Source organism: Acinetobacter sp. 18QD2AZ41W, from assembly GCF_009829025.1.
Lineage (GTDB): Bacteria > Pseudomonadota > Gammaproteobacteria > Pseudomonadales > Moraxellaceae > Acinetobacter > Acinetobacter pseudolwoffii.
In genome coordinates, this window is the sequence record NZ_WURP01000003.1 from 115343 (window position 1) to 230685 (window position 115343).

Genomic DNA, 115343 nt, shown 5'->3' on the forward strand with positions numbered 1-115343 from the left:
TTTTAGATTCGGCAGACAGCAAGGTGAATCCTTGGGGTGTGGTGCTGATGCTGATCAGTATGGTGTCCTATATCAGTTCAATCTTCTGGGTCAAACAGATCAACGCACCTTTAAGCCCAATGTCACAAGCGACAGGTTCATTGCTGCTATCAGCAGCCGGTTCACTGCTCTTGATTCCATTTATCTGGCAGCATATGCCGACCCAGTTGCCTGGCACACAGGCGCTGATCGGGTTTGTATTTACCATGATCATGTCCTCGATTGTGGCGATGCTGTGTTATTTCTGGCTGATTCGGCGTTTAAATGCTTCAACAGTATCTTTGAGTAATGTCATGACGCCAGTCATCGCACTGGTACTTGGTGCGACTCTGAATCATGAAATCATCAGCAGTCATGCCTTTGCAGGAATTGCCGTGGTGATGTTCGGCATCATTATGTACTTTTGGAAAGAGTGGCGTGAGCAATACTTTTCCAAGCACTAAATCTGTAGCAAATCAAAAGGGCGAAAGCCCTTTTTTATGCTTTAAATCTTTTAGAGGAATGAAGTCTATGGCTACATCCGTTCACAAGAGTTTAAGCAAGTCTATTTAGCAGATTGGCCAAATGTTAAAAATAGTATATGTCATCGTATGCACTCTCAATCGTTGCATAACTCAGGCATGCACGATCAAATCAGCACATTATGAGGATAAAATTTTGGCTGGAATCAGCAGAGTAGGGCTTGGTATGATTTTGTATTTTTTAAAAAACTGTATGCATCATGTTTTTCTCGACAGTACCCATAGTCCGGCCAGCCAGCAGGCTATCAGAGCGCTATTTTTTTGCTAAAATAACAAAAACATACATGATTGTCTGTGATGGATTTCATACTATACTCAAGTGCGCCTGTTTTTAGTTTGTATGCTCATTAAAAGATGCGTCGCCTGACCATTTCAAGCGGTTGCTGTCTTGCATATAGCGAATAATAAATAGTGGATGTTTATGCAAGATCTTCTCAAAACTAAAAAATTTCAGTTAACCACGGAGTCCAGCTGGAAACATCTCTGGTCTAAGCCGGTATTTGAGTATCTGCATTCAGATCATTTCAATGGACAACAGTTTCGTAATCTCGAGCATCCTGCTCGGGCGCACAGTCGTTTTGACTTATATAAATGGCTCATTACCCGAAAATCCAAAACCTGGAATATCAATCTCGACGCAGAACGTGCCGAGTTTTTTGCGCGACCGCGTGCATTGCCACAGCAGCGTCCCGATGCGCCTTTAGATGACTGGCAAATCTGGTTTATTGGTCACGCCACTGTGCTCATTCAAATCGGGCCTTATAATTTCCTGACCGATCCGGTCTGGGCTGAATATGCCAGTCCTTCTGCATCCACTGGTCCGCAGCGGGTCATTCCTGCCGGTATTGCGCTAGATGAACTGCCACATATTGATGCTGTGCTGCTCAGCCATAACCACTATGATCATATGGATCTGGCCACGCTAGAATGGTTGCATAGCACATTTGAAATGCCAATTTATACCGGACTGGGCAATGCCTGGTATTTGCCAAAGCACTATACGGTGCATGAGATGGACTGGTGGGAAAATGCATTTTTTGAAGAAATCCGCATTGTCTATACGCCGGCACAGCATGCCTCGGGGCGCGGTATGCGTGATCAGAATTGTGCTTTGTGGGGTGGCTTTTCCTTATTGCATGGTCAGGAACATTGTTTCTTTGCCGGAGATAGTGGTTATGCCTCGCATTTTAAAGAGGTTCGCAAGCGTCTGGGTGCGCCCCGAATTGCCTTGCTGCCCATCGGTGCCTATGAGCCGCGTGCACTGATGCGTGCGATTCATATGAATCCGGAAGATGCATTTCATGCACATCAGGACTTGCAGGCCAAATGCTCACTGGCGATTCATTACCGTACTTTCCAGCTCACTGATGAAGATCGGGATGCACCAGAGCATGAATTGCATGAAATTATCAAACATTCTTCCAAGCTGATTAATCCGTTTTACTGCGTACATGAAGGCAAACGGATTATTGTCTAATGGCTTCACGCTGTTCTTGCTTGATGAGTTGAATGGCAAGCACAGAAAGCATCAGCCAAACAGCATTTCACCTATGCCAGAAAATCCAACCAAGACTTTGGCCAGTACCCGCTCAAAGCCCAGGTTTTGCCAGATTGTGATTTCAGCAGGGGACTGAAACAGTATTTTTGGAATCAGTCCTTGATAGAATCAGCGCATTGCCAAGCTTAGCTGAATGTTGCGAAGTGTTTGGGTGAAAACAGGCTCAGAATTCACGAATAGCATTTTCCAGAAAATGGTGTTTATTTTCGCTAGATGGAATCAGGCAATAATCAGTTTTACCAAATAGTTGGTAGCGCTTTAAAGCAACGCCACGATACAGAAAGTCGCGGATAAAACGCGGCACTAAATAGCCTGTACTCATTAAATTCAACGGAAAACCGAGATGCTGCATGACTTTTAACAGGGCAGTGGATTCGGTATAAAGTGTGCCAGCTTGGATGACGAGCATCGTGCTGTAATGTGCAGTGGACATCTGGTAATGCTCGAGCAGGGCAACACCTAAAGGGGATTGGGCAGAGACCAGTTTAAACTGTATCTTGTTATCGTATTGAATCAAAAATCGTGCCCAGCCATTACAGATCACACAAACAGCATCAAATAAAATGATGTCGTGTTGTTGAATGATGTCTTCAATATCTTTGCTCATCGTTATATTTTTTCTAGTGACGTATTATTTGTATACTGCTTGATATCACACTAAAAAACCACCCGAGGGTGGTTTTTTATATATCGCTAAGGCAGCTTAAAGCAAGCTGGCTAAGCCTTTGGCTGGATCGGTTTCACGAGCAGCCTGTGCATCTGCCACTGTCATGCCGAGTGCTTGTGCTACGCCTTCGCCATAGGCCGGATCGCAACTATAACAATTGCGGATGTGACGGTATTTAATGAAATCTAGTGCATCACCCATCGCGCCAGCCGTGTTATTAAACAAGGCCTGCTTTTGTTCATCATTCATCAGGTTGAACAGGGCACGTGGCTGGCTGAAATAATCGTTATCATCTTCACGGAAATCCCAGAAATCGGCAGCACCGGTGATTTTTAGTGGTGGCTCTCTGAATTCCGGTTGCTCCTGCCATTGGCTGAAACTGTTCGGCTCATAATGTGGCAAGGAACCGTAGTTGCCATCCATACGACCCTGACCATCACGACGGTTAGAATTGACCGGACAGCGTGCAGCATTGACCGGAACCTGTGAGTGATTCACGCCGACACGGTAACGCGCGGCATCGGCATAGTTAAATAAACGTGCTTGTAACATCCGGTCCGGCGAGTAGCTGATGCCCGGTACCAGATTGCTGGGTGCAAAAGCCGCCTGTTCCACATCCTGGAAATAGTTTTCCGGATTGCGGTTCAGTTCGAACTCACCGACTTCAATCAGTGGATAATCACCTTTCGGCCAGACTTTGGTCAGGTCAAATGGATGATAAGGAACGGTTTCAGCTTCCAGTTCCGGCATCACCTGGACATACATTTTCCATTTTGGATAATCACCACGTTCGATGGCATCAAACAGGTCAGTCTGGCTGCTTTCACGGTCTTTAGCGATTAATGCTTCAGCTTCAGCATCGGTGAGGTTCTGGATGCCTTGCTGGGTGCGCATATGGAATTTCACCCAGAAGCGTTCATTATTGGCATTGATAAAGCTAAAGGTATGGCTGCCAAAACCATGCATGTGACGATAACCGTCTGGAATACCACGATCCGACATGACAATCGTAACCTGATGCAAGGCTTCAGGCAATAATGTCCAGAAATCCCAGTTATTGGTGGCACTGCGCTTGTTGGTTTTCGGGTCGCGCTTAACGGCTTTGTTCAGATCTGGAAACTTGCGCGCATCCCGCAGGAAAAATACCGGGGTGTTATTGCCGACCAGATCCCAGTTGCCTTCTTCAGTATAGAATTTTAGGGCAAAACCACGGATATCACGTTCTGCATCGGCCGCACCACGTTCACCTGCGACGGTCGAGAAACGCGCAAACATGTCTGTTTTCTTGCCCACTTCCGAGAAGATTTTCGCGCGGGTATATTGGGTAATATCGTTGGTCACGGTAAAGGTTCCAAAAGCACCTGAACCTTTGGCGTGCATACGACGCTCTGGAATCACTTCACGGACAAAGTTGGCCAGTTTTTCATTCAGCCATAAATCCTGAGCGAGTAAAGGTCCACGCGCACCTGCCGTCATACTGTTCTGGTTGTCGACCACAGGCGCACCCGCTTCAGTGGTCAGGTGGGTAACAGGGCATTTTTTAAAATCTTGGCTCATTTTTCCTCTCCAAGTTTTGAATATCTTGTAGCGTTTATCCAGTATTTATAAAATATTGAGTTATCTGCGAAGGGCATCAGGTTTTACTCTATTTTCAATATCTTGATATAAATGCTGTTAGCGCACAAAGTGGAATTCACAGGATATAATTGAGTGATGTTACTCAAAAAATATTTTTGAAGTTAATAAAGTCTAAAATATTGAAAATTAAATGGTTACTTTTTAAAAATAGCCGGTTTTCTACTCTTTGACAATATCAAATTCTCTATATTTTAGATAACTCAAATAATGAATCGGATTAAACGAAAATAACAATCTTCAAGTCCCTCATCTGTTTTTATCAAAGGATCAAACTAATAGATGAATCGTGCTGTTTAAAATAAATCTTATAACTGATTTATTTTAAATGCTTTTTTTGATCAGGTTTTGTCTGTGTGAAAAACATCATGAAATGCTGAATGTAATCAGCATGTTTTCCGGCCATAGCGCTCATTTTTGTAATACAGAATATCCTGCTTAAATGGTCTTTATTTTTAAAAAAAGCATTGGCAAATATGCTTGAAAATTGTCCAAAATGGCGTATCATTATTTTCCCACTCGCGTGGAAACTCACTAAAATCTAGTTAAAAGGCGAAAGTACAACATGGCCAAGAAGAAAACAGTCGAGCATGTGGTGATCCATAATTTTGTGGCAAAATACATGCATGAAGTCAACAAAAGTCAGGTTTTTGTAGACCGAAAGAAAAATGCAAAACGTGGCTACAACAAGCACAGACAAGGGCGATATTCCATGGAAGATCGCCCTTTTTTAATGGCAGCTTAAGATCTGTAAGGTGGTTGAGGATGACGCGTTGGCTGTTTGGAGTTGGTTCCAAGTGGAGAGAGCGGGGCAACGGGGCGGTTGCTACGATTTTGTGTATTTTGAGTGGAGCGCCGCGATGAATTTGTTGGCTCATCTCGTATAAAATCATTAAATAATTTATTCAGTCTTCCCTGATTTGGCTGTCCATAATGTGCAGGGTGAGGTTCAGTTCTGGCATGCTGAAAACTGGCAAATTGATCTTTTTGCTGACGATAGAGTTTGGCCGCTATCACAGAGGGATCATTTCGGCCTAAACGCCGTCGCTGGGATGCTGAAATTTCGATGCCCAATAGAGGGGACATTTTAGGCCGATCGGCATAGCCGCTGGCAGGACGTGTATAAGATGAACCGGAATAATCCGCATTTTTCCGGGCCCGCAAGGCAGGTGCAATAATAACAATATAGAACACCGCAATGAGCATGAACAGGATAACCAGAAATTCCATAACCACCTCTACACTCGTCGAGGGACTGGAAAAGTCCCGGATTAGGCACTCACCATACGCGTGGCTGATTTCACCATATCACCCAAACCATGGGTTCTGAAATAATATTCCAGCCAGCTTTTTACCATCAGTGGATTGTCCATTTTTAACACATGCTGTAGCAATTCCTGTGCATCACTCATCGGCACGTGACAAATGGTTTTACGTACCTTCAGGATATTACTCGAACTCATTGACAGGGTATTAAAGCCCATGGCCATGAGCAAAACCGCAGACAGCGGATCACCTGCCATTTCACCGCAGATACTGACCGGTTTTTCATTACGATGACAGTCCTGCACCAGACGGGTCAGGGCACGCAGTACGGCAGGATGTAAATGTGAATAGACATTGGCAACCCGCGGATTATTGCGATCGACTGCCAAAAGATATTGAGTCAAATCGTTAGAGCCAACCGAGAAGAAATCGACCAGTTCGGAAAACTCATCAATCTGATGCAGCACACTCGGCACTTCCACCATGATGCCGAGTTTTGGCTTGTTCACTTTGACCTGTTCTTCTTCCTGAATCGCCGCATGATCACGTTCCAGTAAATAGAGGGCTTCTTCAACCTCACTGACACTGGTCACCATCGGCAACAGAATATGCAGGTTATTCAGTCCGATACTGGCTTTAAGCATGGCGCGAATTTGTGAAGAAAAAATTTCTGGATGGTCCAGGGTAAAACGAATGCCACGCCAGCCCAGTGCCGAATTTTCTTCTTCAATCGAGAAATACGGTAGGTCTTTGTCTGCCCCAATGTCCAGGGTACGCATCACTACCGGTTTATTGGCAAAGTGAGTGAGTTGCTGGCGATAAATCGCGCGCTGTTCTTCTTCGCCCGGGAAGCGGTCGCGTAGCATAAATGGAATTTCAGAACGGTATAAACCAACGCCTTTGGCACCACGTTGCACGCCACGGACCACATCGATCATCAGGCCGGTGTTGACGTATAGTTTTACCGCTACCCCATCTGGGGTAATCGCATCTTTGGTTTCGTACTGACGCAGATCTTTGGCGATCTGTTCTTCTTCTTTTTGAATTTCTTTATAGCGACTGCGCAAACGCCGTGGCGGATTGATGAAGACCCGGCCTTGATGCGCATCAACGATCATTTCTACATCATCCAGGGTATTAATTGGCAGTTCAGTCACACCGACCACAGTCGGAATGCCGAGGGCACGTGCCACAATTACCATATGCGAGTTCATGGCACCTTCAGTGGTGACAATCGCAGCAATTTTATCCACTGGCAGTTCAACCAGAGCTGCAGTGGAAATCTCTTCCCCTATCAGAATACTCTCATCGGTCAGCTCACGATGACTGGCATCAGCTTCCTGTAAACGCGCCAGAATACGGCGGCCCAAGTCTTTTAAGTCTGCCACCCGTTCACGTAAATAATCATCCTGCATCTGGGCAAACTGTGCCACATGACTATCAATCACGATGCGCACTGCACCCTGTGCCCAATGGCCTTCGCGAATGAGCGCCTTGATTTCTGCCGGCAGGGCATTTTCATCCAGCATCCGCAAGAATACGCTAAAGAGGGCGCGTTCTTCGGCCATCAGCGCATCCTGCATCTTGTCATCGAGCGACTGGATTTCTTCACGGACGGAGTTGAGGGCGCTGTCTAATAATTGTAGTTCTTCGCTGATGTCATCGGCTTCACGATCGGGAACGGCGGCCAGATCTGCTGGCGGGTAGAGAATCACGGCACGACCCAGAGCAATCCCGCCTGAACCGGACACACCCTGAAAGGTTTTATAGGCAGGCAGGTTATTTGGCTTGCGGAAGACATCAATATTGCCCACCGCATGGGCATGGGCAATCACGCCAGAGAGCTGCGCGCACAGTGTGACCAGAAATGATTCGGCGGCTTCAGAGAAATCCTGAGATTCTTTATTCTGAACCACCAGCACACCCATTACCTTACGGCGGTACATCACCGGGACGCCCAGAAAAGAGTTATACAGCTCTTCACCGGTTTCAGGCAGGAACAGGAAGCGTTCATGTTTGGGTGCATTGTCCAGATTGACAATTTCTTCACGCTGGCCGACCAGACCCACCAAACCTTCGCCAGTCTGTAACGATACGTGACCTACAGACTCAGCCTTCAGGCCCTTGGAAGCCATCAGCAGATAACGCTGGTTACGTTCATCCAGAAGGTAAATAGAGCAGACATCGACATGCATGGCGTCCGCGACATGCTTGACCATGATATCGAGGGATTCATGCAAACTGGCAGATGCATTGATCTCTTGAACAATACGTCTCAACGTGTCCAGTTGCATATTCGACATAAGGTCTGCTCCGTCTATTCAGAATTTCAGTGATACGTTTATTTATAACAATAGCCGACCAAAAAATCTGCATGATTTATGCGATTTTTTAAGGTTTTTGCTGGGGTAGCTGCTGACACAACTCCACCAGGGCTTTGCGATAAACATCACGTTTGAAATTCACGACTTGACCTAATGGATACCAGTAACTGACCCATTGCCATTGATCAAATTCCGGCGGATCAGACAGATTCAACTGAATATGCTGAACGGGGGCCGTGAGTTTGAGTAAAAACCACTTTTGTTTTTGACCGATGCACACCGGATCGGAGTCCGGTCGTATGTATCGATGCGGCAAACGATAGCGCAACCAGCCTTTGGTTTGCGCGATGATCTGGACGTGTTCGGGCAATAAGCCAACTTCTTCTCTCAGCTCACGATAGAGTGCCTGCTCAGGGGTTTCTCCATATTGGATACCTCCTTGTGGAAATTGCCATGCATTATGACCAATGCGTTTTGCCCATAAAACTTGTCCAGCATCGTTTGCCAAAATGATCCCGACATTTGGTCGGAAACCCTCAGAGTCGATCATTTGGCTACCTAAAAATTGTTTAATTTATACCTTTGCCATCGGGGAGCGTTATTTCTTTATCCAACTCGAAAAAAGCAAAGTTTAAAAATGTTAAAATTGCTATGATCTTAACGAATTTCTATCGACTAGCGGAGATAGATTTACAATTTTTTTCTTAAATTTCAGTTTTTACGAGTATTTTCATGAAATTGGCGCTATTTGATCTCGATCACACCTTGTTAAACACGGATTCGGATCATTCTTGGGGAGAGTTTCTGGTCAGCGAGGGCCTGGTCGATCCGGTGCAGCATCGTGCCATGAATGACAAGTTCTATGACGACTATAAAAAAGGTCAGTTAGACCCCTATGCCTATAATGAATTTGTGTTCCAGTTTCTGACTCAACATGAGCATGCTTATTTAACCGAGTTGCACCAGCTGTTTATGCAAAAGGTGATTCGCCCGCAAATGCGTCCAGAAGGTTTTAAGGCCATTCAACGGCATAAAGACGCCGGTCATGCTCTGGTCGGGATTACCGCGACTTCGGATTTTATTACTGCACCAATTTTTCGTGAATTCGGCATTACTGAAATTATTGCCACCAATGCTGAAGTACTCGATGGCAAATATACCGGAAAAGTGATCAATACCGCGTGTTATCAACAAGGCAAGCTGGTGCGTCTGGAACAGTGGCTGCAAGGTCGCGATGTGACCGAGTCTTGGGCCTATTCAGATTCGATTAATGACCGTTTCTTGCTGGAATATGCCGATCATGCCATTGCAGTGAATCCGGATGACCGCCTTGAAGTTTTAGCCAAAGCGCAGGGCTGGAATATACAGGACTGGTCGATTTAACTGATTGCATTTTATCCATCTGATTGATCCAGCACAACTTCGGTTGTGCTTTTTTATCTGCCCGAATTCAATATAAGTGTTAATGTTTTTTCACAGTCCGCTTGCCTCGGACATGTTATGCTCAAAAAACAGGACATGAAAATAATGGAAAAGTTTGAGGTGTAATGCTATGACTCACGTTCGACCGCGTATGACACATCTGTTTCAGCAGCTTGGCTTGGATGCCACTCAGGAAGGCATTGAAAAGTTTATTCACGAACATCAACTGCATAAAGATCTGACTTTGCTCGATGCACCGTACTGGTCAGAAGCACAACGTCAGTTTTTAACCGAAAAAATTGCATCTGATGGTTCATGGGCCATTGTGGTGGATCAACTCAATGAATCCCTGCATGAAAACTCAACCAGTGAAGGATGAAATAAAAGCCAATCGAATGATTGGCTTTTTTAGCTTGAAGGCTTTAGTGAGTGCGTCGCCAGATGCTGACTTGTGACAAGCTATGTTGATATTTTCTGGCGGTTTCACGAATAACAAAAGGCACATCCTGGGGCTGGGTCACCAGCTCAAAATGAGCCTTTAATATTTCCGAGATTCCCTCCAGTGTAGTGACCTCTCTGTCTGCCTGCTTGAAGCCGCCCAGCCATTCATCACGTGCAGTATGTTCTTCCAGCCAGGTATAAGGCGAACTGAGCAGTAGAATTCCACCCATATTTATCCGTTGATGGATCTGCATCAAAAAGTCTTTGGGATGATGCAGCCGGTCGATCAGATTTGCTGCCAGAATAAAATCATAGCCACTAAAATGTGCTTTCAGATTACAGGCATCGGCCTGAAAAAATTCCACTTTAGAGGCAAGCTGATCCAAAGCGAAATCCTCAAGCGAGCAGATTTTCTCTTCGCTTAATTCACCTTCTGTGGGGAGCTGATAACGGATTCGGTGACCTTGGGCCAGAAAGACGGCTTGCTGAATAAAGCGTGCAGAAAAATCCAGACCGGTGACCTGATCAAAATAGTGTGCCAGTTCAAAGCTGGCGCGGCCAGTAGCACAGCCAATATCCAGAGCACTTTTACATGCAGTTTCTCGGAAATACGGCTGCGCCAGCTGCACCAATGTTTTGGCAAAATTGGCGATGCCAAAGTATTCGGCGCCGTACTGAAACTCCAGATATTGAGACACCAACTGGTCGCTTTCATACTGTGAAGGAAACTGTTGCAAGGCTTGATCAGAGGCGACATAGCGGAAGCCAGCGTGTTGAAAGAAATGCCGTCTAAAAGCATAACGTGCGCTGTGCAGGGCTTCATTGCCTGCTGAAATCCAGGAGCCACCTTTAATAATATTATGGCGCCCGTCAAAGGTCGGGGTACTAAAATCATCATAAAGAGGATGCACCTGAAAGCCCTGAAACGGATAGATTGGCGTTTCAGTCCATTGCCAGACATTGCCCTGAATATCATAGAAATCGCCCTGCCGAAAATGATCGACCGGGCAGGAACTGGTGCCATATTTCAATTCGATATTGGCCTGTTCAGGACTGGGTAAATCTGGATCCAGGTCTGAAACCGCATACAGGCGATACCATTCATCCTCAGTCGGTAAACGAATGGTTTTTTCAAGCTGTTGCGATTTCCACTGACAAAAGGCTTTGGCTTCATGATAATTTACGTCTACCGGCCAATCCCAGGGCATGGGGACTTCTTCCAGCATCAGGCGCAATGACCAGCCGAGTTCAGTCTTGCGCCAAAAACACGGATGAGTCGCTTGTGAAAATTGTAGCCAGCCTAAGCCTTCTTCACTCCAGTAGTGTCCGGTCTGGTAGCCATCTGCTTCGACAAAGGCCAGAAACTCCTGATTCGACACCAGATATTTTGCAGCTTCAAAGGCTGCAACTTCGGCTTCATGCTGGCCGTATTCATTGTCCCAGCCATAAAAAGGATGGTTAAAATCTTTCTGTAGATGTACCTGGCCTTCAGGCACAGCAATCAAACTATTTTCCGGGGCAATGCCGGTAATGATATTGGCACGCCACTGCGGATGCTGGTGTACATGTTCTAAAGCATGCTGACGAATCAGCACCGATGACGTTTCCAGATGAATCCGTTCATGTTCGATGCCCATAATCAGCGTCCACCACGGATTGTGCCAGTTTAAGGGCAGATTCAGCGGGGCATGCTCAACAATGTTCAGAATCAGCGCGCGTACCTGATGTCGATAATCCCGGACTGCCTGCACAGTCGGCCAGTCATAATGCACTTCATCCAGATCATCCCAACTCATTTCATCAACCCCGATCGCAAAAATACTTTCAAAATGCGGATTCAGACGTTCAGTAATGAGTTTGCTCAGCAGCAGTTTATTGACAAAAAAAGTCGCGGTATGACCAAAATAAAAAATCAGCGGATGACGCAAATTAATTGGCTTGATAAAAAAAGCATCTTCATGCTTGAGGCATTCAAATAACTGCTCATAGGTATCAAAGGTATTCAGGAAGTAATCACGTAGGCTGTGTCGCGCTGTCTGTTCGTCGGCAAAATCAAGCGCAGGTGTAGGCAACAGCATCGGTTTGGCCGAAAGCCATAGGCTGCTGGCATTTGTTTTATCTTGAGAGAGGGGTTTTAGGGGAGAATCGAGCTGCATCCGTCAGGCTCCATCGAATAATTTTAAGTATTCCTCTGCATCGCAAAAGAATAGATTTATCTTAAAAATACGCGAAAGAAATCCCCAGATGGGTGTATTTAGGTAACAAAATGCTGCACTGTTTTGAATGCAGCATTTTTAGAAATGAATTAAAGAGGCAGGGAACTACTTTGCATAAGTTGAACCAGAGCTTGCGCCGCTTTGGACTGAGTACGACCCGGATGCCAGACCATGCCTAGCCGGCGGTTCATTTCCAGATTGATATCCAGCTGATGCAGATCGTGATTGACCAGAGTTTTTGGCAGCACAGACCAGCCGAGACCAATGGATACCAGCATGCGGATTGATTCCAGCGGATTATTGCTCATGCTGACTTTTGGTTTAATGCCCTGTTTTTCAAACTCGGCCAAAGTAATCTGTGAGGTATAGGTTTGTGAAGACGGTAGCAGGCTCGGGTAATTCAGCAAATCTTCCAGGCACAGATTTTTTTGCTGGGCCAGTGGATGAAAGGGTGCAACTACAAAGACCAGAGGATCATTCCAGATGGTGACATAATTCAGACGTGCATCGCCCCGTGGCGGCAAGGTTAAAAATGCCAGTTCCAGATCGCCGGCAATGACTTGTTCGTGCGCCTGCTCGGAATCGACAAAATGTACATCCAGCCTTACATCCGGATATTCTTGTACATAGCGGCGCAAATGACTTGGAAGATGATGCAGGCCAATATGATGGCTGGTGCCGATTTTTAATTTTCCCTGTACCTGACCCTGTTCATGGCTCAAGGTATAATGAATATCACCGAGTTCATTCAGCCAGTTTTTCACTTTAGGCAATAGCGAATGCGCGGCATGGGTGGCTTGTACACCACGTCCGGCGGATTCAAACAGTTTGACCCCAAAATATTCTTCCAGACTGTGAATACGTTTGGTGACGGCAGGCTGGGTAATAAAAAGCTGATCTGCGGCCAGAGAAATCGAACCAGTTTCCATGACTTTTACGAAGGCTTCAAAAGCTGCGAGATTCATCTTAATCACCTATAAAGAATTTTTATGTGTAATTATATTATTGTTATTTTTTAAGAATAAATCAAAGCATAATTCGCTTGTTTGTATTGCATTGCTGCATTACTAAACATTTTCAAAGCCTTGGGATTTAAATAGCGTCAAAAAAAGACCCTCTTGGATGAGATGGTCTTTGGTCAGGAACATCGACAGAAAAGATCAGGCGGTGATGTCCTCATTCTGCTGTTCGATATTGCGCTCCCAAATTTTTTCGTGGAAGAAGAACGCAACTGCCTGTACTGTGGGTTCCAATAAACTTAAGGCAATTGCCATGGCCAAACTGCCAGTCACCAAATAACCGACAATCATCGCCACCGTGATGTGCATAATGTAATAGCTGAAGGTCTTTTTAAACATACGCTGATTATTGTCTACAAAACGTTGGATATGTGCCATGTCGAAGTTCCTCAAAATATAAATCTCTGTCTATACAGGAATAATAATAATTCTCATTTAATTTGTAAAAACGAATATTTTTAATAAATTGATCGGAAAAGTAGATTTATGGGAATGCAGCGAAATCATGATTTTATTCAGCTTTTGAAAGATTCCAAAAAGTTTTTTAACTAATAAAAATGATAAATTAGATTTATGTGACAGCAGCGATATAATCAAAATCAGAGCAAGAATTTACCCAGTCCAGTGGAGTACATCGACATGGCAGGCGCAACCCAAACAGCAAAAACATTATATGATAAATTGTGGGATGACCATTTAGTAACACAACGTGATGATGGTTCTGCCTTACTGTACATTGACCGTCACTTATTACATGAAGTAACGTCGCCACAGGCATTTGAAGGTTTACAACTCGCCGGGCGCAAGCCATGGCGTTTAAGCGCAAACATTGCTACACCAGATCATAACGTACCCACCTCGAAAAAAGAGCGTGAACAGGGTGTTGCCGGCATTGAAGATGAAACTTCGCGCATTCAGGTACAAACCTTGGACGACAACTGCAAGACCTTTAATATTGTTGAATTTGATATTAATGATATCCGTCAGGGGATTGCGCATGTGGTTGGGCCTGAGCAAGGTTTAACCTTGCCGGGCATGACCGTGGTCTGTGGTGATTCACATACTGCGACCCATGGTGCTTTCGGTTGTTTGGCGCATGGTATCGGTACTTCAGAAGTTGAACATGTATTGGCGACCCAATGCCTGGTTCAAAAGAAGATGAAAAACATGTTGGTACGCGTTGACGGTCAGTTGGGTCAGGGCGTGACACCGAAAGATGTGGTCTTGGCGATTATCGGCAAGATTGGTACAGCAGGGGGTACTGGTCATGCGATTGAATTTGGCGGTCAGGTGTTCCGTGACATGTCGATTGAAGGTCGTATGACCGTGTGTAATATGGCAATCGAAGCCGGTGCACGCGTAGGTATGGTCGCTGTCGATGACAAAACCATCGAATATGTTAAAGGCCGTCCTTATGCACCGACTGCAGAACAGTGGGATCAGGCCGTAGTGTATTGGAATACCTTACATTCGGATGAAGATGCACACTTTGATACAGTTGTGGTCTTGCAAGGCGAAGAGATCGAGCCGCAAGTGTCTTGGGGAACCTCTCCTGAAATGGTGATTCCAGTGTCTCAGGCAGTACCGACTTTGCAACAAGCCAAAGACGAGGTACAACGCAATGACTGGAACCGTGCTTATCAATATATGGGTTTAAATGCCGGTCAGGCCTTGGCTGAAATTCAATTAGACCGTGTCTTTATTGGCTCATGCACCAACTCGCGTATTGAAGATATTCGTGCTGCGGCTGAAGTGATCAAAGGTCGTAAAGTTGCGGCAAGCATCAAGCAGGCGATGGTGGTTCCAGGTTCGGGTCTGGTCAAGGCCCAGGCAGAAGCTGAAGGCCTGGATAAAGTGTTTGTAGAAGCCGGCTTTGAATGGCGTGAACCAGGTTGTTCAATGTGTCTGGCAATGAATGCTGACAAGTTACAACCGGGCGAGCATTGTGCATCGACGTCTAACCGTAACTTTGAAGGTCGTCAGGGCAATGGCGGTCGTACGCATCTGGTCAGTCCTGCAATGGCAGCCGCCGCGGCAATTGCCGGTCACTTTGTTGACGTGCGTAGTTTCTAAAAATCCCCCTCAGTCCCCCTTTTAGAAAAGGGGGAAGTTCCCCTCTTTAATAAAGAGGGGGTTAGGGGAGATTTAAAGTGATGACATTCTTTAGGAATAAAGACAATGAAAAAATATACCGTTGAACAAGGTATCGTTGCACCATTAGACCGGGCCAATGTCGATACCGATTTAATTATTCCAAAACAGTTTTTGAAATCAATCAAACGTAGTGGTTTTGGTGCGAATTTATTTGATGAATTGCGTTATCTGGATGAAGGCTATTTGGGTCAAGACAACTCAAAACGTCCTTTAAACAAGGATTTTGCATTAAACCAACCTCGTTATCAAGGCGCGAGCATTTTGATTTCACGCGCCAACTTTGGTTGTGGTTCAAGCCGTGAACATGCGCCATGGGCATTGGAAGAATACGGTTTCCGTACCGTGATTGCACCAAGCTATGCCGACATTTTCTATAACAACAGCTTTAAGAATGGCATGTTGCCTGTGATTTTGTCTGAAGAGATTGTTGATCAGTTATTCAAAGAATGCTTTGCAACTGAAGGTTATCAACTCACCATCGATTTGAACGCACAAGAAGTACGCACACCAAATGGTGAAAGCTTTCAATTTGAAGTCGATCCATTTCGTAAGCATTGCCTGTTAAATGGTCTGGATGATATTGGTTTAACTTTACAAGCTGCGGATGACATTCGTGCTTATGAGGAAAAAACCAAACAATCACGTCCATGGGTATTTGCCGAAATTCAGGGCTAAATCAGCGAAAATTGTCATAGCATGACTGCGATGCCCTTGCTAATATCGGAAGATTATTGGGTTTTTTGATTGGGTAAGACAGACATTATGGCGAATTATTGGAAACAGTGGCTTGCTTTAAGTACGGTGTCGGTGCTGATGACTGCATGTCAAAGCATCGATACCATGAAGCTCAAACATGCCAAAGAAAATGCCGAAAGCAAAAACAATGCGTTGATTTACTGTAAAGGAACATCGGATTGCCAGTTCGAGCGCTTAAACCAGACCATCATTGTCAATAACGACAATGGCCGCCTCAGTAATGAGGCGCGAAAGCAAAAACTGGTACGTTTGCAGGCTAAGAATTTGAATCAGGCCAATCCGATTTACTTGTCAGTACCCGCAGGACAGCATGAATTAGTCGTCCGTTTTTATCCAATCAGTAAGGATAAAGCGGAAATTTTACATGTGTTTCATCGCTTTCAGGCCAACAAAACTTATACCTTGAAAATGTTCCGCGACCGTAGTGCGCGTAGCAGCAGTTTATTAAATGCCTCTGCACCTGATCCGCTTTGCGTGGATTTATTGCAAGAGCAAAAAACCATTCGTCGTTTTTGCAAACCTTATAATGTGGTCAACGGCATTGCAGAGTTTGTAGAAAAGAAAATTTAACCTTTGTCAGGTCTGAATCTGACGCTTTAAACGGAAAATCTCATGTCTAAACAAATTTTGATTTTAGCTGGTGATGGCATCGGTCCTGAAATTGTCAAAGCGGCAGAGCAGGTACTGGATCGTGTAAATGAAAAATTTAATCTCGATTTGACATGGGAACAGGGTTTACTCGGTGGTGCGGCAATTGATGCCCACGGTTCACCATATCCTGAAGTGACCTCAGAACAGGCCAAAAAAGCCGATGCAATTTTATTGGGCGCCGTCGGCGGGCCAAAATGGGATACGATCGAGCGCTCAATCCGTCCGGAACGCGGTTTATTAAAATTACGTAGCGAACTCAACCTGTTTGCCAACTTGCGCCCAGCGATTCTCTATCCACAATTGGCTGATGCTTCAAGTCTGAAACCTGAAATCGTGGCAGGTCTGGATATCCTGATCGTGCGTGAATTGACGGGTGGTATTTATTTTGGTCAGCCACGTGGGATCCGTGAACTGGAAAATGGCGAGAAGCAAGGTTATAACACGGATGTGTATTCAGAATCTGAAATCAAACGCATTGCCAAAGTTGCCTTTGAAATGGCGAAGCTGCGCGGTGCCAAGGTCTGTTCAGTGGATAAAGCCAACGTACTTGAAGTCACTGAGTTGTGGAAACAAACCGTTACTGCGTTGAAAGAAGAACAGTATCCAGAAATTAACTTGTCACATATGTATGTCGACAATGCTGCGATGCAACTGGTCCGTGCGCCAAAGCAGTTTGATGTGATTGTCACCTCGAATCTGTTCGGTGACATCCTGTCTGATGAAGCTGCGATGTTGACCGGTTCAATCGGCATGTTGCCATCAGCCTCGCTAGATGAAAATGCTAAAGGCATGTATGAGCCTTGTCATGGTTCTGCACCAGATATCGCGGGTCAAAACCTGGCAAATCCATTGGCAACGATTCTTTCGGTGGCGATGATGCTGCGTTATACCTTCCGTGAAGAAGCCGCTGCTAAAGCCATTGAAGATGCAGTAGGTCAGGTCTTGGATCAAGGCTTGCGTACGGCGGATATCATGTCTGAAGGCATGCAAAAAGTCGGTACGGTTGAAATGGGTCAAGCAGTCGTTGCTGCATTGAACTAAGCCTGTTTCGATTCAAAAAAACGCAGCCTTGAGCTGCGTTTTTTTATGATAGAAATTTCAAAGCTTAAACGGCTTAACAGGTTCGGCCTGTGGTGCGTACCGCGGTGGCAATATTATCTTTGAGTAAGAAGGTGATCTTACATTGCAGATTGACGTCATAGCCACCTGAAGGACTCACAGGAACCGGAATAGGTACGGCACCGCCTGCTGCCGGAAACTGTGCTACAGGAAAAGGAATTGCAACAGGGCGCTGTACCACATAGCTTAATTGCTGGGCACTGAGTTCAGGCCCACTGACCTGCTGATAACCTAAACGTTTTAGATCTAGAGTTTGATCGATCAGCTGGCTGCTTTGTCCAATAAACTGCTGCAAATAGGCTTCGCGGTCAGATTGGCCCATATTAAGGGAATGTGCACAGCCCGCTATTAAAATACTGGCCAAAATACCGAGCGATAGTTGGAGATAGGAAAATCGCATCATTTCACTCCTGCACAGGAACGACTCATCAATAGTGTAGGCAGGAAGTGTGATTGGTATTGTTGTAATTTGACACGCGGCACAGATGGGAGCGAGAGCTAACTCAACATCAATCCATCCAAAAAATTGGACTACAGGATGACAGCTTAGCAAGCCCTGCCGGTATAGCGAACGGATTGGACAATTTCATCTTTCAGCTCAAACCGGATTTGGCATTTCATCTCGATGTTATAACCGCCATTTGAGGGCGTAGGCATTGGTGCACCGATCGAGATACTCTGACTAATATTCGGTGTGCCCATCGGAGTATTCATATCCCGAAAAATAGTATAGCTGAGAAACTCTGCTGTCTGAATCGGTTGCTGGGCGGTTTTAAATCCCATTGCACTCAGATCAAGCTGGCTGCGAACCTGTGCGGCAGTTTGACCGACATAGTGTTGTAGCGACTGATTTAGGTGATGTTTGCCGCCTGTGGCACAGGCGACGAGGATTAAGCTGCACAGCAGGACTAAGCACTTCATATTCATGGTTTTTAGACATGTTATTTTAATTAAATGAATAGTCGGGAGTTTATAGTTCAGTGTCAAATTATTTTATTTTTCAATAAAAAATTAAAGCAATAAAAAAGCCACTAAAAGTGGCTTTTGCTTGCGCTAAAACTTAGCGTGCACGATAGGTGATACGACCTTTGGTCAAATCATAAGGTGTCATTTCAACCTTCACACTGTCGCCAGTTAAAATACGGATATAGTGTTTACGCATTTTACCAGAGATGTGGGCAATCACTTCGTGACCGTTCTCTAAACGTACACGGAACATAGTATTAGGAAGCGTCTCGGTGACAACGCCTTCGAACTCGATGAGTTCCTCTTTATTGGCCATAGCCTACCTGAATGAATAAATTGGAAAGGCGCAAATTATAGTCAATTTTTTTGCAAAATACAAGGTGAAACGGGCGTTAGACTGATCATCTGTCAGTAAAATAAGCGAACGATCAGGATAAACTTTTTAACTAAAAAAATGTCGGTTTCTGTTGTCAGTTTGGTCAATCGCAGTTAATCTAAAATTAATCTTTTTAAGTATAAATGAAGTACATACAAGGAAGGCTTTTGAGTGAGTCAGCTAACGGATGCATCAGTCGTATTGCGTTTGGGCTATCAGGCGATTCGTCGTGCGGGTTTGCCGACAGAAGAACTTTTGACCAAAGCAGGAGTTGCTTTAAATCAGGTCGAGGCCAATGACCGTACGCCGCTGAGTGCTCAGTATGCCTTTTGGGTGGCAGCTGAAGAAGTCAGTAAGGACCCGGATATTGGTTTGCATCTGGGCGAACATTTACCACTGTATCGTGGTCAGGTCATTGAACACCTGTTTGTTTCATCTGAAAATTTTGGTGAGGGACTGAAACGTGCCTTGGCTTATCAACGACTGATCAGCGATGCCTTTGCTGCCAAGTTGGTGATTGAAGATGGTCGCTGCTATTTAACCAATGGCGAGCAGCCTTTTGCTGAAAGTCTGGTCAATCGTCATTTTACCGAGTGTGCCATGTCGGGTGTACTGCGTTTCTTCAAATTTATTACCGAAGGACGTTTTGAACCGATTTATATCGATTTTAATTTTTCCAAAGGTGCTCCTGACGAGGAATATTTCCGGGTTTATGAGTGTCCGGTCAGCTTAGGTCAAAAAGAAACTCGTTTGTATTTCGATCCGACTATCCTGGAATATCCGCTGTGGCAGGCTGAACCTGAGCTGTTGCAGCTGCATGAGCAACTGGCCATTGAAAAGCTACAGGAACTGGCAAGATATGATCTGGTCGGTGAAGTACGTCGTGCAATCGGCTCTACTTTGGAGAGTGGCGAAACCACGCTAGAAACTGTGGCAGCCCAGCTGAACATCACGCCACGCCGTTTGAGAACACAACTGAGTGAGGCACATACCAGCTTTCAGCAGATTCTCTCGGATTATCGCTGTCGTCTGGCCAAGCGTTTGCTGGCGAGTACCACTGAAAGTGTTGAAAGAATTGTCTATCTGACCGGATTCTCGGAACCAAGTACGTTTTATCGTGCCTTTAAACGCTGGACCAATGAAACGCCAGTGGAATATCGGAAACGCAAGCAGCGTTAAAAATCCCTCCTAACCTCCCTTTAAAAAGGGAGGAATTCTCCTCCTTTCAGAAAGAGTTAGGGGAGGTAAATATTCTAAAAAATTTAAAAATTATTCCGGCAGATTCAGCCAATGCGGCCCCAACGGTAATTTAGGCAATTCAAACTGCTCCGGATAGTCGGCATGAATAAAATATAAACCATCGGCAGGCGCAGTCACGCCAGCAGCTTTGCGGTCTTCGGCCGCGAAAATACTATCAATATGATCGGCAGCATACATGCCCTGACCAATTTCCAGTAGGCAGCCCATGATATTACGCACCATATGATGCAGAAAGCCATCGGCCTGAATATCCAGTACCAGATATTGACCATGCTGAATCAGACGGCAGTGGCTGACATGGCGCACCGGTTGATTGGATTGGCAGGCTGCAGCACGGAAGCTTTCAAAATTATGTGTACCTTCAAACTTTTTCGCAGCCAGCATCATCTGTTCAATATCGAGTGGAGCATAGACATGTGTGACCTGTTTATGCAGCAAGGCAGGTCGCACAGGATGATTATAGACCACATAGCGGTAACGGCGTGCCTGAGCCTTAAAGCGGGCATGGAAGCTGTGATCCATCTCTTTGATCCACTGAATCGAGATATCTTTGGGCAACTGGCTATTGCAACCCATCAGCCAGCCACGTTCAGAACGAATGGCATCGCTATCAAAATGTGCCACCATATTGGTCGCATGTACCCCCGCATCGGTACGTCCGGCACCATGTAGGCTAATCGGTTGATCGGCAACCCGGCTCAGTACCTTTTCAATGGTTTCCTGCACACTTGCAACACCCGGCTGTTGAGTCTGCCATCCCCGATAATGCATCCCACAAAACTCAATTCCCACCGCAAAACGCTGCATAATGACCTCAAAACCTTATTGATCGTACCAATGACGATGCCATTGCTCTACAGTGTCGTATTGTAAATACATTTTCAGTGCTTTTGCATACAGATCCGCATGGCCATAACTTTCATTCAGCAGAATTTTGCAGTGATTGACCCATTCTGCAATGGCATAGCGCTGATCTGTCGCGCCAAAAGGCACCTGGGTGGTCAGTACAGAGAGACAGCCTTGGTCATAGAGTTGATCAATGAGTGCGATCAGGGCCTCATTGACAGCGAGATTACCCGTGCCAAAACCTTGCAGAAATAAAAAATGCGGTGGTCTGGCTAATAAGCTGTGCAGGTTGTTCAGTTGCTGGGCCAGATCAATCGGTTGCATCATGATACTCATGCAGTTAAATCCAGCGGCTTTCCTAATATCTTCAGCTTTGACTTGATAACACTGCTGACTGGCCTGGATTGTAATGTTGGCCTCAAGACCTGAGAAGGCATTTAACTCGGTGGTATGCTGTTTGAGTGCCGTCTGGGCATGCATTAGTTGATGATGAAAAGCCAGATAGACCCCTGCGGTACACATGCTGACAGAATCTAGGGCGAATCTCAGATTATCCAGCGCATCACTAAATTCGCGCTGCTTATTGCCCTGAGCATTCAGCAGCGGATATTGACTACCAGTCAGTACCACATGTGCCGAGTTGCCGAGAAAATGTGCCAGGACTGCACTGGCATAACTCAGCGTATCTGTACCGTGAATAATCACAAAATATTGGATCTTTCGAGATTGTAGTTCTTGAATAAACTGCACCAATTGCAGCCAGTCCGCGGCTGTACAGGCACTACTGTCTTTAATGGCTGGTGCGCGGTGGCATTCAACGAAATATTGGTCTGCGAGTATCTGTTCGAGCTTGGGAATAAATAAATCCGCAGACATCGGGGCAAGTGGATCGCCGACACAGCCGAATGTGCCACCCATATAAATTAATGCAATATTTTTCATCATAAAAAAAGCAGCCAACCCTTGACTGCTTTAGTGTAAATCGAAATGCATCAAGATGCGATTTGATTCAGTAATTGCTCTGCGCGTTGCTGTTGCTCGGCCGTATATTCAGCTTCTCGCTCTGCAATGATCTCACGTGCGGCAACATAGGCACCGAGCTGAATATATTGCTGCGCAAGATCCAGATTCAGACTGGCCTCATTGATGTCCAGTAATTCCGGGAAAGATTGTACCAGTGGATCATGCTGGTCTGTGGCTGTTTGAACTGATGTAGCAGGAATGTCGAAAGTAACACCTGTTGCAGCAGGTTTAGTTTCTGCATGATCTAATTTAAAGTCTAGGCCTGATGAAAGGTCTGTCTGTGTCGCAGATTCACTCACAGGTGCAGCAGCAGAAAGACTAGACAGATCAAACTCAATTGCTGGTTCTGAGGTTTTTTCGGCGACAGGCGCTGGAGTTCCTATAGAAAATGAGAAATCCAGAGGCTTGATCTCTTCAGATACAGCAGCCGCTGTTTCTACTGGAGCAGCCTGCTGCAATTCCAGTTTAAAATCTAAAACAGCTGCGGTTTCTGTTGCTGCCGTAGGTGTAGTTTGCACAACAGCAGATGAAGTATCTTGAAATTCAAAATCTACAGCAGGTACCGGAGTTTCTTCAGATTTTGGCGCTATGACCGGCGTAGTTGTCGGTTCAAAATTAAATTCAAGTGGCTGAATATCCGCAACAGGCTCAATTGCTGGAGCTGGCTTGCTTGGTTGAAACTCTTGTTGCAACTGTTCAAATGCCTGCTCATTTGAAGGAGCGGGAGCGACCAGATCAGCAAAGGCATCGGAAGATGCCGAGGTTTCCTGTACAGATGAAGTTTTAAGCTGTGCACTTGGGAAATCAATCGTATCTTGAACAGCAGATAAAGATTGATCAAATTCACGCTGTTTGGCTTCAGCTTGCGCCAGAATCTCATCTAAATTTAAAGAACGGATATGGTTGAGCAGTTGTGAAATCGCAAACTCATCTTTCTGTAAGATATGAATATCTAACAACAGCAGATAGAGCTCATGCTGGGAATTGTCGCGATTCAATGCCTGGTTAATCTGAGCTTCGGCCGCAAAAAAATTACGTTCCTGAATCAGGCCTTCAATTTTTTTACGCGTTTCTGCGGATAATGGCGTTGCTGATTTTTTTGCGACCCCGACTGGCTCAACTACTTTGGTTTTTTGTGGGGCAGTTTTTGAAGCAGAGCCAGGTTTTTTCGCTTTTACAGTTTTAGTTTTTGCTTTATCTGATTCTTGAGCATCTTGTCGTTTTTTGACGACAATTAATACGATGATCAATATCACTAATGGAATCACATAAATCAGCATGTTTTACCCCTTGAGGATAGAGTGTATTCAATGTTCACTCATCCCAATAAATCGTCATGTGTAACTTTTAATTAACTGGCTTCTTATCTGCTTGTTGGGCTTTAAGCTGTTGTTGCAGCTGGGCCAGACGCGCATTTAATAATTGAATTCTGTGATCCTTCTGATTGAGTGCCAATTCTAATTCGGTTACGTTTCTCTGTAATTTAACGGTTTTTTCTCGGGCTGTCATAACTTTTAATGACAATTCCTTCGATGTTTGATTGTGTTCTGTGTTCTGGTTTGCAGAAAGCTGTCCGGAATCGTGCTGGTTCTCAGCAACCAGACTCATTTCAGCCTGATTCAGACGGTATTTAGTTTTGGTAGCAGGCTGAGAAGGTGTCTGTGCCTGCTTGGCGGCGGTGACTTTGATCGGAGCAGTTACACTACTCATCATAGCTAAATTCAGTGCTGCACCTTTGCGTAAACGATTGGCATTTCCTCCGATAAAGGCATGTTCATTGTTTTGCTTGATTTGCTGCATCACTTCATTAACCGGACGTTGCTGTTCTGCTGCAATTCGTGATGCGATTCCCCACAGCGACTCATTGGACTGAACCATATAAGTGGGTTGAGCTTGGGCTGAGGCACTCTTGGCTGGTGTAACTTTTGTTGTAATTGGAGCTGGGGTCTGTACAGGAGGAGTTGAGCCAGCCGATTTTCTGGCCTGTTCCTCGGCAAATTTCTTGACCAATGGATCGCTGGAAGCGCTTTGATGTTCAGAACCAGTCTCAGCCGGTTTTTGCATAGATACTTTATTTTGCTCTGGGGCAACTTGATCTGAGGGCATTCTGCTCGCCGGTTCATTTGCAGCTAAAGACTGAATAGGTTCCGCTGCAGCCGGAATCGATGGTGCTGCTGGCGCGAGTGCAGCTTGAGGAATTGAACTGCTAGACAATGTCGGCGGACTAACATGTTGCACAGCCAGCGGCTTTTCTAAAACCGGTTGCTTATTTGAAGTGGCTGGAGAGCTGTTGTAATGGGTAGTCACTGGCAGGTTTAAAGCAATATCTTTTTCACTGACCATGACAACTGGCGCAAGTGGGCGTTCATTCTGTTTTAGACTGGCTTTTAATAAATCGGTTTTCGCTTGCAAAGGCGTGCGGATATGTTGCAAACGTGCAGCATTGCCTTCCTTAATTTTGATAATGATATTCAGTTCCCGATCCGTCATTGGTCGAGACGATGTAATGGTAATGACTCCGGTGCCATTACTGCTACGCCGGGTGAAAAAGTTCAGATGACCAGGCGGTTGATGTGATGCACCCATCGACATTAAATCTTCAGGCGAAGCCAGACTCACCTCAATCGGTAAATTCATATCAGATTGTCGAAAGGTCATTTCAGCATAGAGTAACTCTCCAGGCGCAGACTGGATCTGAACCGGATCTACGTTAATCGCATAAATATTCTGTGAAGCAACAATGGCTAAAATGGCAAGCTTTAATTTGTTATATACAGTCATCTTAATTGTGAGCTCAGTCATTATCGCATAGCGAAAATTATAGATTAACGGGATGTTTGTTTTTTGTAAAATACTTACGCAATAGTTACATAAAAAAGCCGATCAATAAAGATCGGCTTTTTGTTTTATATCCATCTCGGGATATTAAACGTTTTTATAATCAATCAGGATGCGCAGCATACGGCGTAATGGTTCAGCAGCGCCCCAAAGCAATTGGTCACCGACAGTGAATGCACCCAAGTATTCTTTACCCATGTTGAGCTTGCGCAGACGACCGACTGGAACGCTTAAAGTACCTGTTACAGCAACAGGAGTCAGATCTGTCATGGATGCTTCGCGAGTATTTGGCACCACTTTAGACCAGTCATTGGCACCTGCAATGATGTCTTCGATCTCATCCAAAGGTACATCTTTTTTCAGTTTCAATGTCAATGCCTGAGAGTGACAACGCATGGCACCAATACGCACACAGTGACCGTCAATCGGTACGATCTGCTGGTTGCCCAGAATCTTGTTGGTTTCAACCTGGCCTTTCCACTCTTCTTTCGACTGGCCGCTTTCCAGTTGCTTGTCGATATAAGGAATCAGTGAACCGGCCAAAGGCACACCGAAGTTGCTGGATGGGAAGCCTTCACCGCGTTGTAATTCAGCAATTCTCGAATCGATATCCAGAATTGGAGAGCGTGGATCATCGAGTAATTCTTTGGTGTTATTGTATAAATAACCCATACCGCTGATCAGTTCACGCATGTTTTGCGCACCCGCACCAGACGCTGCCTGATAGGTCATAGACGTTGCCCATTCCACCAGATTGTTCTGGAACAGACCACCTAGACCCATCAACATCAAGGAAACCGTACAGTTACCGCCAACAAAAGTTTTGGTGCCTTTTACCAAACCGTCTTTGATCACATGCATATTGACCGGATCAAGTACGATGATGGCTTCATCATCCATACGTAAGGTCGATGCTGCATCAATCCAGTAACCATTCCAGCCTTCAGCTTTCAGTTTTGGGAAAACCTCAGAGGTATAGTCGCCACCTTGACAGGTAATAATGACATCCATCTGCTTCAGACTGTTAATATCTGATGCATCCATAAGTGCTGGGGCAGTCTTACCACCAAATGCTGGCGCTTCACCGCCTGCATTACTGGTAGAGAAATAAAATGGCTCAAAATGAGCAAAATCATTCTCTTCAACCATACGTTGCATTAGGACGGAACCGACCATCCCGCGCCAACCGACCAGACCTACTCTCATGTCACTTTGCCTCGGTGCGTTAAAAATTCTAAAGGGATTCGAGTGTATCAAAAAGGGACTCAACTGCAAGTGCTACACAATCAAAACATCAATATTCTTGAGCGAAATATCTGCTTTATGATACATACAAAATTGATAACGTCATTTTTCTTTCAGAAAAAATAATAACTTAATTAAGAGCACGCTTTATGATATGGGTTATCCAAATTGTGGCAATCATTGTCATTTGGTTAAGTTTCTGGTCACTGATCCCACGCGATGAATGGTGGATTCGAGGTGCGGATTTTCCACGCTTACAAATTCTGGTCTTGGGCTTTATTGCCTTTGTGCTGTTTTTGGTGGTGGAACATCCCTGGACTGTCTTGAATCAGCTGATTTTTGTGGCCCTGATTGCGGCTTTGGCTTATCAGCTAAAAATGGTATTGCCCTATACCTTTATCTGGAAAAAACAGGTCAAGCAGGTCAAACAGGATCAACTGGATCCGCAGCGGCAAATCTCCCTGATTGTTTCGAACGTACTGACCACCAATACTCAATATCATCGACTGATTGAACAGATCCAGACCCATCAGCCAGACTTGGTGTTAACGCTGGAAACGGATCAAACCTGGCAAAATGAACTGTCGGTGATTGAAGCAGATTATCCTTATCGTGTGCCTGTGCCTTTGGATAACCTGTATGGCATGCACCTGTATAGTAAACTGGAACTTCGCAATACCCAGGTCAAGTTTATTTTAAGCGACGAGATTCCGTCCATTCATACCACAGTGATTTTAGGCTCGGGACAGCCGGTGCAGCTGCACTGTCTGCACCCGAAACCACCGAGCCCAACTGAAGCCAAGGATTCTACTTTACGTGATGCGGAATTGTTAATTGTCGGGGATCAGATTAAAGATTTAGATGAAAGTTGCATCGTCATGGGGGATCTGAATGATGTGGCCTGGTCTCGTACTACGCGGCTGTTTCAGCGCATTAGCGGGCTACTGGACCCACGCGTCGGACGTCATTATGTAAACACCTTTCATGCAGATTATCCTTTTTTTCGCTGGTCGCTCGATCACGTATTTCACAGTATCGATTTTGCCCTGGTCCATATGGAACGTCTGCCCCATATTGGTTCTGATCATTTTCCGGTCTTTCTGGTTTTACAAACCGGTCGGGTCTTTGAGCATATTCAGGAAGAATTGGAGCAAACCGATGAAGATGAGCAGGAAGCACAAGAGGCCATAGAAGAGGGGATTCAAAAAGCAGAGAAAGAGGAAAAAATGGTGACCGATGAAATTGCCATGGCTTATAAAGATGGCGGCAAAATTTCTTAACTTTTTAAGAGAAAAGTGTAAGAGATTGCTTACATCAGTTTGCGCTTCTTGCGGATGGGCAATCATGAGCAATCCAGGTATTCTAGGTTTATCAGCACAGGGAGTCGAGAAAGGATATTCTCATAAGGAAGACGAAGCTGAATGAAAACATCATGGATATGATGCTGAAAGGGAAATCACAAAAAATAGAACCAATTATAATAGATGAAAGCACAACCTCATTAACCCGGGTTTTACAGGATGTAGAACTCGGGTTAAATTATTTTTAGGATGAATTTTTTTAAATATTTAATTGATTATTAAAGATAATTTTAGGTTTAAAGCTATATTTTTACAGTGCAGAATGGAAAATGTTATTGCCAGTGATGACTCAGTGAATGGATCAGAAATACTTCAGCTCTATCGTGCCAATCCATGGTCTACTGCCGAAAACCACAACATTTATTACAGGCTTTACAACATTCGCATGGTCTGGTCACTGCACGTATAAATGGTCAGCTGGTCGGACTGGCGAATGCGATTTCAGATGGCTTTCTGGGGGTGTATTTCCCACACTTATTGATTGATCCGGACTGGCAACGACAAGGCATTGGTCGGCGGATCATGTAAAATATGTGGTAATGTTATTCAGGATTTCATCAGCAGATTTTAGTGGCCGATCAGCAGACAATAGGATTTTATCAGGTCTTAGGCTTCATGCGTGCGGGACTAACGAAAGCTATGTAGATCTATCAAGGTACAGATCATGAGCAGGATTTTAAACTATAGGAGCTGTAGCGATTTAAAGTCTAGGATCAAACAGATTTAGTAAATTTCCTTATAACCTTCAGGGCGAGTTTTAAAACGGCGGTGGAACCACATATATTGGGTCGGTGCGATGCGTAGCTGCTGTTCAATTATCAGATTCACGCGAGTAGCATCCTCGACTTCATTCTCACTAGGGAAATTCTCCAGTGCCGGTTCAATCAGTACATGGTAGCGTGGATTTTTGATATCGCCATGACGATAGAAATATAAAGGAATCGCAGCAGCTTTGGTCATTTTCAGTAAACGACGGTGCGCGGTGACGGTTGCCGCCGGTACACCAAAGAAAGGTGCCATCACCCCTTGTTTTAAACCATAATCCTGATCCGGACTGTACCAGATTGCATGGCCTTTTTTCAGATTACGTACCAGACCGCGCATATCATCATGATCAATTTGATGGGCATAAATCGTGGCGCGACAACGGTAAATCAGCATGTCCAAAAGTGGATTATTCTGTGGGCGATACACCACATCCGGTTCAAAATATTGTGCACACAGATATCCACCAGCATCCAGTAAGGTCGAATGCGTGCCTAGTAACAGCATACCCCGGCCTTCGGCTTGAGCATTCTGAATATGTTCCAGTCCTTCAATACTGACGCGATCCTGAAACCATTTCGGACTGTACCAGGCATTTAAGGTTTCAAAAACCCCCAGCATTTGATCGATAAAAACCTGACGCGCATTGTCCTGTATTTGCTCGGCAGACCATTCAGGAAAACAGACTTCCAGATTGCGCAGTGTGGTGTCGCGACGTGAGGGCAGATACTTAAAAGACAGATGGCCCAGCAGATAGGCCAGACGATACTGAATGGCCCATGGTAAAATCGCCAAAATCATCAGGAAAATAATACCCAGCCAATTGCCCCAGTATCGAGGTAACAGGAATGACCATTGAAATTCGCCGGGTTGATATGCAGGCTGGGTACTCATAGAACAATATAGGGCTAAAAGATTAAGTGCAGTCTAACAGAGAAGATTCTTGAAATAAAAAAAAGCATCTGTACGAATACAGATGCTTGAGCAAATACTCGTGGAATATTTAGCCGTTGCTAAGGTTATCCAGCTCTTCCCAACGTTCTAATTTTTCCAGTAACAGTTCATCAATTTCTGATAAACGCTGAGACAGTTGCATGGCTTTATCGGAATCACTGACAAATAAAGAGCCATCAGCCAGTTGTGTATTGATCTCGGCTTGCTCTTTTTCCAGCGCTTCCATTTCAGCCGGAAGTTGCTCGAGCGCGCGTTGATCTTTGTAGCTGAGTTTGACTTTTTTGGCAGCAACGGGTGCGGCTTCAGCTTTGGCCATGGCTTTTTTCACGGCACTTTTTTGATCGACCACGGTTTGATCCGGACGCTGTTCAAGATAATCCTGATAACCACCGACATATTCGTCGATATTGCCTTTACCATCAAAGACCCAAGTTGAGGTCACCACGTTGTCCATAAAGGCACGGTCATGCGAGATCAATAACAAGGTGCCTTTGTAGCCACCGAGCATTTCTTCCAGTAACTCTAGGGTCACCATATCCAGATCGTTGGTTGGTTCATCCATCACAATCAGATTCGATGGTTTCAGCAACAGTTTCGCCAGCAAGATACGGTTGCGTTCACCACCAGACAACGCTTTGACTGGGGTACGTGCACGTTCTGGCGAGAACAGGAAGTCTTGTAAATAGCTATAGATATGACGACGGTTACCATTCACATCCACGTGGTCAGAGCCTTCAGAAACGTTATCTTTGACCGACTTTTCCAGATCCAGTGCATTACGCAGTTGGTCGAAATAGGCTACTTCCAGCTGTGTACCGGTTTTCACCGTGCCGCCATGCTCAAGCTCGCCCAGAATGGCTTTAATCAGTGTGGTTTTACCGACACCGTTATCACCGACCAGACCGATACGGTCACCGCGTAAAACCAGTGCCGAGAAGTTGTTAATGATCGGTGCATTGTCACCGAATTTCACACTCAGGTTCTCAATCTCAAAGACCAGTTTGCCGGAACGGTTGGCATCCTGAGTTGCCATCGCCACTTTACCTTGTTGCGAACGGCGCGCTTTGGATTCTTCACGCAGTGCTTTTAGAGCGCGAACACGACCTTCGTTACGGGTACGGCGTGCTTTGATGCCCTGACGGATCCAGACTTCTTCTTCCGCCAGCTTTTTATCAAACAGCGCATTCTGCTTTTCTTCAGCTTCCATTTGCATGGCTTTGAGTTCTAAGTAACGTGAATAGTTACCTTCATAACTGCGCAATTGACCACGATCCAGTTCCACAATACGGGTGGCGATGCTATCGACAAAGGCACGGTCATGCGAAATGAACAACAGAGTTAAATTGTTTTGATCGAGCAGGAATTTTTCCAGCCACTCGATACTTTCAACATCTAAATGGTTGGTCGGTTCATCCAGTAATAAGACATCTGGCTGAGTCAGCAAGGCACGTGCCAATAGGACACGACGCTTACGACCACCCGACAAATCGGCAAGATCTGCATCTGGGTCCAGACCCATTTTGCTTAAAATCGAATTGACCTTGGTTTCCAGCGCCCAGCCATCGAGCTGGTCCATTTTGTGTTGCAGATTGCCCATGCGGTCACAAGCGTCCATATCGCCCAGTACACAGGCTTCACTGGCTGCATGGTAGGCACGCAAAACTTCCGACGCTTCACCGGCACCGTCAGCCACGATATCCGCCACTCGGCCTGAGTCCATCGGTACATCTTGCGCCAGCATCGAAATCGTGATGCCATTTTGTAATGAAACTTCGCCGCTATCCGGCAGTAAACTTCCTTCAATCAGCTTAAGTAAGGTAGACTTACCCTCACCATTACGGCCAATCAAACACACTCGTTCGCCGCGCTCCAAGTTAAAATTCGCGCCGTTGAGCAGGGCGGGTCCACCAAACGCAAGTTGGACATCCCTAAGGGTAATATAGGCCATAATGTTTCCTGAAATCCCCAATGAGGACTTTAAATGACTAAACAACAAAATCTAAATGATCAGGCGTCATTTTCCGCACCCATTGAAGATTTGCAAGTGCGAATTGCATTTTTAGACGATTTAGTTGAACAGTTGAATGATCAGGTGGCTAAACAGACTCTGGAAATTGCCGATCTGAAAAAGCAAATGAGCCTGTTATATCAACGTGTTGAGTCCTCAGACCGCTCTGAAGGAATTGCGGATTTTGATCCAGTTGCTGATCGTCCGCCACATTATTAATTTGCAAGCAATCATTTAATAAAACCCTTATATTTGATAAGGGTTTTTTATTGCAGCTGCTATTTCACCGATGATTCGATTCATTTAATCAGCTCTCAGCCTGGAATCTAGCGATTTCTGACCTGCTTGCAGCAAGATCAAATATGTAATCTTCCACTCGGTTGGAATCTGGTAAATCCGCTGCAACCCGAATATTCACCATGAAATTATTTGACCTTTCACTCACTTCCTACTCTAATACTGGCTTTCAGGTACATTTCAGAAGCTTGTCCCATGCATCCAAAAGTTGTTCTACTCGACCTCGAAAATAATTTTCCGACGGCCAAGTTACTGCGTGAAATTGTGACGCATTATTCCAGCCTGTATCTGTTTAATTGTGCCGGAACATTTGAATTTTCATTAGAAGATTTAACCGAGCTGGCCGGCTGGATTGCGAGTGGACAGATCATCATTCTGGATACACCTGAATCGCCCCAGAAAGAATATGAATATGCGGTCATTGTCGGTCAGCTGATGGCGTTGTTGGAGCCGGAAACCGAAGTCGAGTTGATCTCGGCGATGGACAGCAGCGAGATGTTGCAGCAGATGCTGCAAGCCTCTGATATTAAATGTAGCCTGATTCAGATTCAGCCCGATGAAGTCTCTATTCCAGCAGAGCATGTTAAAAATTACCTGCCTAGTCTGGAGGCGATCCGCAACAAACCGGCCTTGCAACTGGTGAAAAAGTACTGTGATGCTCTAGGGAAAATGAGTGGTAAGCCAAATACCTTGGAAACCTTAAAAAATTCAGTTGCCAATATTCTGCACGTCATGCCCGTGAAGGCCCAGCATGTGGTCGGCATGCTGATTAACCTGAAAATTGTCAAACGCTATGATGAGCAGATCAGCTTCCGTAAAAAAGTCCTGAAACAGTGGCTACAGCTCAATCTGGATGAACAAGATCCGCTTGAAAATCCAAAACTGGATCAGGTCATGTCCCGGCTCAAAGTTGATGATGCTCCAGTTGAAGCATTGCAAACTCCAATTCAGTCAGCCCAGCAAGACCTGTTTAAAAACTTTAACCGGATTGATCCAGTGCAACTGGAAGTCGCACGTAAACTGCGCGAACTTCAGGGCGACAAACCCAAGGATATTTATGAATTACGTGATTTGCTAGAGCAGCTCTTTCCTCAATCGGATATCCGTCTGCTGCTGAAAGAGCTAATTGAGAAGGGTTATATTTACTGGAATGGTCACGAAGTTTTATATAGTCATGAAATGTTCTTGAATTAATTTTATCGTGCAAACTTGCGTTTTATATTGTGCTTATGCAACTCTAATAATAGAACATAAAGGTTGAACTATGGAAAACACTGGAATTTGGGTAGCGGTGATCATCATCATTTTTGTCATGGGGTCAATTTTTGGCTTACGTGTCAGCCCAAGAGAAAAAGCGCTTGGCATCATGCGTGACAAAGCCCGCAAAATGGGTCTGCATCCACGTTTGGTGGTTGCACCCGACTGGACCAAAATTCCAAAGGCCACTGAAAGTCGTGCCAGTATGGTTGCGTACTACAGCGTACTCATGCCAGATGCGCGTTTACCCTTGATGCGTGCCCGTGTTGTCGATAATAAACTCGAAATTGTGCAGGGTGATGAGAAATTTAAAGATTTTCCCATTGCATTAAAAGGCATTTATGCTATTGATATGCAGGCCAACTGTGTCGGATTGTATTGGGATGAACATGCTGATTTAAGAGCAGCCCAACTCGACGATATCAAAGCACTATTACACGCTTTGGCTGAACTTTAATTTAGAAATAAACAGGATTAACGGTTAATTATGGCGAACGCTCCTCGGTCCACATCAAAAAGCAGCACAGCAAAGTCTCCCGACGCTGGAAGTAAGCGTGCCTTAGTGATTGTGGAGTCGCCTGCAAAAGCGAAAACAATCAATAAGTACCTTGGTCCAAACTACATCGTAAAATCATCAGTCGGTCATGTCCGTGACTTGCCAACAGGCGGCTCTGCCAAATCGACAGAGAAAAAGCCGGCGACACGCACCAAACTGACAGATGAACAGAAAGCTGAAAAATCACAGAATGCGTTGATTAACCGCATGGGTGTCGATCCGGAACATGACTGGAAAGCCAAATACGAAGTGCTTCCTGGCAAGGAACATGTGGTTGCCGAACTGAAAAAACTGGCAGCGCAAGTCGATGAAGTCTATCTGGCAACGGATATGGACAGGGAAGGGGAAGCGATTGCCTGGCATTTAAAAGAAGTGATTGGCGGCGATGAGTCACGTTATCAACGTGTGGTCTTCAACGAAATTACCAAAAATGCCATTCAGGAAGCCTTTAAGCATCCTTCACGTCTGGACACCAATAAAGTCAATGCCCAGCAGGCACGCCGTTTTCTGGACCGCGTGGTCGGCTTCATGATTTCACCACTCTTGTGGGAAAAGATTGCCCGTGGCCTGTCAGCCGGCCGTGTACAGTCGGTTGCGGTGAAACTGGTGGTTGAGCGCGAACGTGAAATTCGGGCCTTTATTCCTGAAGAATACTGGCAGGTGTTTGCCGATACCAAATCGAAAAAAGATGACATCCGTCTGGAAGCAGTCAAGCAACATGGCAAGACTTTAAAGCTTCGTAATAAAGACGAAACGGATGCACTTTTAAACCTGATTAAAGATGCGGATTATACCGTTTCTGCCCGTGAAGATAAGCCAACCAAAGTCAATCCAAGCGCGCCCTATATCACGTCAACGTTGCAACAGGCGGCCAGTACCCGTCTCGGTTTTTCTGTGAAGAAAACCATGATGCTGGCACAGCGCCTGTATGAAGCCGGTTTCATTACCTATATGCGTACCGACTCGACCTTCCTGAGTGATGATGCGGTAAGCATGGTCCGTGGCCATATCGAATCAGAATTTGGTGAGAAGTACCTGCCGGCCAAACCCAACCGCTATGGCAATAAAGCCGGCGCGCAAGAAGCGCATGAGGCAATCCGTCCATCTACTGTGGGCCTCAAAGGTGACAGTCTGGTCGGTGTGGAGCGTGATGCACAGCGTCTCTATGACCTGATCTGGCGCCAGTTTGTGGCCTGTCAGATGACACCGGCTGAATACCTGTCTTCAACCATTTTAGTCAATGCCAATGGCGTAGAACTCAAAGCCAAAGGCCGGACGCTGGTCTTTGATGGTTTTACCCGGGTGCGTGGTGCCAACAAAGCGGATGACGATATTCTGTTACCGGCAGTGAAAGTCGGTGAAGTGCTGAAACTTGAGAAGCTTGATCCATCTCAACATTTCACCAAGCCACCAGCTCGTTTTACTGAAGCCTCACTGGTCAAAGAACTCGAGAAAAAAGGCATTGGCCGTCCATCGACCTATGCTGCAATTATCTCGACCATTCAGGATCGTGGTTATGTGAAGCTCGATAACCGTCGTCTCTTTGCCGAGAAGATGGGTGAGATCGTCACCGACCGTCTGGATGAAAACTTCAATAACCTGATGAACTACGCCTTTACCGCAGATCTTGAAGGTCAGCTGGATAAGGTGGCAGATGGTGAGCGTAACTGGAAAGAGCTGTTAGACAGCTTCTACGGCGATTTCAAGCAACGTTTGACTACGGCGCAAGGCGAGAACGGTATGCGCCGTAATCAGCCAGTGGAAGTGGATGCGGTACATTGTAAAGAATGTGAGCGCCCAATGCAGATTCGTACCGGAACCACAGGCGTTTTCCTGGGCTGTTCTGGTTATAACCTGCCACCGAAAGAACGTTGCAAGGGAACCTTGAACCTGACCCCAGTCGAGTCTCTGGCTGCACTGTCTGATGATGATGCGGCCGAAACCGCTGACCTGATGTCGAAGAAACGTTGTCCGGTGTGTGAAACGGCAATGGATAGCTATGTGATTGATGGCGGACGTAAACTGCATGTTTGTGGCAATAACCCGGACTGTGATGGTTATGAACTCGAAGAAGGAGAGTTCAAGATCAAAGGTTATGATGGCCCAACCATTCCATGCGACAAATGTGATGGCGAAATGCAGCTTAAAACGGGTCGTTTTGGGCCATACTTCGCCTGCAACAGTTGTGACAATACCCGTAAAGTATTAAAGAGTGGTCAGCCGGCACCTCCGCGTGTCGATCCGATCAAGATGGAACATTTGCGCTCGACCAAGCACGATGACTTCTTTGTGCTGCGTGATGGTGCGGCCGGCCTGTTTCTGGCGGCCAGCAAATTCCCGAAAGTGCGTGAAACACGGGCACCGAAAGTTGCCGAGATTCGCTCTGTGGCTGAACAGCTGGATCCGAAATATCAGTTTATCTTGCAAGCGCCTGATGCAGATCCGGAAGGTAACCCGACTTTGGTGAAATTCAGTCGCAAGAACCAGTCGCAATATATTGGCTCTGAAAATGCGGAAGGCAAGCAAACCAAATGGTCTCTGGTTTACCAGGATGGAAAATGGGTTGAAGCCTAAATAAAGTTTAAACTTGAAAAAAATGCTGACGAAAGTCGGCATTTTTTATTTATGATGTGTCGATATTTTAAAAAAATAAATAAGGTTGCTTGGGGATATGTGGAAAAAGATTCGGATTCTGATTTTATTAAGTATTTTATTGATCGTTGCAGTCAATGCCTATCGTGATCAAAATCAGAACTGGTCAAAGCCGGTCATGGTTCTGTTGCATCCGATTAATGCAGATGGATTACCGACCACACAGCAATACATCCAGCAACTGTCAGTTCAGGATCTAGAAACGGCAAGAGACTTTCTACAAAAATCAGCACAGCAATATCGGAATCAACCCACTTATTTTTATTTTAATTTGGGTCGTGAGCTTAAAGTTTTACCGCCTAAAGTCCCTGAGCAGGCCTCAATTTTCGATACTGTTGTATGGAGTTTAAAGTTTCGATTTTATGCCTGGAAACAGCAACAGAGTTCGGACCCTTCTGCCAGTCTGACCCTGTTTTTAAATTATTATGATCCGGCACAAACCCGGCAATTAAAGCATTCAACTGCCTTGCAGAAAGGCCGGGTTGGATCAGTGAATTTATTTGCCTCTCAAAAGCAGTCTGAACAAAATAAAATTGTTTTGGTACATGAGTTACTGCATGCCTTTGGTGCCAGTGATAAATATGATCTGGCCACAGGTCAGCCGATTTATCCAATAGGTTATGCATTTCCAGATCAGCAACCTGTGTTCCCACAAGCCAAGGCAGAACTGATGGCAGGACATATCCCGCTGTCCGAAACCACGAGTAAAATGCCGGGATCTCTGGATCAGACCCTGATTAATGAGATCACAGCAATTGAGTTGGGCTGGAAATAAAGACTTGTAGATTCTCTTGGATTTATCCAGAATCTAGACTTTATTGATAGATAAAAATAACCATATGCCGCTTACTTTTGTTCTTGCTCCAGATTCCTTTAAAGAAAGTATGCGTGCTGAACAAGCCTGTCAGGCCATGCAGCGTGGCATTCAAAACATGTTGCCTGATGCTTTGTGTATTCATGTTCCTATGGCGGATGGAGGGGAAGGCACTGTCGATACGCTGATCTCAAGTTCAAAAGGACAGCGCATTCCCTGTGAAGTGACCGGCCCATTGCCTGATCAGCGCATCCAGACGTATTTTGGCGTAATTGATGCAGGAAAAACCGCAATCATTGAAATGGCCAAAGCCAATGGCATAGATCTGCTGGAAGCTGCAAGGCGTAATCCTCTGCTGACCTCAACCTGTGGCACAGGAGAAATGATCAAGTCTGCGCTCGATTTAGAGGCCAGTAAAATCATCATTGGCTTGGGTGGCAGTGTGACGAACGATGCCGGTGCGGGAATGGCACAGGCTTTAGGCGCTCGGTTTTTAGATGCCCAAGGATTAGAAATACAGGCTTGCGGTGGAAACCTGGATCAAATCATAGCAATTGATTTATCCGAACTGGATTCACGGCTGGCGGATATTGAAATTATCATTGCATCGGATGTGAATAATCCGCTGTGTGGACCCAATGGTGCTTCAGCGATCTTTGGCCCACAAAAAGGTGCGACACCGGAAATGGTCAAGCAACTGGATCAAAACCTCAGTCATTTTGCCGATCTGGTTGCTCGGCACATTGGACGTGATCATCGTCATGTTGCAGGTGCGGGTGCGGCAGGTGGACTCGGTTTTGGCTTAATGGCATTCACAGCTGCTTCTATTCGATCAGGCGTGGAACTCATCATTCAGCAGACAGACTTAGCCAATAAAATAGCCCAAGCCGATTATGTTATGACCGGTGAAGGCAAGCTTGATCATCAAACTAAGTTAGGAAAAACACCATTTGGCGTGGCACAAGTAGCGCAAAAATTCAATAAACCGGTGCTTGCATTTGCTGGACTGGTGGGTGATGGGATTGAGTCACTATATGAGTCTGGATTTAGTCAGATTATCGGGATTAATCCACCAGATTGTAGCCGGGAAGAAGCCTTAAAAAATGCGGAAGTGAATCTGGAAAAAGCAGTGTCCAAAACAATTAAAAATATTGAGGAACAGCGTATTTAGTTTTCTTTTACAAGATCGTCATTGCTGCACAAGCTTTACGTAATGGCAGATAATAACGCATAAGCAGATCTTGCTTTTCATGGATGAGAAGCACTGCTTCGCAAGGTAACTGAGGGTATGTCCCTATATCTCAATCCAGCAGACGGCATCCATGCTGTCGACCCTATAGCAAACAAATCAAGAGATAAAATTTGCTGCTGTTTCAGGGCGGATGAAAAGCCATAATTATAAGAGCGATCTGCTAAACTACAGCCATCCACAAAACGATGAGTGAAAATGAGTTTAGCCAACCTGATTGATGAATTAAATCCCCAACAAAAGCAAGCAGCGACCACAGAAACAAAACATAGTCTGGTGCTGGCCGGGGCAGGTTGTGGCAAAACCAAGACCATCGTGGCACGTGCAGCTCACCTGATTGAGCAGGGTGTACCCGCCAACCAGATTCAGATTCTGACCTTTACCCGCCGTGCAGCCAGTGAAATTGTAGCGCGGGTGGAATTAGCCTTGGGGGATCAAGCCAAAGGTCTGCGTGCCTCGACTTTTCATACTTTCTGTATGTATCTGTTGCGCCGTATTCCGAAGGCCTTTGGTCTGGAACAGTTCTCGATTATTGATCGTGATGATCAGTTGATGATGTTCCGTCTGATTCGTGGCCGTGATGACAAAAAAAATCCTAATCATTTGCCCAAGCCACAAGAACTCTGCGATTTATATTCCTTTGCACGTAATACCCGGCAGAAGCTCAGTCTGGCGCTGGAAAAGCAGATGCCGGAATATCTGGCCTTAAAAGACCAGATTGCCGAGATCATGAAGGAATATGAAGCACGCAAACAGGCGCGCAGTTTTCTGGATTATGACGATATTCTGGCGGTGGTGGCGACAGCTTTGGCACAATCAGAAGGCTTAGTCGATTATGTGGCTTCAATCTGTCGGCATATGCTGGTCGATGAAATGCAGGATACCAATCCACTGCAATGGGCCTTGCTGGAGCCGCTGAAAGACCGGATCAGCCTATTTTGTGTCGGCGATGATGCCCAGTCGATTTATGGTTTCCGTGGCGCAGACTTTGAAAATATTCATCATTTCAAAGAACGGGTACCAGATGCGCAAATTTTTAAACTGGAAAAAAACTACCGCTCGACCCAGGAAATTCTGGATCTGTCCAACTGGCTGCTGGATCAGTCTGAAATCAAATATGACAAACGTCTGGAAGCTTATCGTGGCGAGGGCCTAAAGCCGCGCATGCATATATTTCCGAATGAGTTTGATGAAGCCAAATGGATCGCAATTGATATTAAAGAGCGTCATTATTTACAGGGCAGCAAATGGGGCGAACATATGGTACTGGTGCGTTCCAGTTTTGCCGCGCGGCATATTGAAGCGGCCTGTATCGCGGCCAATGTACCGTATCGATTTATTGGCGGTATGAAGCTGCTGGAAACGGCACATGTCAAAGATTTGCTCAGCATGCTGCGTGTGGTCGCCAATCCGCTGGATGATATCGCCTGGATGCGTTTCTTGACCCTGTGGAATGGTGTCGGTGATGTCGGTGCAAGCAAGCTGGCGCAACACATTTTGCTGGAACCTGAAATCGATAAAATCTCCGATAAACTGGAGAAATTTGGCAAGATACCTCTAAATGCGATTCTGATCATGAAGCAGATGAGCGTGCTGAAAGGCGAAGTGCAGGCTTGTGTCAGTCTTGCGATTCAGGCAATTGAAACACAACTGGCAGAGAACTATAAAAAAGACTGGCCACGTCGTCAGGGTGATTTTGAACTGGTGAAACAACTGGCCTCCAAGCATTCACAACTAAGTGAATTTTTAGAGGAATATGTGCTCGATCCAGTGTCGATTTCGGAAATTGAACGCCAGTCCGATCATGATGTGGTGACCCTGATTACCATTCATTCAGCAAAAGGCACCGAACAGAATGTCTGTTATGTGGCCAATGTCACGCCGGGAAATTATCCGCATGCACGCGCCCAAGGCGACTTTGATGATGTTGAAGAAGAACGTCGTGTGCTGTATGTGGCGCTGACCCGGGCCAAAAATGAATTGATTCTGACCAAACAAAATCTGAATCACTGGGCGCGGGAAACGGTCGATGCGCAGGGGCGTAAAGTCGCAAGTTATTTCTTGAATGATCTCACCCGGCATTTATGTACCACGGAAACCCATTACAAAACCCGGCAGCAGACCGTGAAAAGTGCCTTAATTGAACGTCAATCGATTAATTTAGATTTTGGCATTGATCTCGATTAAACTATAGCAAAGTTGTTGCATACAAAAAGTAGAGTAGGCGCGTGCTTTTTGATATTTTTTGCCTATCTTCTTAAGGTTATCAGATGAAAATTTTAGTTCGTAATTTAGAACGTACGGTCACAGAAGCCGAGTTGCTGAAGTTGTTCCAGGAATATGGCACAGTGAATACTTGTACTTTGGTGCTCGATGCGGCAACCGGAAAATCAAAAGGCTTTGCCTTTGTAGAAATGCCGCATGCACGTGAAGCCATCAAAGCCATTAAAGGCCTGAATACTTTGCGTTTGCACGGACATGGAATCCGGGTAAAACAAGCAGAAGATAAGCCCGAGGCTTAAACTGGAAAAGGAGCACTTGATATGCTCCTTTTTTATGGCTGAAATTTAGCCTTGTTGTGCTCATGGTTGTACTCGTGCAGGCAGTTAGATTTTCTGGATTTCAGTACTGGATGGATTCAGTTTAAACATGTTTTGATTGCGAAATGAAAGCGAACCTTTTACTTTATAAAAGCCAAAATTTGTTTAAAACCTTAGGAAATATCAATGACCCGTGTTGCTCGCTATCATGCGGACCGTACCAATCAAAAACTGTATTTTGCCCGTCTTGCCTGTCAGCAGGCAGAGCAAACCGAACATGTGCAACAGGCTCAGGCACAACGTGAGGCGACTGTGTTTCATTTGCATGGCGCTTTATTGGCATTTTTGCAGGAACTGGTGCGTTACTATCGCCTGAATGATGCCAATCCGACGTTAAAATCGATCGAAGAACTAATGGCAGCCAAAGGCCAGATTTCACCCGAAGTAGCCGTATTACAACACTTATCCAAGAGCGGTTTCATTGCTGAACTAAAACGTGCGTATCGTCTGTGCCAGTATGCGCCTGAACCGAGTACACCGGAACCCGAAGACGAAACCTCCTCAAATCTCATCATTAAAGTCACACAGTCTCCACAAGCATGGTTACCTGATCCTGCTATATTAAGAGAATGGCATCGTGACTTGACACAACTCATCGATGGTTTTCGCAATGAGATGATTGAATTTTAATCGGATCGACCGTACTTGAAATTAGAATTTTTAACCCTATATTAATTACTCTAATGATGCAAAGTGCACCCGGCTCTTTGCCACCATGTTGAACATGGAGGATATATGTCTATAGAACAGTTGAAAGACTTATTTGGTAATCAAGACGCGATTTTAGAACTCGTTCAACTTGAAGGTGGTGCCTTGGCTTTACGCAATGCGGGTTCGCATAAACAGCCTTTGGTCATGATTCAGTTTAATGACGAGGTGAAGGCTCTACTCGGAGAGCAGACGCCTGTGATTGCGCAACAGATGATTCAGGCGGCCCTGTATGGCTTGCTGGAACAGCAGGTCAATGAATGGCAGGCAGAAGTGGTAGATGAAGAGCCGAAGTATATGAGTTAAGATTACAATGTATTCAAAAGCACACTATCGGTGTGCTTTTTGATTTTAAAGGGTTGGGGAATAAGTTAGATTTTAAGTACGAGCTCAAGGTGAGTTTCAAGAAATGAAAACCTCGTTTCTTTGATTTTACTCCTGATGATTTGAAGTCAGCTTATTACAAAAAATCTTGTGATTATGCATAAAAAAAGTTGCCACATTGGGCAACTTTTTTTATGCAGAGAGATTAATGAGAAGGGGGATGCTGATGCGCAATTTCGATCTGGTTTAAAATATGATTACTCATATTTTTCGCCATTTCTTCTTTGGCATAATACACCGCGCCGATATTATCACGACGGATCGCTTCAGCTTCTTCCTTGCTTTCGGCACAGACCAATACCTGAATTTTCGGATTCAAGGTCTTGGCAATATCTACAATTTTATGAATATCGATGATATCCATAGGGGAAATGACCAGTAAGCGCGCATGTTGAATATGCGCCTGGATCAAAACACCGGCTTCAGTCGCAGCGCCTGAAACCGCGGCAATACCTTTTTCACGCAGATTTTCGACAATATCGCGGTTTTCTTCTGCAATAACCACCTTGATATTTTCTTCCATTAATGAGCGGGTAATACGACGACCCACTTCACCATGACCAATCAGCACCACCTGATCACGCAAGTAATCCTGTGAAACTTCATCGGGTAACATTGCCAATGGATCACCACTGCGTTCCAGTAAGCGTGCCAGGGTCGAGCGTTCCCGAATCCATTTTTGTACCGGTTCAATCGCGGAGAAGATAAAGGAATTAAGAGTGATCGAGATCAATGCACCCGCCAGAATCAGGTTTTGACCTTCTAGTGAAAGCAGATTCAGTGACACCCCAAGTGCTGCCAAAATAAATGAAAATTCACCAATCTGTGCCAGCGAAGCGCCAACAGTCAGCGCGGTATTGATTGGATAGCGGAAGAACAATACCAGTGCCATTGCTGCAAGAGTTTTACCAATCAGAATAATGCCGACGACTGTCAGCACATGGAGTGGCTGTTCCAGTAAAATACGCGGATCAAACAGCATGCCGACAGAAACAAAGAATAAGATTGAGAAGATTTCACGCAGCGGCAAGGTTTCTTGTTCCGCGCGATGACTGAAATCTGACTCTTTCACCACCATCCCGGCAAAGAAAGCCCCCAGCGCCATAGATACCCCAAAAACCTTATAGGCCCCAAAGGCAATCGAGATGGCCGCAGCGACCACAGTCAGGGTAAACAGCTCACGAGAACCCAGACGTGCCACGACTTGGATGATCATCGGCACCAGACGTTTACCAATAATCAGCATAAAGGCAATAAAGCCTGCGACTTTCAGCAGGGTAATGCCTAAAGTGGCCCAGATATTTTCATCGCTCGCACCTTCAAGTGCTTGTCCGCCTAGAAGTAAGGCAGTGGCCGGCAATAATACCAAGGCCAAGACCATGACCAGATCTTCGACCAAAAGCCAACCGACGGCAATCCGGCCATTAATTGAATCGAGCAGACCACGATCACCGAGTGCTTTGAGTAGAACCACCGTACTGGCACAGGATAGGCTTAAACCGAATACGAGCGCAGAGCCAAAGCTCCAGCCCCATAACATCGAGACTCCCACTCCGAGCAGAGTGGCGACTGCAATTTGCAAAATTGCACCGGGCAATGCAATCCGCCGCACCTGCATCAGATCACTTAGCGAGAAATGCATCCCGACCCCGAACATCAGGAACATGACACCTAATTCTGCCAGCTGGTTGGCCAGATGAATGTCGCCGACCACACCGGGTGTATTGGGACTAATCAGAATGCCGGCCACCAGATAGCCGATAAGTGGGGGGAGGCGCAGACGTGCAGCGATATAGCCAAAAACCAGGGCTAAGCCAAAACCAACAGCCAATAATATAATGAGTTCTACGTCATGTGGCACTAAATACTCCTTTAGTTAGGTTTGCTGGGAAATAAGCACAAAAAGTGCCAAAACATGTAGAAAGTTTATCAAGTGGGGTAAAAAAAATGCAAAAAAAAACGACCTGAAAGGGTCGTTTTTTTTAAAAAGCCAAAATTATTTGATTTTAGCTTCTTTGAAGATTACGTGTTGACGGATTTTTGGATCAAATTTTTTGATTTCCATTTTTTCCGGCATAGTACGTTTGTTCTTAGTCGTGGTATAGAAATAACCTGTACCAGCTGAAGAAACTAAGCGAATTTTATCACGCATGGTTCAGACTCCTTAGATCTTTTGACCTTGAGCACGTAGGTCAGCAACAACCTTTTCAATGCCCAATTTGTCGATAATACGCATACCTTTAGTGGTTAAACGAAGACGTACAAAACGTTTTTCGCTTTCTAACCAGAAACGGTGGTGGTGCAGGTTCGGCTCGAACCGGCGTTTAGTTTTGTTGTTGGCGTGTGAGACGTTGTTACCAACGACTGGACGCTTGCCGGTAACTTGGCAAACCTTAGACATGGTGTAACTCCATTGATTTAGCCAACAGCAAATCTGTATGGCCAGTCAAAAATAAACGGATTGAAATCATTCAAGGGGCGTTTTATATCAAAAATGCGCTTAAAAGACAAGCGATTTTCGTCAAAACGCAGCACGAGCTATATCGATAGCTCATGCCTTGATCATTTAACGGAGAAGTGTCTTCGAAATCAGCTTATGAATCGGTTTATTGAACGGCGGCAGAATGTATTTCAAGCTATACAGCTTGGGATTCGACATTACCGAGCGTTCATGCGACAAACTGAAGAAGCCTTCTGGACCGTGATATTTCCCCATACCTGATGCACCGACACCCCCAAATGGTAGATCGTCTTGTGCAACATGGGTTAATACCGTATTTTGCCCGAAATGCCCTGAATGGGTACGCTGTGCGACATAATCGGCACGCGCTTGATCAAAGTCGAAGTAGTATAAAGCAAGTGGGCGTGGACGGCTATTAATAAAGTCGATAACTTCATCAATTTGATCATATTCCATGATTGGCAGCAGTGGACCAAAGATTTCATGCTGCATGATCTGCATGCTTGGTGTGACATTGGTCACAATGGTGGGGGCAATTTTACGCAGATCAGAGGAATTTTCATGGCGCGGATTGATTTCAATAACATGAGCACCCTGTTCACGTGCATCATCCAGATAGCCTTGCAGACGGTTGTACTGTTTGTCATTCACAATCGAGGTGTAATCCTGATTATGAGTGATATCCGGATACATACTTTCTACGCAGGCTTTAAAATGATCAATAAATTCTGCCGTCTTGCCACGAGGCAGGAACATATAGTCCGGTGCGACACAGGTTTGACCGGCATTCCAGAGTTTGCCCACCGCAATCCGCTGCGCGACATCACGCAGATCAATCGATGGATGCACCAGCACTGGCGACTTACCCCCTAGTTCCAGAATCACCGGAACCAGATTTTCTGCTGCGGCTGCCATCACGGTTTTACCCACAGCAGTCGAGCCGGTAAAAATCATTTTGTCGAAGGCTAGACGACAGAAGGCATCTGAGATCACACCGCCACCATTAACCACTGCGACCAGTTCTTTCGGAAAGGCTTCTGCCAAGGCTTTTTCAAGCACTTCACCAAACGCAGCCGATGCGCTAGAAATCTTGATCATGGCGTGGTTGCCGGCAGCCAATGCACAAATGAGTGGGCCAATGGACAGCAACAATGGATAGTTCCACGGTGCAATAATCCCAATCACGCCCAAAGGCTGATATTGCACCCAAGCTTTGGCCGGTTGATGAATAATGCCGACATGACGCTTGGAGGGTTTCATCCATCGGGTCAAGTTTTTGCTATAATATTTGATATGTTCCAGACAGGTGAGCAGTTCACCGATTTTGGTTTCCCCAATCGAGCGGTTACCATAATCTTGATTAATTGCCTCTGCAAATTGATCTTGATACTTAACTAAGATACGCTTAAGTCGAGCTAAACGATCGATGCGTTCCTTTGCCGTCGGCAAAGGATAGTTTAAGTAAGCATGTTTTTGTTGTGCCAAAAGCTCATTTAAGTATTGGCCATCAAAAAAATGGGGTGTCATTGATATTGTTTTTGTGTGACTGTTCATGCCGCACTACCATTATTCAAAAATCGATTAATTAATTTTTAGAGCAAATACTCTAATTAGTCAAGTGACTTTGTGTGTTAGCCTGCTAATGCACGAACTGAATGGTTATTTTAGGATGTCCCAAACCAAAACCTTAAAAACTAAAGAGCGTATCTTGCAGCTCAGTTTGCAGCTGTTCAATGAGCGTGGCGAACGCTCTGTGACCACCAATCATATTGCGGCTGAACTCGGGATGAGCCCTGGTAACCTGTATTATCATTTCCGTAATAAGAATGAAATTATTAAAGAACTGATGGAGGAGTACCAGCAGCAAACTCTGGAAATGCTGGCGCTGCCAGATGATCGTGCTCTGGATGCCAATGACAAGATTCATTATTTTCAGGTACTGAGCAGTCAGCTGTGGGCTTATCGCTTCTTGCATCGTGATGTCTATCATCTGGTTGAAAATAACGAAGATTTCCGCAAGATGTATCCACGCTTTGCCGGCGAGGTGATGCAGCAAGGTCAGAAAATCTATAAGGCTTTTGTGAATGCTGGCTTGATGGACATGACCGATTCAGAAATTGAAGCACTGATCATTAACCTGTGGATTGTACTGACCAACTGGACCAACTTCCTATATATGTCAGGTCATCTGACCGATTCCAATACGCTGGAAGAAAAATGGGTCTGGCAGGCATTGCGTCAAATGGTGTTCCTGGAAGGGGCCTATTTACGCGGTGAAAGCCGTCAAACTTATGAAGGTTTGCTAAATAGCCTAGGTTCTTCGGAACTTTTTGCCAGCCTGTCATCTGCAAAAAACACAGAAGTCGAGTCGCCTATTCAGAATATCTCGGAAACGCGCTAGAATACTCGGCTTATTTTTTAATTTAACTGATTAGTGACTTAAACCAACATGAATATGACGACTGCTAACACCGCACGTTTATTGATTACTTGTGAAGACAAGCCGGGCATCGTGCAGGCTGTTTCGAGCTTCTTGTATCATCAAGGTGCCAATATTACTGCGCTTGACCAATATGCGACAGCAGCGCAGGGCGGCCGTTACTTCATGCGCGTTGAATTTGAACTGGATCATCTGCAAAGCCGTAAAGAAAGCATTACCCAGACTTTTGCGGTAAATGTCGCAGAGCGTTATGGCATGCAATGGCGTCTGGCTCTGGTCAGCGATGTGAAGAAAGTCGGTATTTTGGTGTCTAAGGTCGATCATGCCTTGCTTGAGCTGTTATGGCGTCATGCCCGTGGTGGGTTGCCATGTGAAATTACCAAGGTGGTATCGAATCACGAGACTTTACGCGAAGCGGTTGAAAACTTTGGGATTCCATTTGAAGTGGTGCCGGTGACCAAAGACAACAAGCCTGAAGCCTATGCAGAAATTGACCAGTTAATGCAGGGCAATGACCTGTTGGTATTGGCACGTTATATGCAGATTCTAGATGAAGAATTTGTAAGTAAGTGGGAAATGAAAGTGATCAATATTCACCATTCATTCCTGCCCGCATTTGTCGGTGCAAATCCGTATAAGCAGGCGCATGAAAAAGGTGTCAAGCTGATCGGTGCGACTGCACACTATGTTACTGCCGATCTGGATCAGGGTCCGATCATCGAGCAGGACGTAGAACGTGTCAATCATGACTTTACCGTTGAACAGTTGCGTGAACTCGGTCAGGATGTAGAACGTAATGTACTGGCACGTGCAGTGAAATGGCATTTGGAAGACCGTATTATTGTCGATGGCAATAAAACTGTGGTGTTCCAATAAAACTTGCATCCCTATTTAAAAAGGCATACTTTTAGTGTGCCTTTTTTTGTTTTGATGCAAAAAAAATCAGTGAAAGGTATGATTAGTAGTTGCAAATGAAAACACTTCTCATTTATTATTGGCGTACTTTAATTGTGCTAACCGATGAGCTTGATTGTTTGTTTCACATCATCTCCTCAAGGTAATAGATTTAATGAGTCAAGTTGCTGCTCCCATGCCACCTACACCGCCCAACAAGATGAAAAAGAAAGTCATCTCGATTCTGGCGGCCGTGTTCGTTGGACATGTGGGCCTATTGTGGGCAGTGAGCCAGATGGACGCACCGGAGCTCAAGCCTGTAGAGAAAGAGCCGCTTAAAGTGCGCTTTGTAAAATTGCAGGAAGCACCCAAACCTTTACCGCCAAAGCCGAAGGCCGAGCCACAAAAAGAGCCGCCTAAGCCCAAAGAAGTCAAAATTGTAGATAAACCACTGCCACCACCACCGAAAAAAGTTGAAAAAATAGAACAGGTGAAGAAGGCAGAAGCACCTAAAGTCGTGAAAGCACCACCCGTTGAAGCTAAACCAACCCCAAGTCCGGTGGTACCGACAGTGGTCACCGAAACCAAAGTGCAACCGGCACCAGCTCCAGTCGCGCCACCTGCGCCTGTAGCACCGCCAGCACCTGCTGCGCCGCCATCACCAAAAAGTGTCTCGATTGGGGGGGGGGTGAGCTGGCAGCGCGCACCGAAAGTTTCCTTGTCTTCAGGTGAGTTAAGAGCGACTTGTTCGATGGTAGTCGATGTGGCGGCAAATGAGCAGGGTAAAGTGGTTTCTGCGACTGCACGTAATTCGGATTGTAGCTCGGCAGTGAACCGTAAAGTTGAAGCAGCGGTACGCCGCGCGCAACTAACCAAATATGTGGAAAATGGTGTGGCTTATCCAACCCGGGTTGAGCAGCCTTTCGATTTTCAAATTACCAAATAACGGCTAACCCATTAGGAGTTCGAAGATGAACTTTTCAGTTTATTGGCAACACGCTGATGCAGTCAGTAAAACGCTGTACTTCGTGTTATTGGCAATGTCGATTGCGACATGGACCATTTTTGTGCTGCGTTTAATGGGCACTCGCCAGCTTAAACAAGTTGCTTATACCCAGCTGTCTCAAGCATTGGAGCAACTGAAAACCAAATTGGCTCCTTTGGGCTTTGAACAGCGTAAGGCAGTGGCAGAACAGGCATTGTTACGTCAGATTTCAGCCGAAAAAGCCAATGCTGAAAAAGGGGTATCCGTCCTCGGTACGATTGCTTCGATTTCACCATTTGTCGGTTTGTTTGGTACCGTGTGGGGTATTTTCCATGCGCTGGTTGCAGTCGGTAAAAGCGGTCAGGCTGGTCTGGCACAAGTGGCAACCCCAGTCGGTGAAGCCTTGATCATGACGGGTCTAGGCTTGGCCGTCGCGATTCCTGCGGTACTGGCTTATAACATCTGTGTGCGTTTCAATCGTGGTTTGGCGCATGAGTTACAAGATCAGGCACATGGCTTGTTGATTGACACCATGTTGCAACAGGAATCTGCTGCAAAAAAGTCTGATGAAAAAGTAACACAACAGAGTTTAGTGGGAGGTCAAGCTTAATGGCTTTTCAACTGGGTGAAGACAACGATGTAGGTATGAATGAGATGAATCTCATTCCCCTCATCGACATTATGTTGGTATTGATGATCATCTTCTTGGTGACAGCGACCGTTGCGAACCCATCAATTCCATTAACCTTGCCACAAACCACTGCGGAGATTATTGATCTGCCGCCTGAAAATGTCACAATCAGCATCAATGCGGAAGGTGAGATTGCCTGGAATGGCAATGTCCTGACCCTAGACGAATTGCAGACCCGTTTTAATGAAGCAGGTCAGACTGAACGTCAGCCGACGATTGTGCTGAAAGCAGATAAAGAATCCCGTTATGACACGGTAGCTCAAGTCATGTCGCGTGCGAGTGGAGCCGGACTCAGCGATATTGCCTTTGCAACCGATAACTAAGATTCAGCTAACAAAAAAAAGCGACTGATTTCAGTCGCTTTTTTTATCCCCATTTTTTATGCAAGTTAATGGGTTTTTAACAAAGTCATAAATTTACTGCGTAATTTATTCAGTTTTGGCGGAATGGCAAAATTGCAGTAACCTTGGTTTGGATTTTTCGCAAAGAAATTTTGGTGATATTCCTCAGCAGGATAGAAGGTCGGCATCGGGCTGAGTTCAGTCACAATAGTCAGGCCTTCATTTTTTAAAGCATCCATGGCTGCTTCTGCCTGAGTTTTTTGTTCAGCATTCAGATAATAAATCACGGAACGATATTGGGTGCCGACGTCATTGCCCTGACGGTTCAAAGTGGTTGGATCATGTGTCGCAAAAAACACCTCAAGGAGCTGGACATAGCTGATCTGGTTTTCGTCGAAATCAACCAGAATAACTTCAGCATGGCCGGTTTCACCGCCGCACACGGCCTCATAACTTGGCTCAGGGGTATGACCGCCGGCATAGCCACTCAGGACTTGCTGAACGCCCTGAATTTGTAAAAATACCGCTTCGGTACACCAAAAGCATCCACCACCAAAAAGTGCTTGTTGCATGGCTGATTCCTCATTCGATTGAACTGGGCTGATGGTTAAATCCTGGCCCATCAGTATGAAAGATAAAAAAGCCCGCCAATACAGGCTTTTTGTAGGGAAGTCTTAACGTGGCTGAACTGCACTTTCCAGCTGAATTAACACATTACCATGACGATCCAATAGTTTTAGGGTTTTACCAAATACCTGATAATGCGTCACCTTGGCTAAAGCTTCATTAAATTTCTGATCGAGCTGATCATTATGCATACAGGCCATGCGTGTTGTTGCCATCTGGCTTAAATTCAGGCTGTCTTTGCCTGCCGTATAGCTGCCCATAACCCGGTTACAGCCATCTGAACCGGAAACACGCTGGGTACTGGCATCAAATTGCAGACTTGGAAGATGAGGTGCAGTAGCTGCGGTCTTGATTTCAGTATTGCCAATCTGTGTGGCAATCCAGGTGCGATTTTGCAAAAGTTGTAAATGATTCGTGGTTTGTGTGGTGGCGGTATTCGGCACGGTTTCGCAGCCCATCACAGCCAATATCGAACCCAATAGGGCGATTGCAGTTAATTTTTTTAGCATGAAAGATACTCTGATTATTGACTAGCTATTTGTATATAAACAAAAAAATGACTCAGGTTCCAGTTGATTTTGTATCTTTATTTACAGTGATAAAAACGCCAGTTAATGTGTCTGAGGTGCAGGCAGGCCTTGACGAAGTCGCTGCGAATATTCCTGGCTGGACAGATCGGCGCTCTGTTTGACTCGTGGATTCACATGCGCCCGTTGGTACCAGGTGTGCATATCCCAGGATTGATCCAGCACTTTCAGATCATAGAGATAATTCGGTAAATAGCCGGACGCTAACAGTCGATAATCTGAAGGCAATTGTTGTTGCGATACTGCCTGAACCATATCAAAGACCAGAGTGGTGCAATTACTGGTCAGGGTGTTATACCACTTGGGTTCTCTGGCCAATTCATCGGCCTGGGCCAGATATTCTTTGAATAAGGCTTTGGCCTGAGCTTGGGGCATATTCACCGGAAAGAAATACACCTGCTCCCCGCGAATATTACTACGCGTATACACAATATCTTTTTCGTCCGATGCCACCAGACTCAATTCATATTTACGGAAAAACCCACCAATTGCAGAAAACTCTTCATGTTTTTCCTTGCGGATTTCAATCGAGAAAGTGAGAGGTTTTTGATTGGCAAAATCGAAGCTGACCAGCGTGTGGGCAATTTTCGGACCCATCCAGTAGGAGGTAATGATATTCACCCCGCTAATCTGGTTCAGGTCAAAACTGCGGCTTTCCCAACGTTCGATATAACGACCATCAGCTTGCCAGTCAAAGTTCCGGATATTGTGCAGGGTGATCTGATCGCCTTGTTGTTCATAATGCAACAACTGAGCCACTTCAGGATTCCACTCCCGATCCTGACGCGCTTGCAGACTAAAATAGCCCAGCAGACAAAACAGAAAGACCAGAAGATATAGAATGCTATCGACTTTACGCGAGATCAGGTGCCGGGTGAAGTAGATCCCGAGTACCAGCAGGGAAAACGTTAACCAAACACCAATCAGGATCAAGCTGCCGATTTCGCCAAGGGGGTGCTGAACCCAGAGCATCAGGCTGAGCCACAGACTCGACAGCATGACGAACAAGGTAAATAAGCTGCCCAGCAGCCACAGACTCCAATGCCTGGAAATATCTTTGCGTCCCTGCATCATCACTTTTTTATAAGAAATAAGCTTTATTTTCTGTAGGTTGCGAACTCAAAAGCAATGCCGGTTTTGTCGTCAATATGTTGCTCGGTCGCGACTTTTTTGAATTCTGCCGGAATTTCAGGATAATAGGCATGACCTTGTACATCCAGGTCAACATGGGTCAGTTCCAGACGGTCGGCAATGTCCATGGTCTGTTTAAAGATTTCACCGCCACCAATAATGAAAATAGACGTCGGTTTTTCTGAGTTTTGCACATCAGTAACTGCCTGAATAAGCGCATCTTCAATGTTATGAGCGACTTTAGTGCCTTGAAAAGACCAGTCAGGATCACGGCTAATGACCCAGTTCACGCGTTTAGGGAGCGCACGTCCCATCGATTCAAGGGTCTTGCGGCCCATGACAATCACACCGCCCTGAGTGATTTCTTTAAAATGCTTGAGATCGGCTGAGATATGCCAAGGCAGGTCATTGTCCTTACCAATACAGCGCTGCTGATCCATTGCAACGACATGAACGACTTCTAAATCCTGAAATGCCATACCTACACTCAAAAACAAATAAAAATTTGCTCCTATTAAAATGCAAAATCCCACTTTAAGCAAAGTGGGATTTTGATTTTCTTTGGTTTGGGAACATTTACACTGCAACGGGTGCCTTAATCCCCGGATGTGATTCATAACCAATAATTTCAATATCTTCAAATTTGAAGTCGAACAGGTCTTTGATCTCAGGATTCAATTTAAGTTGGCACAGGCCCAAGGGCTCACGGCTGAGCTGTAACTGGGCTTGCTCGAAGTGATTGCTATACAGGTGTGTATCGCCACCGGTCCAGACAAAATCACCGACCTCCAGCTGACAGACTTGCGCGATCATATGCGTCAACAGGGCATAGCTGGCGATATTAAATGGAACACCGAGAAAAACATCGGCGCTACGCTGATACAGCTGACAAGACAATTTGCCATTGTGGACAAAGAACTGGAACAGGGTATGGCAAGGCGGTAATGCCACTTGGCCCGCTTCATTCGGATTCCAGCCAGATACAATCAGACGGCGCGAATTCGGATTGGTTTTAATTTCATTAATCAACCATTTGATCTGATCAAAACCATCCTGATTATAGCTATTATCTGCATTTTTGCTGGCACCAAAATTACGCCACTGGTGACCGTAAACTGGCCCCAGTTCACCTTCAGGGCGGCCAAAACGCGCGGTCTGTTCGGCGGTTGCCCACTCATCCCAAATCGAAACTTTATGCTCTTTTAAATATTGAACGTTGGTATCGCCTTTTAAAAACCATAATAATTCAATCACGATAGAACGGAAATGAACTTTTTTGGTGGTGAGTAAAGGGAAACCTTGGGAAAGATCAAAGCGCATCTGATGACCAAATACCGAACGTGTCCCTGTACCGGTACGGTCGCCTTTATCGCCGCCGTTGTCGAGAATGTGTTGTAAAAGGTCAAGATATTGGCGCATAGGTCTCTCTATTTAAATCTGTTGAAAATCGCCGTTTTAACAGCAGTATAGATTATTTCAAAAATAATTTGCTGTCGAAAGGGACAATTTAAATTGCGCATATCATAGCATTTTTTGATGAGCTTTCATCGCTCAAACCAGAATAAAAAAGACCTCCTGATAGAGGTCTTTGTACAGTAAATTAAGCCGTTTTATGGCCAGTATGCACGGTGTGAATCAGATCGGACAGATCATAACCCAAGGATTCTGCATAGCTTAAATATTCACGTTGAGTGGCTTCATCTAAAGTCGTCCCGCGATGTAGCAGCCATAAGTATTCTTTACCAGGTTCGCCCACAAGGGCCGTCTGATAATCCGGATCGATTTTTAATACCCAATAATCGCCCTTGGTAAACGGAATCCAACGCAGGCCTTCAGGTAAAAAACTGACTTCGAGCTTGGCATGTTCTGCATCGACAATGGTCGCTTCAGCAATGGCTTCATCCAGCTTACCCTCACCATCCAGACAGCGGTTCTGAACCCGAACCTTGCCATTTTCATTTAAGCTATATACCGCAGAAATATCGGTGCTGTTCTCGGGTTGGTGTTTCATCGGCAAACGTGCAATTTCATACCAGGTGCCTAAATATTGTTCTAAATTAAAATTTGAAACGGTACTTAAAGTCTGACTCATTTTTCTTCTCCGTTTAGTTCAATATTTAAAAATGCCGAATCAGTGTAATACAGGGTGCAAAGCTCAAAATGATGTAATCATGTAGTGAAATGTTGTCTGAAAATGGCCGAGCTACAGCTTAAAGTCACACGTTTGAGTAGAAAAAAAATAAGGACTCATTTTGTGTATTTCAGGCTGAAAAGACTTTGCAAGGCGTCGGAGTTGGCTTTGCTTTACATTTTTTTTGCAAAGATGATGGGTTTTGTAACTGTATTAGAAAGAACGGCTTAATTTGAATGCCGCAAAAATAGACAAATTTATTTACATTTTTAATGTGAAAGATAACATTTAAACGACTAGTATTCTCGGCTTGTTAACAATATGAAAGCCTAAATTACAGGCGAGGAGCGGTTGGTAAGGCATGATCTATGATCATCAAGTAAACATGAGCGAAGTATATGCTCCTGTCCAAGCGAATATCATTGTGCGTTCCCAATCGGAGCAAAGACCTAAAAAGTCATCCCACAAAGCCACTGTCCGTAATGCTTCAGGCGTAAGCAATGGCCATCGTATCAATATCGAGAAATTTACCAGTTATCTGCAAGGCATTACCCGAAATACCAGTACACAGAAATGTGCGCGCAGTATTCGTGTCGGTCTGCAATCCTCTGGTGCGAAAATTGTGAACCATCCAGTCGCAGCGGCAGATTGGGGAAGTACCCTGATGCAGCTGGGCTATAAGAAAATTAATGCTTCTTTTGATCGGCCGAAAAAAGGCGATATCTATATTATTGACCGTACTCAGGGACATAAATATGGACATATCGCGGCTTATTCAGGTAGTGCCTGGGTATCGGATTTCAAACAGCGAGATCATGCGGTTTATCGCAATAAAAACGTGACTTATAGTTACTATCGTCTGGAAACTTACTTCTAAGAAAATACTGCGAAGTGATCAGTCCTCAAAACGCTTCGCACGGCTTTCATAGATTGAAACGATAAATAATCCAATCGCGGCAAAGCCAAGACATTGCAGACCCCAGGCAAATTTGCCCCATTGTTGGTGCTGTTCAGGCAAATAGCCAAACAGGGTAATTAAGGCAATGATGGGAATCACCCGGCTCAAGGCGCTAAAGCCATTTGCATAGGGATTGGATTTCGAAATTTTCAGGCGGAAATGGTGCAGTAAATGCACGACAATCCCAATCGCTAAACTCACCCCAACAAACACCGGACCTAATTGGGTCACAGTTGATGCTGCGTAAATGACAATACAGGTCGCAATAATCACCATCAGTTTGATTTGACGGTGACAGCGTTCGGAATACCAAAATTCAAGCATGTGGCGGCTCTGGATCGTGAGAGTTCTGATTGAGCAGCGACAGCGGTGAAAACAGGCAAATCGCCAGTGCCATAAAAGCAATGCCTTGTGCACCCGGAATCAGGATTTCACCCTGTTGCATGTTCATAAAAACTAAAGCAATCAATAAGGCAATTGGAATCCAGGTCAGTAGTCTATACAGTAAACCGGTCGGCTTTTTGCTGGCAAAGTGGATTTTGCAGTAACGACAAATCAGAAAAATCACACCTGTACCGACAAACATCAGAATTGCATCTAGTGGCAGTGGCTGCATCCAGTACAACACTGCAGCTGTCACGGCAATCACAATAAAGATCAACAGTTTTTTTAGAACAGACACCTGTGGATTGAACCAGAACTCAAGCATAGTGATGAAGAAATCGAAAAGATAATCGGCACTTTAGCATATTTTGGCTATAAAAAAGCGAGGCCTGTGCCTCGCTCAATGGAGCTGGTTTTAACTGTTTTTCTGTGGACCCCAGTCATAGATTTTCTTTTGGTAGGCATACCACATCATCCACAAGCCAATCAGGATCATTGGCAGGCTCAGGAATTGGCCCTTGCTCATCCAGCCAATAAACAGCTGACCATTGTCCGGCTCACGGAAGAACTCGACCACGAAGCGTGCCAGACCATAACCGATCAGGAACAGTGCAGAGACCGCCATACGTGGACGCGGCTTGGAACTGAACCACCACAATACAATAAACAGAATCAGGCCTTCACACAGCGCCTGATACAATTGTGATGGATGACGCACCAGCTGCAAAGGATCGGTCGGGAAAATCATGCCCCAGGCAAAGTTGGGATCGGTCACCTGACGGCCATACAATTCACCGCCAATAAAATTACCAATCCGGCCAAACATCAGCCCCGTTGGTACGCAGGGTGCGATAAAATCTAGGGTCTGGAACCAGGTCATCTTGTATTTCCGGCACCACCACAGCATGGCCAGAATGACACCGAGGAAACCACCGTGGAAGCTCATACCACCGGTCCAGATCTGGAATAACCATAAAGGATCTGCGAGGAACTGAGAAAAACCATAGAACAAGACATAACCGACACGGCCACCGATGATGACACCAAGCGCACCGAAGAAAATCAGGTCAGAGACCATATCTGGCGTCCAGCCGCGTTGTTTGGCTCGAAACGTTGCCAATCCCCAGGCAAATAAAAATGCCAGTAAGTACATCAGTCCATACCAGTGGACTTGCAGGGGCCCGAGCGAAATCGCGACGGGATCAATATTGGGATAGGTGAGCATTCCTGTTCCTTGTGATTCTGTTTTGCACAGATTTTAGCTGAAAGCAAAGAAAAATGTTGTACATTCAATGTGTAAAGATCGAGAGCGTAAATTATGTGTATCGTGGCACTGGCTTGGCGGGTTGTAGATGAGACCCCATTATGTCTGATTTCAAATCGGGATGAATTCTATCAGCGGCCTACACAGGCATTACATGAATGGGAAAATAGTCCGATTATTGCCGGGCAGGATTTGCAGTCGGGCGGCACCTGGATGGGTATCACGGCCTCAGGTCGCTGGGCAGTGATTACCAATTTTCGCAACGGGCAAGATCGGACAGATTATCCGACTTCACGTGGTCATATCATCCAGGATTTTTTAAATTCGGACTTAACGCCGATTCGTTTCGCACAAGATCTGGAACAACGGCAGTGTGACTATGCCGGTTTTAACCTGTTCGTTGGAGACCAGCAGCAGGCGGTGTATATGAGCAATCGCGGCGAAGCACCGCAAGTGCTGGCACAAGGCGTCTATGTTGTCTCCAACGGCCTGATGAGCGAAGACTGGTATAAGACCCGGCATTTGCGTAAACGCTTTACCCAGGAATTTTTACCCATGCTGCAACAACCAGCCATGCCAGAAACTGATCTGTGTCATGCGGTTTGGGATATTCTGGAAGATGAACGCAAGGTGATTCCTGAACTGCTGCCGGAAACAGGGATCTCGGTTGAAATGGAACATCTGCTGTCCTCGACTTTTATTCAAAGCCCGACTTACGGCACCCGTTGCTCGAATTTTCTAAGAATGCAGCGAGGACAATGGCACTGGATCGAGAAGTCACAACAAGGTGTGACTGCAGGGCAATTGATCGAGAAAATCATGATGCTACAACAATAATCCCAGATAAAAAATGCCGACATCTGCCGGCATTTTAATGAAACTTATTTTTTTATGCTGTCGCTTGTTCCAAGGCTTCACCGGCAATCGCACCGCCATCCTTACGGGTAATGACCACAGTCGCAGAGCGAGGCACTTTGCCTAAACGGCTATAACGCTCGCTTTGATTGGCTGGCCATGCACCGCCTGGATGCTGCACATTGACGAAAATTGCTTTGTAGTCCGGCGTAATCGTCACACCGGTAATTTCACAGCCCGATGGCCCTGTGAGGAAGCGGCGAACCCGATCATTATTCAGTTTGGCACCGACAAAGGTTTCCTGTCCTTCAGCCTTGGTGCTGGCTGCCAATGCTTTTCTGCCATCACCGACTGTACCTGGCAGGGCTGCCAGCATCATACAGTTGGTTTCATCGGTGTACTGGCCATCATCCGTCTGGATCCACAAAATACCACGCGGATCGAACCACATCCCGTCCGGGCTAGAGAAGTCATTTAAATCATCCAGACCTGACAGGTTGATGTTAGAGGCAGCACGTGCTTCTGCACCGAACAGGAAGATATCCCAGGCAAATGTCGTGGCTTTGACATTATTCTCATTTTCACTAAAACGGATAATGTGACCATTCATATTGCCTGAATTACTGGCATTTGAATCTTTGAAGTCGATATAGCTACGTGGGTTTGCTGCATCGGTCGGATAGGCGCGTCCGCGGTTACCGTTATTGGTGAGAGTGACATAGACTTCACCATTTTCCGGATTGATGGCAACCCATTCCGGACGATCCATTTTGGTCGCACCGACATGATCGGCAGCAAGACGGAGATTAATGACGATATCGTCTTGGCCTGCAAATGGATAAATTTCGTTGGCAGCAGTTAAACCATTTTTACCATAGCTAAGTTCTAACCATTCACCAGTACCATCATCATTGAATTTAGCGACATATAATGTGCCTTTATCCATGTATTTATCACCAGCGGTATAACCCCCATTGACATCTTTCGGATCCCAGACTGCATCAGAAACAAATTTATAGATATATTCGCCTGTTGCATCATCCCCCATATAGAAGGCTAATGGCTGACCCGGAATCGGATTACTACAGCGGCAGTCTTCATGGGCAAAGCGGCCCAATGCAGTACGTTTAACCGGACGTGTGTTCGCGCTAAATGGATCAATCTCGACAATGAATCCGCAGGTATTCATGACATTACGATAATCAGCTAAAGCACTGGCGCCTTTTACTGAAATATCCCAACGATCATACAGTCCTTTATCACCGGTTAATTCAGCAACCGGAGTATTCCAGCGGTATTGAGATGAACGGGCCTCACTACCGCCACGACCATAACGTGACAAGGCAATTTCTTCTTTTGCAATCGCGCGGGTGTCATTGGCTTGACGGGCAAAATAACCACTCCAGTTTTCTTCCGCGGTTAAGTAAGTGCCCCAAGGTGTATACCCATTACCACAGTTGGCAAAGGTGCCGCGCGTCAACGTTCCATCGGGTGAGAAAATCGTTTTCACCAAGTCAGAGCCGCGAGCGGGTCCATGAATTTCCATCTCGGTTGCTGCCGTGATACGACGGTTAAACTTAGAATTTAAGTTAATTTTAACCTCTTGTGTATTGGCATCTTTGCTAATCTCAATTACCGAAACCCCATGCGCATTCACTTCACGAAGGACCTGATCTTCTGGACGTACACCGTCGATCGTAATCGGGCCTTCTGGCGTATGGAGTTGAGCTTGTTGCAGGTATTCGTGATTTAAAACCAGTAAACCTTGGGTGGACTCTTTGGCCGCATAGTTTTTGTTGCTTGGATGCATACCGAAAAAGCTCATGCCGTCATGGTTATCGCCTGCACGGAACTGATAAGAAGCACCTGAAGCTAATGTTACATCTGTCTTTTCTGAATATGCAGGGTTAATTGGATCACCGACCGCATATAGCACTTTCAGTTCATAGCCTTCAGGCACGCTAAAGAAGTTTTGCGTATTTTTGCGAACCGGCTCAAAGGTCAATTTATTCGGGCGCGCTTTCAGGTCACTCCATGCATGTTGATCTGGGTTCGTGGTGTCTGGTGGTGTGGTGGGGTTAGTGTCAGGCGTGCCAGAATCATTATCATCATCTGAACAACCACTTACTGTTGCTGCAAAGGCTAAGGCCATTGCCCCACTGGTGGTTTTTGCAATAAAACTACGGCGACTGGTGTATTGATCCAGAATTGTTTGAAAGTGGCTATTGTTTGAATTATTACTGTCTTCAACCAGATCCTGGCAAGGTATCATGTCTTCGTTTTTCATTTTAAAGTCTCAAGTAAAAATAAGTGCTTGGTGGTGTAGAAGTTTTCAATACCTTAAGTCTGAGATGTGACACTAATCTTAAGGAAATGTGACATTAAGATTAAATAAATCAGTATTTTACTGATATTTTAAAAATAAAAAGACAGCCGGAGCTGCCTGAGTTAAAGCATGATTTTTGTTTTGGCTGATTGTTCTTATTGCGCTTTTAAACGCCGTTTTTCGATCAGTTTTCCGGCCAGCAAACCCAGTTCAAACAGCAACCACATCGGTACAGCCAACATGATCATCGACAGTGCATCTGGTGGTGTCACGAACATCGCGACAAAGAAACAGCCGACAATAATAAAGCGCCGTTTCTCCACCAGGGTTTGTGTTGAAACTGCCCCAATCAGGATTAAAACCAAGGTAATAATCGGGATTTCAAAGGTAAAACCAAAGACCAGAAACAGCTTTAAACAGAAGCTAAGATAACTGTTAATGTCGGTCATCGGTGCCACAGTTTCCGGCGAGACACTGATAAAAAAATGCAGGATCGAAGGTAAGGCCACAAAGTAGGCAAAGCTGATCCCGGTATAAAACAGCACAATACTGCCGATCAAAAGCGGCAGTGCCAGACTCTTTTCTTTGGCATACAGGGCCGGTTTAACAAATGTCCAGAGCTGATACAGGATGAACGGCATAGCGATCATCAATGCCACAAAGAAGTTCAGCTTAAATGGTGCCATGAATGTTGCTGTCACATCCGTGGCAATCATGGTCGAGCTGGCGGGTAGCTGTGCACGCAGCGGTTCAGACAACCACTGGTAAGTCTGATTGGCAAAGGGCAATAAACAGAAAAACAGGCCAATCAGGACAGCAACCACTTTAAACAGATGTTTTCTTAACACCACCAAATGCTGGGTAATCGGCATCTCTTCAAGGTTCAGCGCTGCAGCATCATTTGAGGCAGGTGTGGTCGGTAAAGACGTCATACGGCCACCTTCATTTCTGTATAGCGTTGTTGGGAAATCACTGCTTGAGTTTGTGCAGGCTGAGGTAAATACACCGCTGATACGGGCTGTACCACAGGCTGATAGCGAAGCACGGGCTGGGCAGCCTGAGGCTTTATTTTTAATTCATCAGTTGCAATCGGCTGCTGCAAATCTGCCATTTGTGCCTGCATCTTGGCTTCCAGTTGCTGGATCCGCTGCATTTCGGCCTGCATCTGTTCTCGCAGTTCGGACAAGCGTAATTCACGATCCAGATCGTTCTGAACATTGCTGACCATGCGCTTGATCTTGCCATACCATGTTCCGACAAAACGGACTGCCTCAGGCAACTTGTCTGGCCCAAGCACCAGAAGTGCAATAATCCCGAAAATCAGCAGCTCGGTCATTCCGATATTGAGCATAGCGGACTCTTAACTCTTGATCGAGGTTTCAGGGGTTTTGACTTGTGCATCAATCGTTCGCGGTTCTTGCAGCTTGGCCATTTCTGCTTCTTCATCTTTGACTGATTTTTTAAAGTCTTTAATTGCACCGCCGACATCTTTACCCAGGTTTTTCAGCTTCGATGTACCAAATAATAAAATCACCACAATTGCAAAAATCAGCACATGCCAAATTGATAATCCTGCCATTATTTTATCCTCTATATTTCATGCCCCTATCTCAGCAGGCTTGTATGACAATGCAGTGACGCTTTAATGACAGTTTGCCGACACGGCAGCAGGGTAATGAGTAATTCATATGAAAAATCTATCATTAGATGAAAAGGATGCTGTGCTAGCATATAACCTGATATGGAAATCTCAGCAGCACTGTCATGGCCTTGATTCTTCCCCTGCTGTCTTTTTTGATTGGTTATTGGGGCGTGCAATATTTAAAGCCAATTCGACCTGTCTTGGCGGCTTTATTGGCACGTGTCCTGATTCCTGTGCTGATTATTTACAATATGGTGTTTTATAAAGCGGGCAGTCTGTGGCTGATGGGCTTTAGTATTTTTAGTTCAATTGTGCTGTTTAGCCTGTTTTATTATTTTGCCAAAGATAAATTGCGTGCGCTGTGTTTTAGCTATTTGAATGGCGTATGGCTCGGTCTGCCGTTTGCCTTAGCAGTGTTTGGCACTGACGCAATGTCGACCATGATTGCACTTTATATTGGTGGCTCATTATTTGGGAATGTCAGTGCTGTCATTGCCGTGAGCCAAACTCGCCAAGATTGGACATTTATTCTGAAAAATGTCCTGCAATCACCACCGGTGATCGCACTCAGTATTGCAGGGGTTTTATCATTTTGGGACTTTAGTCATTATGAGTTTCATCCCATCCTTCAATGGGCATATGCAGCCAATAAATTTTTAGTCACTTTTGCAGGAATGTGCATTTTGGGCATGTGGCTTCGTCATGTCCGTATTCAGCTGAGGGATTTAAAGCGCAGTCTGGTGCTGATCAGTGGGCGCTTTATTTTTGCATTAGGCTTGGCTGGTATTGCCTATATATTCTTGCCGATTCCACATCAGCTCCTGACTTATAGTGTAATGATGATGTATTTCTTATTGCCACCGGCAGCGAACATCGTGGCTTTAGAAACCCATTATCAGGGCACAGGGCATTCCGCTAAATATATTGCTTCGGGGACGATTGCGAGTGCAATTTTGATTGGGATCTATGGGCTGGTGTTGCATGCGGTGATGCCTACGCTATAAAGTTTCCTTTTTTGGAGAGAAGGCTAGAAAGAGTTATAAAGTCCCCCTTTGAAAAATGGGGATTTAGGGGGATTCATTAATGTTTAAATCTCTCCCAACCTCCCTTTGGAAAAGGGAGGGGTAAAACAAATTATTTCGCCAAACTGGCTTTAAACAGCTGCATGGCCTGACCACGATGACTGATTTTATTCTTTTCTTCTTTGCTCATTTCTGCACTGGAAATACCGAGTTCCGGCAACCAGAACAGCGGGTCATAACCGAAGCCATTTTCACCGCGTGCTGCTTCTAAAATTTCACCCGTCCAGATGCCCTGGAAAATTTGTGGCAGTGGATCTTCAGCATGTTGAACCAGTGCCAGTACACAGACAAACATGCCTTCAATCGCTTCGCTATCTTTACGCAATGGTTTAAGGTCTACTAGAAGTTTCTCATTATTGGCGGCATCATTGCCATGTTCACCGGCATAACGTGCTGAGTAGATCCCAGGAGCTCCGCCAAGAACTGGCACACAAATGCCTGAATCATCGGCAATCGCCGGTTTACCTGAGATTTTAGCCGCGTGGCGTGCCTTGATAATGGCATTTTCAACAAAGCTTAAGCCATCTTCGATGGCATCTTCGATATTCAGTTGACCTTGAGGAATCACATCTACCGGCAGTTGCAGTTCCGCAAACATTTTCTCAAACTCGGCAATTTTACCTTTGTTATTACTTGCCAATACCAGTGTGCCTTGGGATAACCAATCTGTAGAAGCCATGTGTCACTCATTCTCTAAATATCAATCGTGCTATTTTAACTGCCATTGCGGGTTTGTAGGCAATAAAAAAGCACCCGAAGGTGCTATTTATACCATTCAGCTTTATTGTGCCTGAATCCATCTGTCGGCACGGTCACGCGCCTGACGGATCTGTTCCTGGGTCAAGTTTGCCGCCAATGCTGTTTTCTTGCCTTCAGAAAGGGTAATCACTTTATTGTCGAGCATGCCATCACGGGTAGACAGTTCATACCACTGATAAGCACCCATGTAGTTTTTCTTTTTCTCTTCCATCATGGCCAGGTTAAAGCTGGCACGGTTATCACCACGGCTGGCTGCTTTTTCAAAATACTGACGTGCCAGCGCTTCATCTTTTCGGGTGCCCATGCCATCTGCCAGCATACGGCCGACATTTAACTGCGCCACGGCTAAACCTTGATCGGCAGCAGCTTTGTACCAGGCAAAGGCCTGTCGTTCATCTTTTTGAATGTCTTTGCCATACTGGTATTTGGTGGCCAGATAAAACTGTGCACCGGCCTGACCTGCTTTAGCTGCTTTGATCAGACTGTTGATATCCATTACTGAATACTGAGCCGCTTGACTGGCAACAGAAGGACTTGGAGCAACATAGTCGGCATGGGCTTGCATGCCAAAAAGTCCAGCCAGTAGCGTCGTACCTAATAATAATTTTTTCATAGCGCGCTCACTCGATAAATTGCGACTTCACCAAATAGATTAGGGAGATGCTTGCTGAGCAAACTATCTTCTTGATTCCCGTTCACAGCGAGTCGATTAATAATTTTGATGTTATTTTCCGCACAAAGTGCTTCAAAATCACGAAATGTACATAAGTGGATATTCGGGGTGTTATACCACATATAAGGCAAGGCTTCAGAAACCGGCATTCTACCTTTGATGGCCAGGAAAGAACGGGTCTTCCAATGCGCAAAGTTCGGAAAGGTAATAATCGCCTGTTTCCCCACACGCACCATATCACGCAATAATACGTCAGGTGCATCTACAGCCTGCAAAGCTTGTGCCATGACCACATTGTCAAAAGACTGGTCGGCAAAGCGGCTTAAACCGAGGTTTAAGTCTTGTTGGATGATATTTAACCCGCGACTGACCGCAATTGCAATCTTTTCCTGATCAATTTCTAATCCGTATGCACGAATATCGTGTTTTTTACTCATTTGTGCCAGCAGTTCACCATCGCCACAACCGAGGTCGAGTACGCTAGAACCGGGCTTAATCCACTTTTCAGCGAGTTGTTGATCGATACGCATTATACGGCCTCCTTCGGTGTGGCTTTCAGGTGTTCTTCACCACCCAGGAATGCACGCAAAGATTTTACATACAGGGGAATCGGGAACAGGAAGGAATCGTGACCCTGTTCGGCATCAATATCCAGATAGCTCACCGGTTTATGGTTGCTAATTAAGGCATCCACAATTTCCTGCGAGCGGGCAGGGGTAAAACGCCAGTCAGTGGTGAAGGACACCACCAAAAATTTGCACCGGGTATGGGCCATGGCTTTTTTCAGTGACTGCTCATATTCACGTGACGGATCAAAATAATCCAGTGCTTTGGTCATGATCAGATAGGTATTGGCATCAAAGTTACGGCTGAACTGTTCACCTTGATAACGCAAATAACTTTCGACCTGGAATTCGACATCAAAACCATACATAAATTTGCCAGATTTCAGATCACGGCCAAATTTCTGCTTCATGGCTTCTTCGGACAGGTAGGTAATATGACCGACCATACGTGCCAGAATTAGACCACGTTTGGGATAGCTGTCATTTTCCAGATAACGGCCGTTGTGGAAGTCAGGATCAGACAAAATTGACTGACGTGCTACTTCATTAAAGGCAATATTCTGTGCTGAAAGTTTTGGCGCACTGGCAATAATCACACATTTTCTTAAACGGTTCGGGTAATCCACTGACCATTGCAGTGCCTGCATGCCACCGAGTGAACCACCAATGATGGCATCCCAAGTCTGAATGCCTAAACGATCGGACAATAAAGCCTGAGTTTTAACCCAGTCGCGGACCGTGACCAGCGGAAAATCTGGACCATAAGGACGGTTTTCATTTTCAGGATTTGGTGAGGTTGGACCGGTAGAGCCACTACAGCCCCCAATATTATTCAGTGAAACCACAAAGAATTTTGCAGTATCAATGGCTTTGCCGGGACCAATACAGGCGTCCCACCAGCCGGCCTTTTTATCATCTTCATGATGATAACCTGCGGCATGATGATGACCAGAAAGGGCATGACAAATCAGAATGGCATTCGACTTGTCAGCATTTAAGGTACCGTAAGTTTCAACCATCAGTTCAAAACGGGGGAGGATGCGACCGCATTCAAGCTCTAACGGCTCTTCAAATTGGAACTTTTGTGGGACAACAATGCCCACTGAGTCAGCTGGAAAAGACACGGGGAGGATTCGCCTTAAAATCTTGAGTATGAATAATAAAAGGATACCACTAGCGGATATCCTTCTAAAGTCATTTTAGTGCTATGAATTATCGCTAATTCTAATACAGCCGGTTAGACCGCAGCAGCGATTACCTGATCAGTGCTTAATACACCTTGATCAATCAGACGGTTGGTCGATGCAAGAATTGCTTCGATCGAAGAGGTCACGATGTTGTCATGCACACCCGCACCAAAGGCAGACTTGCCAGTGCCTTTGACTTGCAGTTCAATCAAGGCCAAGGCTTTGGCATGCGCACCTGAACTGATGCTGCGCTCTTCATAGTTTAAGACATCGATTGGCAATTGTAATGCATCCAAGATTGCAGAAATTGGACCATTGCCTTCACCGCGAACACGGCGGGACTGACCCTCAACTTCAAGATCCAGCTCAATCACCTGATTGCCATTGTCATCCGATAACTTGTAGTTCTTAGTTGAGTAATGTACATGTTTAACATCGACATAAGTCTCTTTAAACAACTTCCAGATCTCGGTTGCAGAAATTTCAGTGCCTTGTTCATCGGTACGTTTTTGTACAATTTGCGAGAACTCGATTTGTAAACGACGTGGTAAAGTCACGTTGTAATTCGATTCTAACAAGTAGGCGATACCGCCTTTACCTGACTGTGAGTTAACGCGAATCACCGCATCATAGTCACGGCCCAAGTCTTTTGGATCGATTGGTAAATATGGCATATCCCACATTTCTTGGTCTTTCTGGAATTCGAAACCTTTTTTGATCGCATCCTGATGTGAGCCGGAGAATGCAGTAAAGACCAAATCACCTGCGTATGGATGACGTGGATGTACTGGCAAACCGGTACATTCTTCTACAGTCGCGATAATTTCATTGATATTGGAGAAATCCAGGTTTGGCGCAACACCTTGGGTATACATGTTCAATGCGATTGCTGCCACATCGACATTACCGGTACGCTCACCGTTCCCAAACACACAACCTTCAACACGATCGGCACCAGCCATAATCGCCAATTCAGATGCCGCGATGCCGCAACCACGGTCATTATGACAGTGCACTGAAATAATCACGCCGTCACGACGCTGAATGTTGCGGTGCATCCATTCGATTTGATCGGCATAGATGTGTGGACCTGAAACTTCTACCGTTGCTGGCAAGTTCAAGATCACTTTATTGGTCGGTGATGCTTCCCAGATTTCAGTCACAGCATCACAGACATCTTTTGCAACTTCTAATTCAGTCGCAGTGAAACATTCCGGGCTGTACTGGAAGACAAATTCAGTTTCAGGCTGTTTTGTGGCATATTCTTTGACTTTTTGTGCTGCATTGACGGCTAATTGTTTTGCGCCCGCTACATCTACATTTAAGACTTTCTCGCGGAAAGTCGGTGAATTGGAGTTGTAGATATGCACAATGGCACGTTTTGCACCCTGTAAAGATTCAAAAGTACGAGCAATTAAATGATCACGAGCTTGAACCAAAACTTCGATATAAACATCTTCAGGAATATGATCTTCTTCAATCAATTTACGAGTGAAATCAAAGTCAATTTGCGATGCTGAAGGGAAACCAATTTCAATATGCTTGAAACCGATTTTCACCAACATCTGGAACATCTTGAATTTTTGCTCCATGTTCATTGGCTCGAAGATCGCCTGGTTACCATCACGCAGGTCAGTACTCATCCAGATTGGCGCTTTGTTGATTTCATTGTTCGGCCATTGACGGTCTGGTAAGTCCACACGTTGATACATGCGACGGTATTTTTTACTTGGATCAGCCAACATCATGAGAGAGCTCCTTGTGTAACCTGATAGAGTCTGCGCTTGGTTGAAGCACTGGCAAAGGTTACCGAATAGATTGTGTCTATAATCGTCTACATACAGATTGGAACCAGCATTAAAACTAAAAATCTTCTGGAATATTTGGGATTTAGTCTTAATCAAAAAACCTGCATGATCAACTTATAACTTTAAGTTTAATCCAGTTAAACCGAAAAGTTTTTGCTTTTTTAATAGATTTTAGTCGTATCTTAATAAAGATTTTCTTATAAGCTTTAAGTTTTGAAAAATATTCCCATATATTTTAAGTATAGTGTTTTATATTTTCTTGATTTTGAAATAAGCCGTTATTTTTTACACCCAATCATGCCATATCAGCCTCTATTTTTAGAAAAGATAGCCCTAGATGGTTAAAGACATTTCATCCGGGCAAGCTTTTAAAGCTCGGCCCATTTGCGCATGAGGTTGTGATACAAATTGGTCAGTTTCATAACTTCTGCATGCTGATCGCCCAGTTGCATTCTCAAGTTTTGAATGCTTTGATCCAGATTAAACAGCATATGCCGTTCTGCATCATCACGAATCATGCTTTGTATCCAGAAAAATGAGGCAATTCGGCAACCTGAGGTGATTGGGGTGACTTCATGCAAACTGGTGGATGGATACAGAATCATATCGCCGGCAGGTAATTTTACTTCGTGATAACCGTAAGTGTCTTCGACCACCAGTTCACCACCGACGTATTCTTCAGGTTCACTCAAGAAAACCGTACAGGATAGATCGGTTCTGAGGCGTTCATTGCTGCCACGAATCCGGCGAATGGAATTGTCGACATGAAAGCCGAAAGCTTCATTATTTTCATAACGGTTAAACAGCGGGGGGATGATGTCCAGTGGAATGGCTGCTGATAAAAACAGGGCATGCTGTCCCAGAGATTCAAGAATGATGGTGCTTAAGTGCTGGGTCAGGGGATGATCTTCAGGCAGTTGCTGATTTTGTTTCACGGTGGCAGACAATGTACCTGCGGTCACCTTGCCGTTGACCCATTCAACCTTATTCATCTCCTCACGGAAATATTGTACCTGTTCTTTGCTCAGGACATTTGGAATATGATGCAGCACTGGAAACCTCTGAATAATTGTATTTAAAAAATAACATAGCCCCCCTAAGGCGGCTATGTTTAGATCGAATTAATATTTAAAGTTGATGGCCAATACTGCACTACGACCTTCTGCTTCAGTGGCATAGTGAGATGCATACGCTTTTGTGAAGTAACGTTCATCTGACAGGTTGTTAATGTTCAATTGCAAATCAACGTTGTCATTCACGTTATAACGTGCCATGGCATCATAGCGGACATAGTCATCGACCCATTTGGTATTTGCCGCATTGCCATATACTTTATCCATATAGCTTGCACCAGCACCGAGCGTCAGTTGCGGCAGGACTTGATAAGTCGTCCAAAGTGTCGCTGAGTTTTTTGCTACGTTTTGTACTTGTTTACCATCATTGGTGCCCGTACCATCATCGACAAGTTCGCTGTCTAAATAGGTATAACCCGCAGATACCGCCCATTTGTCTGTGATATTCCCATTTGCGCCGAGTTCAATCCCATCTACGCGTGTTTCACCAATGTTTTGCGTAGTACCATCTTCTGCAGCCGCTCGTGTATTGGTTTTTTCGGTACGGAAAATGGCAGCAGTCAGATTGAGTTTGTCATCCAGAATATCCCATTTTGTGCCGAGTTCCATGGTACGAACTTCTTCAGGTTTTAAATTCTGAATTGCCGCATTAATGCCTTCAGAACCATCACCACCATCGACACCGACTGGGTTGGAAGAAGTTGCATAACTTGCGTAGATACTGCCATTTTCAACAGGTTTATAGGTTAGGCCTGCTTGGTAGTTGATAAAGTCTTGATCATTTTTAATTGTTACCTGATCGCCAGCACTTGCTGTAATTGGCGTATTGTTTGCGCCAGTAACTGCATTATTTCGTGCACCATAGGTCATGGTTTGCTCAGTTGAATAGTCATCCCAACGCACGCCTAAATCCAAAAGCCACTGTGGGGTAAATTCAATGCTATCCAGGAAATAAACAGACTTGGATTTGCTTTCGATATTGTAACGGTCAGCACCATTGGTACTTAATGTGCCTGTCCATGGAGCACGATGAGGATTCTGTACAGAGGTACACCAACCTGATGTTATATTCGCGGGAATACTACAGTTATTAGTTGGAGTATTATCCGGATTGAGAGTACCTGTCGCGTTTTTGCCATTAATAATATATTGCGTACGATCTGTTTCCTGATCTGAGTACTCTGCACCTAGGTTAAAGCTATGCTTAAGGAAACCTGTATTGAATTTTCCAGTTAATGCAAGCTGGTCAGTAAAAGTATTAGTATCGGCTACACGAGAGTTTGCACGTGCCCAGACATTGCCATTTAGCAAGATGTTACCCTTAGAGTCATCTGGATTAGTCCACAGGTAATCATTTTTAGATTGGTTATACACTGCGGTATTGCTAATCGTCAGATTGTCACTCAGATCATGTTCTAATTTAATAGTTCCTGACTGATTTTCCTGTTTCTGAAAGTCACGATCTTTCCAGCCATAGTATTGGCCTTGCTGGATATCAATGGGTTTGCCGTTACCATTCAGTCCTGCACTTGCATTGGTTGCAGCAAATGGATTGTTATAAGGAATACCCGAATCCGGCGTATCGTCCGTTTTTAGGTAGTAATAACCCAAAGTCGCGCGAGTAGGGGTGTCCAGACCAAAGCTAATACTTGGGGCAATACCGGCACGTTTATATTCTGCGCCGTCTTTCTGACCCGCTTTTTCATTCTGATGGCCCATGACTGCAACACGTGCTGCAATCCCATTGCCAAAGTCTTTGTTGCCGTCCAAAGTTATACGTTGATAATTATCTGTTCCACCAGCGACAGAACCTTCTAGGGCATCTCCTTTTTTCGCCACTTTAGAAATCATGTTGATACTGCCACCCGTTGTTCCTGCACCACCCATGGCTGAAGCAGAACCTTTAGTGACTTCAACCTGTTCGACTGCAAACATCTCACGGTTTTGTGAAGTGGCATTACGAATGCCATCCACATACATGGAGCTTTCAGAGTTAAAACCGCGGATAAATGGGCGGTCACCATTCGGATTACCACCTTCACCCGCGCCTAAGGTAATACCAGGAACTGTTCGAAGGGCATCCGCTAAAGTTGTCACCTGAGTATCTGCAATCAGCTGTTTTGAAATCACTGATACTGATTTAGGCGTATCCAGTAAAGGTGCAACAAATTTGCTATTCGCAGATTGATCTACTTTTAAGCTGGGTGCCTGTTCAGCTTTGACTTCTTGATGAATCGTGTCTAACTGGATCACTTGTTCTTCTGCCATCGCATTTGCAGCCACCATTGATAAGGAGGAAACAATTGCAGAGGAAACGATTTTTTTGCGTTTTTTAATAAAGGTCATTTTGAACCTGATCATTGAATAATAAATATGCATGCGAATAGTAATGATTCTTGTTATTGTTTTTATCTTTTTATTATGGGAATTCATGATCTTTAAGAAAATATTAAATGAATTTATAAATGTAATGATGTAACAATCATAATTTAAGCTTATGTTTTTGATGGAAATTGATAAAGTAAACTGATTGTTAATTTTTTATTGAGAATAATGATATTTATAAAAGGGTAGATATAGGCAATATTTTGGGAAAGTATGGGTCTAGACATAAGAAAAGACCCTGCCGGGGCAGGGTTTAATATTCAAAATTAAAATTTCGTATTCAGACTTAACCAGTAGCTACGGGATTTATATTTATTATTGTAGTCATCACGGTATGAAGGGATATAACTACCATTTTCTTCAGTGAAAGTGGTTTTATATGAAGTAAAGTCTTCATCCAATAGATTGTTAACACGTGCATTAATGGTAAACATATCATTAATCTTGTAAGAACCACCTAAATGGAACACGGTTGAGTCTTCGAAATATAAAGCTTCATTTGTAGTAGCATTTACTTGGTCAAAACGATCAGCACGATATTCAGTGGTTAAGAATACATTGAAAGCATCTGTTGCACGCCAATCTAAAGTTGCATTTGCCATATGCTTAGCCGTGTTGCCTAGAGGTAAGCCTTTTTCTTGTCCACTTTTTTGCTCACTATCTGTGTAAGTGTAGTTTGCACGAAGTGATACTTGATCAAGTAGCTGAACTTTACCTGCTAACTCCACACCTTGAATAACAACTTCATCAATATTTACAGTACGAGTAGTTGTTGAATACCCAAGATCGGCGTATTCACCAGTGCTTGAACAGATTAAGCCTGTTGTTCCACCACAAGCTTGAGAGTCAATTTTGTCTTCAAATTTATTGTGGAAAATAGTGGCATTGAAATTATGGCCTGCAGGATGCTGCCAATATGCAGCTAGTTCAGAGCTTGTACTAGTTTCTGGTTGTAGGTCCGGATTTCCGAATTGTGGAGATGTTCCCTGACCACCAAATCCAACAATACCATCATAGAGTTGCGTTGTTTTTGGTGTTTTATAACCTGTACTTACACCACCTTTTACAGTGAATGCATCGTTAAAAGTATATACACCGTATAAACGTGGGCTGAATTGGTCGCCAAAAACTTCATGATTGTCGTAACGTAATCCCGTTGTTAATGCAAAAGGTTGTGTAATTTGCCAAGTATCTTCTGCAAATAATGACCACATATTATGATCTTGTACTTGAGCCGGGGTACCCGATTCCATACCAAACACACCATCTGTGAGTTCCCCACGGATGATCTGTGTCCCTACAATCACATTGTGTTCACCAGCAAGTTCGAATGGCATGTTGAGGTTAGCATCAAGAGTATATTGTGCACTCTCTAAAGTACGGTCAGGACGTGGTAAGAAAGTTGCTTCAGCAATTTGTTTGCGCTCTGTTTCACTTAAACCTGCATATTGCCCTGTCCCATTTAGCATTTCTAAAAGAGTTCTTCTTTCTGCAACTGTGAAAGGAAGGGTACGTCCTTTATTATTGGTTTCGACATGCGCTAATGAAATAAAGCTTTTACCTATGTTCCAGTCGCCTTCATGGGTAAGTGACCATGTATCACGAGTAAACTTCTGTTCAGCCTTATAGCCGACACGGGGATCAGCACGGCCACATGGTTCTGCAGTTGTGCAAGTTTGGCGCCAAATTGAATCAATTCCATCTAACGTACCGAGTTGTGCTTTATCATTATCGTATTCTTGTCGAGAGGTATCAACGTCTGCAGAAAGGGTTTGGTTATCAGTAATTTTCCAAGTTAAGCGTGCACCTAAAGACATATTTTCATTATTCACGGTTCGGCCACCACCACCAAAACCTAAACTACGATCGTGTACCACACCATTTGGATCTGTAGAAGGTGCATATTGTGGGTTAGATTCGTCACGTTCATACAGGCTGCCACGAACCATTAAACCTAATTTATCTTTAATTAATGGACCCATAAGGTTGAAATCGATGGTTTGATCTTCACCAAAATCATCATTTTCTTCAAAAGTACGGCTGTGAGTGACCGAACCTGACCATTCGTCTGTCACTTTTTTAGTAATAATATTAATCACACCACCCATAGCATCTGCACCATAAAGAGTAGATGCAGGACCTCGGATCACCTCAATGCGTTCAATCGCATCTAATGGTGGAATATGGTTGAATTGGTTGCCGCTAAAACTGTTTGGATAAATATCGCCATGGTTATTTTGGCGTTTACCATCAACCAAAATCAATGTGTAGTCACTCCCCATACCACGCATTGAAATGGAGCCCTGACCTGTTTTGTCATTGGTTTCTCCAATATCAACACCTTCCAGTTCACGAACGGCATCTAATAAAGTCATGTATGGTTTTTTTTCTAATTCTTCTTTCGTAACGACCGAAATACTAGCAGGTGCATCCGTAATCTTTTGTTCATAACCCGCTGCTGAAACCACAATCGTAGACAATTGTGTTACTGGTACAGTGTTATTATTTGTTTCAGCATGTGCAGAGGCAGCTGTAACCCCAAGAATAGCCACTGCAAGTGGGCGAAGATTAAAATTACGCATAACCGAAATTCCGAGATGGAGAAAGTTAAAGATTCAAATCAAATTTCAGGAATATTAATGATAATATTTATCATTTGCAATAAAAATATACAATTCCTTCATTTCAATTTAATCGCCTGAATATTTGAAAAGATGCCAATTCAAGTAAAAAAAGGGTTTAAAAACTGGAACTCGCGCGTATTTTTTGTATATCCTTAAATGTTGTCATATAATGTGGCACATTTTTATAAACCTGTTATAACCTAATATATAGAGGAAGCCATGCAAGTAACTTCTGAAGCGGTTTCGGGCGTTGCCCGTCGTTTAAATGTTTCTGTACCGACGAGCCGTATTAATGAGCAATTTGAAGCTCGTTTAAAACGCACTGCTAAAACTGCGAAGATCAACGGCTTCCGTCCAGGTAAAGTGCCTGTAAACGTAGTTCGTCGTGAATACGGCGCGGGTATCTACCAAGAAGTGGTAAACGATATTATTCGTGACACAGTTTTCGAAGCAATCCAGCAAGAGAAAATCAATGCTGTGGGCATGCCAAACATCGAAAAAACTGAAATGAAAGACGACGCGCTGGTATATACAGCGACTGTTGAAGTTTATCCAGAAGTTGAAGTGAAATTCGAAGGTCTGGAAGTTGAACGTAAAGCAACTGAAGTCAACGATAAAGACGTTGAGAAGATGATCGAAAATCTTCAAAAACAACGTGCTGCTTGGGCTGAAACCAAAGGCATGGCTAAAAAAGACATGCAAGTGACTTTCGATTTTGAAGGTACGGTTGATGGTGAGAAATTTGAAGGCGGCGCTGCTGAAGACTTCAAACTTGTACTCGGTTCTGGCCGTATGATTCCTGGCTTCGAAGACGGCATCGTTGGTATGAAGAAAGGCGAAGAGAAAGTGATTGATGTAACTTTCCCTGAAGATTACCAAGCTGAAAACCTTGCTGGTAAACAAGCTCAATTCAAAATCACTGTGAAGCTTGTTGAAAAACAAAAACTTCCAGAAATTGATGCTGAATTCCTAGAAATCTTCGGTGTGTCTGAAGAAGAAGGCGTTGAGAAGTTGAAAGCTGACGTTCGTAAAAACATGGAACGTGAAGTGAAAAACGGCCTGCGTAACCAGGTAAAAGGTGCGACTTTTGATGCGCTTGTTGCTGCAAACGAAGTTGAACTTCCAGCGGCTATGCTTGCTCAAGAAATTGACCGTCAACGTCAACAAATGATTCAGCAGTTCACTCAACAGTTCGGTGCTCAAGGTGCGCAAGCATTTGATTCAAGCATGCTTCCAGATGAATTGTTCAAAGAACAAGCTGAAAAATCTGTAAAACTTGGTGTATTGGTTAGCCGTGTTTTAGCTGATGCGAAAATCGAAGTAGATGCTGCACGTGTTGAAGCGTATATCCAAGACATGGCGTCTTCTTATGAAGATCCAAACGAAGTGATCGAATACTTCAAAAACGATGCGCAACAACGTCAACAAATCGAAGCTGTTGTACTAGAAGACCAAGTTGTTGATTACATTTTGGCTTCTGCTAAAGTAACTGATGCGACTGTAAGCTATGAAGACTTATTGAAAGAGCAGCAAGCTCGTCAACAAGCTTAATTTTAGCTTTCCATAAAAAAGGCGCTTGATGCGCCTTTTTTTCATATTGATGCCTGAAAAAAGCATTTCTGATTTTCACAAAACTAATGCAAAAAATATGATGGATTTATTGGCGAATTTTTTGCAATTTCAGTGATTATCCCTCATATTGTGATTATGGGTTAGGTCACAAAAAATTTAGGAATAAATAAACGTATGTATGTTCCAACGATTGAAAACGCTTTAGTGCCAATGGTGGTAGAACAATCCTCTCGTGGTGAGCGTTCTTTTGATATTTATTCACGCCTTTTGCGTGAACGTGTAATTTTTATGACGGGCGAAGTTGAAGACAATATGGCGAACCTTATCGTTGCGCAAATGTTGTTTTTAGAGGCTGAAAATCCAGATAAAGATATTCATTTATATATCAACTCGCCAGGTGGTTCAGTGACTGCAGGTATGGCGATTTATGACACCATGCAGTTTATCAAACCTGACGTGGTGACCTATTGTATGGGGCAGGCAGCATCTATGGGTGCCTTCCTGCTCAATGCCGGAACTAAAGGTAAGCGTTACTGCTTAGAAAATGCCCGCGTCATGATTCATCAGCCACTCGGTGGTTTCCGTGGTCAGGCTTCGGATATTGAAATTCATGCCCGTGAAATTCTATTTATTAAAGAACGTTTAAATCGTTTAATGGCTGAACACAGCGGTCAGGAATACGAGAAAGTAGCACGCGATACAGACCGTGATAACTTTATGACTGCTCAGCAAGCGAAAGAATACGGTCTTGTGGACGAAGTTTTAACTAAACGTCCATAAGTTTTAAAGATTCAGATAGTGGAGTAAATATGTCCGAACATCCTCAAGGACAAAAGCATTGTTCATTTTGCGGTAAAACGCAGTCTGAAGTCGGGAAGCTGATTGCAGGCGAGGACGCATACATTTGTAACGAATGTGTGGACGTATGCTTAGATTTGGTTCAAACCAGTCAACAGGTGGAAACCAATGACTGGGCCAATCGTCCTTTGCCGAAACCACAGGAAATCCGTGCGGCCTTGGATCAATATGTCATTGGTCAGGATATCGCAAAAAAGACCTTGTCGGTTGCAGTGTATAACCATTACAAGCGCCTGAAAGTGCAGAATAATGGCAAAAAAGCTGACGATTCAGTTGAACTTTCAAAAAGTAATATCATGCTGGTCGGCCCGACGGGCTCAGGCAAAACCTTGTTGGCACAAACGCTGGCGCGCCTTCTTGATGTACCCTTTGCCATGGCAGATGCAACCACACTGACAGAAGCAGGTTATGTGGGTGAAGATGTAGAAAACATTGTACAGAAGCTTTTGCAAAAAGCCGATTACGATGTCGAGAAAGCACAGAAGGGCATTATCTATATCGACGAGATCGACAAGATTACCCGCAAGTCTGAAAATCCATCGATTACGCGTGATGTATCGGGTGAAGGCGTACAGCAGGCTTTACTGAAAATGATCGAAGGTACGGTTGCATCGATTCCGCCCCAAGGTGGCCGTAAGCACCCGCAGCAAGAATTCATTCAGATTGATACATCCAACATTCTGTTTATCTGTGGTGGTGCATTCTCTGGACTTGAGAAAATTGTGCAGCAGCGTCAGGAAAAAGGTGGCATCGGATTTACCGCAGAAGTGCGTAAAAAAGATGAAACCAAGAAGCTGTCTGATCTGTTCCGTCAAGTTGAAGCAACTGACCTGGTAAAATTTGGTTTGATTCCAGAATTTATTGGTCGTTTGCCGGTGATTGCTACTTTGGATGAGTTAGATGAAGAAGCATTGATGCAGATTCTGACTGAACCGAAGAATGCATTAACCCGTCAGTATCAACATTTGTTTGATATGGAAGACGTGGATCTAGTCTTTGAAGAATCCGCATTACGTGCCGTGGCGAAAAAAGCGGTTGAGCGTAATACTGGTGCGCGTGGTCTACGTTCGATCCTGGAAAATTCATTACTCGAAACTATGTATGACCTGCCAAGCCGCAGCGATGTCGGTACAGTAGTCGTCAATGAAGCGGTGATTAAAGGTGAAGCAGAGCCAGAATATCGTGCCGAGCGTCAACCGCATGAGCAGCAAGAGACAGCGACAAAAATAGATTTAAAAGTGGTGAATAGCAAATCTGCTTAACTGCTATTCATCCGAAACCTGCGAAAACTCCGTGTTTTCGCAGGTTTTTTATTTCCAAAAATAAAGCTGGATGTTAATCTGATTGACTAGGCGTGGATGCCTAAAACTTATAAAAAATAAATCGCAAAGCACTTGCATATAAAAGAATAAAGACGCAGTGAGGGATAAGCATGCGTGGAGTCGCAATTGTACTCATCAGCAGTTTGGCATTGCTGGGGTGTCATGGTAAGAAAGCCGTCGTTGAGCCTACACAGTCACTCAGCACTCTAAAAAATATTGATCTTGAAAAAAAACCGGGCTTTGTGGAACAGCATCGTATTGGTATGTTTACTATTGGTGGCTGGGTCAATCAAAAGCAGGGCAATCAGTTTCAAACGGTGAAACCACAACATGATCAAGCCGCCATCGTGTATTTATACCGTCCTGATTCCAGATGGAACCGTCAGGAAATTGTCGCTGCCAGCCTGTTTATCAATCAAGAACATATTCCAAGTCTTTTGCATAATCATTATTACTGGATTGAAGTTCCTACAGGAACATATCGTTTAAGTACCAGTCGACCGTTGGGTGCTTTGCATTTTCAGAAGCCTAAATATCTGGATTTTAGTGTGGAAGCAGGACAATCCTATTTTATTAAATATGATGAAGAAAATATCAGCACGCGGCGTAGTGTCTCGGGGCCCTTCATGCTCATGCCGGAAAAGGTCGGTCTGAATGAAATTGCTTTTACTCAGCTTAAATCTCACAGTTTTAACTTTGTGGCGCAAGATCAGGAAACTGGCCAGATTCGCAAAAAAGCCCAGAAAATTGAACCAACTGCTTATGATCCATCATTAGATGTACAGTTGAAGGCACCTTTTAAACTTTGGGATCCGCGTACTTGGTAATGGAACATTTTCTAGAATAAATATAATAAAAAAGCACCGATAGAGGGTAATGTTGATCAGTTAAGGAGTTTAGAAATAGACTCTTTAATTTTTTAGTCATTCACAGCGGAGTATTAATTTTATAAATCAAATTCTTGTAAATTATTTGTTACTTTGGTTTCGCCCAAATGAGAAGCTTCGCAAGGAAGGCATCTTGCGGAGCAACACTCCTCATCCGCAAAACTCGTCAGCCACCATCGACTAGTAAATTTGTCGCAGAAACAATCATTTTTAATCTTGCGGTGCAATACACCTCATGCCTCAAACAGTTGCGGATGACTTTTCTATCTATCAGATATAATCATGAATTTGAAAAAGAAAATGCCAGTCAATTCCTTAACTGACTGGCATTACCGATAGAGGGTGCTTTTTTATTGCAGTCAAAATTAGCCTGCAGCAGCGTCCACGACTGGAATCTTACCAATTTTTGCTTGCCAGATTTTAGGTGCAGTGGCGTGAATAGATGTACCATTCACATCAACTGCGACAGAAACCGGCATATCTTTCACGACAAACTTGTAAATTGCTTCCATACCCAAGTCAGCAAAAGCCACCACTTCAGCTTCACGGATCGCTTTCGATACCAAGTAAGCAGCACCACCCACAGCCATGAGGTAAGTTGCCTGGTTATCTTTAATGGCTTCAACAGCAGCAGGGCCACGGTCCGCTTTACCGATCATGCCGAACATGCCAGTTGCTTCAAGGACTTGGCGAGTGAATTTATCCATACGCGTAGCCGTTGTTGGACCAGCAGGGCCTACAACTTCATCACCGACTGGATCGACTGGACCGACGTAGTAGATAAACTTGCCTTTCAGATCAACCGGAAGTTCTTCGCCATTGTTGAGCATGTCGACCATACGTTTATGTGCAGCATCGCGACCAGTATAAATCGTACCGTTTAGAAGAAGCGTATCGCCTGGTTTCCAAGAGTTCATTTCTTCTTGTGTGATGTTGTCTAGGTCAACACGTTTAGAAGATGAAGAATCCCAAGTGACTTCAGGATAGTCTTCAAGTTTTGGTGCGATGATGTTGGCAACACCCGTACCATCAAGTGTGAAGTGTGCATGACGAGTCGCAGCACAGTTCGGGATCATACCGACTGGCTTACCCGCAGCATGACATGGATAATCTTTGATTTTAATATCAAGAACAGTGGTTAAACCGCCAAGACCTTGTGCGCCAATACCCAAAGCATTCACTTTTTCGAAGATTTCGATACGAAGTTCTTCAAGTTTAGATTGTGGACCACGACGAAGTAATTCGTCCATGTTGATCTCTTCCATCAATGCTTCTTTGGCAAGCATCATGGCTTTTTCAGCAGTACCACCGATCCCAATCCCTAGCATACCTGGTGGACACCAGCCTGCACCCATCGTTGGAACAGTTTTCAGTACCCAATCTACGATTGAATCAGATGGGTTCAACATTGCGAGTTTAGATTTATTTTCTGAACCGCCACCTTTGGCTGCTACAGTGATATCTACTTTATTACCAGGCACAAGCTTGTGGTAAATCACGGCAGGAGTGTTGTCTTTGGTATTCTTACGACCAAAAGCAGGATCGGCCAGAACTGATGCACGAAGCACGTTGGAGTTTTCTAAATAACCCTGACGTACGCCTTCATTGATTGCATCATCCAGGCCCATGGTTAAATCGAATTTAACATCCATGCCCACTTCAACAAATACGTTGACGATACCGGTATCTTGACAGATTGGGCGGTGGCCTTCTGCACACATGCGTGAGTTAATTAAGATTTGCGCGATCGCATCTTTAGCAGCTTTGTTCTCTTCACGATCATACGCACGGCTCATCGCTTGGATAAAGTCTTGTGGGTGATAGTAAGAAATGAACTGAAGCGCATCTTTAACCGATGTGATTAAGTCATCTTGCTTGATAATAGTTGTCATACAAATATCTCTTGAGCGGGCTGATAGCTAGCGGGCTAAATTATAAGACAAAAGAATCGGGTTGTGGGCATTTTGGGCGAGCATTGGCCGAAAGTTTATAGTTTAGGCAATTTAAAGGAGGACTTTAGCTGCTCAACGGGTCAAATATGACAGTAATTGGTCATATTTAGTGTCATATTTCAGACTAAAAATAGTCATATTTATTATTATTTTTGATTAAGTAGTTGAATTTTAATTATTATTTAAAAATTAATAAAAAACCGGATTGTCATATAACTGTCATAAAACTTTTACATAATGCAGCTATTGAAACGGGAGATCTTAACAATGGTTACAGGTATTTTAATGGCAAGTGGTTTTTGTGTATATATCGCTGCAACTTGGATGTACGGTCAGAAAGAAGATCAAGCCTAAGCTTTATCTTCTTTTTTATTTTAAGACATAAAAAATTAACCTATCTTCAAATCTTCAAATCTTCAAATCTTCAAATCTTCAAATCTTCAAATCTTCAAATCCAGTTATAAAAATATTTGAAAACTCAAATTTAAAAAGCATCTCTCCTATAGCTTACTCAAGCCATGTTGACCATTTACATTTTTAACCCAGAAAAACTCAAAGCCTGAAAACCCTTACACATGTGGCATTTTTTATTGCTTAGACTGTTTCTCTCAACTTCTAGAAACAGGCAAGTAGAATGAACAATTTTAATGCAAGTGATATTAAAGAACATGCTTCAGTCATTGCTTCATGTGGTACTCAAGTCGGGAAGGTAGACCATTTAGAAGGTCAGGATTCAATTAAATTAACAAGAAGTGATGATGAAAATAATGAGCATCATCTGATTCCCTTGAGTTGGGTAAGCGAAATCAAAGACGATAGCGTAGTGCTCAATAAAACAGCAGAAGATGTGCGTAAAGAGTGGACCACCTTATAAAAAATTAAAGTCAGTGGACTGAAAAGCAGGGCTGTCTCAGCTTAATTTTTTATGTCACAGACTTTATTAGTAATCGTTGAAAATGCCAGTTCGAAAGACTGGCATTTATTATGCGTAGTTGATTCTTTTTTATTTGGTTTTGCATTCTGCCAGAAATGGATTTTGAGCCTGTATAATGATTTTATCTGAAAATTTCCCTTCATATTCAAAACCATTTTGTATGATTTTTAGCGTTTGAAAACCATATTTTTCCTAGGCACGACTTCCACCTAAATTATGTCCAAAGACTATCAAGCCTAAACTTTTGAGTTGTAATGGCTTAAAGAAAAACTCTTTGACCAACTTGAGCGCTTCACTGCCATAGCCTTGAGCTGTCCAAGTGATTGTTGAGATTGCAATACAAAATTCAGCATGTTGAGCACAAGATTGATTTCTAGAATTCAAAGTTTACTGATCATTTCATCAGGATGGTTTAAACAAATTGTAAAGTCATAACGTGTTGGATCAGCCAAACAGCACTGAATATGTGCCTGCATATCTTCAAGTGTAAAATGCCATTTTAAGCCGGTCATATAACGTATTTCATCGATTTGCGTGAGCGCTAAAAATGTGAGTAGATTTTCAACTTTCACTAAGTGTAAGTAGATGCGGTTCTATTTAAGATCAGTGTTGATGTGATGCTCTTTGAGAGCATTTTTTATTTTTAGAAAAGTAATCGACAGATTATAGAATGTCCGACTTTAGAACAAAAATGATTAAAAAAACCACCCCATCTTGCGAGAGGGTGGTGAGTGCGGAGCTATTAAATTTATTGAGCCTGCTGTTCTGCCTGAATCGCGGTTAAGGCGATGGTAAATACAATATCATCGACCAAAGCACCACGAGACAGGTCATTCACCGGTTTGTTCAAGCCTTGCAACATTGGCCCGACACTGACTACATTGGCAGCACGTTGCACAGCTTTATAAGTCGTATTACCCGTATTTAAATCCGGGAAAATAAAGACATTGGCACGTCCGGCCACTTGTGAATCTGGTGCTTTTTGACGGCCAACACTTTCCACCGAGGCAGCATCATATTGTAATGGCCCATCAATTAGCAGGTCAGGACGACGTTCTTTGGCGATTCGTGTTGCTTCAGCCACTTTCTCGACATCGGCACCCATACCTGAAGTTCCGGTAGAGTAAGAAATCATGGCAATCCGCGGGTCAATGCCAAAGGCTTTGGCAGAATCTGCCGATTGAATCGCAATCTCGGCCAGCTGCTCTGCATCTGGATCAGGATTAATCGCACAGTCGCCATAAACATAGACTTCATCTGGCAGCAGCATAAAGAACACAGAAGAAACCAATGAATAATCCGGTGCAGTCTTGATCAGCTGAAAGGCAGGACGTACGGTATTGGCCGTGGTATGTACCGCGCCAGAGACCAGACCATCAACCTGATCCAGCGCCAGCATCATGGTGCCGAGCACCACAGTGTCTTGCAACTGTTCACGCGCTTGCAGTTCGTTGAGTTTGCCTTTACGTAGCTCGACCATCTTGTCGATATAGTTGTCACGAATCAGATCCGGATCCAGAATTTCCAGATCTTCAGGCAATTCGATACCACGAGCTTTTGCCACTTCTAAAACAGATTCGGGATTGGCCAATAAAATACATTGTGCAATGCCACGCGACTGACAGATTGCTGCAGCTTGTATCGTACGTGGTTCATCACCTTCAGGTAATACAATACGTTTTTTGGCCGCAATCGATTTTTGTACCAGTTCATGCCGGAAGGCTGAAGGCGATAGACGTGGCTTATAAGAACCATTCAACATCTGACCGAGCCATTCCGGATTGATGTGACTCGAAACAAAGCGCGTGACCTGATCTGCACGTTCCGTATCATCTACTGGAATTTCATTGCTGAGATTTGTCAGTTTTTGTGCGGTTTCAAAGGTGCTAAGCGGTGTATGTAAAATTGGTAAACCTTGTTTGATGGCGGTCTGGCAAAATTCCAATACGTGATCATTTGGCTGATGATGTTCAGTTAGCACCAAGCCAGCCAAAGGAATACCATTGCTGCTGGCCAGACTGCTGGCCAATAACACATCAATCCGGTCAGATGCACTGATGATCAATTCACCTGCTACAAACTTATGCAATTCATGTTCAATATTGGCCGAAATCAGGCTGCTGTGCTGGACACGGCGCTGTTTCGCTTCGCCTTCATTAATCCAGTAGGCCTGAATATGTGCCGCCAGATCAGATATACGCGGCACACTTAAAGTTTTACTGAAAGGCACCAGTCCAATTACAGGTAACTTTTCTGAACCAATATGTGGATGGGTTTGCTGGATGGCACGAATAAATTGTGTGGTTTCTTCTGCAAGACGTAGATCCGGATCAAGCGTTACAGGAATCTGTGCAGATTCTTCAGGCAGACCTTTGGTTCGCATCAGCAGGATGCCAGACAGGCGGGTTGAACTGGCGCCACCAAAGTTGCGAATCTGGTTTTCAACTTTATCGGCAGTCTGACCTGGCTGCTGGATATTGGCATTGCTGACCACAATCACTTTGGCATCCAAAGCCTGCGCCAGCGAGGCATTCAGATCATCGGCAAAACTGTCCTGAGCATTTGGCAATAGACCTTCGACAATAATCAGGTCATGCTGTCTGGCAATTTGACGATGCAGACGTACCGCTTCTTCCAGCAGTTCATCCTGTTCACCCAGATTAATCTGCTGCAAGACTTTGCTATAACGGATTGGTTCAACAGTTTCACTTTGAGAAATATGACGATACAAAGCCGTAGTACGGTCTTCGACTTCATTCAATTCCTGAGCAAAAGGTTTGAGAAAGCCAGCTTTAACCCCTTGGCATTCCAGTGCATAAATCAGGCCTAAACATGCAGAAGTTAAGCCTACGCCTTCCCCAGTGGGAACCAATAGAATCGTTTTCATAAGTTACGTCAGTCACACAATAATAAAAATCAGTTAAAAAGTGGCCCTGCTTGCTTATGCAAGCGCTACCTCAGCTTCAGACTTTTTTGCGTTTTTTTGCTCCACTTCAAGTTCTACAACGCTATGTACTTCTTGAGCGATACGACCTTCTTCGTCTGTTGGCACTACCCAGATTTGTGGACCTGTACCTGAATCGATACGGCCTTCAGTGCCACGTTTCAGGTCATTATTGGCACTTTTATCCAGGTTGAAGCCGAAGTGGGGCAGATAAGTCATGGTTTTTTCACGGATATAGGCAGAATTTTCGCCAATACCGCCAGTGAAGAACAAGCCATCAATACGTGGCAGACCACAGCTCAGTGCTGCCAGAGATTTGGCTAGACGGTAGCAGAATACTTCAATCGCTAATGCAGCATCTTCATTACCTTGTTCCGATGCTTCAATCAGGGTACGCATGTCATTCGACAAATCAGACAGACCCAACAGACCGCTCTGGCTATTCAGCATCTTGTCAATTTTATAGATATCCCAACCCAGGTTCTTTGCCAGGAAGCTGTGCAGGCTTGGGTCGACATCGCCACTGCGGGTGCCCATGACAATACCTTCAAGCGGGGTTAAGCCCATTGACGTATCTACACTTTTCCCATTCCACACGGCACAGGTCGAGCTGCCATTACCGAGATGTGCTGTTAACCAGCCGCCTTGTTTCAGGCTACCTGCCAGTTCAGAACCACGGTCTGAAACATAAGCATGGCTGGTGCCGTGGAAACCATAACGACGCACACCATGGGCTGTATATAAGAATTTTGGCAGGGCATAGCGATATGCATGTGCTGGCATGCTTTGATGGAATGCGGTATCAAATACTGCTATTTGCGGTAAGTCTGGGAACAAGCGTTTGGTGGCTTCAATGCCAATCAGATGTGCCGGATTGTGTAAGGGCGCAAGCGGCGTTGCTTCACGAATCTTTTCAATAATTTCATCATTGATCAATTCTGCTTTGGTCAGGCTGCCACCATGTACCACACGGTGACCAATCGCATCTGGGCGATAGTTAGCCAGACGCTCCAAACCAACTTCAAGGGCTTTTTTATGATCTGCAAATGGAATATGGATATCGACTGGTTCGTTACCGACAGTCACGCCTTTGATACGAGCATTCTCTGTGCCTAAGTTCTCAGCTAAACCATGAATACGGAAGTTCTGTTCCTCAAGAAGTAATGCAAACTTGATTGAAGAAGAGCCACAATTAATAACTAATACTGATTTAGACACGATTGATTACCCGATTTTTAATTAAAATTCTCGTCCATTGACTTGATCCAGTGATCAGCAAAAAAGCACTAAGCTGAATCAATATTGATGTTTTAACATTTGTTTTTTTTCTGTCCTAGATAGACTTTAGCAGATTAGACTTAAGCATTATCGACCAGACTGACAATAATAACTAAAATTTATCAGTTCATAGTTTTCATTTATAAATAAAATGATGCTGAAAATATAATCAATAAAGCTGCCAAATTCTATTTTCAATGTCGTACTGGAACAGATTGCTTTCAGTTTAGTGCCTAAAACAGCAAATATGACTTATACATACAATTCTATACAGAGATTCATCAATAAAATGACCCAAAGGTTCTGATCCATTTCGGTTTTAATTTTTATATCCATAAAAAATCAGCCTTGCGAACAAAACTGATTTTTAAAGTGATCATCTGAAATAGTTATTGGCGAATCTGACCATCACCAAATACGATCCATTTTTGTGAGGTCAGGCCTTCAAGACCAACCGGACCACGGGCATGAATTTTATCGGTTGAAATTCCGATTTCCGCGCCTAAGCCATATTCAAAACCATCAGCAAAGCGGGTCGAGGCATTGATCATCACCGAACTCGAATCGACACCGGCCAAAAACTCGCGTGCCAGACTGTAATTTTCAGTAATGATCGAATCGGTATGATGTGAGCCATACTGATTAATATGTTCAATCGCTTCTTCTATGCCAGAAACCACTTTGATGGCCAGAATTGGGCCCAGATATTCGGTATACCAGTCTTCTTCAGTGGCCGCAATCACTGCATCAGCAAGAATACGCTGGGTTTCTTTGCAACCACGGAGCTCTACTTTTTTCTCCTGATAAAGTTCTGCGATGCGAGGCAAGAACTCTTCAGCGACTTTTTCATCGACTAGCAAAGTTTCCATGGCATTACACACGCCATAACGATGGGTTTTAGCATTTAAAGCAATGGGTAAGGCTTTTAACAGATCCGCCTGTGCTTCCACATAGATATGGCAATTACCATCTAAATGTTTGATCACCGGGACACGAGCTTCTTCAGTAATGCGTTCGATCAGGCTCTTGCCGCCACGAGGCACAATCACATCGACATATTCGGTCATGGTAATGAGCTGGCCGACTGCAGCACGATCAACGGTATTGATCACTTGTACTGCTGATTCTGGCAGGCCGGAAATTTTCAGCGCATGTTGAATTGCCGCGGCAATCGCCTGATTGGATTCCAGTGCTTCTGAACCGCCACGTAAAATAATCGCATTGCCTGATTTCAGCGCCAGTGAAGCCGCTTCCAGGGTCACGTTGGGACGTGATTCATAAATCATGCCGACCACACCTAAAGGTACACGCATCTTGCCCAGTTGAATGCCAGATGGGCGATAAGCCATATCGCTAATTTCACCAATCGGATCTTTCAGGCCAATCACATCTTTCAGGCCTTCTAACATACCTTTAAAGCGTGCGGGGTTGAGTTCTAAGCGATCAAGCAGGGCACTGTCCAGATTGTTATTATGCGCTTTGGTCATATCTTTCTGGTTGGCAGCCAAAATAGCTGGCTGGCTATTTTCCAAAGCCGTATAAATAGCCGATAGTGCGTTGTTTTTGGTTTGGGTGGACGCACGAGCCAAAATGCGAGAAGCCTGGCGTGCCTGCTGTCCTACCGTTTGCATATATTGTTCAATAGACTCTTGCATAGCGCTTTGATCACTTAGAAATTTCACTTCGATATTAACAGTCTGCTGCCGGACAATGAAGCCCATCTGTTAAAAATCATCCGTTTTCGCGGACTTCTAAACATTTTGAAATTGTTTTCTGTTTAAAAGCAGATAAGTGGTCGCTGAAGCGGTTGCTTGTGAAAAGCCGCTCTGTATAGAATGAAATAAGCGACATTGAAGTCATATATAATTATTAAAGAGCAGGATGCGTGTTCAGGCTCATCGGAATGTGTCTGAAGCATAAGATCTGTTAATCATGACTTGCACAATAAAAATAAGGCAAGGACGGAGGAAAAGGAAAATGAATTCCATTATCCACATGGATGCCCATGTATTGGATTCGCAAAGCCATTATGGTTTTTTTGATCTTTATGATAAGCACAGTTTTAAGCAGCCAGCACGAAGCACCTGGATGGATGGCTGGAAAATCGAATATATGGCGATTGCCCGTCCGGATACCTTGCATCTCAGGCCGATGGTGATCATTGGGGGCGCCTTCCAGAATTTTAATTCCTATAAATATTGTGTCGAACAGCTCTTCGCTGCCGGCCCGATCATTCTGATTGACTTGCCTTCGATGGGAGCCAACCAGCAGATCAGCAATGTGGATACTGGTCTGTCGGCTGGAACTCTGGAGCTTGAAGACCTTGCTGCCATGCTGGGGCAATGGCTGGAGCAGATGCAACTTCCTCAAGTTTCAATTTTAGGCATGTCCTTAGGCTCAGTAGTCGCCTCCTGTCTGGCAGACCAGCGCCCTGAACTGGTGGATCGGATGATCCTGATGGGCGTAATGCAGAAAACCCGCAAAAGCTGGCGCATGCTATTGGAAGAATCCTTGCATCTGATGAAAGAACAGCGCATGGATGAATTTGGTCAGGCGGTCATTTTATATCTGGTCAATCATGCCCGTCTCAAAGAAACCCGCATGTCACCAACAGCAAAGCGCTTATTCTTCAAGCAGATGTCAGAATTCACGGTGACCGAACAAGAGCGTTATGATATTAACTGCAACCGTCTATTGCGTCTGACCCACGTGCCGATTCCACAGTGCAAGGTTCTGGTGGCCTGTGGTCAATATGACAGTTTTACCTTGCCACATGAGAATGCCAATTTTGCCCTGCAATGTCCAAATATGCAGTATGTACAAATTGCCGGTGCTGACCATGTGCCTCAGTTGCAGCGCAGGAAAGAAACTATGCATCTGTTTGCCACCTTCTTGCGTGATGAAGCAGTCGAGCAGTTGCCGGGAATTATTCCGTTTAGCCGTGAACAGATGCAGCAGATTGAACGGCGCGGTGAAGAACGGATTTGTGTGCAACAGCCACAACGTTATTTGAGTCATCGTCATTCGGATCTGCTGTTGAATGTAGAAATTATCGACATGAATTTCTTTGGAGTATTGCTGGAGTTAGACGCAGGACAGACAGAGTGTGCCGCAGCTTATCCGCGTGATCTGGCCTTGCATCTGGAAGATGAAAACGGCGAGTTCAAGATCGAATGTCTGATCTTTGAACAGGATGAGACTCAAGTGCGGGCCCTGTTTAAACATGGCAGTTTTGAAGTGGCAGAACGTTTATTGGCTTTTGTGCAACAACAGAAAATCCTTCAGCAAGAAGACGCTTTCGATGCAGTGATTTAATCGGGGCTTAATAAAAAAACAGCGTCATTTAACGCTGTTTTTTTTCACTGCATGAATCATCCAGACCAGATCACCGAGATGTTCATCCTGCTCCGGTGTCAGATTTTGCTGACGAGGCTCGGCAAAATAACGTTGCGGTTGTTGTACCTCAACCTGATTGAAACCGGCATCTTGAAAAAAGTGCTGTAATTCTTGGGGGGTTTTAAAATGAAAGGTAAATGCACTGCGTGACATGAATTTAAGCAGACGGCTACAGCTCCAAATAAAATTCGCCAATTTATTTTTGACGGGTTCCGGGTAAATGTCGCTAAGGTAATGCAAGGCTGGAAAATGTCGTGCATTCTCTGCAATACCTTGCAACAGAATACGCAACATGCGTTGATCAAAGTAATTAATCAGTCCTTCGCTAATGACCACTAAGGGCTGGTTGCGGTCAAACATCTGAAAAATACAGTCCAACTCTTCACTAAAAATATCGGCAGTCAGGACTTCAGGAGCATACTGATCGATTTGCTGTAAAGCCTGAGTCTTGATCTTGGCCATATCGGGAAGATCCAGTTCACGATAATTAATTTCTGGAAATTTCTGTCTGAAATTCCAGCTACGTGGAGATAGTCCACAGGCAATTTCAAGAACCTGAAGCTGGGGATATTGCTCAAGCAGTTGACACAAATGCTCATCAATCATCTGATGGCGCTGCTTCAGTGTCGTACGCATACTACCGCCGACATAACGCTCTGCCCAGGACTCAAGTGGGTGAAGCAGTTTGGCCAGAATTTTACCTTTAGTGGTCGCAAAGGCTGGATGCGAGATCCCCATTTGATACCAGATATAGCCGGTATAGTGCGCAGTAAATGAAATATGGCGATGTTGTGAAAGTGTTTCTGTCATATCGTTCTTACCTTATTTTTATTTTTAAGTTAATTACATAATAGTGTAACCTTTTCATTACTATAATTAAAAAGGAACACTTTGTCGTGTTCCTTTTTTTGTGTTGACTGGATTAAAAAAGCTTTAGCTCATCTGCTGTTTGAATGCCAGTATTTCGTCACGGATATTGCGCCATGCTTCTCCCAGATCAAGCTCTGCACCAATCTGGATGTTTGGGATGTTGCCGCGCATGCGTTCCAGACGTTGCTGGTTCGGGAGAGGTAGATCCTTAATCCCTTCCAGTGCAATGCATTGTGCTGCACGGTCATTGCAGACTAGACCCATGTCACAACCGGCTTTAAGGGCGGCCTGAATTCGGGCATCGGCATCGCCTGCAACACAGGCAGCCTGCATGCTTAAATCATCCGAGAACAGGACGCCGTCAAAGCCGAGCTCCTGACGCAAAACTTTCTGAATCCAGAATTCCGAGAAACCTGCCGGATTGGGATCCACTTGGCTATAGATAACATGAGCCGGCATTAAAGCATCCAGCTGTGGTTGTAACTGGATAAAGGTTTGCATGTCTTTTTGCTGGATCTCTGCGTAGGAACGCGTATCAATTGCTGCAGCAACATGCGAATCTGCTTTGACCGAGCCATGACCCGGGAAATGTTTCCCAGTTGACGCCATTCCTGCACGTTTCATCCCTTTTAAAAATGCGCTGGCCAGTGGAATAATATCTGAAATATTTCTGGCAAAGCTTCGGTCACCAATCACATCACTGATGTCGTTTAAATCCAGCACCGGCGCAAAACTGAAATCAATCCCGACAGCCAGTACTTCAATCGCCATCAGCCAGCCGCATTTTTCGGCCAAATCTAAAGCACGCTGCGAATCATGAGCATACAGTTCGCCAAATTTCCCCATCGCAGGGAGCAGGGTAAAGCCCTGTCTTAAGCGCTGCACACGTCCACCTTCCTGATCGACTGCAATCAAAATATCAGGACGAATCTGGCGCATGTGATCGGTTAAGGCACGGACTTGAGCCGCAGATTCGATGTTACGTCCAAATAAAATGACTCCACCGACTTGCGGCGCACTTAATAGTTCAATATCTTCTTGAGTCAGGGTTGTGCCTGCGATGTCGAGCATCAATGCGCCAATCATATGCGGAATCCGTTTTAGAATTTTTCCGGGAAACAATACCTGATTTCTGCAATGATTTGCTACACTTTGTCAGCACAGAATATGATAAAACTACACGACATAAACATATTAAGTTGTTTAAGATGCTGAATACTTTAAATTCTGGTCGAAAAGCAACACGGTCACATTGGTCTCTAGGCCAAGGAAGTACGAATTATTTATGAAATTTCAAACGATAGCTTGCGCCGTTGCGATTGCGACAGGTGGCTTCTTTTTTACCCATGTCGTGAATGATGCGATTGCAGCCAATAGTGCAGAAGTGGTCAGCAAAGCCATTCAGCCATCTCAAGAACAGGCGTTAGTATCACGTCAACTGGCGACGCTGGTGGATCGTCAGCACTATTTGAATATGCGTCTGGATGCCCAGACTTCGCAGCGTATTTTCGATTTCTATATCGATAGTCTGGATCCGGAACATAGCTTATTTCTGGCACCAGAAGTTGAAAATTACAAGAAACGTTATGGGGCCAATTTTGGTGCTCACCTGAAAGCTGGCAATTTGTCGGGTTCTTATGAAATCCATGCGCAATATCGTCAGCGCCTGACCCAGTTCTATACTTATATGCTGGATGAGCTGAAAAAACCGCAGAACCTGAATCAGCCAAATGTCTATATCGAAACGGATCGTGAAAAAGCACCATTCTTTAAAACTGAGGCTGAACAGCGCGCGCACTGGTCAAAAATGCTGGTGTCCCAGCTGATCAATCTGACCATCAGTAAAGAAGAAGAACAGGCCAAACAGAAAGCACTGAAGGCCAATCCAGAACTGGCCAATGGACAAGACCTTACCGGTCCTGAAGATCTGACGCCTGCACAAACCTTGACCAAGCGTTATACCCGTCAGCTGGAACGTGTCAGCCGGATCAAGAGTGATGATGTGCTCGACAAGACCTTGAATGCGATGATGCTGACCTATGATCCGCATAGTAATTATTTCCCGCCTGTAGATGCGATGGAGCTGAATCGTCAGACCACTTTGCAGCTCGAAGGGGTCGGGGTCTCGATTCGTCCTGAACGTGGCAATGAAGATTACACCAAGATTGAAACCATTGTCGAAGGTGGTCCTGCGAGTAAATCCGGTCAGGTGAAATCGGGTGATCGCATCATTGGTGTAGCCCAGGATGGCGAACAGATGGTCGATGTGATTGGCTGGCCAAGCAATGAAATTGTTGGTCTGATTCGCGGCAAGCGTGGCACTAAAGTCACTCTACGTTTACTCGGTGCAGGCGCGACCATGGGGCAGGCACGTAACGTGACCATTACCCGTGATGTGATTCAGGAAGAAGATGCCGGTGTGCGTACGCGTGTTGTCGACATTCAGCGCGATGGCAAGAAATATCAATATGGTGTGATTGAAATCCCGTCGTTCTACCTGAACTATCGTGCACGTCGTGCCGGTACAGATTATCGTTCAGTCTCTGAAGATACCAATAAGGCTTTAAAAGAACTGGCGGCCAAAAATGTTGCCGGGATTATTGTCGATTTGCGTAATAACCCGGGTGGCTCACTAGAAGAAGTGGCACGTATGTTGGGGCAGGTGATTAAATCTGGCCCAGTGGTGCAGATTCGTGATGGTAATGGCAATGTTAGCGTCTTTGAAGATGATGATGGCGGTGCACAAACCTATGCGGGTCCTTTGGCAGTAATGATCAATCTGGCCTCTGCCTCGGCCAGCGAAATTTACTCCGCAGCGATTCAGGATTATGAACGTGGGATTGTGATCGGCAGTACCACCACTGGTAAGGGTACGGCGCAGGTGCAACTGGATAGCTTGGCCCATGGTCAGGCGACACTGACACAGCGTAAATTCTACCGGGTGACTGGTGGTAGTACCCAGAATAAAGGGGTTGTGCCAGACATTAAACTGGTCGATATTTATAATGAAGAGTTTGGTGAGCGTAAGGCTAAAAATGCCTTGCAGTGGGATACCATTCCAACCGCACCGTTTAAACGTGAAGGTGCAGTACAGAAATATGTACCTGAATTGGCTAAACTTTCTCAGCAACGGGTCGTGCTGGATTCTCAGTTCAAGTATCTGGAACAGCGTAAGGCGGTGATGAAAAAAGCCGAGGAAGAAAAGCGTCAGGTACTGGACTTGCAACAGCGTAAAGCAGAGTTGATTGCCATGGAGCAAAAAACGCTGGAGGCAGAAAATACCCGCCGTATGGCTACAGGTCTTAAACCTTATCCGAACTGGGAAACTTATCAGGCTTCAATGGATGCACTGATTGAAACCCGTGCCAAAATGAAAGCCAAAGAGCGTCCGGCGCTTCCTGAAGAAGAAGCCTTTGTGATCGAAGCTGCACATGTGTTGCTGGATTATGCCAAGTTACAGGCCAAACAGTAACTTTTAAGCATGTCCATTTAAGTATCTAAGGATCTAAAAAAATAGCCTGTTTCGACAGGCTATTTTTTTATGATATCCGGCTATTTAAAAATCAGAATAAATTTTTCACATGAATTGCTAGCTGTCTAAATAAAAAGAAAAAAATTGTGACGGTGGTCGAATAAATAAACTGGAAAAATAGATTTAAACATTTGCTAAAATTTTCAAGACTCATAAGATAGAAGTCATATTTTATGCTGATGCTCATCATGATTTCAGAATCTGTTCTCGACCCTGAATTAAAAAAATATAAATTCTAATTTTATTTAAAACCAGAGGCTTTGCACAGCGACACATGTGCATTGCTTGTCAACTTTACGATTCTGACGGCTTTAAACTTGACCAGGTGGAAATAGAAATACACGTGAGGGGAATAATAACAATGATGACCAATACGGAACATTTTATATGATCCCTATTCAGCATGATATCAGTCTGGTCATCGGATCAACTCTCTTTGCTTTCGTCGCTGGCTATTTTTTGATGCCGATTCAAAAAATATGGTGGCGTGAGTCGCGAAGAAAATTTGCAACACTCATGCTATTTGCAACGGCCGCATTACTGGGGCTATTGATCTGGTCGATCCATTTCATTGGGATGACAGCAATTCATTTAAGTCATGTCTATCATTTTGATTTCAGCTGGATGTTGCTCTCTTATTTGAGTGTCTTTACGGCTTCTATTTTTACCCTCTGCTTAATGATCCAAAGCATCTGGTCATTTTCCCGAGTGGCTCTCGCGATCGTGGTGATGAGTCTCGGGGTCTCAGCCATGCACTATACAAGTAGTCTTAGGGCCAACTTTGAGAGAACAGAGATTACGCCAATCACAGAATCTTCACATGCGACTTATGATCTGTTGTTCGCGGTTGTGTTAATCAGTGCTCTGTTACTGATTGCCATGATTCGTCTGGTTCTCTCAGAATTGCGTCTGGCATCTCTGAATCGCCAACTGCGATGGGCCAATAAAGAGCTCGAAAATCAAAATATCCAGGATAATCTCACCAAATTACCCAACCGTTTATACCTGGCTGAATACGCAGATATCTTGTTTTCCAAGCAACAACATCAGCAGGAAATTGCCTTTTTATATATTGATCTGGATCGTTTTAAGGCGGTGAATGATGTGTTTGGTCATCAGGTCGGAGACCAGTTGCTGATTCAACTGACTGCGCGTATTCATCAGTTATGGGGTGACCGTTCCAAGCTGCTTAGAATTGGTGGCGATGAGTTCCTGATGGTGCTGGAAAACACGTCCGTCAGCAAAGCTTCAGAAATGTCAGAGCAGATTCTAAATCTGATTCAGGACAGCTTCCTGATTGATGGCAAAACCATTAATATTTCGGGCAGTATCGGAATCGCGATGTATCCGGAGCATGGCAAAAATCTGCAAGATTTACTGGTGAATGCCGATGCAGCAATGCTCAGTTCTAAATATCAGGGCCGCAATACCTATTCAGTCTTTAATTTTTCTTCTGATCAGCATGAATCCAAGAGCCAGAGCAAGCTGATTAATGATCTGTATAAAGCAGTTGAAGATCAGCAATTTGTACTGTTTTATCAGCCTAAATTTACCAGTGAACGAAAAATTTGTGGGGTAGAAGCCCTGATTCGCTGGCAGCATCCATTACATGGGTTACTGGGTCCCAATATGTTTATTCATGGCGCTGAGAAAACTGGGCTTATTATTCAGATGGGCTATTGGGCACTGGAGCAGGCTTGCAAACAGATCCAACTCTGGGAAAAAAATAATACTGACTTTTTCCCGATTGCCGTGAATTTGTCTGCGGTGCAGTTTGAGCATAAGCATCTATTAGCTAATCTGCAAAACCTGTTTAAACGCTATAAGATCAATCCGCAGCACTTGATGATCGAGATTACTGAATCGACCGCCATGCATTATATCGATGCCAGTATTCGTACCCTTGAACAATTACGTAATATCGGTATCCAGCTGGCGATTGATGATTTTGGAACCGGACATTCCAGCTTCTTATATCTAAAAAATCTGCCCGTGGATGAACTGAAAATTGATAAAGAGTTTATTCAGGATCTTAGCGTCGGCTCTAAAGAAGAAATGATTCTGGAAAGCATTATTCGGCTGGCGATTAAACTGGGTTTAAAAGTGACCGCTGAAGGCATAGAAACCACGCTGCAAGCAGATATTTTGACTCGACTCGGTTGTCAGCAATTACAAGGTTATTTGCTGGCAAAGCCGATGCCAGTCGAGTCATTGGAAACACAGGATTTCCTATCTTAATTTGAATTTTTATACGCTACTAATACGGTACTAAAGAGTACGGTGGACCTATATTTAGCGTTATTCAGCAGGCCAGTTGAATGACACAAACTCCCATATTTAAGCTTCATAACCGTATTATTTCCGACTCAATCTGGGCTGAAAAATCCAGCAGTCAGCAAGTGTAGATCTTATAAATACTGTCATTTCCTTCAGCCGTGGGCATACTTATTGGCTTTAGAAATCTGCTACAATATCGCCAATTTTCATATTGATCGTTTTTGATCTTGAGCACTGCGGTTCTGCAGTAGGTATTTTCCATGAGTTTTAAAGATGAGTTAGCGGCGCAGGTCGCTCAGCGACGTACATTCGCCATTATTTCCCACCCCGATGCCGGTAAAACCACCATGACAGAAAAGCTGCTGTTATGGGGGCAGGCGATTCAGGTTGCAGGTATGGTGAAAAGCCGTAAGTCTGACCGGGCCGCTACATCGGACTGGATGGAAATGGAAAAAGAACGTGGCATCTCGATCACGACCTCGGTGATGCAGTTCCCGTTCAAAGACAAGATGATCAACCTGCTCGATACCCCGGGACATGAAGATTTCTCGGAAGATACCTATCGTACCTTAACCGCCGTCGACTCGGCATTAATGGTGATTGATGGTGCAAAAGGGGTGGAAGACCGGACCATTAAATTGATGGACGTGTGTCGTATGCGCGATACACCGATTATTTCTTTTGTTAACAAAATGGACCGTGAAATCCGTGAGCCACTCGAGCTTCTGGATGAAATCGAAAACGTTCTGAAAATTAAATGTGTTCCGATCACCTGGCCATTGGGTACGGGGCGTGATTTTGCCGGTGTATTTAATTTAATCGAAGAAAAATTCTACATTTACAAAACCGGTTTTGGTTCAACCATTCCTACAATCGAAATACGTGATGGTTATGACTATCCGGATCTTCGTGAGAAAGTTGGTGAGCTGGCGTGGGCTGCATTTGAAGAATCACTTGAACTGGTGCAAATGGCCAATGAGCCATTGGATCGTGAAGAATTTCTGGCAGGCCGTCAAACGCCGGTATTGTTCGGTACAGCCTTAGGTAACTTTGGGGTTGACCATGTGCTGGATGCCTTCAGTCAATATGCACCGCCGCCGAAGGCCCATCCTACTCAGGCTCGTGTTGTCGAAGCTGATGAAGAAGGCTTTAGCGGTTTTGTCTTTAAAATTCAGGCCAATATGGACCCGAAACATCGTGACCGTATTGCATTCATGCGAATTTGTTCAGGTAAATATGAAAAAGGCCTGAAAATGAAGCATGTACGTCTGGATAAAGATGTGCGGATTAGTGATGCCTTAACCTTCCTGGCCGGTGACCGCCAGCATCTGGAAGAAGCGTGGCCGGGCGATATTATCGGACTGCATAACCACGGCACCATTCAGATTGGTGATACCTTTACTTCAGGTGAAAAGCTACAGTTCACAGGTATTCCGCACTTTGCACCGGAAATGTTCCGTCGTGTACGCTTAAAAGATCCTTTGAAATCGAAACAGTTGCAAAAGGGCCTGAAAGAGTTGTCTGAAGAAGGTGCAACACAGGTATTTATGCCACAGCATAATAATGACCTGATCGTGGGTGCAGTGGGCGTACTTCAGTTTGAAGTGGTGGCGTATCGTTTGAAAGAAGAATATAAAGTTGACTGTGTTTACGAACCCGTGAACATCAATACTGTTCGTTGGGTGTCTTGTGATGACGAGAAAAAATTTAACGAATTTAAGAAAAAGGCCCACGACCAGTTGTCAGTCGATGGCGGTGGTCACTTGACTTATCTTGCGCCAAGCCGAGTGAATTTACAGCTCATGCAAGAACGTTATCCGGACATCGTGTTCCATAATACGCGCGAACACTAAACTTTCAGGCATTCAAATATCGTCTAAAAATATCAAACAGCTTCTCCGGAAGCTGTTTTGTTTTATGTTACATTTAAACTATTCATAACCTGATAGATTGTTTAAAAATGAAGTTCAGCAAGGAAGCCGCCCTCGGTGCTGTCATTGGTTTAAGTCTTGTCCTGAGTGGCTGTGATAAAAGCGAAAAAGAACCGGAACTTGACCAGCCGGATGGAAAAACAACGCCAGTTAAGCAAAGTGCCAGTATTTTGCCTTACCTGAATATTCAAGAACAACCGGCCAAGATCGCCTTGCCATTTTGTGAAACCAAAAACTGTATCAATGTCGATATCCAGACTTTATATACGGCTGATCCATGGATGAATCACTGGATCGAAAAACAGCAGGCCAAGGTAATTCAGGATCAAATTGGCTTAAAACAGGATATGAGTTTACAACAGGCGATGAATGCCTATGTGAAAAAATCGGATGCCTGGCAGGCTCAACTCCAGCTCAATCAGGCTTATGAATTATCGCTGTATACCCGCATTCCCTATCAGCGTAATCAATATGTCTTGCTGCAAATTGGTATTGATAGTAAACAGGAAAATATCAGTGTGTATGAGCGCTATTATTTTTTTGTAGCCGATCGTCAACAACAAAAAATGCTGACCCCACTGGATATTATCGATCCCAAACAACAGTTGTTAATGGACAAGATCATTCAAACCGCTTATGAAAAATGGTTAAAGGACAATAATCACGAGGTTCAGCAGCAAGCACCGAAAAAACTGTATTGGGGGCAGGCTGAGTGGTTCTTCGATCAGGAAGGGATTGGTCTGCATTATCGCAGTCATGACATTAGCAAAGATGCCAAACAACTGGATATCTATTTAACAAAAGAACAAACACAACAGGTCTTGAAAGCCGAAGTCTATCGGAATATGTTCTAAAGGTCGTAATCCTCTCAGGATTAATTACACGTTTTGAAAAGGGTAATGAATGCCAAAATATAAGAATATTTTTTGTCTATCGATACTGGCATCCGCAGTTTTACTGAGTGCATGTCAGCCGAAGAGCAATGAGCCGAAAGAGCCGACTTCTCCTGAAGTGGTACAAACCGAGCCAGAAGTCCTGAAACTTAGTGGTGATACCGAAAAACTCAAGCTGGTGATTCCAGAGTGTGAGGGTAAAAACTGTCCGGAAATTTCGATTGAACGCCTGAACAGTAATCAGCGCTTTATTGATGAATGGATCGATCAGCAGATTTTGCAACAGTTAAAAAATATCCTGTCTGTCGATGCGATTGAGCCGGCAAAAGCCACTGCTGCCAGTGAAGCCGAAGTGGCTGCTTCTGAACCAAAAACAGCCTTGTCGACGGTCACTACACCAAAACAGCAGCTTGAGCAGCAAATTCAGCCTTCTATGCAGACCTTCTTGAATCTGGACAAGGAGCTCAAAGCACTGAGTGCCAGTCATAGCATTAGCCTGATGATTAAGCCCAAGATTCTGAATTCGGGTGATCCATTGGCGACTGTGGTGCTAAACAGTAGCCATTATCTGGGAGGTGCGCACGGAGCATCTGCACAGCGCTATTATAATTTTGATCTTGAACAGCAAACACTGGTCAAGCTGGATGACATTATTGCCGAGAAGCAAAAAGCCAAACTCGAAGCACAGGCGTATGAGGCTTTTAAAGTCTGGGTCATGGAGTCCAAGCTGGCAAAAGATGTCGCTGAATATGAACAGGCCTGGAAGTTCATACTGACCGATAATTTTTATCTGGCCAAAGAAGGTTTGATCTTACAATATGCCGAATATGAAATCGGACCTTATGTGGTGGGTTTGCCGCGCTTAATGATTCCTTATGCGCAGCTACAAGGCGTGCTAAAACCGCAATATCTGCCGCAAGCTGAAACAGCAGCCTCTGAGGCACAGCCAGCGTTAGCATCTAAAGCCGAATGAAGTTAAAACTGTTCGATACGCATACCCATTTTGATGTTCCCGATTTTGATCCTGATCGGGAACATCTGGCCTATGCGGCCAAAGCGGTAGGTGTGGAACATCTGGTTCTAATTGGCTTTTTGCAAAACCGCTTTCAGGATTTGTTAAAAACCCACCATTTTATCAACGGGTTGGAAAATGCACCGCATAGCCACTTGGCACCCGGCTTGCATCCGTTTTATATTGAACAGCATCAGGCTGAACATTTATATGATCTGGAGCAGCTACTTAGAAATGAACAATGCATTGCCATTGGTGAAATCGGTCTCGACACATTTTTAAAGCAGCATAAACAACCTGAAATTTTTCAAAAGCAGCAAGATTTTTTCGCTGCACAAATTGAACTGGCACAACAATTTGATAAGCCGATTTTGCTGCATATCCGTAAATCACATGCAGAAGTTTTACAAATTTTAAAACAGCATCAGTTTAAACAGGGTGGAATCGCACATGCCTTTGGCGGAGGTGTCGAGGAAGCCAAGGCTTTTGTCAAGTTGGGGTTTAAGCTTGGTGTTACTGGTCAGATTACCAATCCGAATGCCAGAAAACTGCATCAGGTGGTACAGGCAGTCGGTGCAGAACATCTGGTGCTGGAAACCGATTGTCCGGATATGACGCCGTTATGCTGTCAACAGTCAGGTGAGCAACGTACCCGCAATACACCTGCCAACTTGCCTTATGTACTGGAAGGTTTGGCACAAAGCTTAGGGCAAGATCAAGCCAAATTGGCACAGCAGCTCTGGCAGAATACCCATCAGGTTTTGAATTTGGCCGATGAATAATGCCGGTTTTTATTGCTCGGCTGTATCTGCTGTAATTTGGTATCTGTTAAAAAAAGATGCATTATGCAATTTCTAAAATGCCTCAGACTTGGCATCATGCATATATATTCTTTTAGGTGAGATTCACATGGCACAAGGACTTTTGGCGGGTAAGCGCTTCTTGATCGCGGGTATTGCGAGTAAATTATCCATTGCTTTTGGTATTGCTCAGGCATTACATCGTGAAGGTGCTGAATTGGCTTTTACTTATCCAAATGAAAAGCTGAAAAAGCGGGTAGATGACTTTGCTGAACAGTTTGGTTCAAAACTGGTTTTTCCTTGTGATGTGGCGGTAGATGCTGATATTGATAATGCATTTGCTGAGCTGGCGAAACACTGGGATGGTCTGGATGGCGTAGTGCATTCTATCGGTTTCGCACCGGCGCATACTTTGGATGGCGACTTTACCGAAATCACAGACCGCGAAGGTTTCAATATTGCACATGACATCAGTGCCTATAGCTTTATCGCGATGGCACGTGCGGCAAAGCCTTTGCTACAAGTTCGTCAAGGCTGCCTGTTAACGCTAACTTATCAAGGTTCTGAGCGCGTAATGCCGAACTATAACGTGATGGGTATGGCCAAAGCCTCTTTAGAAGCCGGTGTTCGTTATTTAGCTTCGAGCTTGGGTCAGGAAGGTATTCGTGTCAATGCCATCTCTGCGGGTCCAATCCGTACTCTGGCTGCTTCAGGCATTAAATCATTCCGTAAAATGCTCGACTTAAATGAAAAAGTTGCGCCATTAAAACGTAATGTAACGATTGAAGATGTCGGCAATGCAGCATTATTCCTGTGCTCGCCATGGGCCAATGGCATTACCGGTGAAATCCTGTATGTCGATGCCGGTTTCAATACCGTGGGTATGAGCGCTGATTTAATGGCGGATGCGGAATAAAAGTCTATTCTCTGCCGTGGGGGGAGAGTTCCTCCCTTTTTTAAAGGAAGGTTAGGAGGGATTATTTTTCTTTAATCTTGCTAAACCCTTTCTTTAAAAAAAGAGTAAATGAGCAAAATCCCCTCATTCCCCCTTTGATAAAGGGGGAATTCACTCAAGGCCATAAAAAAGACCGCATATGCGGTCTTTTTTAGATTTGCAGGACAGCGATTAAGCCTGACCATCTACAGCGGCAGTTTGTGCACGTTGCATATTGGCTTCAAATTCAGCATCGAAGTTGATTGGGGTAAGCAGCAACTGTGGGAAGCTACCTTTAGTCACCATATCATTCACTGCTTCACGCAGGAACGGGAACAGAATGTTCGGGCAGTATGCGCCCAGGATGTATGGAAGACGCTCTTCTTCAACGCCATCTACCAAGAAGATACCGGCTTGAGTCACGTCGACGATAAAAGCAGTATCACCTTCATTGGTCGCTTGAACAACGACTTTTAAAGCCACTTCAAAATGAGTTTCATCAATTTTTTCTGCAGAAGAAGAAAGATTGATGTTTAACTCAGGTTGCCATTGCTTGGTAAAAACTTGCGCCCCAGGAACCTCAAAAGAAATATCTTTGGTATAAATACGCTCTAATGCCAATTGTGGTTGAGCTTGTTGTTCTTCACTCATTCTTTGATCCTTAATATAAAGTGATGATTTTAATAGAATTAAGCCAGTAATTCATCGAGTTTGCCTTCACGCTCTAAAGCATAAAGCTGGTCGAAACCACCGATGAATTGATCCTTAATAAAAATTTGTGGCACAGTGCGGTGATTGGTACGCTGCATCAATTCAAGACGTACTTCAGGTGCTTCTTGAGATAGATTAATTTCTTTATATGCGACACCTTTACGCTCAAGCAACTGTTTTGCACGCACGCAATAAGGACACACAGTCGTTGAATAAACAATAACGTCAGCCATGATCAATCTCCTGTTCGTGGATTATTTGCTTTTCACCAAAGGTAAACCTTGGGCTTTCCAGTTGCTGATGCCGCCATCAAGACGGTATGCATCGGCATGACCCACTTGTTGTAGCGCAGTACCAGCCACCTGTCCAAGGTTGCAAATGAACACCAAAGGGCGATCAGATGCTTTCAGCTCTTCAACATGCTTTGTAATCTGGCTATATGGAATGTTACGGCTGCCGCTGATATGACCTTCACGGAAGTCTTTGGCATCCCGTAAATCAATCAGCATGGCATTTTTTGCTTTGACTAAAATTCCCAGCGACTGCGGAGAAATTTTACGACCGTTACGTTGACCTTCGATAATGAAGAACAAAACTACCAATACCGCGAGTGTTCCAAATAAGAAGGGGTGATTCCCCATAAACTCGAACCAACGTTCCACAATTCACCTAATTACAATTTTAAAATTGCCAAGAGTATAGCTCATAAATATGGTGATCAAAATCACCGCTTCAAGGGTTGAGGCACAAGAAAATTAATTTTTTTGCTGTGCTTCAGTGATTTCATCGATTAAACGCAAATAGCTGTCCAGTCGGCGCGGTAAAATTTCACCCGCACTCGCGGCCTGACGTAAAGCACATTGTTTTTCATGCTTATGCGTGCAGTTCCGGAACTGACAGTGTCCGAGCAGGTTTTCAATTTCAGGAAAACCGATTTGTACCTTATCTAAAGGCAGATGCCACAGGCCAAATTCACGAATTCCCGGAGAGTCGATCAGGGCAGCACCTTCACCAAAACCGATCAAGCGGGTTGAGGTGGTGGTGTGCTGACCGAGTGCCGAGTTTTCCGAAATAATATTGGTTTTCTGGGCTGCATCTGGCACGATCGCATTGATCAGCGTACTTTTACCGACACCCGATTGACCGACAAAAGCCACCGTTTCATTTTCCAGACGATTGGACAATACAGTCAGATCACCATCGGACTGGGTTTGCATTACTTCATAACCGAGGTCTTGATATTCTTGTAGCAGAGTCAGAATTGGATCGTTCTCTTTTAACAAATCGGCTTTGTTCATCACTAGAAGCGCAGGAATATCGGCATCGGCACAGGCCACCAGATAACGGTCGATCAGGCCCGGTGCTGGCTCAGGCAATGGTGCAAACACAATCACAATCAGTGAAATATTGGCCGCTACCGGTTTAACCTTGTGATAGCGGTCAGGACGGGTCAATAAGGATTTACGTGGATGAATCGCCGTAATAATTCCTAAACCGGTATTCGGATCGGCTTGCCATTTAACCCGGTCACCCGTGACCAGTAAATCCAGATTGGTTCGGGTATGACAGCGCCAGACGCTGCCTAGTTCAATTTCTTTCCAGAAAGGTTCAGGCTCACCATCGGCGACCACAGGTTTTTCAGGGTGAATGTCAGGAGTAGACAAAGCTTGCACTTCAAGTTGGCGGCCGTAGTGTTGCACTACCAAACCTTCCAGATCACTGGAGGTATCGAGATCTTCTTGACGTGTTTTCTGTTGTTTCTGAATGCGGCGCTGTTGTTGCTCTGTCAGACGACGCTTACGTATTAAGGCCATTCATATCCTAAAAAACCGGGTAAATCAGATGGCAAAAATAGCATGAAGCAGCCCCCGAATGACACCCAAGATGTAATTAATTTGCTACTATAGTTGTTTTTAAACCCAATAAGATTGCACATTTATGAGCAGCACCGCTGATACCCGCCTGATTTGGATTGACCTTGAAATGACAGGTCTAGACACAGACAATGACCAAATTATTGAAATTGCGACGATTGTAACCGATGACAATTTGAATATTCTGGCAGAAGGTCCTGTGCTTGCGGTGCATCAGCCTGCACGTCTGTTAAATGCCATGGATGAGTGGAACACTCGTCAACATGGTCAATCGGGTCTGATTGAACGGGTGCGTCGCAGTAAACTGACGGCTCAGGATGCAGAACAGCAAACCATTGAATTCCTGAAAAAATGGGTCAATCCAAAGTCATCCCCGATGTGTGGCAACTCGATCTGTCAGGATCGCCGTTTCTTGCATCGCCTGATGCCTGAGCTGGAGCAGTATTTCCATTACCGTAATCTGGATGTATCTTCAGTGAAAGAGCTGGCAAAACGCTGGCGTCCAGAAATTATGAGTGGTCTCAAGAAAAATGCTTCGCATCTGGCGATGGATGACATTCGTGATTCAATTGCCGAACTGAAATACTATCGTCAATATTTCTTTATCATGAATAAAGACTAAGTTTAGATGGATTGAAAGAGGCGCAAGCCTCTTTTTTTATGAGATTGATGCTTTTTTCTTTTGATATAAACTCTCAATCAGTTCAAATATCACCCAGGATATCAGTACCAAAATCAGATGGGTCTGGGTTTCATGGCGATCTAGGATCACATATCCGAATAGGCCTAAAATCAGCAAACGAATAAAAATACTCAGCGCATAGTTTTTCTGTTTTTGGCTACTGTAAAAATAAAAATGTAGAGTGATCAGGATAAAATTGAGAGCCAAAAGAGCATTGATCAGCACAGTGTTTGACTCCCATATTTAAAGTTTTATGTATGAATTTTATCCAATTATAAATGTTCCTGAATTTATCTTTCTGATTTTGCTGATAGATTTTGTATCAAAATTTTAGAAGCAGTAAAAAAATGCTGACTTTGCTAAAATAAGCCGTGATTTAACAGCTATTGATGACTTATGACTGAACTGCTTCAAGACGATGAATATGAGCGCCGCTTTGCGGGTGTTGCCAAAATTTATGGAGAAGACAGCTTCAGTCATTATGAAAAAAGTCATGTGATGGTGATTGGCATCGGTGGTGTCGGTTCTTGGGCAGTAGAAGCGCTGGCACGTAGCGGTGTGGGCGAGCTGAGTTTGGTCGATATGGATGTGGTGGCGGCATCCAATATTAATCGTCAATTGCCTGCCATGAGCACGACCTTGGGCCATGAAAAAATTGCAGTGATGGCCGAGCGTTGTCATGCCATTAATCCACGGATCAAGATTAATCTGATTGATGACTATCTGACGCCGGAAAATATCAAAGAAATTTTAGCAGGTAATCCTGATTTAATTCTCGACTGTATTGATGATGTGAAGGCCAAATTTGCCTTGATGCTGCATTGTCGCTTTAACAAGATTCCCTTGATTGTGTCGGGCGGGGCAGGCGGTAAACTGGATCCCCTGAAAATTCGTGTCGCAGACTTATCTAAAACCGAACAGGACCCGATGCTGGCCAAATTGCGTGCCCAGTTACGCGGCAAAGGTATTTGTAAAAAACCTAAAGAAAAATTCGGCATTACCTGTGTCTATTCAATCGATAATCCGTTCTCGAGTGCCGATGTCTGTGCCAGTGCCGGCTTGCGCTGTGGTGGTTATGGCTCTGCCGTGGTGGTGACATCAAGCTTTGCCATGGTCGCTGTGGCAGAAGGCTTGAAGAAGCTGGATAGTAAAAGAGCAAAAGCCTGATTTACAAAATAAAAAGCACAAGATATGTGCTTTTTTTGAGACGGCGTTTAGAATGAAAGGATTCATTTGCAGAACAAAAATAATGTTTTGGAGCAGTTATGTGGTTCTTGCTGGTATTGATTTTGGGGATAGGGGCTTTGGGAATCTGGATGTGGAAACGTCCGGATCCGGTGAAACGTGATCAGGCCAAAGCTGTGCAGCATGATCTATGGATTGAGCAGCTTGATGCACAGCTCAAGCATGCGGCGCGCTTGAGTTCAGATCCTGAACATCCGAATTATGCACGCGCCTATCAGATTTACCAGAATCTTGCCCAGCAACAGGAAATTCCACAGGCTTATGTCGGCATGGGGCTGATGCATTTGCAGGGTCTGGGACATGCGCAAAATACGGAAACAGCCATCAGTTATCTCGATAAAGCCTTTCATCTGGGCAGTGATGACGCAGCTTATCATCTGGGGCAGATTCATGAGGAGCAACGCTATCAAATGGCTGACCCGGAAAAGGCGCTGTACTGGTACCGACATGCCGTAGCCCGTGGCAATCTGGATGCCCAGTACCGCATCACTGAACTTTCTTCCACTACAGAAACAAATCCAGAAGAGAAGAACGCTGAACAGCAGCGCTTGGCCTTACTCATTCAAAATGCCGGGCAGGGACATAGCAATTCGCAGTATCAACTGGCGCAGTATTATTTAACAGATTCAGCGGCTCAAGATTTGGTTCAGGGAATTCATTATCTGTTTTTAGCTGCGCAGCAAGATCATCTGGCTGCCAATCAGCAGATCGCCGATGATTATGCGCGTGGACAGAGGCTGCCCCAAGACCAGACTCAAGCCCTGCAATTTATTAAACGCTGTATCAGTCTTGGTGATCAAAAAGGTCTCTATGATTATTATGCTGGCGTACTGCAAGGCCGTATCGATACCGACCAGCGTCAGCGCGTGTTCCAGCATTTGATGCAGCAGTCCAAAGAACATGCCGATGTGCATTCCAAGACTTTAATTGGACTGGCTTATTTTCATGGCTGGTATGTCGATAAAAATGAAACCATGGCGTTTCGTTACTGGTCTGAAGCTGCCAATACTCAGCATCCGCCCGCTTTATGCATGATTGCCGCGCTGTATTTTGAACAGCATCTAGTGGCTTATGAGCCGCAAAAGGCATTTGAATTATATCAGGCAGCATTTCAGCTCAGTTCCGATGATGCTTATGCACAAATGGGTCTGGCACTGTGTTATTTAAATGGCATCGGTACTGTAAAAGACACAGCCAAAGCCACCCGCATGATTCAGGCAGTGGCCCAGCAATACTGGCAGATCGAGGCTCAGTCTGAGGCAGATTTAATTTATGTGGTCGGGCGTTTTTATAGTCTGGCGGAATATCCATTGCCGACACGCGACAAAGCCACTCAATATCTGAATCAGGCGGTTGCGAAAGGCTCCAAGGAAGCAGCCTGGTTCCTGTATCAGGCTCTGTCAGGTCTTTATCCGGTCTTTATCCTTAATCCAGAGCAGGCCAATCGTTATCTGCATCAGGCTGCACAACTGGGACATGCACAGGCACAGGCAGAATTGGGCTTGGAGTATCTTAAAGGAAAACAGATTGCGCAGGATATTGCCTTAGGTTTGAGCTATCTGCAAAAAGCGGCTGCTCAGCAGAATAGTGTGGCACTGAATGCGCTGGGGGAAGCGTTTGAAAATGGCATAGGCACTGAGGCAAATATCGAACAGGCGGTAGAGTATTACCGTCAGGCGGCAGCGCAGGTCAATGCCGATGCTTATAGTCATCTGGGACGTTTATATACCAAGGGAATTGGGGTGGAACGCGATATTGGAGTCGCGCGGGACTGGCTGGAAAAAGGCAGTTTGCTCGGGCATGAGCGATCAACTGAATTATTGAAAAATGTGCATGCCTATTTGCAAATGAAGTAATTTTTATTGACATCACGCAATATAAAAAACCGCTGTTAGACAGCGGTTTTTTTATGGTTCAAGCTTTGTTTAAGGTAATTGCTGGATTGGACTGCCACCTAATGCCTGCATTAAAGTCACATAGGCATTGTACTGGTTCTGTCGGGTTTGTACCAAAGACAGCCGTGCATTCCGTGTGGTTTCCTGCGCATCTAGCAGGTTCTTTAACGCCACCGCGCCATTACGATAACGTACTTCAGTCAGACGTTCGGTACGTTCAGCCAGTTCGACATTACGTTGCTGCAAAGTGACTTGCTTACTGATTTCAGTCCGGTTCGATAAGGCATTTTCCACATCGGCAAAGGCTTCATACATGGTCTGGCGATATTGCATAATCGCTTTTTCATATTCCAGCTCATTGACTTGCAGATCACGTTTCATGTCATTCCATTGCAGGAAGGGCAAGGTCAGACCCGCACCTAAAGTCGCCACCGGATTCTTCAACGCATTTGAAAGCGAGGTACTGCTGCCAATACCTGTGGTCAAATTCCCAGTCAGACTGATTGAAGGATAATAACTGGCTTTGTTGGCATCCTTATTGGCCAGCGCTTTACGCAAACGTAGTTCAGTCGCTTGGAGGTCGGGACGACGGGACAATAAACTCGCGGGTAAGTCGGCCTGAATACTCGGTAATTGAATATTCGGTAAACGGCTTGGCTCCTGAATAGAAAGCTGTTGTACTGGCATATGCAGCAATACTGCGAGGCCGGTACGCGTTTCCACCCGTTGCTGCTCAATCTGGCTTAAGGTGGCTTGCTGGCTTTGAATCGCCTGTTCGGCCTGGGTTAAATCTAGACCGGACACCGCACCGGCACGATATTGTACCTGCACCAGATCATAGGTTTTTTGCGCCGTTGCCAGATTTTGCTGTACCACGCTATAACGCTCATTTAAATAAGCCAATTGCCAGTAAAGCTGTGCCGTGGTGCCAATCAGGCTCTGCGCTGTCGCCTGTAAGTCCTGTGCAGATGCCAAGGCTTCCCAGCGCGCCGCTTCAGTCTGATTGGCCAGTTTGCCAAACAGATCCAGTTCATAGCTTAAGCCCGGATAGCCCAGTGAAAGACCCGTCGAAGCATTGCTGCCACCCTCCAGATCAAAACGCTGGCCCGTTGAAATTCGTGCATCACCGACACGGACGCCTTGCTGGCTTTGTGCCTGTCTGGCCTGAATGCGCGCCTGCTGTAAACTGATGCCAGCCACCGCCAGATCTGTATTCTGCGCCAGCACTTGATCGACCAAACTGTTCAATTGAGGATCTTTAAATAAGGTCCACCATTGATCTGCCAGAATGTCGGCATGGATCTGCTGACTTAAAACCTTATTATTTTGAAAGTTGCCCGGCATATTGATCGCAGGCTGCTCATAAGGTGTTTTTACCACTGCCGCACAACCGGTCAGCGAGCTTCCCAGCAACAGGGCACTGGCAAGCTTGGTTAAATTCATTTGCATATCAGGTTCCTTATTCGCGAGAAAGCGCATCGACTGGATTCAGACGAGCGGCATTACGTGCCGGGATAAAGCCAAACACAATTCCAATCAGGCTTGAGCAGACAAAGGCAGCTACAATCGAAGTGGTTGAATAGGCCATCTGGAAAGTACCGCCAGCAAAGTGGGTAATTAGCTGGCCAATCCCGAGCGAGAGCAGCACCCCCAAAATACCGCCTAAAATACACACCAGCACTGCTTCAATCAGGAATTGCTGCAAAATATCACTTTGGCGTGCACCTACTGCCATACGTACCCCAATTTCCTGAGTACGTTCAGTCACGGACACCAGCATGATATTCATCACCCCGATCCCGCCGACCACCAGTGAAATCACCGCAATCGCCGAAATTAAAAGCGTCATAGTCGCTGTGGTCTGCTGAATGGTTTCACGAATACTGTCGGCATTCTGGGTAAACACGTCCTGCGCGCCATGGCGCTGTACCAACAGGTTTAAAATTGCATTTTCAGCCGCCGCACTTGGGTATTCATCCTTAATCCGCACAATGATGCTGCGAACGTTAGATTGCCCCAGCATACGACTCATCACGGTAGAATACGGCAGGTAGACATTCAGGCTGTCATTATTGCCCATCATGCCTTTTTGTGCATCAATCACCCCGATAATCCGGCTCGGGACGCTACCGAGTAAAATCACCTGTCCCACCGGATTAGTACCATCTTTAAAGAAGGTATTTTTGGTATTGGTGTCAATGACAACATCTTGTGCCTGTTGCATGACGCTACTGCGGTCAAAGGGCTGACCGGACTGGAAAGTCATGCCACGCACATAGAAGAAATCTTCACTGACGCCATTGACCGTGGTTGAGGCTTCAATTTCTTTATAACGGCCGGTAACACTGCTGTTCACAGAGGGACTGACGCCATCGACATACGGTTGTTCGGCCAGTGCATCGGCATCGGCCGGAATCAGGGTTTTGGACTGAGAAGATCTGGAATTGTCCCCAAAGCCTCGACCCTGAAATACGGTAATGGTATTGGTGCCCAGACTGCTGATATTTTCCAGAATCTGTTTTTGTGAGCCATTGCCCAGTGCGACCACCGAGACCACCGAAGCGATACCGATAATGATTCCGAGCATGGTCAGGAAAGTCCGCATGCGATGCGCATTCATGGCCAGCAATGCCATGCGGAAGGCTTCACCGAGACGGTCAACCGCAGAACGCCATGAAGAAATCTTCTTTTGTTGATTACGGATCAGCGGCTGCTTTTCCAGATGGTCTTCGGCTTCAGGCACATTCGGCTGATCGGAAATGATATTTCCGTCTGAAATTTCAATGATTCGTGTTGCGTTTTTTGCCACATTATGATCATGCGTAACCAGAATGATGGTATGACCCTTGGCATTCAGTTCGCGCAAAATACGCATCACTTCAATACCGCTGTTCTTGTCTAAGGCACCTGTCGGCTCATCGGCCAGAATCACATCACCGCCATTCATCAGTGCACGGGCAATTGACACACGTTGCTGTTGACCGCCTGACAGTTGACTCGGACGATTCTGGGTTTTTTCACCCAGACCCAGATCGGTCAGAATTTTGACCGCACGCGCATGCCGTTCCGATGAATCTGCACCCGCATAAATGGCAGGGACTTCGACATTGCCTGCTGCGTTTAAATCGCCGAGCAGGTGATAACGCTGAAAAATAAAGCCGAAATATTCACGACGTAACTGCGCCAGTTCATCTGCTTCCAGTTCCCGGGTTTCACGGCCTTTGACCTTGTAGCTGCCGGTGGTCGGTTTATCCAGACAACCCAGAATATTCATCAGGGTTGATTTGCCCGAACCGGACTGGCCGACAATCGCCACCAGTTCACCCGGATAAATCTCCAGATTCACCCCTTTTAAAATCTGGACTGTGCCCTCACCCGCAGGGAATTCACGTACCAGATTTTTCACCTCGAGCAGAGGCTGTTGTTGTGAATTCATGCTTACATTCTCATTGGGCCACGGCTATTACCACCGCGTTTTGCTGCATCATTGGAAGTATCAGAACCATCGGCAATCACCACCTGATCACCACGTTTTAAACCTTTCAGCACTTGTGCAGTGGCACGGTTATTCAAACCGATCAGCACAGGGGTTGGTTTTGCAGTACCATCGGCTTGCAAGACACGAACCATGGCACGTTGCGCTTTGCCTTGTTCAATCAGAGCAATTTCAGCGTCAGACAGATTTAGGCGGGCAGGGCGTTCAGCGGCAGGACGATTGCCTTGAGACGATTCAGTTTCAGGACGTGCTGCTGGATTAGCTTCGCTACGGGAACCTTCTCCGCGAGAACCTTCATCCCGATTGGCACGTGCCGGACGATTTGAGCTCTGAATCGCAGCGGCTGGAATGGTCAGCACATTTTTAGCTTCATCCAGCACGATATAAACTTGCGCCGTCATATCAATACGCAGTTTGCCGTCTTCATTTGGCACATCAAATAAAGCGTTGTAATACACCGCAGAACTTGACGATGAACCAGATGTATTTGAATCGGTATTAATCGAATTGGGTGCAGGTTCAACCTGACGCAGTTTGGCGTAAATCTTTTTCTCGTTATTGCCCAGTGTGGTGAAATAAACGGTTTGGCCTTCTTCCACTTTCATCACATCTGCTTCAGAAATTTCTGCTTTGATGGTCATGGTGTCGAGCTTGGCCAGTTTCACAATGGTCGGTGCACTTTGATTGGCATTCACGGTTTGACCTTCTTCGGTCACAATCGCCACAATCGTGCCATCCATCGGTGCCACAATCTGGGTATAACCCAAGTCTTCTTTGGCAGTTGCCAAGGTCAGGCGCGACTGTTCGATCTGTGCATTGATTGCCGTGATATCGGCCTGAGCCGTTTTATAACTGGCAAATGCAGATTCCAGCTCTGAACGGGAAGTTGCATCCTGTGCATACATGGCTTTCTGACGATTGTATTCAGCTTCAACTTTGGCCAGATTCGCCTGTCTCACTGCAAGCTGTGCCATCTGGTTTTTAATGCTGGCTTCAGCAGTTTTTAAATCATTTTCCTGACGAACAGAATCAATTCGTGCAATCAGCTGACCCTGTTTAACCTGATCACCGAGTTCCACATACATTTGTCTCACCTGGCCAGAAACCTGGGCACCTACGCTGACCATTTTGGTGGCTTCTAAAATACCGGTCGCCAGTACAGAACTTTCAATATCACCCTGTGTTACTTCAGCAGTAATATACTGTGGCGGCTGTTCTTTAGGTTTGAGGAAATACCACCCCGCAGCGATTAACACAATGGCAATCACGGCGGCCATAATTAGTTTCGTCGGTTTTATTTTTGGCATATTGAGTACGAATTCGGATCAAAGATAGGGATTGATTATAAAAGCGAAATTGGGATAAATCGTGAATTTTTTGAATTATAATGAGAATTATTTTCTATTGGCTGATTTCTGAAAATATCGTCCATACAGACCATTTTAAAATGCTCCATGAATTGCTTGTTCTGACATTGATAACAGGATTTGACCCTCTATAGATAACATCGATCCTATTTAAAAGATCATCAGGTGACTCTTGAATAAAATGATCACTGTCCCCAACAGTATTTTTTCAATCAAAGCGCTGCACAAATAAAATCGAGTGTGAATCAATAAAGACATAAGACCAAACATACTAGATTTGTTGTGTGATATTTGTTTTAAGGCTGTTTCTGGCTTAATTTTCCTCCCTCTAGTCCAGAGAGCAAAAACCAGTTGAAAATTAAGTAGAAAAAAAAATTAAAAACCCATGTTTTATATATGGATTTAAATAAATAAAGCTTGTAAGATTTAATTCCATAAAAAAATTATGGTTTTACCACTTAAGAAGAAAACGCACATTTATTGTGCAAAAATAATACAACTTTGCTCGCAACATTGATGAGGGTTTAACGATGGAATGGAATGAAAGCTATAATATTGGAATCGACGTAATCGATAATCAGCACCGTCAAATTTTAGATTATATCAATGCTTTGGAGCAGGTAAAAAGCACAGGAGATCGCGATCGAATCAAAGAGGTCTTGGAGGATTTAATCGATTATACCCAGTCACATTTCAGCTTTGAAGAAAACCTGCTGGAACAGGTCAGTTATCAATACCTACCTTCGCATCGCGGTATACATGAATTATTTGTGAAACGACTCAATGATTATCGTCTCAAGTTCGAGAAGGGAGAATCGATTGAAAATGATTTATATCGTTTATTGTCCAAATGGCTGATCAATCATATTCAACATGATGATCAGGACTATGTCGATGCAGTGCGCGATAATATGTTGAGTTATTTACGTGCTCAGGAAAGCAAAAAAGCAAGGGCTGGTTTGCACGTTTCTTTGGTTAAGCACTCGGCGCTAAAAATAAGCGTTGACCGCACATTTCAGCAATGGCCTGTAAGATGAGATGTTCAGGGTTCTCTTTGGACATTCCTTTAATGGCTGCATCAATACGGATTAACAGCTGGGGCCAGCTCAAAAAGCGTTGTGGGCTGAGACGGCGTAAAGCTTGCTGATATAGCCCGACTTTGGTTTTCCAGATTCCAATTTGCAAGGCATTTTGCGGCTGTTCAAACAGTTGCATCAACAGACGCATTTCCTTGCTCAGGCTCCATAAGATCAGGCTCATCGGTTCACCTGAAGCGACCAGATACTGGAAAATCTTGATCGATTGCGAGAGATTGCCTTGCAGCAGGGCATCACTCAAATCATAGGTGCTATAGCGTGATTGATCCTGTAAGCAGGCATATAAATGATCAATCTGAATCACATCAACTTCTGCAAAGGTGTCACTGACCCGCATCAGGCTGTTTTTGGCTGCCAGCAAGTTGTGCTCATGATGCTGTTCCAGCCATTGCCAGGCATCATGGGCCAGTTTAATCCCCAGTTTCTCTGCTTCAACTGCCAAAATTTGCTGACGATCGCGTGGATAATTTGCAGTAAGCGCAACGCAGACACCATTGGCCTCAACCGTCTGGAAGAAGCTGGATTTGAGGCTGCTCGCATCTTGCTTGGGCATAACGACCAATAGCAGATTATCACTGTCTTGTTGTAAATAGCTTTTCAGCAGTTTGAGGCTACTGGCATCTGGTTTGATATTGCCATGCACTTCAACTGCCAGTTGGGTTGAGAACAATGACAAACTGTTCAATGCATTAAAGACATTTTTCCACTCAGAAACTGAACTGACATCATAACGTTGACGTTCGATATCTTTGGCTTGCCAATGTGCGCGAAAGGCATCGATCAGGTTTTGTTCTAGCAAAGGCTCTTGACCATGCAAGACCCAGGCACCGCGAGCTTCATCGACACGTTTTAGGGCTTGCAGATAGTCAAGTTTCATAAGGCGTTCTTATTGAGCAGGTTGCGCTGGGGTATTTTGTTTGGCCAAGGGGAGGCGGTTCGATGAAATCTGACGCGCGATCTGCTGTGCCACATCATCAATAATCACCTGATTCAAAAACTTTTGTTCCTGGTCATCAGTGTTGACTGTTTCAATGTCATATTGATAAGTACGCGTTGCCACCACAGTGCGTGGTTCGGTCACCGGATTGCCTTGCGCATCTTCAATGCGGAAGGTTACATTTAAACGCAGCAAGGTTTCTACCAGCTTGCCGTTTAATTCTAAGCGGCGCGGCGTGTAATCGAGAACACGCAATACATAAGCATTAGGTGCATTACTTAGCTGTACGCCTGCAGCACCGAGGTAAACTGCCAGTTTTTCTTGCAGTTCTTCAGTATTGGGCGGTAAAGACAGGCTCATGACAGAGTAAGCAACAGGTGCGGAGCTCGGATTGGTTCCTTTCAGATGAAAACCACAGCCGACTAAGCCTGCACTCAGACCACAAGTTAAAACAATTGCTGCTAAACGTTTGCCCAAATGCATGTGTTGCCCTCTATGCTTCCCGAAGGGGAATATTTGAAATCCTGAACTGGATTGTAAAGTCAAAGCCCGTTGGCTGGCAACGGGCTTTGTTTGGGAATTGTGAAATCCTTTTGTTCCCTCATCCTAACCTTCTCCCAGAGGGAGAAGGAAATTTCCCTCTCCTTCTAGGAGAGGGTTAGGGAGAGGTGGATTCTTAAACCACCAAATTCACTAATTTATTCGGTACCACAATTTCTTTCTTGGTTGGGCCAGTCAAGAATTGTTGAACTTCAGGCAATGCTTTGGCTTGCGCCAAAATATCATCTTTAGAAGCATCGACTGATACTTCTAACTTACCACGGAG

At 44.7% G+C, this 115343-nt stretch carries 106 protein-coding genes and 2 pseudogenes (2 of these 108 running past the window's edge); 47 read left to right on the forward strand and 61 right to left on the reverse strand.

Annotated features, from left to right (window positions below):
• Both GVV58_RS06425 and GVV58_RS06430 read left to right on the forward strand, forming a co-directional pair.
• Positions 1-482, forward strand: partial view of an EamA family transporter gene (locus GVV58_RS06425; RefSeq protein ID WP_074383974.1) — the 3' portion only. It extends 427 nt beyond the left edge of the window; 482 of the gene's 909 nt are visible here — the last part of the coding sequence; its start codon lies beyond the left edge, outside the window; the stop codon is at positions 480-482.
• 499 nt (positions 483-981) lie between these two features.
• Entirely contained in the window at positions 982-2037 is a 1056-nt protein-coding gene (locus GVV58_RS06430) for an MBL fold metallo-hydrolase (RefSeq protein ID WP_005095443.1), read from the forward strand.
• A gap of 54 nt (positions 2038-2091) precedes the next feature.
• On the opposite strand, the pseudogene GVV58_RS15765 reads toward GVV58_RS06430, so the two are convergent.
• The 3 genes and pseudogenes from GVV58_RS15765 to GVV58_RS06445 all read right to left on the reverse strand — a co-directional run.
• Positions 2092-2301, reverse strand: a pseudogene (locus GVV58_RS15765) (DoxX-like family protein); the annotation flags it as partial.
• Positions 2282-2725 (reverse strand): DCC1-like thiol-disulfide oxidoreductase family protein, encoded by a 444-nt coding sequence (locus GVV58_RS06440; protein ID WP_005172862.1) that lies wholly within the window; start codon positions 2723-2725, stop codon positions 2282-2284. The pseudogene GVV58_RS15765 and the gene GVV58_RS06440, both read right to left, overlap by 20 nt.
• 96 nt (positions 2726-2821) lie before the next feature.
• Complete coding sequence (locus GVV58_RS06445) at positions 2822-4342, reverse strand: catalase (RefSeq protein ID WP_005095448.1); 1521 nt, start codon at positions 4340-4342, stop codon at positions 2822-2824.
• 643 nt (positions 4343-4985) lie between these two features.
• Here GVV58_RS06445 and GVV58_RS06450 point away from each other — a divergent pair.
• Positions 4986-5165: a hypothetical protein gene (locus tag GVV58_RS06450; RefSeq protein ID WP_159516202.1), complete on the forward strand. Its 180-nt coding sequence runs from the start codon at positions 4986-4988 to the stop codon at positions 5163-5165.
• Here GVV58_RS06450 and GVV58_RS06455 read toward each other — a convergent pair.
• The 3 genes from GVV58_RS06455 to GVV58_RS06465 all read right to left on the reverse strand — a co-directional run bounded on the left by GVV58_RS06455 (position 5162) and on the right by GVV58_RS06465 (position 8560).
• The gene (locus tag GVV58_RS06455; protein ID WP_159516203.1) at positions 5162-5650 is read right to left on the reverse strand and encodes a hypothetical protein; all 489 of its coding nucleotides are present in this window, start codon (positions 5648-5650) and stop codon (positions 5162-5164) included. The genes GVV58_RS06450 and GVV58_RS06455 overlap by 4 nt on opposite strands.
• A 41-nt stretch (positions 5651-5691) precedes the next feature.
• The gene (gene ptsP / locus GVV58_RS06460) at positions 5692-7989 is read right to left on the reverse strand and encodes a phosphoenolpyruvate--protein phosphotransferase (protein WP_005172856.1); all 2298 of its coding nucleotides are present in this window, start codon (positions 7987-7989) and stop codon (positions 5692-5694) included.
• An 88-nt stretch (positions 7990-8077) separates the two neighbouring features.
• Entirely contained in the window at positions 8078-8560 is a 483-nt protein-coding gene (locus tag GVV58_RS06465; RefSeq protein WP_005095455.1) for an RNA pyrophosphohydrolase, read from the reverse strand.
• A gap of 182 nt (positions 8561-8742) precedes the next feature.
• Here GVV58_RS06465 and GVV58_RS06470 point away from each other — a divergent pair, with 182 nt between their 5' ends.
• Entirely contained in the window at positions 8743-9393 is a 651-nt protein-coding gene (locus GVV58_RS06470) for an HAD family hydrolase (RefSeq protein WP_005095456.1), read from the forward strand.
• Positions 9394-9562: 169 nt separating this feature from the next.
• On the forward strand, positions 9563-9811 hold the full coding sequence (locus GVV58_RS06475) for a DUF2789 family protein (RefSeq protein WP_005095458.1): 249 nt from the start codon (positions 9563-9565) through the stop codon (positions 9809-9811).
• 43 nt (positions 9812-9854) lie between these two features.
• On the opposite strand, the gene ovoA is transcribed toward GVV58_RS06475, so the two are convergent.
• The 3 genes from ovoA to GVV58_RS06490 form a co-directional block, all read right to left on the reverse strand.
• Positions 9855-12029 carry a 5-histidylcysteine sulfoxide synthase gene (gene ovoA, locus GVV58_RS06480; RefSeq protein ID WP_100355811.1) on the reverse strand — a complete coding sequence of 725 codons (2175 nt, stop codon included), beginning with the start codon at positions 12027-12029 and terminating at the stop codon, positions 9855-9857.
• A 149-nt stretch (positions 12030-12178) separates the two neighbouring features.
• A complete protein-coding gene (locus GVV58_RS06485; RefSeq protein WP_005095462.1) occupies positions 12179-13054 on the reverse strand; it encodes a LysR family transcriptional regulator in 876 nt (291 codons plus the stop codon).
• Between the two features lie 195 nt (positions 13055-13249).
• The gene (locus GVV58_RS06490) at positions 13250-13486 is read right to left on the reverse strand and encodes a DUF2061 domain-containing protein (protein ID WP_005172852.1); all 237 of its coding nucleotides are present in this window, start codon (positions 13484-13486) and stop codon (positions 13250-13252) included.
• Positions 13487-13747: 261 nt separating this feature from the next.
• Between GVV58_RS06490 and leuC the strand changes: the two genes are divergently transcribed.
• The 4 genes from leuC (at position 13748) to leuB (ending at position 17710) form a co-directional block, all read left to right on the forward strand.
• Positions 13748-15181, forward strand: coding sequence for a 3-isopropylmalate dehydratase large subunit (gene leuC / locus GVV58_RS06495; RefSeq protein ID WP_100329282.1), 1434 nt, complete (start codon positions 13748-13750; stop codon positions 15179-15181).
• A 105-nt stretch (positions 15182-15286) separates the two neighbouring features.
• Entirely contained in the window at positions 15287-15937 is a 651-nt protein-coding gene (gene leuD / locus GVV58_RS06500) for a 3-isopropylmalate dehydratase small subunit (protein WP_100329281.1), read from the forward strand.
• 87 nt (positions 15938-16024) lie between these two features.
• Entirely contained in the window at positions 16025-16588 is a 564-nt protein-coding gene (locus GVV58_RS06505; protein ID WP_005095471.1) for a hypothetical protein, read from the forward strand.
• Between the two features lie 42 nt (positions 16589-16630).
• Positions 16631-17710, forward strand: a complete 1080-nt coding sequence (gene leuB, locus GVV58_RS06510) for a 3-isopropylmalate dehydrogenase (RefSeq protein ID WP_159516204.1) — start codon at positions 16631-16633, stop codon at positions 17708-17710.
• Positions 17711-17783: 73 nt separating this feature from the next.
• Here the strand turns inward: leuB and GVV58_RS06515 are convergent, their stop codons facing one another.
• From GVV58_RS06515 to infA, 3 genes are all read right to left on the reverse strand, one after another.
• On the reverse strand, positions 17784-18188 hold the full coding sequence (locus GVV58_RS06515) for a hypothetical protein (protein ID WP_159516268.1): 405 nt from the start codon (positions 18186-18188) through the stop codon (positions 17784-17786).
• Between the two features lie 146 nt (positions 18189-18334).
• Positions 18335-18715, reverse strand: a complete 381-nt coding sequence (locus GVV58_RS06520) for a hypothetical protein (protein ID WP_159516205.1) — start codon at positions 18713-18715, stop codon at positions 18335-18337.
• 133 nt (positions 18716-18848) lie between these two features.
• Positions 18849-19070 carry a translation initiation factor IF-1 gene (infA, locus tag GVV58_RS06525; protein ID WP_001284370.1) on the reverse strand — a complete coding sequence of 74 codons (222 nt, stop codon included), beginning with the start codon at positions 19068-19070 and terminating at the stop codon, positions 18849-18851.
• A gap of 231 nt (positions 19071-19301) precedes the next feature.
• Here infA and GVV58_RS06530 point away from each other — a divergent pair, with 231 nt between their 5' ends.
• Positions 19302-20309 (forward strand): AraC family transcriptional regulator, encoded by a 1008-nt coding sequence (locus tag GVV58_RS06530; RefSeq protein ID WP_159516206.1) that lies wholly within the window; start codon positions 19302-19304, stop codon positions 20307-20309.
• 90 nt (positions 20310-20399) lie between these two features.
• Here the strand turns inward: GVV58_RS06530 and truA are convergent, their stop codons facing one another.
• From truA to asd, 5 genes are all read right to left on the reverse strand, one after another.
• Complete coding sequence (gene truA / locus GVV58_RS06535) at positions 20400-21197, reverse strand: tRNA pseudouridine(38-40) synthase TruA (RefSeq protein WP_005095479.1); 798 nt, start codon at positions 21195-21197, stop codon at positions 20400-20402.
• A gap of 15 nt (positions 21198-21212) precedes the next feature.
• Positions 21213-22181 (reverse strand): asparaginase, encoded by a 969-nt coding sequence (locus tag GVV58_RS06540; protein ID WP_005172835.1) that lies wholly within the window; start codon positions 22179-22181, stop codon positions 21213-21215.
• 47 nt (positions 22182-22228) lie between these two features.
• The gene (locus GVV58_RS06545; protein ID WP_159516207.1) at positions 22229-23539 is read right to left on the reverse strand and encodes a fimbrial protein FimV; all 1311 of its coding nucleotides are present in this window, start codon (positions 23537-23539) and stop codon (positions 22229-22231) included.
• A 67-nt stretch (positions 23540-23606) separates the two neighbouring features.
• Positions 23607-25061, reverse strand: a complete 1455-nt coding sequence (locus GVV58_RS06550; protein ID WP_159516208.1) for a hypothetical protein — start codon at positions 25059-25061, stop codon at positions 23607-23609.
• A gap of 123 nt (positions 25062-25184) precedes the next feature.
• Complete coding sequence (asd, locus tag GVV58_RS06555; RefSeq protein ID WP_159516209.1) at positions 25185-26303, reverse strand: aspartate-semialdehyde dehydrogenase; 1119 nt, start codon at positions 26301-26303, stop codon at positions 25185-25187.
• 188 nt (positions 26304-26491) lie between these two features.
• On the opposite strand from asd, the gene GVV58_RS06560 reads away from it, so the two are divergent.
• Together GVV58_RS06560 and GVV58_RS15630 are read left to right on the forward strand one after the other, a co-directional pair.
• Positions 26492-27622, forward strand: coding sequence for an endonuclease/exonuclease/phosphatase family protein (locus GVV58_RS06560; RefSeq protein WP_159516210.1), 1131 nt, complete (start codon positions 26492-26494; stop codon positions 27620-27622).
• 414 nt (positions 27623-28036) lie between these two features.
• Complete coding sequence (locus GVV58_RS15630) at positions 28037-28231, forward strand: GNAT family N-acetyltransferase (RefSeq protein ID WP_252721261.1); 195 nt, start codon at positions 28037-28039, stop codon at positions 28229-28231.
• 195 nt (positions 28232-28426) lie between these two features.
• Here the strand turns inward: GVV58_RS15630 and GVV58_RS06575 are convergent, their stop codons facing one another.
• Together GVV58_RS06575 and GVV58_RS06580 are read right to left on the reverse strand one after the other, a co-directional pair.
• A complete protein-coding gene (locus tag GVV58_RS06575; RefSeq protein WP_005095497.1) occupies positions 28427-29362 on the reverse strand; it encodes a hypothetical protein in 936 nt (311 codons plus the stop codon).
• 109 nt (positions 29363-29471) lie between these two features.
• Positions 29472-31370, reverse strand: a complete 1899-nt coding sequence (locus GVV58_RS06580; RefSeq protein WP_005095500.1) for an ATP-binding cassette domain-containing protein — start codon at positions 31368-31370, stop codon at positions 29472-29474.
• A 33-nt stretch (positions 31371-31403) separates the two neighbouring features.
• Here GVV58_RS06580 and GVV58_RS06585 point away from each other — a divergent pair, with 33 nt between their 5' ends.
• The 10 genes from GVV58_RS06585 to GVV58_RS06630 all read left to right on the forward strand — a co-directional run bounded on the left by GVV58_RS06585 (position 31404) and on the right by GVV58_RS06630 (position 41869).
• On the forward strand, positions 31404-31649 hold the full coding sequence (locus GVV58_RS06585; protein ID WP_005095502.1) for a SlyX family protein: 246 nt from the start codon (positions 31404-31406) through the stop codon (positions 31647-31649).
• Between the two features lie 273 nt (positions 31650-31922).
• On the forward strand, positions 31923-32921 hold the full coding sequence (locus tag GVV58_RS06590; RefSeq protein WP_005172818.1) for a hypothetical protein: 999 nt from the start codon (positions 31923-31925) through the stop codon (positions 32919-32921).
• A gap of 70 nt (positions 32922-32991) precedes the next feature.
• Positions 32992-33441, forward strand: a complete 450-nt coding sequence (locus GVV58_RS06595; protein WP_005095506.1) for an ammonium transporter — start codon at positions 32992-32994, stop codon at positions 33439-33441.
• A gap of 30 nt (positions 33442-33471) precedes the next feature.
• Entirely contained in the window at positions 33472-36114 is a 2643-nt protein-coding gene (gene topA, locus GVV58_RS06600; protein ID WP_074383984.1) for a type I DNA topoisomerase, read from the forward strand.
• Positions 36115-36211: 97 nt separating this feature from the next.
• Positions 36212-36967: a hypothetical protein gene (locus tag GVV58_RS06605; RefSeq protein WP_159516212.1), complete on the forward strand. Its 756-nt coding sequence runs from the start codon at positions 36212-36214 to the stop codon at positions 36965-36967.
• A 64-nt stretch (positions 36968-37031) separates the two neighbouring features.
• Positions 37032-38177 carry a glycerate kinase gene (locus tag GVV58_RS06610; protein ID WP_100329272.1) on the forward strand — a complete coding sequence of 382 codons (1146 nt, stop codon included), beginning with the start codon at positions 37032-37034 and terminating at the stop codon, positions 38175-38177.
• A 276-nt stretch (positions 38178-38453) separates the two neighbouring features.
• Positions 38454-40442 carry an ATP-dependent helicase gene (locus GVV58_RS06615; protein ID WP_074383986.1) on the forward strand — a complete coding sequence of 663 codons (1989 nt, stop codon included), beginning with the start codon at positions 38454-38456 and terminating at the stop codon, positions 40440-40442.
• Between the two features lie 83 nt (positions 40443-40525).
• On the forward strand, positions 40526-40777 hold the full coding sequence (locus GVV58_RS06620) for an RNA-binding protein (protein WP_005095517.1): 252 nt from the start codon (positions 40526-40528) through the stop codon (positions 40775-40777).
• A gap of 204 nt (positions 40778-40981) precedes the next feature.
• Positions 40982-41485, forward strand: coding sequence for a DUF6586 family protein (locus tag GVV58_RS06625; protein WP_074383987.1), 504 nt, complete (start codon positions 40982-40984; stop codon positions 41483-41485).
• Positions 41486-41590: 105 nt separating this feature from the next.
• Positions 41591-41869: a hypothetical protein gene (locus GVV58_RS06630; protein ID WP_004278462.1), complete on the forward strand. Its 279-nt coding sequence runs from the start codon at positions 41591-41593 to the stop codon at positions 41867-41869.
• Between the two features lie 223 nt (positions 41870-42092).
• Here GVV58_RS06630 and GVV58_RS06635 read toward each other — a convergent pair whose 3' ends face one another.
• The 4 genes from GVV58_RS06635 to GVV58_RS06650 all read right to left on the reverse strand — a co-directional run bounded on the left by GVV58_RS06635 (position 42093) and on the right by GVV58_RS06650 (position 45962).
• Positions 42093-43808 (reverse strand): cation:proton antiporter, encoded by a 1716-nt coding sequence (locus GVV58_RS06635; RefSeq protein WP_005172795.1) that lies wholly within the window; start codon positions 43806-43808, stop codon positions 42093-42095.
• 135 nt (positions 43809-43943) lie between these two features.
• Positions 43944-44099, reverse strand: a complete 156-nt coding sequence (gene rpmG / locus GVV58_RS06640; RefSeq protein ID WP_001205031.1) for a 50S ribosomal protein L33 — start codon at positions 44097-44099, stop codon at positions 43944-43946.
• A 12-nt stretch (positions 44100-44111) separates the two neighbouring features.
• Positions 44112-44348, reverse strand: coding sequence for a 50S ribosomal protein L28 (gene rpmB, locus GVV58_RS06645; protein WP_000048256.1), 237 nt, complete (start codon positions 44346-44348; stop codon positions 44112-44114).
• 165 nt (positions 44349-44513) lie between these two features.
• Complete coding sequence (locus GVV58_RS06650) at positions 44514-45962, reverse strand: coniferyl aldehyde dehydrogenase (protein ID WP_159516213.1); 1449 nt, start codon at positions 45960-45962, stop codon at positions 44514-44516.
• Positions 45963-46077: 115 nt separating this feature from the next.
• Here GVV58_RS06650 and GVV58_RS06655 point away from each other — a divergent pair, with 115 nt between their 5' ends.
• From GVV58_RS06655 to GVV58_RS06675, 5 genes are all read left to right on the forward strand, one after another.
• Complete coding sequence (locus tag GVV58_RS06655; RefSeq protein WP_034608773.1) at positions 46078-46809, forward strand: TetR/AcrR family transcriptional regulator; 732 nt, start codon at positions 46078-46080, stop codon at positions 46807-46809.
• A 48-nt stretch (positions 46810-46857) separates the two neighbouring features.
• Entirely contained in the window at positions 46858-47724 is an 867-nt protein-coding gene (gene purU / locus GVV58_RS06660) for a formyltetrahydrofolate deformylase (RefSeq protein WP_005095527.1), read from the forward strand.
• A gap of 193 nt (positions 47725-47917) precedes the next feature.
• Positions 47918-48688, forward strand: coding sequence for a TonB-dependent receptor (locus tag GVV58_RS06665; RefSeq protein WP_100355795.1), 771 nt, complete (start codon positions 47918-47920; stop codon positions 48686-48688).
• A 25-nt stretch (positions 48689-48713) separates the two neighbouring features.
• A complete protein-coding gene (locus tag GVV58_RS06670) occupies positions 48714-49337 on the forward strand; it encodes a MotA/TolQ/ExbB proton channel family protein (RefSeq protein WP_005095531.1) in 624 nt (207 codons plus the stop codon).
• On the forward strand, positions 49337-49741 hold the full coding sequence (locus GVV58_RS06675) for a biopolymer transporter ExbD (protein ID WP_005172785.1): 405 nt from the start codon (positions 49337-49339) through the stop codon (positions 49739-49741). Before GVV58_RS06670 ends, GVV58_RS06675 begins: the two co-directional genes overlap by 1 nt.
• 65 nt (positions 49742-49806) lie before the next feature.
• Here GVV58_RS06675 and msrA read toward each other — a convergent pair whose 3' ends face one another.
• The 6 genes from msrA to GVV58_RS06705 form a co-directional block, all read right to left on the reverse strand.
• On the reverse strand, positions 49807-50331 hold the full coding sequence (gene msrA / locus GVV58_RS06680; RefSeq protein WP_159516214.1) for a peptide-methionine (S)-S-oxide reductase MsrA: 525 nt from the start codon (positions 50329-50331) through the stop codon (positions 49807-49809).
• A 102-nt stretch (positions 50332-50433) separates the two neighbouring features.
• Positions 50434-50895 carry an META domain-containing protein gene (locus GVV58_RS06685; RefSeq protein WP_159516215.1) on the reverse strand — a complete coding sequence of 154 codons (462 nt, stop codon included), beginning with the start codon at positions 50893-50895 and terminating at the stop codon, positions 50434-50436.
• A gap of 102 nt (positions 50896-50997) precedes the next feature.
• A complete protein-coding gene (locus GVV58_RS06690) occupies positions 50998-52047 on the reverse strand; it encodes a DUF4105 domain-containing protein (RefSeq protein ID WP_159516216.1) in 1050 nt (349 codons plus the stop codon).
• A gap of 23 nt (positions 52048-52070) precedes the next feature.
• The gene (locus GVV58_RS06695) at positions 52071-52583 is read right to left on the reverse strand and encodes a dihydrofolate reductase (protein WP_159516217.1); all 513 of its coding nucleotides are present in this window, start codon (positions 52581-52583) and stop codon (positions 52071-52073) included.
• 97 nt (positions 52584-52680) lie between these two features.
• Positions 52681-53523 (reverse strand): thymidylate synthase, encoded by an 843-nt coding sequence (thyA, locus tag GVV58_RS06700; protein WP_100329266.1) that lies wholly within the window; start codon positions 53521-53523, stop codon positions 52681-52683.
• 181 nt (positions 53524-53704) lie between these two features.
• Positions 53705-54196 (reverse strand): lipocalin family protein, encoded by a 492-nt coding sequence (locus tag GVV58_RS06705; protein WP_100329265.1) that lies wholly within the window; start codon positions 54194-54196, stop codon positions 53705-53707.
• A gap of 400 nt (positions 54197-54596) precedes the next feature.
• Between GVV58_RS06705 and GVV58_RS06710 the strand changes: the two genes are divergently transcribed.
• The gene (locus GVV58_RS06710; protein WP_005103142.1) at positions 54597-55112 is read left to right on the forward strand and encodes a hypothetical protein; all 516 of its coding nucleotides are present in this window, start codon (positions 54597-54599) and stop codon (positions 55110-55112) included.
• Between the two features lie 18 nt (positions 55113-55130).
• Here GVV58_RS06710 and GVV58_RS06715 read toward each other — a convergent pair whose 3' ends face one another.
• The 3 genes from GVV58_RS06715 to lgt form a co-directional block, all read right to left on the reverse strand.
• Positions 55131-55517, reverse strand: coding sequence for a hypothetical protein (locus tag GVV58_RS06715; RefSeq protein WP_159516218.1), 387 nt, complete (start codon positions 55515-55517; stop codon positions 55131-55133).
• On the reverse strand, positions 55510-55902 hold the full coding sequence (locus GVV58_RS06720; protein WP_159516219.1) for a hypothetical protein: 393 nt from the start codon (positions 55900-55902) through the stop codon (positions 55510-55512). The genes GVV58_RS06715 and GVV58_RS06720 overlap by 8 nt, the downstream gene beginning before the upstream one ends.
• 90 nt (positions 55903-55992) lie before the next feature.
• Positions 55993-56802, reverse strand: coding sequence for a prolipoprotein diacylglyceryl transferase (lgt, locus tag GVV58_RS06725; RefSeq protein WP_005095548.1), 810 nt, complete (start codon positions 56800-56802; stop codon positions 55993-55995).
• Between the two features lie 93 nt (positions 56803-56895).
• Between lgt and GVV58_RS06730 the strand changes: the two genes are divergently transcribed.
• The gene (locus GVV58_RS06730; RefSeq protein WP_005172768.1) at positions 56896-57678 is read left to right on the forward strand and encodes an NRDE family protein; all 783 of its coding nucleotides are present in this window, start codon (positions 56896-56898) and stop codon (positions 57676-57678) included.
• A 52-nt stretch (positions 57679-57730) separates the two neighbouring features.
• Here GVV58_RS06730 and GVV58_RS06735 read toward each other — a convergent pair whose 3' ends face one another.
• The 4 genes from GVV58_RS06735 to tatA all read right to left on the reverse strand — a co-directional run bounded on the left by GVV58_RS06735 (position 57731) and on the right by tatA (position 61601).
• Entirely contained in the window at positions 57731-59983 is a 2253-nt protein-coding gene (locus GVV58_RS06735) for a PhoX family phosphatase (protein WP_100534630.1), read from the reverse strand.
• 194 nt (positions 59984-60177) lie between these two features.
• Positions 60178-60954 carry a twin-arginine translocase subunit TatC gene (gene tatC / locus GVV58_RS06740; protein WP_159516220.1) on the reverse strand — a complete coding sequence of 259 codons (777 nt, stop codon included), beginning with the start codon at positions 60952-60954 and terminating at the stop codon, positions 60178-60180.
• Entirely contained in the window at positions 60951-61373 is a 423-nt protein-coding gene (gene tatB, locus GVV58_RS06745; RefSeq protein WP_100355648.1) for a Sec-independent protein translocase protein TatB, read from the reverse strand. Before tatB ends, tatC begins: the two co-directional genes overlap by 4 nt.
• A 9-nt stretch (positions 61374-61382) precedes the next feature.
• The gene (gene tatA / locus GVV58_RS06750; RefSeq protein WP_100355649.1) at positions 61383-61601 is read right to left on the reverse strand and encodes a Sec-independent protein translocase subunit TatA; all 219 of its coding nucleotides are present in this window, start codon (positions 61599-61601) and stop codon (positions 61383-61385) included.
• A 185-nt stretch (positions 61602-61786) separates the two neighbouring features.
• On the opposite strand from tatA, the gene GVV58_RS06755 reads away from it, so the two are divergent.
• Positions 61787-62668, forward strand: a complete 882-nt coding sequence (locus tag GVV58_RS06755; RefSeq protein WP_100534627.1) for a permease — start codon at positions 61787-61789, stop codon at positions 62666-62668.
• Between the two features lie 130 nt (positions 62669-62798).
• Here the strand turns inward: GVV58_RS06755 and rdgB are convergent, their stop codons facing one another.
• From rdgB to GVV58_RS06795, 8 genes are all read right to left on the reverse strand, one after another.
• The gene (rdgB, locus tag GVV58_RS06760) at positions 62799-63425 is read right to left on the reverse strand and encodes an RdgB/HAM1 family non-canonical purine NTP pyrophosphatase (protein ID WP_074383999.1); all 627 of its coding nucleotides are present in this window, start codon (positions 63423-63425) and stop codon (positions 62799-62801) included.
• A 102-nt stretch (positions 63426-63527) separates the two neighbouring features.
• A complete protein-coding gene (locus tag GVV58_RS06765; RefSeq protein WP_100534625.1) occupies positions 63528-64118 on the reverse strand; it encodes an SEL1-like repeat protein in 591 nt (196 codons plus the stop codon).
• Positions 64115-64708, reverse strand: coding sequence for a methionine biosynthesis protein MetW (gene metW, locus GVV58_RS06770; RefSeq protein ID WP_004278415.1), 594 nt, complete (start codon positions 64706-64708; stop codon positions 64115-64117). The genes GVV58_RS06765 and metW overlap by 4 nt, the downstream gene beginning before the upstream one ends.
• Entirely contained in the window at positions 64708-65868 is a 1161-nt protein-coding gene (locus GVV58_RS06775) for a homoserine O-acetyltransferase (RefSeq protein WP_100355652.1), read from the reverse strand. The genes metW and GVV58_RS06775 overlap by 1 nt, the downstream gene beginning before the upstream one ends.
• A gap of 113 nt (positions 65869-65981) precedes the next feature.
• Positions 65982-67679, reverse strand: coding sequence for a 2-isopropylmalate synthase (gene leuA / locus GVV58_RS06780; protein ID WP_159516221.1), 1698 nt, complete (start codon positions 67677-67679; stop codon positions 65982-65984).
• A 428-nt stretch (positions 67680-68107) separates the two neighbouring features.
• Entirely contained in the window at positions 68108-68791 is a 684-nt protein-coding gene (locus GVV58_RS06785) for a Fe2+-dependent dioxygenase (protein WP_159516222.1), read from the reverse strand.
• A 69-nt stretch (positions 68792-68860) separates the two neighbouring features.
• A complete protein-coding gene (locus GVV58_RS06790; protein ID WP_159516223.1) occupies positions 68861-71158 on the reverse strand; it encodes a TonB-dependent siderophore receptor in 2298 nt (765 codons plus the stop codon).
• Between the two features lie 305 nt (positions 71159-71463).
• Positions 71464-73779: a TonB-dependent receptor gene (locus tag GVV58_RS06795; RefSeq protein ID WP_159516224.1), complete on the reverse strand. Its 2316-nt coding sequence runs from the start codon at positions 73777-73779 to the stop codon at positions 71464-71466.
• Between the two features lie 261 nt (positions 73780-74040).
• On the opposite strand from GVV58_RS06795, the gene tig reads away from it, so the two are divergent.
• The 4 genes from tig (at position 74041) to GVV58_RS06815 (ending at position 78400) form a co-directional block, all read left to right on the forward strand.
• Positions 74041-75372: a trigger factor gene (gene tig, locus GVV58_RS06800; protein ID WP_005095580.1), complete on the forward strand. Its 1332-nt coding sequence runs from the start codon at positions 74041-74043 to the stop codon at positions 75370-75372.
• A 195-nt stretch (positions 75373-75567) separates the two neighbouring features.
• A complete protein-coding gene (gene clpP, locus GVV58_RS06805) occupies positions 75568-76173 on the forward strand; it encodes an ATP-dependent Clp endopeptidase proteolytic subunit ClpP (RefSeq protein ID WP_005095582.1) in 606 nt (201 codons plus the stop codon).
• 29 nt (positions 76174-76202) lie between these two features.
• Positions 76203-77513: an ATP-dependent protease ATP-binding subunit ClpX gene (clpX, locus tag GVV58_RS06810; RefSeq protein ID WP_005095585.1), complete on the forward strand. Its 1311-nt coding sequence runs from the start codon at positions 76203-76205 to the stop codon at positions 77511-77513.
• Positions 77514-77683: 170 nt separating this feature from the next.
• Positions 77684-78400 (forward strand): DUF2846 domain-containing protein, encoded by a 717-nt coding sequence (locus tag GVV58_RS06815; RefSeq protein ID WP_100357538.1) that lies wholly within the window; start codon positions 77684-77686, stop codon positions 78398-78400.
• Positions 78401-78825: 425 nt separating this feature from the next.
• On the opposite strand, the gene GVV58_RS06820 is transcribed toward GVV58_RS06815, so the two are convergent.
• The gene (locus tag GVV58_RS06820) at positions 78826-80352 is read right to left on the reverse strand and encodes a fumarate hydratase (RefSeq protein WP_005172753.1); all 1527 of its coding nucleotides are present in this window, start codon (positions 80350-80352) and stop codon (positions 78826-78828) included.
• 694 nt (positions 80353-81046) lie between these two features.
• On the opposite strand from GVV58_RS06820, the gene GVV58_RS06825 reads away from it, so the two are divergent.
• Positions 81047-81286: a DUF2171 domain-containing protein gene (locus GVV58_RS06825; protein ID WP_005095591.1), complete on the forward strand. Its 240-nt coding sequence runs from the start codon at positions 81047-81049 to the stop codon at positions 81284-81286.
• An 808-nt stretch (positions 81287-82094) separates the two neighbouring features.
• On the opposite strand, the gene pta is transcribed toward GVV58_RS06825, so the two are convergent.
• The 3 genes from pta to GVV58_RS06840 all read right to left on the reverse strand — a co-directional run bounded on the left by pta (position 82095) and on the right by GVV58_RS06840 (position 87223).
• Complete coding sequence (gene pta / locus GVV58_RS06830; protein ID WP_005172751.1) at positions 82095-84233, reverse strand: phosphate acetyltransferase; 2139 nt, start codon at positions 84231-84233, stop codon at positions 82095-82097.
• Between the two features lie 54 nt (positions 84234-84287).
• The gene (locus GVV58_RS06835; protein ID WP_005172750.1) at positions 84288-85508 is read right to left on the reverse strand and encodes an acetate kinase; all 1221 of its coding nucleotides are present in this window, start codon (positions 85506-85508) and stop codon (positions 84288-84290) included.
• Positions 85509-85957: 449 nt separating this feature from the next.
• Positions 85958-87223, reverse strand: coding sequence for a glutamate-5-semialdehyde dehydrogenase (locus tag GVV58_RS06840; protein WP_034609142.1), 1266 nt, complete (start codon positions 87221-87223; stop codon positions 85958-85960).
• A gap of 322 nt (positions 87224-87545) precedes the next feature.
• Here GVV58_RS06840 and GVV58_RS06845 point away from each other — a divergent pair, with 322 nt between their 5' ends.
• A complete protein-coding gene (locus GVV58_RS06845; protein ID WP_005172747.1) occupies positions 87546-88883 on the forward strand; it encodes an alpha/beta hydrolase in 1338 nt (445 codons plus the stop codon).
• A gap of 24 nt (positions 88884-88907) precedes the next feature.
• Here the strand turns inward: GVV58_RS06845 and GVV58_RS06850 are convergent, their stop codons facing one another.
• Together GVV58_RS06850 and nagZ are read right to left on the reverse strand one after the other, a co-directional pair.
• Positions 88908-89774, reverse strand: a complete 867-nt coding sequence (locus tag GVV58_RS06850) for a class I SAM-dependent methyltransferase (protein WP_159516225.1) — start codon at positions 89772-89774, stop codon at positions 88908-88910.
• 123 nt (positions 89775-89897) lie between these two features.
• Positions 89898-90920 (reverse strand): beta-N-acetylhexosaminidase, encoded by a 1023-nt coding sequence (gene nagZ, locus GVV58_RS06855; RefSeq protein WP_159516226.1) that lies wholly within the window; start codon positions 90918-90920, stop codon positions 89898-89900.
• A gap of 199 nt (positions 90921-91119) precedes the next feature.
• Here nagZ and GVV58_RS06860 point away from each other — a divergent pair, with 199 nt between their 5' ends.
• The 7 genes from GVV58_RS06860 (at position 91120) to GVV58_RS06890 (ending at position 101195) form a co-directional block, all read left to right on the forward strand.
• Positions 91120-93306, forward strand: coding sequence for a carboxy terminal-processing peptidase (locus GVV58_RS06860; RefSeq protein WP_100329248.1), 2187 nt, complete (start codon positions 91120-91122; stop codon positions 93304-93306).
• Between the two features lie 447 nt (positions 93307-93753).
• Entirely contained in the window at positions 93754-95604 is a 1851-nt protein-coding gene (locus tag GVV58_RS06865) for an EAL domain-containing protein (RefSeq protein ID WP_159516227.1), read from the forward strand.
• Positions 95605-95903: 299 nt separating this feature from the next.
• Positions 95904-97496 carry a peptide chain release factor 3 gene (locus tag GVV58_RS06870; protein ID WP_005095608.1) on the forward strand — a complete coding sequence of 531 codons (1593 nt, stop codon included), beginning with the start codon at positions 95904-95906 and terminating at the stop codon, positions 97494-97496.
• Positions 97497-97603: 107 nt separating this feature from the next.
• On the forward strand, positions 97604-98428 hold the full coding sequence (locus GVV58_RS06875; RefSeq protein ID WP_159516228.1) for a hypothetical protein: 825 nt from the start codon (positions 97604-97606) through the stop codon (positions 98426-98428).
• 49 nt (positions 98429-98477) lie between these two features.
• Positions 98478-99440 (forward strand): RsiV family protein, encoded by a 963-nt coding sequence (locus GVV58_RS06880; protein WP_005172733.1) that lies wholly within the window; start codon positions 98478-98480, stop codon positions 99438-99440.
• On the forward strand, positions 99437-100261 hold the full coding sequence (locus GVV58_RS06885) for a TatD family hydrolase (RefSeq protein WP_159516229.1): 825 nt from the start codon (positions 99437-99439) through the stop codon (positions 100259-100261). Before GVV58_RS06880 ends, GVV58_RS06885 begins: the two co-directional genes overlap by 4 nt.
• A gap of 127 nt (positions 100262-100388) precedes the next feature.
• Positions 100389-101195 carry an enoyl-ACP reductase gene (locus GVV58_RS06890; RefSeq protein WP_005095616.1) on the forward strand — a complete coding sequence of 269 codons (807 nt, stop codon included), beginning with the start codon at positions 100389-100391 and terminating at the stop codon, positions 101193-101195.
• Between the two features lie 210 nt (positions 101196-101405).
• Here the strand turns inward: GVV58_RS06890 and secB are convergent, their stop codons facing one another.
• The 4 genes from secB to rsgA form a co-directional block, all read right to left on the reverse strand.
• Positions 101406-101864, reverse strand: a complete 459-nt coding sequence (gene secB / locus GVV58_RS06895; RefSeq protein ID WP_004278389.1) for a protein-export chaperone SecB — start codon at positions 101862-101864, stop codon at positions 101406-101408.
• Positions 101865-101902: 38 nt separating this feature from the next.
• Complete coding sequence (grxC, locus tag GVV58_RS06900) at positions 101903-102160, reverse strand: glutaredoxin 3 (protein WP_100329331.1); 258 nt, start codon at positions 102158-102160, stop codon at positions 101903-101905.
• 18 nt (positions 102161-102178) lie between these two features.
• On the reverse strand, positions 102179-102586 hold the full coding sequence (locus tag GVV58_RS06905) for a rhodanese-like domain-containing protein (protein ID WP_005095619.1): 408 nt from the start codon (positions 102584-102586) through the stop codon (positions 102179-102181).
• A gap of 93 nt (positions 102587-102679) precedes the next feature.
• A complete protein-coding gene (gene rsgA, locus GVV58_RS06910) occupies positions 102680-103738 on the reverse strand; it encodes a ribosome small subunit-dependent GTPase A (RefSeq protein WP_005095621.1) in 1059 nt (352 codons plus the stop codon).
• Between the two features lie 124 nt (positions 103739-103862).
• Here rsgA and orn point away from each other — a divergent pair, with 124 nt between their 5' ends.
• A complete protein-coding gene (gene orn / locus GVV58_RS06915) occupies positions 103863-104420 on the forward strand; it encodes an oligoribonuclease (RefSeq protein WP_004278381.1) in 558 nt (185 codons plus the stop codon).
• Positions 104421-104456: 36 nt separating this feature from the next.
• On the opposite strand, the gene GVV58_RS15635 is transcribed toward orn, so the two are convergent.
• Entirely contained in the window at positions 104457-104705 is a 249-nt protein-coding gene (locus tag GVV58_RS15635; protein ID WP_005095625.1) for a hypothetical protein, read from the reverse strand.
• Positions 104706-104876: 171 nt separating this feature from the next.
• Here GVV58_RS15635 and GVV58_RS06920 point away from each other — a divergent pair, with 171 nt between their 5' ends.
• Positions 104877-105647: a tRNA threonylcarbamoyladenosine dehydratase gene (locus tag GVV58_RS06920; protein WP_005172727.1), complete on the forward strand. Its 771-nt coding sequence runs from the start codon at positions 104877-104879 to the stop codon at positions 105645-105647.
• A gap of 98 nt (positions 105648-105745) precedes the next feature.
• Positions 105746-107581 (forward strand): tetratricopeptide repeat protein, encoded by a 1836-nt coding sequence (locus GVV58_RS06925; RefSeq protein WP_159516230.1) that lies wholly within the window; start codon positions 105746-105748, stop codon positions 107579-107581.
• Between the two features lie 69 nt (positions 107582-107650).
• On the opposite strand, the gene GVV58_RS06930 is transcribed toward GVV58_RS06925, so the two are convergent.
• Genes GVV58_RS06930 through GVV58_RS06940 form a run of 3 tightly spaced genes read right to left on the reverse strand, consistent with a single transcriptional unit; the run spans position 107651 to position 112423 of the window.
• Positions 107651-109069: an efflux transporter outer membrane subunit gene (locus GVV58_RS06930; protein WP_159516231.1), complete on the reverse strand. Its 1419-nt coding sequence runs from the start codon at positions 109067-109069 to the stop codon at positions 107651-107653.
• Between the two features lie 10 nt (positions 109070-109079).
• A complete protein-coding gene (locus tag GVV58_RS06935) occupies positions 109080-111056 on the reverse strand; it encodes a MacB family efflux pump subunit (protein ID WP_005172717.1) in 1977 nt (658 codons plus the stop codon).
• Between the two features lie 2 nt (positions 111057-111058).
• Positions 111059-112423, reverse strand: coding sequence for a MacA family efflux pump subunit (locus tag GVV58_RS06940; protein ID WP_159516232.1), 1365 nt, complete (start codon positions 112421-112423; stop codon positions 111059-111061).
• Positions 112424-113013: 590 nt separating this feature from the next.
• Here GVV58_RS06940 and GVV58_RS06945 point away from each other — a divergent pair.
• Positions 113014-113462, forward strand: a pseudogene (locus GVV58_RS06945) (bacteriohemerythrin).
• Here the strand turns inward: GVV58_RS06945 and holA are convergent.
• The 3 genes from holA to leuS form a co-directional block, all read right to left on the reverse strand.
• Positions 113459-114457 (reverse strand): DNA polymerase III subunit delta, encoded by a 999-nt coding sequence (gene holA, locus GVV58_RS06950; RefSeq protein WP_005095645.1) that lies wholly within the window; start codon positions 114455-114457, stop codon positions 113459-113461. The pseudogene GVV58_RS06945 and the gene holA overlap by 4 nt on opposite strands.
• Before the next feature lie 9 nt (positions 114458-114466).
• Positions 114467-115000: a hypothetical protein gene (locus GVV58_RS06955; protein WP_005095647.1), complete on the reverse strand. Its 534-nt coding sequence runs from the start codon at positions 114998-115000 to the stop codon at positions 114467-114469.
• 193 nt (positions 115001-115193) lie between these two features.
• On the reverse strand, positions 115194-115343 hold the end of the coding sequence (gene leuS / locus GVV58_RS06960) for a leucine--tRNA ligase (RefSeq protein WP_159516234.1). It continues 2472 nt past the right edge of the window; only the last 150 of its 2622 coding nucleotides appear in the window; its start codon lies off the right edge, out of view; the stop codon is at positions 115194-115196.

Coding starts and splice junctions, on each gene's coding strand:
- GVV58_RS06430 (WP_005095443.1), top strand. CDS start 982: ATGCAAGATCTTCTCAAAACTAAAAAATTTCAGTTAACCACGGAGTCC.
- GVV58_RS06440 (WP_005172862.1), bottom strand. CDS start 2,725: ATGAGCAAAGATATTGAAGACATCATTCAACAACACGACATCATTTTA.
- GVV58_RS06445 (WP_005095448.1), bottom strand. CDS start 4,342: ATGAGCCAAGATTTTAAAAAATGCCCTGTTACCCACCTGACCACTGAA.
- GVV58_RS06450 (WP_159516202.1), top strand. CDS start 4,986: ATGGCCAAGAAGAAAACAGTCGAGCATGTGGTGATCCATAATTTTGTG.
- GVV58_RS06455 (WP_159516203.1), bottom strand. CDS start 5,650: ATGGAATTTCTGGTTATCCTGTTCATGCTCATTGCGGTGTTCTATATT.
- ptsP (WP_005172856.1), bottom strand. CDS start 7,989: ATGTCGAATATGCAACTGGACACGTTGAGACGTATTGTTCAAGAGATC.
- GVV58_RS06465 (WP_005095455.1), bottom strand. CDS start 8,560: ATGATCGACTCTGAGGGTTTCCGACCAAATGTCGGGATCATTTTGGCA.
- GVV58_RS06470 (WP_005095456.1), top strand. CDS start 8,743: ATGAAATTGGCGCTATTTGATCTCGATCACACCTTGTTAAACACGGAT.
- GVV58_RS06475 (WP_005095458.1), top strand. CDS start 9,563: ATGACTCACGTTCGACCGCGTATGACACATCTGTTTCAGCAGCTTGGC.
- ovoA (WP_100355811.1), bottom strand. CDS start 12,029: ATGCAGCTCGATTCTCCCCTAAAACCCCTCTCTCAAGATAAAACAAAT.
- GVV58_RS06485 (WP_005095462.1), bottom strand. CDS start 13,054: ATGAATCTCGCAGCTTTTGAAGCCTTCGTAAAAGTCATGGAAACTGGT.
- GVV58_RS06490 (WP_005172852.1), bottom strand. CDS start 13,486: ATGGCACATATCCAACGTTTTGTAGACAATAATCAGCGTATGTTTAAA.
- leuC (WP_100329282.1), top strand. CDS start 13,748: ATGGCAGGCGCAACCCAAACAGCAAAAACATTATATGATAAATTGTGG.
- leuD (WP_100329281.1), top strand. CDS start 15,287: ATGAAAAAATATACCGTTGAACAAGGTATCGTTGCACCATTAGACCGG.
- GVV58_RS06505 (WP_005095471.1), top strand. CDS start 16,025: ATGGCGAATTATTGGAAACAGTGGCTTGCTTTAAGTACGGTGTCGGTG.
- leuB (WP_159516204.1), top strand. CDS start 16,631: ATGTCTAAACAAATTTTGATTTTAGCTGGTGATGGCATCGGTCCTGAA.
- GVV58_RS06515 (WP_159516268.1), bottom strand. CDS start 18,188: ATGCGATTTTCCTATCTCCAACTATCGCTCGGTATTTTGGCCAGTATT.
- GVV58_RS06520 (WP_159516205.1), bottom strand. CDS start 18,715: ATGAATATGAAGTGCTTAGTCCTGCTGTGCAGCTTAATCCTCGTCGCC.
- infA (WP_001284370.1), bottom strand. CDS start 19,070: ATGGCCAATAAAGAGGAACTCATCGAGTTCGAAGGCGTTGTCACCGAG.
- truA (WP_005095479.1), bottom strand. CDS start 21,197: ATGCAGCGTTTTGCGGTGGGAATTGAGTTTTGTGGGATGCATTATCGG.
- GVV58_RS06540 (WP_005172835.1), bottom strand. CDS start 22,181: ATGATGAAAAATATTGCATTAATTTATATGGGTGGCACATTCGGCTGT.
- GVV58_RS06545 (WP_159516207.1), bottom strand. CDS start 23,539: ATGCTGATTTATGTGATTCCATTAGTGATATTGATCATCGTATTAATT.
- GVV58_RS06550 (WP_159516208.1), bottom strand. CDS start 25,061: ATGACTGAGCTCACAATTAAGATGACTGTATATAACAAATTAAAGCTT.
- asd (WP_159516209.1), bottom strand. CDS start 26,303: ATGAGAGTAGGTCTGGTCGGTTGGCGCGGGATGGTCGGTTCCGTCCTA.
- GVV58_RS06560 (WP_159516210.1), top strand. CDS start 26,492: ATGATATGGGTTATCCAAATTGTGGCAATCATTGTCATTTGGTTAAGT.
- GVV58_RS15630 (WP_252721261.1), top strand. CDS start 28,037: ATGGTCTACTGCCGAAAACCACAACATTTATTACAGGCTTTACAACAT.
- GVV58_RS06575 (WP_005095497.1), bottom strand. CDS start 29,362: ATGAGTACCCAGCCTGCATATCAACCCGGCGAATTTCAATGGTCATTC.
- GVV58_RS06580 (WP_005095500.1), bottom strand. CDS start 31,370: ATGGCCTATATTACCCTTAGGGATGTCCAACTTGCGTTTGGTGGACCC.
- GVV58_RS06585 (WP_005095502.1), top strand. CDS start 31,404: ATGACTAAACAACAAAATCTAAATGATCAGGCGTCATTTTCCGCACCC.
- GVV58_RS06590 (WP_005172818.1), top strand. CDS start 31,923: ATGCATCCAAAAGTTGTTCTACTCGACCTCGAAAATAATTTTCCGACG.
- GVV58_RS06595 (WP_005095506.1), top strand. CDS start 32,992: ATGGAAAACACTGGAATTTGGGTAGCGGTGATCATCATCATTTTTGTC.
- topA (WP_074383984.1), top strand. CDS start 33,472: ATGGCGAACGCTCCTCGGTCCACATCAAAAAGCAGCACAGCAAAGTCT.
- GVV58_RS06605 (WP_159516212.1), top strand. CDS start 36,212: ATGTGGAAAAAGATTCGGATTCTGATTTTATTAAGTATTTTATTGATC.
- GVV58_RS06610 (WP_100329272.1), top strand. CDS start 37,032: ATGCCGCTTACTTTTGTTCTTGCTCCAGATTCCTTTAAAGAAAGTATG.
- GVV58_RS06615 (WP_074383986.1), top strand. CDS start 38,454: ATGAGTTTAGCCAACCTGATTGATGAATTAAATCCCCAACAAAAGCAA.
- GVV58_RS06620 (WP_005095517.1), top strand. CDS start 40,526: ATGAAAATTTTAGTTCGTAATTTAGAACGTACGGTCACAGAAGCCGAG.
- GVV58_RS06625 (WP_074383987.1), top strand. CDS start 40,982: ATGACCCGTGTTGCTCGCTATCATGCGGACCGTACCAATCAAAAACTG.
- GVV58_RS06630 (WP_004278462.1), top strand. CDS start 41,591: ATGTCTATAGAACAGTTGAAAGACTTATTTGGTAATCAAGACGCGATT.
- rpmG (WP_001205031.1), bottom strand. CDS start 44,099: ATGCGTGATAAAATTCGCTTAGTTTCTTCAGCTGGTACAGGTTATTTC.
- rpmB (WP_000048256.1), bottom strand. CDS start 44,348: ATGTCTAAGGTTTGCCAAGTTACCGGCAAGCGTCCAGTCGTTGGTAAC.
- GVV58_RS06650 (WP_159516213.1), bottom strand. CDS start 45,962: ATGAACAGTCACACAAAAACAATATCAATGACACCCCATTTTTTTGAT.
- GVV58_RS06655 (WP_034608773.1), top strand. CDS start 46,078: ATGTCCCAAACCAAAACCTTAAAAACTAAAGAGCGTATCTTGCAGCTC.
- purU (WP_005095527.1), top strand. CDS start 46,858: ATGAATATGACGACTGCTAACACCGCACGTTTATTGATTACTTGTGAA.
- GVV58_RS06665 (WP_100355795.1), top strand. CDS start 47,918: ATGAGTCAAGTTGCTGCTCCCATGCCACCTACACCGCCCAACAAGATG.
- GVV58_RS06670 (WP_005095531.1), top strand. CDS start 48,714: ATGAACTTTTCAGTTTATTGGCAACACGCTGATGCAGTCAGTAAAACG.
- GVV58_RS06675 (WP_005172785.1), top strand. CDS start 49,337: ATGGCTTTTCAACTGGGTGAAGACAACGATGTAGGTATGAATGAGATG.
- msrA (WP_159516214.1), bottom strand. CDS start 50,331: ATGCAACAAGCACTTTTTGGTGGTGGATGCTTTTGGTGTACCGAAGCG.
- GVV58_RS06685 (WP_159516215.1), bottom strand. CDS start 50,895: ATGCTAAAAAAATTAACTGCAATCGCCCTATTGGGTTCGATATTGGCT.
- GVV58_RS06690 (WP_159516216.1), bottom strand. CDS start 52,047: ATGATGCAGGGACGCAAAGATATTTCCAGGCATTGGAGTCTGTGGCTG.
- GVV58_RS06695 (WP_159516217.1), bottom strand. CDS start 52,583: ATGGCATTTCAGGATTTAGAAGTCGTTCATGTCGTTGCAATGGATCAG.
- thyA (WP_100329266.1), bottom strand. CDS start 53,523: ATGCGCCAATATCTTGACCTTTTACAACACATTCTCGACAACGGCGGC.
- GVV58_RS06705 (WP_100329265.1), bottom strand. CDS start 54,196: ATGAGTCAGACTTTAAGTACCGTTTCAAATTTTAATTTAGAACAATAT.
- GVV58_RS06710 (WP_005103142.1), top strand. CDS start 54,597: ATGATCTATGATCATCAAGTAAACATGAGCGAAGTATATGCTCCTGTC.
- GVV58_RS06715 (WP_159516218.1), bottom strand. CDS start 55,517: ATGCTTGAATTTTGGTATTCCGAACGCTGTCACCGTCAAATCAAACTG.
- GVV58_RS06720 (WP_159516219.1), bottom strand. CDS start 55,902: ATGCTTGAGTTCTGGTTCAATCCACAGGTGTCTGTTCTAAAAAAACTG.
- lgt (WP_005095548.1), bottom strand. CDS start 56,802: ATGCTCACCTATCCCAATATTGATCCCGTCGCGATTTCGCTCGGGCCC.
- GVV58_RS06730 (WP_005172768.1), top strand. CDS start 56,896: ATGTGTATCGTGGCACTGGCTTGGCGGGTTGTAGATGAGACCCCATTA.
- GVV58_RS06735 (WP_100534630.1), bottom strand. CDS start 59,983: ATGAAAAACGAAGACATGATACCTTGCCAGGATCTGGTTGAAGACAGT.
- tatC (WP_159516220.1), bottom strand. CDS start 60,954: ATGACGTCTTTACCGACCACACCTGCCTCAAATGATGCTGCAGCGCTG.
- tatB (WP_100355648.1), bottom strand. CDS start 61,373: ATGCTCAATATCGGAATGACCGAGCTGCTGATTTTCGGGATTATTGCA.
- tatA (WP_100355649.1), bottom strand. CDS start 61,601: ATGGCAGGATTATCAATTTGGCATGTGCTGATTTTTGCAATTGTGGTG.
- GVV58_RS06755 (WP_100534627.1), top strand. CDS start 61,787: ATGGCCTTGATTCTTCCCCTGCTGTCTTTTTTGATTGGTTATTGGGGC.
- rdgB (WP_074383999.1), bottom strand. CDS start 63,425: ATGGCTTCTACAGATTGGTTATCCCAAGGCACACTGGTATTGGCAAGT.
- GVV58_RS06765 (WP_100534625.1), bottom strand. CDS start 64,118: ATGAAAAAATTATTATTAGGTACGACGCTACTGGCTGGACTTTTTGGC.
- metW (WP_004278415.1), bottom strand. CDS start 64,708: ATGCGTATCGATCAACAACTCGCTGAAAAGTGGATTAAGCCCGGTTCT.
- leuA (WP_159516221.1), bottom strand. CDS start 67,679: ATGATGTTGGCTGATCCAAGTAAAAAATACCGTCGCATGTATCAACGT.
- GVV58_RS06790 (WP_159516223.1), bottom strand. CDS start 71,158: ATGACCTTTATTAAAAAACGCAAAAAAATCGTTTCCTCTGCAATTGTT.
- GVV58_RS06795 (WP_159516224.1), bottom strand. CDS start 73,779: ATGCGTAATTTTAATCTTCGCCCACTTGCAGTGGCTATTCTTGGGGTT.
- tig (WP_005095580.1), top strand. CDS start 74,041: ATGCAAGTAACTTCTGAAGCGGTTTCGGGCGTTGCCCGTCGTTTAAAT.
- clpP (WP_005095582.1), top strand. CDS start 75,568: ATGTATGTTCCAACGATTGAAAACGCTTTAGTGCCAATGGTGGTAGAA.
- clpX (WP_005095585.1), top strand. CDS start 76,203: ATGTCCGAACATCCTCAAGGACAAAAGCATTGTTCATTTTGCGGTAAA.
- GVV58_RS06815 (WP_100357538.1), top strand. CDS start 77,684: ATGCGTGGAGTCGCAATTGTACTCATCAGCAGTTTGGCATTGCTGGGG.
- GVV58_RS06820 (WP_005172753.1), bottom strand. CDS start 80,352: ATGACAACTATTATCAAGCAAGATGACTTAATCACATCGGTTAAAGAT.
- GVV58_RS06825 (WP_005095591.1), top strand. CDS start 81,047: ATGAACAATTTTAATGCAAGTGATATTAAAGAACATGCTTCAGTCATT.
- pta (WP_005172751.1), bottom strand. CDS start 84,233: ATGAAAACGATTCTATTGGTTCCCACTGGGGAAGGCGTAGGCTTAACT.
- GVV58_RS06840 (WP_034609142.1), bottom strand. CDS start 87,223: ATGCAAGAGTCTATTGAACAATATATGCAAACGGTAGGACAGCAGGCA.
- GVV58_RS06845 (WP_005172747.1), top strand. CDS start 87,546: ATGAATTCCATTATCCACATGGATGCCCATGTATTGGATTCGCAAAGC.
- GVV58_RS06850 (WP_159516225.1), bottom strand. CDS start 89,774: ATGACAGAAACACTTTCACAACATCGCCATATTTCATTTACTGCGCAC.
- nagZ (WP_159516226.1), bottom strand. CDS start 90,920: ATGATTGGCGCATTGATGCTCGACATCGCAGGCACAACCCTGACTCAA.
- GVV58_RS06860 (WP_100329248.1), top strand. CDS start 91,120: ATGAAATTTCAAACGATAGCTTGCGCCGTTGCGATTGCGACAGGTGGC.
- GVV58_RS06865 (WP_159516227.1), top strand. CDS start 93,754: ATGATCCCTATTCAGCATGATATCAGTCTGGTCATCGGATCAACTCTC.
- GVV58_RS06870 (WP_005095608.1), top strand. CDS start 95,904: ATGAGTTTTAAAGATGAGTTAGCGGCGCAGGTCGCTCAGCGACGTACA.
- GVV58_RS06875 (WP_159516228.1), top strand. CDS start 97,604: ATGAAGTTCAGCAAGGAAGCCGCCCTCGGTGCTGTCATTGGTTTAAGT.
- GVV58_RS06880 (WP_005172733.1), top strand. CDS start 98,478: ATGCCAAAATATAAGAATATTTTTTGTCTATCGATACTGGCATCCGCA.
- GVV58_RS06885 (WP_159516229.1), top strand. CDS start 99,437: ATGAAGTTAAAACTGTTCGATACGCATACCCATTTTGATGTTCCCGAT.
- GVV58_RS06890 (WP_005095616.1), top strand. CDS start 100,389: ATGGCACAAGGACTTTTGGCGGGTAAGCGCTTCTTGATCGCGGGTATT.
- secB (WP_004278389.1), bottom strand. CDS start 101,864: ATGAGTGAAGAACAACAAGCTCAACCACAATTGGCATTAGAGCGTATT.
- rsgA (WP_005095621.1), bottom strand. CDS start 103,738: ATGGCCTTAATACGTAAGCGTCGTCTGACAGAGCAACAACAGCGCCGC.
- orn (WP_004278381.1), top strand. CDS start 103,863: ATGAGCAGCACCGCTGATACCCGCCTGATTTGGATTGACCTTGAAATG.
- GVV58_RS06920 (WP_005172727.1), top strand. CDS start 104,877: ATGACTGAACTGCTTCAAGACGATGAATATGAGCGCCGCTTTGCGGGT.
- GVV58_RS06925 (WP_159516230.1), top strand. CDS start 105,746: ATGTGGTTCTTGCTGGTATTGATTTTGGGGATAGGGGCTTTGGGAATC.
- GVV58_RS06930 (WP_159516231.1), bottom strand. CDS start 109,069: ATGCAAATGAATTTAACCAAGCTTGCCAGTGCCCTGTTGCTGGGAAGC.
- GVV58_RS06935 (WP_005172717.1), bottom strand. CDS start 111,056: ATGAATTCACAACAACAGCCTCTGCTCGAGGTGAAAAATCTGGTACGT.
- GVV58_RS06940 (WP_159516232.1), bottom strand. CDS start 112,423: ATGCCAAAAATAAAACCGACGAAACTAATTATGGCCGCCGTGATTGCC.
- holA (WP_005095645.1), bottom strand. CDS start 114,457: ATGAAACTTGACTATCTGCAAGCCCTAAAACGTGTCGATGAAGCTCGC.
- GVV58_RS06955 (WP_005095647.1), bottom strand. CDS start 115,000: ATGCATTTGGGCAAACGTTTAGCAGCAATTGTTTTAACTTGTGGTCTG.